Origin of the sequence: Pseudomonas lalkuanensis (genome assembly GCF_008807375.1) — a bacterium.
In the GTDB taxonomy this organism is placed as follows: domain Bacteria; phylum Pseudomonadota; class Gammaproteobacteria; order Pseudomonadales; family Pseudomonadaceae; genus Metapseudomonas; species Metapseudomonas lalkuanensis.
The window spans coordinates 3034091-3144879 of the sequence record NZ_CP043311.1 but is presented as its reverse complement, the minus strand read 5'-3'; the positions used below and the strand labels follow the sequence as shown (position 1 = coordinate 3144879).

Genomic DNA, 110789 nt, shown 5'->3' with positions numbered 1-110789 from the left:
TTCATTGTTGGGCTTCTGAGGGACAAAAAGTGGGGAGTAACTGCTGGTTTGACATCAGGGTTCGACGAGGGGACGACACGGATGGCAAACCCGGGTGGTCAGAGCCGTACAGGTCGCCAATCCAATCAGTCGGTCGGGTTGTCGGCAGTGTCCATAACGGTTCGCTATTGACGGTGTAATCAATTGATTGAATCCACGGCCATTAGTTTCTGCGCAAAGAAGTTTTTTACTGCTGCCTGGCTCCAACCACCCCGGCACCAGACGCAGTCTTTCAGTACGGGGCAGGGGACCGGCCAATCGAAGCCCTTATCGCTGGGACACTGGAATCCTTGAAGGGCCCGTAGGCTGGCCACCCTCCGCAGGGCAGGCTTGCAACGGCAAACGCGACCTCCAGGCAGAATCGTCACCGCATCGACTTGAAGGCTGCACGTACTTCGGCGCTGAACAGCTCGGGCTCTTCCCAGGCTGCGAAGTGCCCACCCTTGTCCACGCGGTTGAAGTACACGAGGTTCGTGTACAGGCGGGCGGCCCAATGCCTGGGCGGCTTGTAGACCTCGCCGGGAAATATCGTCACGGCTACCGGTATCGAGATAGGGCCTGGCTTTGCGCTACTGCTACTGTTTTCCCAGTAGATCCGTGCGCTGGATGTACCTGTGTTGGTCAGCCAATAGAGCGAGATGTTGTCCAGCATCTCGTCGCGCGTGAAGGCGCGCTCCGGTTCGCCGCGGGTGAATACCCACTCGCCATACTTGTCGTAGAACCAGGCGGCCAGACCGGACGGCGAGTCCGCCAGGCTGTAGCCGAGGGTTTGCGGACGCGTCGACATGATCGCCGCGAAGCCGAAACCCTTGCCGAGGAAGGCACGCGCCTCGTCGAACACCTCGCGTTCTTCCGCACCAAGCCCCTCCGGAGGGGGATCGCCGCTCATCAGTGCCTTCGCGACTTCGGGGGGAATGGTCGTTGAGCGTTCGATCCGGTTGACATGGATGCCCAGCAACCCGTCAGGTGCCTGGCGTCCCATGGCATCACAGATGATCGCGCCCCAATCGCCCCCTTGTGACACGTAGCGCGTGTAGCCGAGGCGCTTCATCAGCGAATCCCAGGCGCGGGCAACGCGGTCCGGATTCCAGCCGGTGCTTGTGGGCTTGGCCGAAAAGCCGAACCCGGGAATGGAGGGCAACACCAGGTGGAACGCGTCGTCAGGGCTCCCGCCGTGCGCCGTGGGATCGGTCAATGGGCCGATGGTCTTGAGCAATTCGAAGACCGACCCCGGCCAGCCGTGGGTCATGATCAGCGGCATGGCGTTCGGATTGCGGGAGCGGACGTGGATGAAGTGAATGTCCAGCCCGTCGATGTGGGTCAGGAACTGCGGGAAGGCATTGAGTTTTGCCTCCGCCTTGCGCCAGTCGTAGCCAGTCTCCCAGTGGCGCACCAGCGCTTGAAGCTTGTCGAGCTGCACGCCCTGGGAACGATCAGGGACGGTTTCCCGTTCCGGCCAGCGTGTAGCGGCCAGGCGGCGGCGAAGATCGTCGAGCGCAGATTGCGGTACATCGGCGCGGAAGGGGCGAACCGCATCAGCAGCGGAAGAGGGTGCGGCATCGGTCTGGATCGCCGCCATTGCCGGACTGATCATCGCGAAGGCTGAGACGGCTGCCCCTTTCAAGAGCAATGACCGGCGGGACAGGACGGTGAGTGTGGTCGGGGGCTGGGTGACCATGATCGCGCTTCCTTCCCCTGGGCGGGGAGTGGCTCTGGCCTGATTTAGCGGAGTTGATTTTAGTGCGCCGTACGGGAATCGCTTTGCTGCCTTGCCCACAGCTGACCCAGGCAGGCGGACGCTTTCCTGCCTTGTCCCCAGGGCAACAGTTGAAGCCGTCCTCTCTGCCTGGCTGAGGAGAGCAAGACACGGTGCGGGCGATTTTCTAGCAGCTGCTACGCTTGCAAGGGACAAATTCGAGAGGCCTGTCGTGATGGACGATAAAGGCAGATCCAGCCTGGACAAGCGGCACGAGACCCGCCTGTTCCTCTTTCTGATTTTCCTGCTGTTTCCCCTGTTGTCGATCGCCATAGTGGGCGGCTATGGCTTCGTCGTGTGGATGCTGCAGCTGATCATGGGACCGCCCGGTCCGCCGGCCTGAAGGGAGTCGATGCCTCTATGCCCGGCATCCTGCACATCGCCAGCCTGCTGATTCACTGCCGCCCCGAGCTGATGCCCGCGCTGCTGCCCAATCTCGCGCGGTTGCCGGGTGTGGAAATTCACCGGCACTCCCCTGAGGGAAAACTGGTGGTGGTGCTCGAGGTCGAGCATGAACGGCAGATCCTGGATTGCATCGATCAGATCCAGCAATTGCCTGGCGTGCTCAGCGCCGCACTGGTCTATCACGAACTCCTCAGCGCAGAAGGAGACACCCCATGAGCATGACTCGCCGTGAATTCGCCAAGGTGCAGGCCGCGGCCATTGCCGTCGCTGCCGCCGGCCTGCCGATTGCCACCACCGCCAGCAACCTGATCACCGACGCCGAGAATACGAAGCTGGATTGGAACAAGGCGCCGTGCCGGTTCTGCGGCACCGGTTGCAGCGTCATGGTGGCGACCCGGGATGGCCGGGTGGTGGCTACCCACGGCGACGTCAAGGCCGAAGTCAATCGGGGCCTAAACTGCGTGAAGGGCTATTTCCTGTCGAAGGTGATGTATGGCATCGACCGCCTGACCCAGCCGCTCCTGCGCATGAAGGATGGTGCCTACCACAAGCAAGGCGAGTTCCAGCCGGTGTCCTGGGACCAGGCCTTCGACATCATGGCCGAGAAGTACAAGGCGGCGATCCGGGAGCATGGCCCGGAGTCGGTCGGCATGTTCGGTTCCGGGCAATGGACGATCTGGGAAGGCTACGCCGCCAACAAGCTGATGAAGGCCGGACTGCGCTCCAACAACATCGACCCCAACGCCCGCCACTGCATGGCCTCGGCGGTCATGGGCTTCATGCGCACTTTCGGCATGGATGAGCCCATGGGCTGCTATGACGACATCGAGGCCACCGACGCTTTCGTGCTGTGGGGGGCGAACATGGCCGAGATGCACCCGATCCTCTGGACCCGGGTCACCGACCGCCGCTTGAGCTATCCCCATGTCAAGGTCGTGGTGTTGTCGACCTTCGAGCACCGCAGTTTCGAGCTGGCCGATATTCCCATGGTGTTCAGCCCGCAGACCGACCTGATCATCCTCAACTACATCGCCAACCACATCATCCAGAGCGGCGCGGTCAATCAGGAGTTCGTGAGCAAGCACACCCGCTTCGCCAAGGGGGCCGACGACATCGGTTACGGCCTGCGCGCTACCGACCCGCTGGAGCAGAAGGCGCAGAACGCGGCCAAGGCCAACAGCTGGAACGACATTTCCTTCGAGCAGTTTGCCGAGTTCGTCAAACCCTACACCCTGGAACGTGCCGCCAAGGAGTCGGGGGTGCCGGCCGAACACCTGAAGGCGTTGGCCGAGTTGTATGCCGATCCCAAGCGCAAGGTGGTGTCGTTCTGGACCATGGGCTTCAACCAGCACACCCGTGGGGTCTGGGCCAACAACCTGATCTACAACATCCACCTGCTCACCGGAAAGATCAGCGAACCCGGCAATAGTCCGTTCTCGCTTACCGGCCAGCCCTCGGCCTGTGGAACCGCACGGGAAGTGGGAACCTTCTCCCACCGCCTGCCGGCGGACATGCTGGTGGCCAATCCCAAGCACCGCGCTGCTGCCGAGAACATCTGGAAGTTGCCGGAAGGCACCATCCAGGAGAAGCCCGGCTTTCACGCCGTGGAGCAGAGTCGCAAGCTCAAGGACGGCGTGCTCAAGGTGTACTGGACGCAGGTCAGCAACAACATGCAGGCCGGGCCCAACGTGATGCAGGAGATTCTTCCCGGCTGGCGCAATCCGGAAGCCTTCGTGGTCGTTTCCGATGTCTACCCCACCGTTTCGGCGCAGGCCGCCGACCTGATCCTGCCCAGTGCCATGTGGGTGGAGAAGGAGGGGGCTTACGGCAACGCCGAGCGGCGTACGCAGTTCTGGCACCAACTGGTCAAGGCGCCGGGGGATGCCAGGTCCGACCTGTGGCAACTGATGGAGTTTTCCAAACGGCTCAACACCGACGAGGTGTGGCCTGCCGAATTGCTGGCCAAGGCGCCGGAGCTGAAGGGCAAGAGCCTGTTCGAGGTGCTGTTCAGGAATGGCCAGGTCGACCGCTTCCCCCTCAGTGACATGGCCGAGGGCTACGCCAACGATGAGGCCAAGGCTTTCGGTTTCTACGTGCAGAAAGGGTTGTTCGAAGAGTACGCCGCATTCGGCCGCGGGCATGGCCACGATCTGGCGCCGTTCGATGCCTATCACGCGGAGCGTGGCCTGCGCTGGCCGGTGGTCGAGGGGCGGGAAACGCGCTGGCGCTACCGCGAGGGGCACGACCCTTACGTGGAGAAGGGGAGTGGCGTTCAGTTCTACGGCTACCCCGACAAGAAGGCGATCATCTTCGCGTTGCCCTATGAGCCGCCGGCCGAAGTGCCCGACAAGGATTATCCGTTCTGGCTGAGCACTGGCCGCGTTCTCGAACACTGGCACACCGGGAGCATGACCCAGCGTGTCGACGAGCTGTACCGGGCCGTGCCGGACGCCCTGGTGTACATGCACCCGGACGATGCCCGCGACCTGAAGGCGCGCCGGGGCAGCGAGATCAGGCTGGTCAGCCGACGCGGTGAAATCCGCGCCCGGGTGGAGACCCGTGGGCGCAACAAGCCGCCACGGGGCATGGTGTTCGTGCCGTTCTTCGACGCCAACAAATTGATCAACAAGGTCACCCTGGATGCGACCGACCCGATCTCCAAGCAGACCGATTTCAAGAAGTGCGCCGTGCGCATCGAACTGGTCAGCCTGGCGTAAGGAGTACGACCATGAAGACCCTGACTCTGCTGCTTGCCTTGTTGGTTGCCGGCGTACAGGCCGCCGACTATCCGCTGGATGCCCCCGCCCCGGACGGTCGTCGTCCCGGCGGCACCCTGACCGAGACGCAATCGGCGCCGCCCCTGGCGACTGAAGAGAACAAGGACATCAAGCGCGAACGCATTTACCCGGATCAGCCGCCAACCATTCCCCATTCCATCAGCAGCTACCAGGTGGACAAGAACAGCAACAAGTGCCTGTCCTGCCACAGCCGCGCTAACGCCCCGCGCACCCAGGCACCCATGATCAGCATCACCCACTACATGGACCGTGACGGCCAGGCACTGGCTGCGGTTTCCCCGCGCCGCTACTTTTGCAACCAGTGCCACGTGTCCCAGACGGATGTGAAACCGCTGGTGGAAAACCGGTTCCGCACCATCGACCAAGTGCTGCAGGACGAAGTGCAGCGCGCCGGGCAAACGCCGTGAGGTGTGCATGAAAGCCTTGTTGAATCTGCTTCGCCAATACTGGGCCGTCCTGCGCCGGCCGAGCGTGCATTACAGCCTGGGTTTTCTGACCCTGGGTGGTTTCCTGGCGGGTATCGTCTTCTGGGGTGGCTTCAACACCGCCCTGGAGGCGACCAACACCGAAGCCTTCTGCATCTCGTGCCATGAAATGCGGGATAACGTCTTCGTCGAACTGAAGGACACCATCCACTACAGTAATCGCTCGGGTGTACGCGCCACCTGCCCGGATTGCCATGTGCCGCATCAGTGGACCGACAAGATCGCCCGCAAGATGCAGGCGTCCAAGGAGGTCTGGGGAAAGATCTTCGGCACCATCAACAGTCGTGACAGATTCCTCGAAAAGCGGCGCGAACTGGCGGAGCACGAATGGGCACGGCTGAAGGCCAACGACTCGCTGGAGTGCCGCAACTGCCACAACTTCGAGTTCATGGACTTCACCCGGCAGAGCGTCAGGGCGCGGCAGATGCACTCGACGGCATTGGCCGGCGGCAAGGCCACGTGCATCGACTGCCACAAGGGGATCGCCCATCGACTGCCGGACATGAGCGGGGTCAAGGGCTGGTAGGAATCTACCCCCGGCCTGATCTTTCCAGCGCGCCGCAACTCCCTCCCAGGGCCTCGGTCAACCAGTCGCAGAAGCTGCGGGTGAGCGGGTCGCCCTCGTTCTCGCGGCGTACCAGCCAGCTCCAGTTCGGGCCGCGCACTGTCTGTTCCGACATGGGCACGAGCAGGCCCTGGTCCCGCGCACGCCCGGCGAGGAGGTGGCTGACCAGGGCGATGCCGAGCCCCTGGCTGGCGGCATCCAGCAGCAGGCCGGGATCGGAGAAGTTCAGTCCCTGGCTTTGCTGACCGACATTGGCGCCGCCCTGTACCTGCCAGTGACTCCAGTCCATTTCACGCTCGCCGTGCAACGTGGTGCGGGCGTCTGCCGCCAGCTCCAGCACGCTGGGGTGGCAGGCCGGGTACAGACGGTCCTCCAGCAGCACGCGAAAACTGCATTCGGCCTGCGCGCTGAGATCGTCGCGCACGGCGATGTTGATGGTCTGGGTGGCCATGTCCGGGGTCTCGTCGGTGGTCAGCAACCAGAGGTCGACCTGCGGGTGGCGCTGGTGGAAGTCCGCCAGGCGCGGCACCAGCCAGTGATGGGCGAAGGCGGGCGTGGTGTTGACCACCAACTGGTTGGGTTTGCGGTACTGGTCCAGGCGACGGATGCCCACGGCCAGGTGCTGCAGCAGCGACTGGGTGGTGCTGAGCAGGTCGAAGCCGGCATCGGTCAGCGCCACGCTGCGCCCGTTGCGGAAAAACAGCGGCTGTTCGAGGAAGCTTTCCAGGCTGCGGATCTGCTGGCTGATGGCCGATTGGGTGAGGTGCAGTTCTTCGGCGGCCTTGTGGAAGCTGCCGAGGCGGGCGGCGGCTTCGAAGCCGCGCAGGGCATTCAGCGGTGGCCAGTGTTTCAGCATGATCGATAAGGCCTACTAATCAGTAATCCGCAAAATCTATCGTTTGTTGCGACACTTTTAAAGGCCTAGCATGCAAGCCATTACCACGGCCGTGGTTTATTCGTGATAACAAAAACTTAATCAAGGCATTTGTATGCAAATCAACGATTCTCAGAACGGCTGGGTAATGCCCGCTGAATGGGTTCCGCACGCTGCCACCTGGATGGCCTTCCCCCACAACCAGGCGCTCTGGGAAAACGGGTGGGGCGTGACCCTGGCCGACGTGCAGGTCGATTTCGCCCGCGTGGCCAACGCCATCGCCCGCTTCGAGCCGGTGAAGATGGTGGTCGACCCCTCCGCCGCGGACCGTGCTCGCGAGCTCTGCGGCGCGAACATCGAACTGGTGGAACTGGCGATCAACGACAGCTGGTGCCGAGACTCCGGTCCGAGCTTCGTCTGCCATCCGCGCCTGGGCACTGCCGGCGTCAACTGGCGCTTCAACGCCTGGGGTAGCAAATCGTCCTTCGACCTGGATGAAAGCCTGGCCCAGCGCATCCTCGGCCACCTGGGCCTGGAGTGTCTCGATACCTTCCTGGTCAACGAAGGCGGTGCCATCCATGTGGACGGGCAGGGCACGCTGATCACCACCGAATCCGTGCTGCTCAACCCCAACCGCAACCCGGGCATGAGCAAGGTGGAAATGGAAGAGATTTTTGCTCGCCTGCTGGGGGTGAAGAAGACCATCTGGCTGCCGGGCGATCCCGATTACGTCACCGGTGACATGACCGACGGCCACGTCGATGGCGTATGCGCCTTCGCCCGTCCGGGTGCGCTGCTGATCGATGCGACCCGCGACCAGTCTTCGACCTACGCCCAGGTGGCGCGCGAGAACCGTCGCGCCCTGGAGCTTTCCACCGACGCCCAGGGGCGCCGTTTCGAGATGCTCGAACTCTACGAAGCCAGCGAAGCGGTGGATCAGGACGCCGAAGTATTCTGCGCCTCCTACACCAATTTCTACATCGCCAACGGCGCGGTCATCATGCCGGCCTACGGCATCGCCGCCGACGAAGAAGCCGCGGCAACCCTGCGCATGGCGTTCCCGGGCCGCGAAGTGGTGCCGGTACAGATCAATACCCTGGCCCATGGCGGCGGCGGTGTGCACTGCATCACCCAGCAGCAGCCGGCCTGGCCGCTGAAGGGGTGACGTATGAGCATGCTGACCGTCGCCACCACCCAGTTCGCGTGTAGCTGGGACCTTGAAAGCAACCTCGACCAGGCCGAGCGCCTGGTCCGGGAGGCCGCCGCCAAGGGTGCGCAACTGATCCTCCTGCAGGAGCTGTTCGCTACCCCGTACTTCTGCATCGAGCAGGACCACAAGCACCTCGCCCTGGCCCAGGAATATGGCAGCAGCTCCATACTCAAGCGCTTTGCCGACCTTGCCCGGGAATTGGGCGTGGTACTGCCGCTGAGCTGGTTCGAGCGCGCCGGAAACGCCTTCTTCAACTCCCTGGCAGTGGCCGATGCTGATGGCCGCCTGCTTGGTGTGTATCGCAAGACGCACATCCCCAACGCCGTCGGCTACCAGGAGAAGGAGTACTTCAGCCCCGGCGATACCGGTTTCCGCGTCTGGGATAGCGCCTACGGGCGGATCGGTGTCGGCATCTGCTGGGATCAGTGGTTCCCCGAAACGGCCCGCTGCCTGGCGCTGATGGGCGCCGAAGTGCTGCTCTATCCGACCGCCATCGGCTCCGAGCCGGGCGCGGCGGCGCTGGATTCCCGCGATCACTGGCGACTGGCCCAGCGCGGCCATGCCGCCGCCAACATCCTTCCGGTGATCGCGGCCAATCGCGTGGGCGAAGAGGTGGCGACGACTGACCCGCAGCTGCGGATGCGCTTCTACGGCTCGTCCTTCATCACCGACCACAAGGGCAAGCTGCTGGCCGAAGCCGACCGCGACGGCACCGGCGTGCTGGTCCAGCGGCTCGACCTTACGGCCATGCGCGAGGAGCGCCTGAACTGGGGCGTCTACCGTGACCGTCGCCCGGAAATGTACGGCCCGCTGCTGGGGCTGGATGGACGTCAAACCCATGAACGCTGGCAGCGCCGGGGAGCCTGAAGATGGAAGCCATCAAGAAGCTGTTGATCGTCTCGCTGAGCCTTGGCCTGGTCTGCGCGCAGTTCGCGGCCCAGGCCGAGGAGAAGATCCTGCGCCTGTACAACTGGGCGGATTACTTCGCTCCGGACACCTTGAGCGCCTTCACCAAGGAAACCGGTATCCAGGTCATCTATGACGTGATGGACAGCAGCGAGACCCTGGAAGCGAAGATGATGTCCGGCCACAGCGGCTATGACCTGATCTTCCCCGGCGACACCGTGGCCGAGCGCCTGATGCGCGCCGGCGCCCTGCAGAAGCTGGACCCGGGCAGGCTCGAGCACCTGGATGACATCGAGCCCGGCCTGCGCACACTGCAAACCCGCTACCCGTACTCGCGCCATGCCACGGCGCCCTATACCTGGGGCACCATCGGTCTGACCTACAACCAGCAGATGATCGACGAGCGCCTGGCCGGCGCGCCGGTGAACAGCCTGGACCTGATCTTCAAGCCTGAGCTGGCGGCGAAGTTCGCCGACTGCGGAATCTCGATGATCGACTCGCCCGACGAGGTGCTGGCCGTGGTGCTGAATTACTCGGCCACAACCCGCGCAGCAGCAAGCCGGCCGATCTGGCCGAGGCGGTCGCACTGCTGGGTTCCATCAAGCCGTATATCCGCAAGTTCCAGTCACAGCCGGTGACCCAGCTGGTCAATGGCGATATCTGCCTGTCCCTCGGTTACAGCGGCGACATGACCCAGGCCCAGCGCGCCGCAGACGAGGCTGGCAAGGCGACGAACTTCCAGTACCGCATACCGGTCGAAGGCACCACGGTCTGGATGGACACCATGGCCATTCCCGCCGACGCCAGACACCCCGAGTACGCTTACGCCTTGATCAACTTCATCATGCGCCCCGAAAACATGGCGGCGATCAGCAATGCCACCGGCTATCCCACCTCCAGCGCCAAGGCACGACCGATGGTGGCCGCCGACATGCGCAACAACCCGGATATCTACGTGGACGAAGCCACCTACGAGCGGCTGATACCCGGCAAGGACATCCCGCAGCGAGACATGCGTGCGCGAATGCGCGCCTGGACCACCTTCAAGACCTCCATCCACCACTGAAACCGCGTACTGCCAAGAGCACGGGGCGCGACCCGGGCAGGGTGATGCTGCGCCCCGAAATCCCAATCAACAGAGGACTTTGCATGTCTACTCGCCGTGACTTCATCAAGCAGATGATGGCCGCCAGCGGAATTGGCGCCGTCGCTTCCCTGGGCCTTGGCCTGGATGCGTCGCGCATTTCCGCGGCCCTGGCCAGCAGCTGGTACATGCCCGACGAGCAGGCCACGCAGGAGCGGGTGATCCTGGCCTTCGCGGCCTCTTCCCGCGTCTGGCAGGGCTGGGAGACGGCGGTGAACAACACCATCGCCCAACTGGCCAAGACCATCGCCAAGTACCAGCCGGTCACCGTGCTCTGCCGTGCCAGCCAGCTGGCCCAGGCCAAGAACAAATGCGGCACCACCAACATCGAATTCATCACCATGGCGCTGGATGACGTCTGGGTCCGGGACTACGGCGGTTGCTTCGTGGTGGACGGGGCGGGTGGCCTGGGTCTGGTGGACTTCAACTTCAACGGCTGGGGCAGCAAGCAGACGGCGGCCAACGACACCCGCGTGGCCGGCACCCTCAGCTACGAAATGGAGGCCAACTACATTCGCAGTGCGCTGGTGGGCGAGGGCGGTGGCATCGAGGTGGACGGCCACGGCACCGCGATCATGACCGAGAGCTGCTGGGTGAACAGCAACCGCAATCCGGGCATGAGCAAGGCGCAGATCGAGGCCGAACTGAAGGCCAACCTCGGCCTGCGCAAGATCATCTGGCTGCCTGGCATCAAGGACAAGGACATTACCGATGCCCACGTCGACTTCTACGCGCGCTTCGTCAAGCCGGGCGTGGTGATCGCCAACCTGGACAACGACCCCAAGTCCTACGACTACGCGGTTACCCGCAAGCACCTGGAAATCCTCAATGCCGCCACCGATGCCGATGGCGGCAAACTGGTGGTGCACACCCTGCCGCCGCCCCTGAAGGTGCGCAGCAACCAGTACACCAGCAACAACCCGGATTTCGCGCCGGGCTACATCAACTACCTGCCGATCAATGGCGCCGTCATCGCCCCGCAGTTCGGCGACGCGGCAGCGGACAAGTACTGCAAGGACCTGCTGACGACGCTCTATCCTGGGCGAGTGGTGGAGCAGCTCAACATCGACCCGATCGCCGCCGGCGGTGGTGGGATCCACTGCGTGACCAAGAACCTGCCGCTGGTTTGATGTGGCTGCGGGGCAGGGGGCTGATGGGCCTCCTGCCGCCGGGCATGGTGATCACCGGCATCCTTCCGGTCCGTTAGAATGACCGCCCCGCCCAGATGCCTGTTCAACGAGATGCCCATGCCTTCGATCCGCGACTCCGTTTCCCGTCACCCCATCGTCGAGGCCCTGCCATGAGTGGCGCCACGGTGGAGCTGGTGGAAACCGGCTCGGAGCACGCCGAGCTGATCCGCAACCTGTACCAGTTCTATGCCTACGAGTCTTCGGACTGGGAGCAGGAAGACGTGGAGGTGGACGGTCGTTTCTACATCCACGACGAGCATCTGGAGCGTTACTGGCAGGAGCCGCAGTGGAGCGCCAACCTGATCCTGGTGGACGGCTTCATTGCCGGCTTCCTGCTGATCGAACGCAGCGAGTTGCCGGGGATCGATGCCCTGGAACTGGCCGACCTGTTCGTCCTGAAGAAGTACCGCCGGTTGGGTATCGGCCGCGCCCTGGCCACCCAGGTGCTGACGAGCGGGGAGGGCAATTGGCTGGTTCGTTTCTATCGCCAGGATCAGGCGGCGACCGCCTTCTGGCGCACTGTGCTGGACCAGCTGCCGCGTCCGGTGCATGCCATCGAAGTGGCTGATGACCCGCAACTTTCGAACTTCCTGGTGACCCGCGCGCACCACTGAACGGGCGGCAAAAGTTGTACGGCAGGATCAGTCGACTGTCATTTTCGATCATTGAGCCGGGGTAACCCGGCTCGTATCGTCCTCCGTCACCAGGCTCTCCGCCGCGCTGGCGCGTGGCGGGTGTGCTGCCACAAGAAGAACGATTGGGAGGAATACAGCATGTCCGAACTGAACCTGCATCCCCTGGCCGCCGTTTCGCTGGCGCGCTGGCACGAAATGGTCGCGCGGCAAGACCTCAGCGAACTGCCCGAACTGTTGGCGGCGGACGTGGTGTTCCGCTCGCCCATGGCCCACACGCCCTATCCGGGGGTGAAGGTGGTCTCCACCATCCTCAACACCGTGCTCAAGGTCTTCGTCGACTTCACCTATCACCGCCAGTTGGCCACCTCCGATGGCAGCAGCGTGGTGCTGGAGTTCAGCGCCAGCGTCAATGGACGCGAACTGAAGGGCATCGACATGATCCGCTTCGACGAGCAGGGCAAGATCGTCGACTTCGAGGTGATGGTCCGTCCCATGAGTGGCCTGCAGGCCCTGGGCGAGGAAATGGGCCGGCGCGTGGGCGCCTTCCTGGCGACCGCCAAGGCCTGAGCCGGCACAGCTGCGGGAGCGACGCTGATCGCTATGTCAGCATCAAGTGTCGCAAGTAGCTGCATTGCCGGTAGGAGCTGGCTTGCCAGCGAATGGTCCCGTTTCGCTGGCAAGCCAGCTCCTACAAGGCTTCTGGACCGACGGTTGAACTCTGGCAACAGCTAACGCAGACAGAGCCAAGCGGATCGCTCTCGTCTCTGCACGACACCGGATGGTGGACCCGCAGCAATGACGGGTTTGCACACCGTCAGTAGGTGTAGACGAAGTCCCGTACGCCCCGGCCATCGAACTCGACCGCCAGCCATTCCCTCAGCAGGATGGTGGTGAGTTCGGGCTCTTCCAGCGGCGGCAGGTGGCCGCAATGTTCGAGAATCTCCAGTCGCGAGCCGGTGATGCGTTCATGCATCAGCCAGGCTTCGGATACCGGTGTGAGCTGGTCGTCGGCACCGACCACGATCAGGGTGGGCACCTGGATGTCGCCCAGCATGGGCAGGGAATCGGCACGCTTGATGATCGCCTGCTGCTGGCGCACGAAACCGTCCTTGCCCACGGCCGAGGCCATCTGCTGCACAGTGGCGGATACCTGGGAGTCCAGCCAGCGGGGGTGGATCAGGCGCGGCATCAGCTGTGGGCTGACACCGATGAAGCGACCGCGTTCGGCAAGCTCCAGCAACCCCTGGCGGGTTGCGGCGCGCTCGGGTGAGTCGAGGCTGGCCATGGTGTCGAACAGCGCAAGGCGCAGGACCCTTTCCGGGGCCTGGCGCATGATTTCGAAGGCGACGTAACCCCCCATGGAAAGTGCCGCCAGGGCGAACTGCTCAGGGGCTTCGTCCAGCACGCGCCGGGCCATGGCGGCGATGCTGTCATCACGGGTGAGGTCGGGGATATGGATGTCTACCTCGTCGGCGAGGGCGGCGGCCTGGTGCGCCCAGAGGCGCTCGTCGTTCAGCAGGCCCGGCAACAGGACCAGGGTCGTTGGGGTTTCTTCCATAAGGCAAGGCACTCTTACAAATAGCGAGTCGCAGCTCGGAGCGGCGCGGAGGCCGTTCGATCTGGCGACAGGGATCAGGGGCTACGCGGATGGAATCCATCAGGGAACCCTAGATGCGAAGCGTTTCACATAAATGAACGGCGAAGTTTAGCCGCATTCCACCGCCGGGTTGGCACAAAGGATTCCTCGGAGGCTTTAATCCGGCATCGTGCAAGGGCTCGGGCGGCCCTGTATCCCTTTGTATCCGGCCCCTCTCCCCGTTGACTCGCTTACAAATGCTTCCGGCTGCGGATACGCCCCGGATACATGGCTGAGGCGAAATGGCCAAACCCGAACGAGGCCCCCCAAACCGCCTCGCTCCAGGGTTACCAAGCCTGCTACCCATACCCGGAGAAGACCCATGTCCCGTACCCAGATTCCGAACAAAACCCGCATTGGCCTGATCGCTGTCGCCCTGGCTGGCGGCCTGAACCTTGCCACTTCCACAGCCTTCGCCGTCGAGGCGCTGCCCCAGGGCTACCAGCTGGCCGCCGCCGACAAGGCTGCCGAAGGCAAGTGCGGTGAAGGTAAATGTGGCGCCGCCGAAGCCAGCGACAAGGCCGCCAGCGCCGAAGGCAAGTGTGGCGAGGGCAAATGCGGTGCGGCCGAAGCCGGCAACACCAATGCCAAGGCCGCAGAAGGCAAATGTGGTGAAGGCAAGTGCGGCGACGCCTCCTTCGCCCGCACCGACACCGACGACGACGGCCTGGTTTCCCGCAAGGAACTGCTGACCGTAGCGCCCGATGGCGAAGCGGAATTCATCGCCATGGACACCAACAAGGACGGCTTCCTGTCCGAAGGCGAGGTCTACAAGTTCCGCACCAACCAGTACATCTCCAACGGCAAGAAAGTCCCCACCGAGCTGTTCGTGAACATGAGCAAGGCCAAGAGCTGATCCGTCTGGTCCCACCCTCCCTGAGCCGCTGGCCGGGGAGGGATTCCACAGCCTGGAGAATGACCCATGAGCACTGCCTCCTTCCCCTCTGGCGCCGGTCTCGGCCTGCGTCGCGCGCTGTTGCCCGAACTGTTGGCGGCGGATGCCGGCGCCGTGGATTTCCTGGAGTGCACGCCGGACAACTGGATCAATGTCGGCGGTCGCCAGGGTGACGGCCTGGCCCGTCTCGCCGAGCGCTTCCCGCTGGCCTGCCACGGCCTGTCGCTGTCCCTGGGCGGACCGTTCCCCCTGGATCGCGAGCTGCTGCGGCGCATCCGCGGGTTCCTCGACAACCACGATGTGGCCTTCTTCAGTGAGCACCTGAGCTACTGCTCGGACGACGGCCAGCTCTACGACCTGTTGCCATTGCCCTTCACCGACGAGTCGGTGCGCCACGTCGCCTCGCGCATCCGCCAGGCCCAGGACGCCCTGGGGCGGCGCATCGCCGTGGAGAACATTTCCTACTACGCCGCGCCCTATCAGGCGCTGCAGGAAATCGACTTCCTCCGCGCGGTACTGGAGGAGGCCGACTGCGACCTGCTGCTGGATGTCAACAATCTCTACGTCAACTCGATCAACCACGGTTACGACGCCGCCGCCTACCTGGCCGCGCTGCCGGTGGAGCGAGTGGTGTACATGCATGTGGCCGGCCACTACGACGAAGCGCCGGACCTGAAGATCGATACCCACGGCGCCACCGTGAAAGGCGATGTCTGGACCCTTCTGGAACAGGCCTACCAACGCTTCGGCGCGCTGCCGACCCTGCTGGAGCGCGACTTCAATTTCCCGCCCCTGGCCGAGCTACTGGGCGAGGTGGAACAGATCCGCGCGCGCCAGCAGGCCGCCCTCGCCTGGCCGGAGGTGCGCCATGCATGAGGTCCTGCATGACCAGTTGATGAGTCTGGCCCGCTACGTGCGCGACCCGCAGAACAATGCGCCGCCGCCTGGCATGGAGGCGCGCCGCCTGGCGGTTTACCGGCAGTTGTTCTTCGGTAATGTGGAGTCGCTGCTGTCGGGCGGCTTCCCGGTGCTTCGCGCCGGTCTCGGCCCTGAGAAGTGGCGGGCTCTGATCGACACCTTCTATGCGCAGTACCGTTGCCAGACACCTCTGTTCACCGAAATTTCCGGAGAGTTCGTCGATTTTCTGGCTGAGGGAGGAGGGGATGCCCTCGATCTGCCGCCCTGGGTGGTGGAACTGGCCCACTACGAGTGGGTGGAAGCTGCACTGTTGCTGAGCGACAGGCGCGAGCCAGCGCATGATCCCAAGGGCGATCTGCTCAAAGGGGAGCCTCTGCTCTCGAACCTGGCCTGGCCCCTGGCTTACCAGTGGCCGGTGACCGAGATAGGTTCCGATTACCTGCCGCAGCAAGCGCCCGAGCAGCCGACCCTGGTACTGGCACGCCGTGGCGCCGACCAGAAGGTGCATTTCTCTCGCCTGGCACCCCTGGCCCATGCGCTGCTGGCGTCGCTGCAGGAGCGGAGCGGCACGGGCCGGGATCATCTGGAAGCCCTGGCCGAAGCCATTGGTGCGGAGCCTGAAACCATCCTGCCGCAGGGCCTGGCCCTGCTGGAAAACCTGCGTGCCCAAGGCGTGGTGCTTGGCACCCGCGCCTGAGGCGCAAGCTGTTGCCGGTATTTGCCGGAGTATCTACCGAGTGGAGTTGAATGATGACCGCGATTCTTGAAAAGACCCTCTATACCGGCCAGACCCGGACCACCGGCGGCCGTGACGGCCAGGGTAAGTCCTCCGACGGCGAACTCGCCGTGCGCCTGAGCCCACCCGGTTCTGGCCGGCCCGGCACCAACCCGGAGCAGTTGCTGGGCGTGGGCTGGTCCGCCTGTTTCATCGGTGCCCTGCGCCGCGCCGGCCAGGCCCAATCGATCCGCCTGCCGGATGACGTGGCGGTAGCCGCCGACATCGCACTGGGTAACACCGCTGACGGCGGCTTCGCCCTGGCGGCGAAGCTGACCGTCGAACTGCCTGGCCTGGCCACCGACGACAAGGCACGCCTGGTGGAAGCAGCCCACCAGCTCTGCCCGTATTCCAAGGCCACACGCGGCAATATCGAAGTGACCTTCGAAATTCCCTGAGTCGCTTCTGCTGAAAAGAAGCCCGCGCACCTTTCGAGGTGCGCGGTTTTTTTTGTGGGCGGGCCGCCAGACCTGTAGCTAGACTTCGGCCAATTCGGTAATGCGCGACTGCAAGACAGGCATCGAGTTCAACTGGAACAAGAGGAGATTCTGTCGTGGAAGGACCGACGGCAAGCGAGCCCATCAAGAGCTATCAATTCTGTTCGGTGCAATTGAATGTCTTTTCGCTAATGCTCGTGACGGCCCTCAGCGCCTTTTGCGGTGGCATCGGCTGGGCGTTGATCCTCTTCATCGCCAATTGGCTGGGGATGGTCACCCTGCAACGATTCGACAACGTCCTGGCGAATTTCATCATGTTTCCGCTGTTCGGTGCATTCTTCGCTGCGCTGTTTTCGCTCCTGGGCTACCCGGTCTACAAATGGGTCTGCAAGAACCTCCGTGGGCAGCGCCTGACAGGCATTTTTCACAATCCTCACAACTGATTGGCAGCGTTCATCCGTGCAAGGGCGGGTATAGCCCCGCTCGCGTTCACCCTACGCATTGGTAGGGGGCGCTGCGCGCACCGATTGTGGGGCGACACCGCGTCGCGCTCGTATGCCGGCCAAAGCGAATGAATTCGCCCCTACAGGACTGTGCTGGAGGTGGGCTGGGAGTCACCCCTCGCCCTCTGGGAGAGGGGCCGGGGGAGAGGGTGGTCACCCGTTGGCACGGTGCCTTGTCATTCTCGCGAATGAATTCGCTCCCACAGGGCAGGATTGTGCTGAAGGTGAGCCGGGAGTCACCCCTCTCCACTTCAGGGAGAGGGGGAGAGGGTTGTCACCAGCTGGCACGGTGACCTGCCATACCCACGAAAAGCCCGCGCACCTCTTCAGATGCGCGGGCTTTCTCTTTGCCGAACCGGTCAGGCTTTCCGGCGGAACAGCAAATGATCGAGGCTGAAACGTCCGGCACCGCTGAGCAGCAGGGGCATGGCGGCAATCAGGTAGATCAGCGGCAGCTTGTAGTTGCCGTAGCCCTTGTTGGTGATGGCATAGCCCTGGGCGAGCTCCGTGAGGGACGACCAGTGTTCCGGCCAGTGCACGGCAGCGATGGCGACCACGGTCAGCACCATCAGCACGAAGGTGGCGAAACGGGTGCCCAGGCCCAGCAGCAGGAGCAGGGGAGCGATCAGTTCGGCCCACATCGACATCTGCCAGCTGAGGTCAGCCGGAATCACATTGAAGGGGAAGGGAAAGGCGGACTGGATGTCGACGAACCAGTTCTGGCCGTTCCACTTCTCCAGGCCGGATTCGAAGAATTCCCAGGCGAGGAACAGGCGCAGCGGCAGGTCGGCGCTCCAGGCGCCGATGCGGTCGAGCTGGTTGAAGGCGAACTTGAACGGAGAGAGGGCAAGGCTGGACATGGGCAGGCTCCTTTGGTCGGGATGCAGCGGCGGGATGCCGCTGCTGCTCTTGCCTCCATGTTGGCGAAGGGGCTTGTCCCGGATGTGTCCTGCCGTATCCCGTTGTGTATCGCTGTGTAGGTCGATCAGGCATTGGCGCCCAGTTCCAGCTGGGCGCAGAGGCCTCCGCCGTCCCGGTTGGCAAGGGTCAGGCGGCCGCCCAGGGCCTGGCTCAGTTGCTGGGCGATGGCCAGCCCGAGGCCGGTGCCGCCGGTGCTGCGATTACGTGAGCTCTCGACCCTGTAGAAGGGCTTGAACACCTCCTGCAGTTCCTCCTCGGCGATGCCCGGCCCCTCATCCAGCACCTGCACCAGGACCTTGCCCTGTACATCCCGTTGAACTTCCAGCCGGGCGCTGCCGCCGAACTTCAGGGCGTTGTCGATCAGGTTGCTGAGTACCCGGCGCAATGCATGGGGGCGGGTTTCCAGCAGCAGGCCGCTGGAGCCGGTGAGGCTCACTGCCTGGCCACTGTCCTGGTAGTCGCAGACCAGGCTGTCGAGGAAGGCATCGAGGTCGACCCGGCACAGGGCTTCGCTGGTGCCGTCCATGCTGCGGGCGTAGGCGACGCCTTCGCGGACCAGGTGCTGCATCTCGTTCAGGTCGCTCCACAGGCGCTCGCGTTCGACCGAGGCATCCATCTGCTCCACACGCAGTTTCATGCGGGTGATGGGGGTTTGCAGGTCGTGGGAGATCGCCGCCAGCAGTTGCATGCGCTCCTTCAGGTAGGCGCCGATGCGCCCTTGCAATGAGTTGAAGGCGCGGGCGGCGTAGGCGACTTCCTGTGGGCCGCGCTCATCCAGCACCGGGCCGGAGGCATCCGGATCGAGATGGTCGACGGCCTGGGCCAGGCGGGTCAGTGGGCTGATCGCCATGCGTACTGCCAGCCAGGTGCAGCCCAGCAGCACCGCCAGTTGCAGGAGCAGCACCACCGGCAGCCACTGCGCCACGGGAATCGGGCCGGGGGTGACGTCGATGGTCAGCGGCTGGCCGTCGCTCAGCGTCAGGTGACCCTGGAAATGTGGCGTCGGGCCGGGAATGTTCTCGAAACGCACCGGAAAGCGGTCGCCAATGGCCCGTTCTATGGAGACAGCGGCCATATGGGGATTGGCCATGTCCATGGGGACACCCGGCAGGCCTTCATCGAGCCGGTAGCGGTAGTTGCGGCGGTCCAGCAGCGACAGCCAGGTAGCGCGTTCATCCGCGGGGAGGCGGTCGATCAGCGCCACGGCGGTGCTGACGTCGCTCTCCAGGTTACCGAGCATCACGTCGCGCCCGGTCTGGTAGCGCTCGTAGAACTGCGAGGCGAAGGACAGTCCGTAGGCCAGTACCAGCCCGGTCAGGAAGATCAGCGCCAGGCGTGCGGCCAGGGTGCTCGGCCAGCGGGGCAGGGGCATCACGTCGAAGGCTCGATCAGTTGCACGGGCAGCGAGAAGACATAACCCTCGCTGCGCACTGTCTTGATATAGGCCGACTCGCGAGGGTCGTCCTGCAGGCGTTGGCGCAGACGGCTGACCAGCAGGTCGATGGAGCGGTCGAACACGTCCGCCTCGCGGCCCTGGGTGAGGTTGAGCAGCTGGTCGCGGCTGAGCACCCGCTGCGGATGGTCGAGGAACACCCGCAGCAGGCGGTACTCGGCACCGCTCAGGGCCACCAGGGTGCCTTCGGCGTCCAGCAGGTGGCGCGCGGTGGTGTCCAGGCGCCATTTGCCGAAGCCGATCAGCCGGCTGCTTTCGCTGATCTGCAGGTTTGGCGGAAGCATCCGCGTGCGCCGCAGCACCGCATTGATGCGCGCCAGCAGTTCGCGGGCGGAGAAGGGTTTGGTGAGGTAGTCATCGGCGCCCATTTCCAGGCCGATGATGCGATCGGTCTCGTCATTGCGCGCGGTGAGCATCAGCACCGGTGTCGCCTTGTGCTTGCCCACGCGCAGTTCCCGGCAAAGGCGCAGGCCATCGTCGCCGGGCATCATGATGTCGAGGACGATCAGGTCGACCACGTTGCCTTCGAGGAACGTGCGCATCTGCCGGCCGTCCGCCGCCAGGCTCACGCGCAGGCCGTTCTTCTTCAGGTAGTTGCCGACGAGTTCGCGGATTTCCCGGTCGTCGTCGACGATCAGGATGTGATCGACATGGTCCATGGACAAACCTCGTTCTGCTCGATTCGTGACCTAGTGTATCGGGGCGCGCGGCACTTGCCCGCAGCCCTTTGTATTGCAGTGTATCCAGCGCCCGGCTGATACCTGCGATTGCACTTTGGCCGAACGTATCTCTCTGTATCCGGAGCGCGTGCAGATACCAGACCGGGCAATCGCAGCCGACCGCGGACACATCGGCGATACCTCCTGCCGCTGGAATTGGACCCAACGGATGCAGTGGTGCATTCGCCCCATTTCCCATTGGTGAGGAGACCCTCATGAAAATCCTGTCCTTGAGTGCCTGCCTGCTGGCAGCCACCTTCAGCTTCGCGAGCCTGGCGGCCCAGGCCGCGGAAAACGTCACGCCCGAGCCCTACCGCTACGGCATGCATCTGGATATCAGCAAAGTCGTGTCCGTTCACGAAGACCCGTCCGCCGTGTGCCAGGTGGTGAATGCGCGCATGGACTACCTGGACTCCAGCGGACAGCCGCACAGCCTGGCGTACCGCAAGCTGGCCGACGTGTGCGGCAACGAAAACTGAACCACGACCGCCTTTCCAGCGCCACTGGTGGCGCGGATCGCCAGCCCGGGGCCCGCCGGGCCCAATTTTCATAGAGGTGTCCATGTATCTTGTCGCCTTTCTCGGCGGGGTGCTGACCCTGTTCAGTCCCTGCGTTCTTCCTGTCCTGCCTCTGCTGTTCTCCCGCTCTGGCGGCCCGGCCTGGTCACCCTTGCTGACCCTGGCCGGCCTCGCCTCGGGCTTTGCCGTACTGGCGAGCCTGGCGGTGGTTTCCAGCGAGTGGGTGATCCATGCCAGCCAGTGGGGCCGCTACCTGGCCCTGGTGCTGCTGGCCGCTTCCGCGCTGGCCTTGTTGTCCAGCCGCTTCGGCACTTTTGTGTCGCGCCCCTGGCTGTGGCTGGGTGACCGCCTGCACGGCGACGCCCGGCGCCTGCCGCCGACGCTTTCGGCCTGGCTGATGGGGTTTGCCGCCGGCCTGCTGTGGGCGCCCTGTGCCGGTCCCATCCTGGGCCTGATCCTGTCCGGCGCCATGCTCAACGGCCCCAGTGCTTCCACCAGCCTGCTGCTGCTCAGCTATGGCCTCGGCAGCGCCGTGGCGATGGGCGCGCTGGTCTTCCTTGGTCGGAGCGCCTTCCAACGCGCGAAACTGTCGCTGGGAACCGTGGAGTGGCTGCGTCGCGGCGCCGGCGCCCTGGCCCTGCTCGCGGTTGTCGGCATCGCCAGCGGCACCACGGACCGGCTGGCCAGCGTGGGTGACTCGCGCCTGGTTTCCGCCCTGGAACGCAAGGTGATCGACAGTGTTCCGGCGCTGCTGGAGAAACTGGTGAGCAGTGCCCGCGCCGAGGATGTCGGGCAACTGCCGGACCTGGGCGCGATGCCGTCGCTGGCGGGGGCCACCCAGTGGCTCAATGGCCCGCCGCTCAGCAACGAACAATTGCTCGGCAAGGTGGTGCTGGTGGACTTCTGGACCTTCGACTGCATCAACTGCCGGAACAGCCTTCCGTACGTGAATCAGTGGGCGGAGCGTTACGCCGACAAGGGCCTGGTAGTGATCGGCGTACACACGCCCGAGTACCCCTTCGAGCGGATCATCGACAGCGTGCGCGAGGCGACTGTCCGCCTGGGCGTGAAGCACCCGGTGGCCATCGACAACCAGTACCGCATCTGGAATGCCTTCACCAATCAGTACTGGCCGGCGCACTACTTCATCGATGCCAATGGTCGTGTGCGATACCTGCACGTCGGAGAGGGCGAGTATGAAGCGCAGGAAGCGATCATCCAGAAGCTCCTGCAGGAGCGGGACGCGGCGGCAAAGGGCACCAGCGCGAGCTGATGGCGCAATATCCGGTCATGAACGGGTTTTGGAAGCACCTGCCCGAGGTGGTAGGTTCTCCCACCCAATCATGACCGACGGACCCTCCCGATGCGCCCGACAGGAACGTACTGCGCACCTTCACTCCTGCTTGCGCTGGCAGTCAGCCTCGCAAGCCAGGCCATGGCCAGCGACCTGCCGACGGACCTCGATGCCAGCGTCCAGCAGGCTGCTCGCCAGGTCATGCAGCAATACGGCATTCCCGGCCTGGCCATTGCGGTCACTGCCCAGGGCGAGCAGCGTTTCTACAACTACGGCGTAGCGTCCAGGGCGACGCAGCAGGCCGTCACCAGCGAGACGCTTTTCGAAGTCGGATCGGTCAGCAAGACCCTGACCGTCGCGCTGGCCACCTACGCCGAAACCCGTGGCAAGCTCCAGCTCACCGCGAGCCCGAGCCGCTACCTGCCGGAACTCAAGGGCAGCAAGCTCGACCAGGTGACGCTGATCAACCTGGCCACCCACACCGCCGGCGGCTTTCCCCTGCAATTGCCGGATACCGTCCGCAACCGGCAGCAGCTGACGGACTACTACCGCACCTGGCAACCGCAATACGCCCCGGGCACCTACCGCACTTACGCCAACCCCAGCATCGGCCTGCTGGGTGTGGTCGCGGCAAGCAGCCTGGAAAAGCCCTATGCCAGTGCCATGGAAAGCGAACTGCTGCCCAAGCTCGGCATGGGCAATACCTTCATCGAGGTTCCGCCCGGCGCGATGCCGCGCTACGCCCAGGGCTACAACAAGGAAGATGTTCCGGTACGGGTGAACCCCGCGATGCTGGCCAATGAGGCCTACGGGGTGAAGACCAGCAGCAAGGACCTGCTGCATTTCGTCGAGGCCCATCTCGGCCAGGTTCCACTGGAGGCAGGACTGCAACGTGGCATCGACGCCACCCGGACGGGCTACTACAAGGTTGGCGCCATGACCCAGGACCTGATCTGGGAGCAGTACAGCTACCCGGTGGCGCTGGAGACGCTGGTGAAAGGCAATGGCAGCCAGATGGCGCTGGAGAGCCACGCGGTCACCGCCATCGAACCGCCCCTGCCGCCGCAGAAGTCGGTCTGGGTCAACAAGACGGGGGCCACCGATGGCTTCGGCGCCTACGTGGCCTTCGTGCCGGAGAAACAACTCGGCATCGTGCTGCTGGCCAACAAGAATTACCCGAATGAGGAGCGGGTGAAGCTGGCCTATCGGATTCTTGGCGAATTGGAGGCGGGGCAAGCTACCCGCTAGGCGAGGGGGGATTGCTCCCGCAGGAAAGCCAATCGTGACCCTACGAACCTGCAACGATTCCGCTTGGCCTCCTGAAGGGGCAGTGGCGCTGCCCCACCCAATCTGCCCAGTTTCAAGTCTGTGTGAGCGTCAGGATGAATTGTGCCTAGCCGGCGCGAGTCACCCCTCTCCTCTTCAGGGAGAGGGGCCGGGGGTGAGGGATCGCGTCAGTGGCACGATGCGAAAAGCGGACTCATACAGCCTTGCCAATCCAGTGCGAGTCCATTCCCCGAATCGTCGCCTTGAGCAATGAGCAAGGGAGGCCAAAGCCTCCCTCTTTTCATGCCTTTAAGGCGTTCACCACTTGCCGGTGCTCATACCGCCGTCCACGGCCAGGACGACGCCGGTGGTGAAGCTGGCGCCGGCCAGGTACAGGACGGCTTCGGCGATCTCTTCAACGGTACCTACGCGGCCGGACGGCGCCAGGTTGTTGAGAAACTCGCGGGCGGCCGGGTCGTGCATCGGAGTGTCGATGATGCCGGGGGCGACCGCATTCACCTGGATGTTGTGCGGCGACAGTTCCAGCGCCAGGGCGCGGGTCATCTGGTTGACGCCGCCCTTGATCAGCACCGGCAGGGCGGCCGGAACGCTGATGTTGGGTTGCAGGGCCACCGAAGCGGAGATGTTGACGATGTGACCACCGCCTTGCCGCTGCATGTGCGCGGCCGCCACCTGGGAGGTGTAGACCACGCCCTTGAGGTTGGTGTCGAGCAGGGCTTCCAGGTCTTCCGGGGTGTACTCGATGAAGGGCTTGGGCAGGAAGAAACCGGCGTTGTTGACCAGCACTTCGACGCTGCCGAAGGCTTCAATCGCTACGGCGAAAGCCTTACGGGCGGAGGCCGGATCGGCCACGTCGCCGGCGACGCCGACGAAGCTGGCCGGGTTACCCAGGCTGGCGGCGGCTTCTTGCAGGCGTTCGGCGGAGCGGGCGGTGCCGACGACGTTGTAGCCGGCGTCGAGGAAGGCCTTGGCCAGGCCCAGGCCGATACCGCTGGAAGCGCCGGTGATGACAACAGTTTTCTTGCTCATGGTGGTTTCCTCACAAATAGACTCGGGGGACTTGCCGTAGCAGCTGATCGAGGGGATTCGCTGCTGGTGAGGCGGACTATATTTGTGAGTTATGTGCTGATAAATCGGGTTTCCCTTACTTCAGTTGATACCTTGTGTAATCAATCCGCCTCGCCCGGCAACAGGCCCTCAGCCCATGAGCACGCGGACTGCGGGGCACCACAGGAGTGGCCCCCGCATTGTTCTGCAGCTTCGCCAGGAGAGCGGATGGCTCAGCGGCTGTAGCGTGCGGCAGGGGCGCTCAACGACAGGTTCGGCATCAGCTTCTGCCGTGCGGCTTCATAGGCGTCCAGGTCGGCGATGTCAGGAAGAGCGGGAATGGTGACGAATTCGCCCTGGTCGAAACCGGCAAGCGCCGCGTCCACCATGTCTTCGGCCTTCATGACGATGGCACTGGGAAGGTATTGCACCGGCGTTCCGGCTATCTCCCAGAAATCGGTTGCGGTTGCGCCGGGGAGCACGACCTGCACCCGGACGTTCTTCTCCTGCAGTTCCTTGTGCAGGGACTGGCTGAACGCAAGCACGAAGGCCTTGGAGCCCCCGTACACACCGTTGAGGATCTCAGGCGCGATGGCGACGATCGAGGCGATGTTGATGATGGTGCCACCGCCACGGGCGACGAAACCGGGGGCGGCCGCATAGGTCAGGCGCGTCAGCACATTCACGTTGAGGGTGAGCAGGTCGTCCAGCTTGTCGACGTTCGACTCGAGAAGAGGGCGGGTCGCGCCGATGCCGGCGTTGTTCACCAGCGTCGTGATGCTGGCATCGGTGCGAAGGATGTTCTCGACCCGTGCGAGGTCCTCCTTGTCGGCAAGGTCGGCGACCACGACTTCCACGCTTCGTCCGGTTTCATCGCTCAAGCGCCGGGCCAGTGCATTCAGGCGTTCGCGGTTGCGAGCCACGAGGATCAGGTCATGGCCGCGGCGGGCCAGGCGGTCGGCGTAGATCGCACCGATACCGGACGAAGCGCCGGTAATGAGGGCGGCGCCGGGATGTGAGTGAGTCATGCTGTTTCTCCAGGGTGGGTGGGACTGGAGAACAGAATGCTGCGGATTTACCATGTCTCAAATGACATTTATAGTCATATTTCAGGACATGGCGGGAGATACACATGCACCGAATCGGCTATCTGCTGACGGATGGTTTCCAAGTGCTTTCACTGGCTACCCAGACCGTATTCGAATTCGCCAACCTTGTAGCCCGGGCACCCTTCTACAGCATCCAGAATTACTCGCCGGACGGCGGGCTGGTGCGCTCTTCGCTGGGGCTTGCGGTGGAAACGCGTGCACTCGATGCACCTCGCCTGGCGGATACCTGGATGGTCGTCGGGGTCAATGATCCGCTGGCGGAGCCACCTCCCAAGGCTGTCCTCGACTTCGTGCGCCTGGCTGGTAGCCAGGCGCGACGTACGGCCGGTGTCTGCACCGGCGGCTTCGTGCTGGCCGAAGCGGGCTTGCTGGCCGGGCGCCGCGCGACGACGCACTGGGCATTCGCCCTCGAAATGCGCAAGCGCTTTCCGGACATCGATGTCGAGGATGACCGCATCTACATCGTCGACGAGCCGATCTGGACCTCGGCCGGCATGACCGCGGGGCTCGACCTCGCCCTCGGCATGGTGGAGAAGGACCTGGGTGCCGAGGCGGCGCGCTCGGTGGCGCACAAGCTGGTGATGCACCAGCGCCGCTCCGGTGGGCAGTCCCAGCATTCGGAGATGCTCGACCTGGCGCCCAAGTCGGACCGCATCCAGAACGCGCTGAACTATGCACGCAGCCACCTGAATCGTCCGCTCGGTGTGGAGGAACTGGCAGAAGTCGTGCATCTGAGCCCGCGTCAGTTCACCCGGGTATTCACCGCCGAAACCGGGCAGTCGCCAGCGAAGGCTATCGAGGGGCTGCGGCTGGAGGCAGCACGGCTGATGATCGAACAGAGCCGCCATTCCCTGGATGTGGTCGCCAGGGAAACCGGGTTCCGCGACCGCCGCCACATGCGCGAGGCTTTCATACGGGGGTTCGGTGTGCCTCCCCAGGCCGTGCGACGGGATGCGCGCGGTGTGACGGCTTGAGGGCGGGGCGCCGCGCCCTGGTCCACGCTCGGGTTGTATCCCTCTGTATCCAGGCGCCGCCCTATACACGAGCACGCAAAACGACCGCCAGGCGACACACGCAGGGCACCTGGCCCTTCGAAACTGAGCCTGAGCGCCAGCGGCAGCCTCGAGGGGCTGGAGCTGGCTGGACCCGATGCCTATGACCTGAGCGGAATCCACTTCGATGAGAACCCTGAAGAGCCTGCTGACCTCCATCGCCTTTTCCCTGGCCGGAGTTGCCGTGCACAGCAACGCCGCTACCGAGAATCACCGCAACTCCAGTGGCGTCTGCTTCCAGACGACTCCGCTGGGCAGCAAGAAGGTATCACCGCAGTCGGCCGAGGCCGGTGCCAGCGGCGATCCGCTCGATCGCTGACGACGATTTTCCGTGCCGGTCGTCCACGGCTCCGCTGGCGGTGGGCTCGGGCTATAACTGACCAACACAACCTGCCGCCGAGGACTGCCGCCATGAGTGATGGGAACTGCGAATTGCTCGTTCAGGTACTGCACGCCCACGGCGGACTGGATCGCTGGCACCGCTTCAATACGGTGCGTGCCAGCATCGTAACCGGAGGCTCCCTGTGGGGCCTGAAGGGCCTGACCCAGGACAGCGACCCACGGGAAATGACCGTCTGGCTGCATGAGCAGCGGGCGTCGGTCATGCCCTTCGGCGCGCCCGACAAGCGCACCGCCTATACGCCTGACCGCATCGCCATCGAGACCACCAGCGGGCAGGTGGTGGCCGAGCGCGCGAGCCCCAGGGCCTCATTCAATGGCCACGGGGAAACGACCCCCTGGGACTCGCTGCAGCGCGCCTATTTCAACGGCTACGCGCTCTGGTCCTACCTGACCATGCCATTCCTGTTCACCTGGCCAGGTGTCAGGGTCCAAGAGTTGGCACCGTGGGAGGAGGGAGCGGAAACCTGGCGCCGGCTGCGGGTGCATTTTCCGGAAAGCGTGGCGACCCACAGCGTGGTACAGGACTTCTACTTCGCTGAGGATTTCCTTCTGCGTCGGCACGACTATGAACTCGACGTCAGCGCAGGCTTGCCGGCCGCCCAGTACGTTTCCGACTACATCGAAGCAGAGGGCTTGCGCATGCCCGGCAAGCGGCGGGCCTATCGGCGTGACGAGCAAGGCCGGGCCATCGAGGCGCAACTGCTGGTGTCCATCGACATCAGCCAACTCCGCTATGCATGACCTGCCGGGATGGCTGCCGATTGGCCGTTGAGAGCAGGAAAAGGGGAGGCGTTGCCTCCCTTTTCCATTCAGGCCATTACCACTTGCCAGTGCTTTGGCCTCCGTCCACTGCCAGGATGCAGGGCCGACCGATCAGCTGTAGGCGCTGCGGTAGGCGAAGACTCCCGGCAATCCACCCGTCATCACGAACAGCAGGTTGCTGCCGGGCGGGAACCCACCATCGCGGGCGGCGGCCAGCATTCCCGCGAATGCCTTGCCTCCGTAGACGGGGTCCACCAGCAGCCCCTCGTGGGAGGCGAGCAGGCGCGTTGCTTCCAGCATCGCCTGGGTGGGGGCGCCATAGGCTTCGCCGCGCTGTGTGCCATCCACCTTGACCGCGCTTTCGTCCAGGGCCTCGGATGGAGCGAGTAGTTGCAGTGTCTGTCGGGTCTTTTCCCGGGTCGTTGCGAGGGTCTGCTCGGCGGTTCCCAGTACGGAGTAGCCGGTGATTCCAGTTGAGGAACCGGACAGGGCAACCCCGGCCAGCAGGCCAGCCTGGGTCCCGCTGCTGCCGTTGGGCACGATGATTTCCTGGAACGGCACGCCGAGTGCGTCCGCCTGTTGCAGGATCTCGGCCGTACAGGCGGCGTAGCCCAGCGCCCCGGTCGGGCTGGAGCCGCCGAGGGGCATGACGAAGGGCTTCCTGCCCCGGCGCGTGAGTTGGTCGACCCTTTCGGCGGCATAGGCGTCCGGGGCTGCTCCAAGGGGCAGGCGATGGACGGTGGCACCGAACAGGGTGTCCAGCAGGACATTGCCGTTGAGTTGATAGTCATCGTCCGTGCGCACGCCGGACTGGGTGAGGATCAACTCGCAGGCCAGGCCATGGCGCGCGGCCACCGCAGCGGTCAGGCGGGCGTGATTGGACTGCAGGCCGCCCCAGGTCACCAGGGTATCGGCGCCGGCCGCGAGTGCTTCGCCGAGCAGGAATTCCAGCTTTCGCAGCTTGTTCCCGCCGCCACCCAGGCTCGTGAGGTCGTCGCGCTTTACGTAGAAGTTGCAGCCGTTGAATTCGGCCAACTGGCCCAGGCGGGACAGCTTCTGGATCGGCGTGGGCGTTTCCACCAGCTCCACCCGGGGATGGTTGGCGAGGGCCGCCTCGAGACGGCTCAGGTCATGTGACATGGAGGTTCCCTTCGGGAATGGGAAAGGTCGTGATGGTATTTTTCAGCGCCCCGCAACGACCTGCCGAAGCGCCTTTTCGCAGTAGTCCGCCGCGTGTGCACCGCCGGCACTCCTGCTTCCGGATCGAGGACAGGGGATTCCCGCCCGGCCGGGCGCCGGGCGGGAGGCACTGGAATGGGGGTCATCCAGGCTGGTTCTTACGGTATTCCGTGGTTGTCATGCCGGCATAGCCCCAGTTATCGGTGTCCACCTCTTCGATGACGATGTGGGTGAGATCCGGGCGTTTGCCCAGCACGCGCTGCAGGGTTTCGGTGATTTCGGCGATGACCTGGGCCTTTTGCTCCCGGGTAACCCCGTCACGGGTGATACGAACGCTTACGAACGGCATCTTGAACCTCCTCGGAGGGTTGGTCAGTGACTCCAGGGCAGCAGCACGACGCCGCCCTTGGTCCGGTTTTCCGCCATCAGCGCATGGGCCTGGGCGGCTTCACTGAGAGGGAGCACGGTATCCACCACGGGTTTTATGCGGCCCGAGCGGACGCGCGGCATCCAGGCTTTCAGATCCTCGATATCAGCCATCAGGGTGCCCCTGATCTGCTTCTGTTCATTGATGATTCGCTTCAGGTCGAGCGTAACCGTGGCACCGGCCATGAGGCCGTCGAGGACGACGATTCCCAGTGGCCGGACCGCCTCGACCATGCGGGCGAAGTCCGGCCCGCCGAGGCAATCGATCGCCACGTCTACGCCGCGTCCGCGGGTCCATCGGCGAATGGCGTCGATCACGTCTTCGTCGCTGGTGTCGATTACCCGGTCCGCACCGACTTGCGCCGCGACTCTGGCTGCGGCGGCGCAGCGAACCGTGGCGGCGACGCGCGCACCGAGCACCTTGGCGACCTGGATGGCCATGCAGCCGGTGCCGGAGGCGCCCGCATGGACCAGCACACGGTCGCCGGCCTTCACTTCGCCCACTGTCTCCACGGCGCGGATTGCCGTCAGCAGCGGGGTCGGCAGTGCTACCGCCTGTTCCGGCGGCAGACCCGAGGTATCGGCGATCACCCATTTCTCGGGGGCCACCATGTACTGGGCGTAGGTGCCGGGGCGGTGCAGGCCGAGCAGGGTGTAGCTGGATGCGCGGGTGACGGGGCGCACATCCTGCTCGTCAGGGCTGCTGGGGTATCCGGGCATGGCGATCACGCGGTCGCCAAGCGCAAGACGGGGCACGCCGGCGCCGAGTTCGGCAATTTCTCCGACGGCATCCATTCCGAGGATGTGCGGAAGCGGGATGCCGGAAGCGACGTCACCCTGGCGGATGTGGTGGTCAAGGCGGTTCACCCGCGCGGCCAGGACCTTGATCAGCACCTGTCCGGGCCCCGGCTGGGGAGTGGGCAGCTCCACGAGCTCGATCACCTCGGGGCCGCCAAAGCGGGTGACGACTGCAGCTTTCATGATCGCGGCTCCAGGGGATGCGCTGCTCAGGCCATTGCCACGGCGTCATGGCCGGCGCGTTCGAGCACGATGCGAAGGTTCCTTTCCAGCTCCCGCGCACTCAGGTAGCCGGGCGAGACGGAGTGCAGGCGACCATTCACCTCCAGCAGCAGGGCCGGGAAGCTGGTGATGCCCCAGCGCCGGGCCGTCGTGAAATCCTCGCGGGTTTCGGCGATGGTCGAATCGTGGTTCCAGGTTGCCAGGAAGGATTCGGCGCGGGTCGGATAACCCAGGTCGGTCATGGCTCGGGCGGCGATTTCCGCGAGGACTTCGCCGCGGGTGGTGTCCTGGCCGTGGACGTAGAAGGCTTCCTGCAGGCGGCGGAAAACCGGCAGGAGGTCCATCCCCGGCGCAATCTTGCGCGCGGTCACCACGGCTCGACAGATCGGTTCGGTGTCGTAGACGAAATTTTCGAGGGCGATGAATGCCTGGCGATTGAACGGCAGACCGCTGAGTGCTTCCACGCGGGCCCAGTGACCGAGGCGGAACTGCTTCATTTCCTCGGTCATGATGGAAGTGTCCCCGGCACGCACGCCGCCCACCACTATCTGTACGGGCAGCTCGGGAAACGAATTGGTGGCCGTTGTCAGTTCCTTGGCGAAGCCGTAGCACCAGGAGCACATGGGGTCAGCGACGAAGATCAGGTTCATGGGGCGATTCCTGTTCGAGGGTCAGGCGGATCAACGCAGCTTTGCCGAGTGCCGGTAGCGGCCGGGAAGCGGCGGATTTGCCTGCGTGGGATGCACTATATTTGTGTCCTGGGAGCCGATAAATGTAGGCTCGGATACTTCAGTTGATACCTGGTGTAAAGAATCGTGAAGCGCCACTTTGATGACATCCAGTTGGGCAGCATCGAGCTTTTCTGTCTTGCCGCGGAGGAGGGGAGCTTCACTGCGGCGGCGCTGTCGGCGGGGGTCACGCCGGCGGCGGTGAGCCGCTCGATTTCGCGGCTGGAAGAACGTCTCGGTACCCGATTGTTCGTAAGGACGACCCGCAGCATCCGCCTCACGGAAAGCGGTCGCTCCTACTTCGAACAATGCCGGCAGGCGCTGACGCAACTGGTCGAGGCCGAGCGCGAAGTGATGGGCAAACAGCTGGAACCCAGCGGCGAGTTGCGTATCAGCATTCCCACCACCTACGGCCACTACCGCATCCTCCCGCTGCTGTCGCGTTTTCGCGAACGCCACCCCGGCGTGAAGATCGACATCCACCTGAGCAACCGCAACATCGACTTCGTGGGGGAGGGCTACGACCTGGCGATCCGCGTGCGCGCCCAGCCCGATTCCACGCTTATTGCCCGGCATCTCGAAGACGCACCGCTGGTGGTGATCGCCACGCCGCAATACCTGGCCAGGGTGGGCACGCCCACATCCCTGGAGGACCTCGAGCGGCACGACTGCATCCAGTTCGAACTCCCCAGCAGCGGGCGCCGCATTTCCTGGCTATTCACCGAGAACGGCAAGGAACGGGAGATCTTCGCCAGCGGCAACTACTGCTGCTCGGATGACGTTCTCGGTGGGGTGACCCTGGCCAAGTACGGCGCCGGGCTGTTCCAGACTTATCGCTTCATCGTCGAGCGGGAGCTGGAAGAGGGCTCGCTGGTGGAAGTACTTGGGGAGTTCGGCGGCCGCTCCCGCCCTTACACGCTGCTGTATCCGCACGGTCGCCACGTCCCGCTGCGCCTGCGTGCCTTCGTCGACTTCCTGATGGAGTGCAAACGGGAGTGGAACGTCTAAGGGTGTGCCCATGATGGGACACGCGATACCTCCCTCCTGAGGCTTTCGGCCCGGCGTTCACTGTTGGCGGCTGGTTTCTGTATCGGCCTGTGTCCGCGGCCTGCCTCGTTACATGTGCTTGTGAATCCACCCCCCGCGCAATACATCCCGGATACAAGACCGGGTTGAACTGTTTCCGCCGACCGGGGCCGCCAGCAGGGCACCGGACCACGGTTCTTGCCAATCATTGCCCGGGAGTGGCTCCGTTTCGCTCACCGGGCTTTTTTCCGCAGGCAATGCGGGCCCAGGGGGACAACATGTCGAAAAACCTGCCTGATACGAATTACGCCGTGGACCAGCTCCGGGTCCAGACCTACACCAACGGCATCATCGGTCCCAGCCTGCCCATGCTGGGCCCACTGGCCAATGGCGGCACCCTGATCACGGGCACGCCGCCGGGGTGCTGGGGGCCGATGATCACGCCGTCTTTCCAGGGCGGCCACGAGGTGACGCAGCCGGTGGCGATCCAAGGCGCTGAAGTGGGTGACGCCGTGGCGCTGAAGATCCAGCGAATGCGCGTCACCTCCCTGGCGACTTCCTCCGGGGTGATGAAGTTCGTCGAGGGTCGTTACAACGGTGATCCTTTCGTTGCCAAATTCTGCTCGTCCTGCGGCACCGAACACCCGGCCAGCCATGTCGAAGGCATTGGTGAAGAGGCCATCCGCTGCGACCACTGCGGCGCTGAAGTCAGCGCCTTCCGCTTCAGTCATGGTTACGTGATCGTGTTCGACCAGGAAAACCAGGTCAGCCTGACGGTGAACCAGGATGTGGCCAACGGCCTGGCCGGCGACGCCCCGGAAATGTCCGCCTTGCCGGAGCTGGCCGCGCAGCATTCGATCCTTTCCCTTGCGCGCGCCGACATGCCCGGCGTGGCGGCCCACATGCGGCCGTTCCTCGGTAACATCGGCACGACGCCCGCCATCGACATGCCCGACTCGCACAACTGCGCCGATTTCGGACAGCACCTGATCGGCGCGCCCCATCGCTACGGCCTGACCCGCGAAGCGCTGCATGCGGCCAAGACCGATGGCCACATGGACACCAACTCGGTGCGTGAGGGTTGCATCCTGATCTGCCCGGTCAAGGTGCCGGGCGCTGGCGTGTACATGGGCGACATGCACGCCCAGCAGGGCAATGGCGAGATCGCCGGCCACGCGACGGATGTGTCAGGGGAAACGGAGCTGACGGTGGAGGTGATCAAGCACCTGACGCTGGACGGCCCGATCCTGTTGCAGAACCTCGATGACCTGCCGCCCATGGCACGCCCGATGAGCGCCGAACAACGCCGCAAGGTCGGCGAGCTGGGTGCGCGCTGGGGCCAGCACGAAGTCGAGCGCAATGGCCCAATCACGTTCATCGGCAGTGGCGAGGACCTAAACGCCGCCACCAGGAATGGCCTGCAGCGCGCTGCCGACGTCACCGGGCTGCCCTACGATGAGGTGCTGAACCGCGCCACCATCGCCGGTTCCATCGAAATCAGCCGTCTGCCGGGAACCGTTCGCGTTACCTTGCTGTGCCCGATGGACATTCTCGACCGCTTGGGGATCGGGCATCTGGTGCGGGAGAAATATCAGCTCGATTGACCGGCAGGGAAAAGCAATTGCCAGCCTGCGAAGGGTGGAGATCGTCCGGCGGTCTCCACCCTTCGCGCAGGCCTGACGATTAAGTTCGTCTATGGACAAAACTGCGCTTCATCATCCCGCTGAATCTCCTCAGCACTTGGCGCGATAAGCCTCAGAAGCCATTGATCTACCGCGAGATCTCGACGCGAGAGCTGCGTAGATCAAGGCTTGCAGGCTGTCGCTGCCAACGTGGGATTCACAATCCTTGTCTACTATCAATGCCATTTCCAAAACCTATTGGCTGGGACGCTACCTCGATTCCAAGCTGAATAGACTGGTTGGCTGAAGACAAAAAGAGGAGATAAGCATGTCAAGCGAAGCAAAATGCCCTTTCTCAGGGAAGAATGTGATCGCCGGTGTAGTGCCATCGAATGCGGAGTGGTGGCCCAACCAACTTAACCTCAAGATCCTTCATCAGCACTCGGCCGAATCCAACCCGCTGGGTGGGGAATTCAATTACGCCGAAGCCTTCAAGACCCTCGACCTCAATGCGGTGATCAAGGACCTCACTGCCCTGATGACCGACTCCCAGGACTGGTGGCCGGCGGACTATGGCCATTACGGGCCGCTGTTCATCCGCATGGCCTGGCACGCCGCGGGTACCTACCGCGTCGCTGACGGGCGTGGCGGTGCCGGTACCGGCAACCAGCGCTTCGCACCGCTCAACAGCTGGCCGGACAACGGCAACCTCGACAAGGCGCGTCGCCTGCTGTGGCCGATCAAGCAGAAGTACGGCAACAAGCTGTCCTGGGGCGACTTGCTGATCCTCGCCGGTAACGTCGCACTGGAGTCCATGGGCTTCAAGACATTTGGCTTCGGTGGCGGCCGCGTGGACATCTACGAACCGGAAGACGACGTCTACTGGGGCTCCGAGCATGAGTGGCTGGCCACCAGCGACAAGCCCAATAGCCGCTACTCCGGTGACCGCCAGTTGGAAAATCCGCTGGCCGCGGTGCAGATGGGCCTGATCTACGTGAACCCCCAGGGGCCGGACGGCAACCCCGACCCTGTGGCGTCTGGCCGCGATGTGCGTGAAACCTTCGCTCGCATGGCGATGAACGATGAAGAAACCGTGGCCCTCACCGTGGGCGGCCACACCTTCGGCAAATGCCATGGTGCAGGCGATGCGGCCAACGTCGGGCCGGAACCCGAGGCGGCCGATATCACTGAAATGGGCCTGGGCTGGAAGAACGCCTTCGGCAGCGGCAAGGCCGGCGACGCCATTACCAGTGGCCTGGAAGGTGCCTGGACGCCAACTCCCACCAAATGGGACAACAGCTACCTGGAAACCCTGTACGGCTATGAGTGGGAACTGACCAAGAGCCCGGCAGGCGCCCATCAGTGGAAGCCCAAGGGGACGACGGGTGACGGCGTGGTGCCGGACGCCCATGACCCGAGCAAGCGCCACGCGCCAATGATGACCACCGCCGACATGGCGATGCGCATGGACCCGGCCTACGAGAAGATCTCCCGGCGCTTCAAGGACAATCCGAAGGAACTGGAAGACGCCTTCGCCCGCGCCTGGTTCAAGCTGACCCACCGCGATATGGGCCCGCGCAGCCGCTACCTCGGCCCGCTGGTGCCGAAAGAAGAGCTGATCTGGCAGGACCCGGTCCCGGCTGTCGACCATCCGCTGGTGAACGACCAGGACGTGGCTGCCCTGAAGACCAGGATCGCCGCGACCGGCCTGTCCGTTTCGCAGCTGGTGAGCACCGCCTGGGCTGCCGCCGCTTCCTTCCGTGGCAGCGACAAGCGCGGTGGTGCCAATGGTGCCCGTCTGCGTCTCGCCCCGCAGAAGGACTGGGAGGTCAACCAGCCGGCCGAAGTGGCCAAGGTCATCGCGGCACTGGAAAGTGTGCAGAAGGACTTCAATGCCTCGGGCAAGAAAGTCTCTCTCGCCGACCTGATCGTGCTGGCTGGTGGCGTCGGTATCGAAACCGCTGCGAAGAACGCTGGCGTCAACGTGACCGTTCCCTTCGCTCCGGGCCGTACCGATGCTTCGCAGGCTCAGACCGACGTGGAGTCCTTCGCGGTGCTGGAACCGCTCGCCGACGGCTTCCGCAACTTCGCGAAGAAGGGTTACGAGGGCTCGACCGCGGAAATGCTCGTGGACAAGGCACAACTGCTCAAGCTGAGCGCCCCCGAGATGACTGTCCTGGTGGGGGGGCTGCGTGTCCTGGGCGCCAACTTCGGCAAGTCGCAGCATGGCGTCTTTACCAAGCGTCCGGAAACGCTGACCAACGACTTCTTCGTGAACCTGCTGGACATGAGCACGAAGTGGCAGCGCTCCGCGTCCAACGAGCACGTGCTGGAAGGCCGTGACCGCGCCAGCGGCGACCTCAAGTGGACCGCCACCGTGGTCGACCTGGTCTTCGGTTCCAACTCCCAGCTCCGGGCAATAGCGGAGATTTACGCCAGCAGCGACTCGCCGCAGGCCTTCGTACGCGACTTCGTCGCTGCCTGGACCAAGGTGATGAACCTGGACCGCTACGACCTCAAGTGACCGCACCCGGCAGGCCCTGACGGGCCTGCCATTCCCAGCCTCAACCCAACGCCGCCGGCAGGAGTTTCCTGTTGGCGGCGTTGCCTTGTGGACGTGCTTCAACCGGATAGCCGGTCGTTGACACCCATTCCCTTGGGTCTAACCTGAGGATGTGGGAAATTTTCCCACAACAAGATCCGACTTGGCTTACACGGACCGCCTGATGTTGACGGTTGATCCCATTGCCGTCGGCAAATGGCAAGCCGGTTGTCCGACCGCTTCAACCGGGCGGTCACGAAATTTCAAACCCGTGCGTTCGATAGGGAGATGACTACGCATCACCGTGTGGAGGTTCATCATGCTACTCAAGAAGTGCTTGCTGGCTCTGGCCATTGGTGGCGTTCTTTCGGCGTCGACAGCCCTTTTACCCGACTCCATCGGCGGCTTCTCCCACGTATACGCCAAGGATGGTGGCAGCGGCGGCGGAGGAGGTGGTAGCGGTGGTGGTGGCGGCGGCCATGGCGGTGGCGGCAGTGGCAGTGGGGGCGGCGGTGGCCACGGTGGCGGCAGCGGCGGCGGAAGTGGTGGTGGCGGCAGTGGTAGCGGCGGTGGTGGCGGCGGTCACGGAGGTGGCGGCAGCGGTGGTGGCCACGGTGGCGATGGCGGCGGTCATTCTGGTGATGGCGGCGGCCATGGTGGATCGGGCCACGGCGGTGATGGCGCCGATAACGGCGGCAACAGTGGGCCGGGCAGCGCCAACAGCGGTCGCAACGGCGCGGACGACGGCGCCGACCATGACGTTGGTGAAGCCCATGGCGTCGGCCACGGCGCGGACGACGGCGCCGACCATGACGTTGGTGAAGCCCATGGCGTCGGCCACGGCGCGGACGACGGCGCTGACCATGACGTCGGTGAAGCCCATGGCGTCGGCCACGGCGCGGACGACGGCGCCGACCATGACCTCGGTGAAGCCCATGGCCTAGGCCATGGTGCGGACGATGGTCCTGACCACGACGTCGGCGATGATCGCGGCGGAGCCTGATCGGTCCTTCCGCTTGTCCACAAGACCCGGCGTAGCCCCGGGTTTTGTGGCATCTGTGATGACGGTGCTGGTGGTCGCCCCGGGGATCCGAAGCGGGATCAGCGGTCGACCGACACCGTCCAAGAGAGTAGGGGGGCGCTATGGACAGCTTGCCCGGCGGCGTCCTCCCCACTTGGCTTTTGTATTCATTTCAACAGGAGTGCCGTGAATGCAGATACCCACTTTCCCACCCTCGCTATTGCCGGCGCTGCAGCACGTCATGCGCCCGATTGTGAGGTTGATGCTGCGGAAAGGGGTGACCTACAACTGCTTTGCCGACCTGCTCAAACAGATCTTCGTCGACGTTGCCGAGAGTGAATTCCGCCTCGACGACAAGAGCCCCACCGACAGCAGGATCAGCCTGCTCACCGGCGTCCATCGCAAGGATGTCAGACGGCTCCGTTCCAGGGCCGGCGGCGAGGCGAACGAGCTGCCGGAAAACGTGTCCTTCGGCGCCCACCTGGTCAGTGTCTGGATGAACAACGCACCGTTCTGCGCCAAGCCTGGGAAGCCACTGCCGCTGGCGCGCCTGGCAAGCGCCGGCGGGGAAGGATCGTTCGACGGGCTGGTGGCGAAAGTCAGCAAGGACATCCGCGCCCGCGTGGTGCTGGATGAATGGCTGCGCCTCGGCATCGTGCGGATAGATGACCAGGATCGTGTGCACCTGGAAACCATGGCCTTCATCCCGCAGCGCGGATTCGACGAGATGGCGGCCTACTTTCGCCACAACCTTCATGACCATGCCTGCGCCGCCGTGCACAACCTCACCGAAACGGCCGAGCCGTTCTTCGAGCGGAGCGTTCACTACGACAGCCTCTCCACCGCGAGCGTCGAGCAGCTTCGCGAAGCGGTCAGGGCCGAAGGCATGCAGGTGCTGATCGCCTTCAACCAACTGGCCGCCGATCTGGAAAACAAGGACATTCCTCCTCCCGAGGCTCGCCAGCGCATCACCATCGGCCTGTATTTCTACACTGAACCCAATCCTCCGGCGGTTTCCAAGCCGAAGACACCTGGATCGTCATGAACATCGCCACGCGCGTTCTGTGCACCTTGGCCGTGGTTTGTGGGCCATTGCTTGTCGCCATCCCCCCCGTGAGCGCAGCACCCGCCTGCCTCGAACCAGGCGGCATGGGCGGCACGGGGGCCGTGGCGACCGGCGGGATAGGGGGCACTGGTGCGCCAATGGAGAACGGCGGCATCGGCGGTACCGGTTCTCCGGCCGAGCATGGCGGCATCGGTGGCACCGGAGCGCCTGCGGGCGACGGCGGCATCGGTGGCACGGGTATCGTCGGCACCATCACAGGTTTCGGCTCCATTTGCGTCAACGGCGTTGAAGTGCACTTCGACAACGAGGTCGCGCTCAGCGAGAACGGCGTGCCCGCCAGTGCCAATCGCCTGGCCATCGGGCAGGTGGTTGCGGTAGAAGCCGGCACTTCGGCACGGGGCCTGGAAGCACGGCGCATCGCGATTCTCCATGCCTATGAAGGCCCGGTGACCGAGGCCGCGAAGGGAACTGCCGCCCTGCGGGTGATGGGCCAACCGGTTCGTCTCGCTTCAGGGGCACGGGTGGCCGAAGGCCTGCGTATCGGCGAACCGGTACGGGTGAGCGGCCTGCGCAATGCCCTGGGCGAAGTGATAGCCAGCCGCATCGACCGGGCGCCGAAGCTGACCCAGGTCAGCGCCGTCGGCGCCATCCAACGACCCGGTGTGTTGCAAGGGCTGGCGTTGAGCAGGCCGCTGCCGCGCAGCGCCGAGGTGCTGGTCCGCGGTACCTGGGACGGCAAGGAACTGAAAGTGGCCGAGACCCGTGTCGATCCGGGCTTGCCATTTGGCGGACGTTCCGGCAAGGCACTGATTGAAGGCCTGGTGTACTCGCAACAAGGCAACCGCATCGAATTCGGCGGATTCACGGCCTATGTGGGCGACGACAGGGCCTTCGCCGGTGGCAAGCACGCCGAGCTCGCGGTGGGTCAGCGCATTCGCGTGCGGGGAGTGTTCGAGAAGGGACGCACCATCCGCGCCGACCACATCGAGGTGCTCCGCGAACATCAGGATGGCGGGTCCCATCAGGGCTCGGGCCACCCCGACGAGGAGTCGGACGATTCAGGCAAATCGGGCGATTCGGGCGGTTCGGATGACTCGCGTGACTCAGGCGATCACGGCAGTGACAACTCCGGGCGAGGCAGCGGCAATGAGACCCGTGTGCGTGTCGAGAACGGCGAGACTCGGCAACGGGTCGAGCGGGAGGTGGTATCGCCCACCGGCGACCTGCAGCGCCGGGAGCGTATAGAGACCCGCCAGTCCGGAGATCGCGTGGAAACCCGCGAACGGATCGAGATCTTCCAGGACGGCGTTCGCGTGGAGCGCATCGAGCGGATCGAGCGGATCGACCGTCCCGACAAGGCCGACAAACCGGAACGGGTCGAAAAGGTCGAGCGGGTGGAACGGGTCGAAAGGCCTGAAACCGTGGAACGGCCCGAATCGGTGGAGCGGGCCGAGCGGGTGGATCATTCCGGTCCTCATTGAGCGCGGATTCCGCGAGGCCAGCTAAGCTGGGGAAAGCATCTCGCCCGGCCGCCTGGTGGCAGGGCAGGGTGCAGGTAGCTGCCGCGCCCCGAGCGGCCCTGTCTGGCTCGGGCAATGTGCCGGCGTGAAGGTCGAAGTCCGCTCCGCAACGAGGTAGACATGAGCCCCACCCGCGCGCTTGTCCCCGGTCTGTTGCTGTTCCTGGCGCTGCCAGCCCAATCGGATGTCTTCACCCTGTCCACCGGGCTCGACTACTCGCAGGGGTCCTACGGAACGCCGGCGACCAGCGAGACCTGGTACGTCCCGGTGATCGCCAAGTACGAAACCGGGCCGATGATCTACAAACTGACCGTTCCCTACCTGCGCATCACCAACCCGGCGGTAGGGCCGGACGGCGTGCCGGTGTCCGGTGATTGCGGCAGCGTGGAGGAGGGCATGGGCGACACCGTGGCCAGCGCCGACTACGCGCTGCTGGATGGCAGCGACGGTGGAAGCCTGCTGGTGGACCTGATTGGCAAGGTGAAGGTACCGACGGCCGATGAGGACAAATGCCTGGGAACCGGCAAGACCGACTTTTCCGCGCAGGTCGATCTCACCAGGGGCTTCGGCTCGTTCAGCGGCTTCGCCACCCTCGGCTGGCGCAAGTTCGGCGACCCTTCGGGTAGCGACTTCCGTGATCCGATCTACACCTCGATCGGCCTTGTCACACGGCTTGCGCCGAACACCTCCGTGGGGGCGGCCTACGACTGGCGGCAGAAGGTGACTTCCGACGGTGACGAGATCCAGGAATTCAGCCTGTTCCTGACGCAAAGGCTCGGGCCGGAGTGGAAGGTCCAGTTGTACGCGCTGGCGGGTTTCTCCGATGCCAGCCCGGAATCCGGCGGCGGCGTGCTGCTCAGCCATTCCTTCTGATGCAGGCTCATCGCTGATGCGAAAATAGCCAGATCACCCTGCGTATTTTCGTTTTTCCTTTGAAAGTCCTTCTTCGCCTTGCTGCTGTTTGCTGCGGCCAATCCTCGTCAGACTCCCCACCCATACGCCGGCTGGGCGAGTGCGCCCGGCTGGCCATCTCGGACAATGGAGCCCAGCCATGAACCTCGCTTCCCTCGCCAGCCAGCGCTACACCACCAAGGCCTACGATCCAGCCCGTCGCATCCCCCAGGCGACCATCGACGAACTGCTGGCGATGCTTCACCAGGCCCCGTCTTCGGTGAATTCCCAGCCCTGGCACTTTGTGGTCGCCAACACCGAGGAAGGCAAGGCCCGCCTGGCCAAGGGCACCCACGGCAACTACGCGTACAACCAGCCCAAGGTGCTGGACGCCTCTCATGTCATCCTCATTTGCGCCCGCACCGATCTGACCGAGGCGCACCTGGCGCAGGTGCTCCAGCAGGAGCAGGACGACGGGCGCTTCCGTGACGCCGAAGCCCGTGCCGCGCAGTTCCGTACCCGCCAGGGCTACGTGGACCTGCACCGCTTCGAGCGCAAGGACCTGCAGCACTGGATGGAGAAGCAGGCTTACCTGGCACTGGGCACCCTGTTGCTCGGCGCCGCCGCGCTGGGGGTGGATGCCACGCCCATGGAAGGTTTCGACGCCCTGGCCCTGGACGCCGAACTGGGGCTGCGCGAGCGCGGCTTCACCAGCGTGGTCATGGTTTCCCTCGGCCACCGCAGCGAGAAGGACTTCAACGCCGCACTGCCCAAGTCGCGCCTGCCGGCGGAGCAGGTCATCACCGCGCTCTGATGCCACTGGAACGACAACGCCCCGCCTTTGCGGGGCGTTTTTCGTCGTGCGCCGCCCATCCTGTCCCGTCGGGTGTGAATGAACTCATTCCGCAAACGCGCTGTCTGTCCGCTGTCGGCCCCACGGGAAATCGGCATGGCCAATCGCTAGCGGGCGACTGCACCATGCCGGGTTTCACCCCGTGGTTTTCCTCTCGAGAACTATTTGCCCGGCCGGCTTTCACGCCCGTACTTCGGGTTTCATTCCATCGCCATGTGAAGATTGCCCATGTCCCGACACTGTTCTTTCCCTGCCCGTGTTTCCTCGTCCCCACGCCGCGTGCTCGGCGCCTTCCTGCTGGGTGGCCTGGCGATAGCCGGAGCATCGGCGCAGGCCGAGGAACCTGCGAGCAACACGCGCTGGGTAAGCGACAGCCTGACGACCTACGTACGCAGTGGCCCAACCGACGGATACCGCATCGTTGGCACCCTGACGTCGGGACAGAAGGTCGAGCTGCTGAGCACCCAGGGTGATTACAGCCAGGTGCGCAGCGAGAGCGGCAGCAGCGTGTGGATCCCCAGCCGCGACCTGCAGACGGTGCCCGGCCAGACCGAGCGCCTGCCGCAACTGGAGCAGAAGGTGGCCGAACTGACCGCGCAGCTCGACGGTATCGACGACACCTGGAAGAACCGCGTGCAAGGCATGCAGGAGACCCTGGACGCACGCAAGAAACTGATCGATGAACTCCAGGCGGCGCGTTCGGCGCTGGATTCCGAACTGACCCAGGTACGCTCGGAACTGCGGGATGCCCAGGCGCAGCTGGGCGATGAGAACAAGCAGGTGCTGATGCGCTACATGGTCTACGGCGGCAGCATTGCCGGCGCCGGGCTGCTGGCCGGCCTGATCCTGCCGACCCTGCTGCGGGTCAAGCGCAAGCGCAACGACCAGTGGGTCTGATGTGCGGGCCTGACTGCTCCGAGCCTTGCTGGCGAACAGACCGGGTTGCGAGTGGATGCCGGGCTTCGTTGATCATGAGATACCTGCCGCGGACTCCCTCCTCACGAAGCGCCCGTCGGTCGAGAGGAAGTGCTCACATCTGTGGCGGCCAGTTGTGGGTTTCCGCCTGGCAGTGCCTGCACCAGGCATAGAGCGCGTCGTAGATGACCAGGCCGTGGGCCAGCATCTTGTGGTCGTCGGCAAAGTTGTGCGACAGCCCCAGTGAGATGGCGTAGAGGCCCGCCGATTGGGGCGTGAGTTCGAGCCGCGAGGTGTCGGCCCCGCGCACGATGCTCGCCAACTGCCGCAGCGCCGGATCGTCCAGGTGGTACTTCTTCAGGAAGGCATCGAAGCTGCACAGTTCGCCCTCGTGGCTGAGCTCTACGCCGGGAATGTCATAGGGCACGGCGCCCTGTTCGGCGGCGACGTCCAACACCTCGGAGGCCGGTACATAGAGAAACTCCGGCTGTGGATCGATGAAACGCTCGATCAGCCAGGGGCAGGCGATTCGGTCGATCTTCGGGCGTTCACGGGTAACCCATTTCATGAAACACCTCCTGCCTGGTTCTACAGGCTCTGGGTGGGTTGTCCGGCTTCACGCCAGCCGGTGAAGCCGTCGATCAGGTAGCGCGCATCCAAGCCCATGGCAGCCAGCGTGGCGGCGATGCCCTGGCTGATTTCGTGGCCGTGGGCGCAGCAGAGCACCACCGGCCTGTCGCGAGGTACCGAGTCCTTCCAGGTGAACACTGCTTCCGGGTCGAACCAGCGCGCGCCGGGAATTCCGGCCGCATCCGCGCGGCGGACGCTGGCGCGGCGCACATCCAGCAGGGTGAAGCTGCGCGCCGCGGCCTGCCATTCCGCGAGTTCGCAAATGCTGATGCGGTCCATGGACACCTCCCGGCCCGGTCGGGCCTTGGTCAGATTCGCAGCAGGTGCACCGCCAGGCCGGTCACGGCGCAGGCCAGCAGCACCTGGATGACGCCGCGCTTGAAGCGGAACAGCGCCACGGCGGCGGCCAGGGCGATGATTGCCGAGGGCCAGTCGAAGCGGCCTTCGAACCCTTCCGGCCAGAGCACGTGGTAGCCGAAGAACAGCGCCAGGTTGAGGATCACGCCGACCACGGCGGCGGTGACGGCGGTGAGTGGCGCGGTGAACTTCAGCTCGTTGTGGGTGGACTCCACCAGCGGCCCGCCAGCCAGGATGAACAGGAAGGAGGGCAGGAAGGTGAACCAGGTGACCAGACTGGCGGCGACGGCGCCGGCGAGGAATGCCTGGTCAGCCCCGAACATAGGGTGCACGTAGCCGCCCACGAAACCGACGAAGGCGACCACCATGATCAGCGGCCCCGGCGTGGTTTCGCCCAGGGCAAGGCCGTCGATCATCTGGCTCGGGCTCAGCCAGCCGTAGTGCCCCACCGCGCCCTGGTAGACATAGGGCAGCACGGCGTAGGCGCCGCCGAAGGTGAGCAGCGCCGCCTTGGTGAAGAACCAGCCCATCTGGGTGAGGGTGCCTTGCCAGCCGAAGACGGCGGTGAGCAGGCCCATGGGCACCACCCAGAGCAGGGCGCCGGCGCCCACCAGCAGCAAAAGGCGGGACCAGCGGAAACGCGCATGATCGGGCGTTGGCGTGTGATCATCGATCAGCGCGGGACCATAGCTGGCCTTGGCCGCGCTGTGTCCACCGCCGAGGGCGAACTTGTCCGGCGCCACGCGGCCACCGGCATAGCCGATCAGGGCCGCGCCCAGCACGATCAGCGGGAAGGGCAGGTCGAGGGCGAAGATGGCCACGAAGGCGGCTGCGGCAATCCCCCACAGCCAGCCGTTCTTGAGCGCCCGTGAGCCGATGCGATGGGCCGCGTGGACCACGATGGCGGTCACCGCCGGCTTGATGCCATAGAAGACGCCGGCCACCACCGGCACTTCGCCAAAGGCGATGTAGACCCAGGACAGCAGGATCAGGATGAACAGCGACGGCAGCACGAAAAGCGCCCCGGCGATGAGGCCGCCCCAGGTCCGGTGCATCAGCCAGCCGATATAGGTCGCCAGTTGCTGGGCCTCCGGGCCGGGCAGCAACATGCAGTAGTTCAGGGCATGGAGAAAGCGCCGCTCGCTGATCCAGCGACGCCGCTCCACCAGTTCCTGGTGCATGATCGCGATCTGCCCGGCCGGACCGCCGAAGCTGATGAAGCCCAGCTTGAGCCAGAACAGGAACGCCTCGAACAGGCCCACGGGAGCGGCAAGGGGGTGCGACTCCCCGGATGGGCGCAGGGTGGTTTCATTCATCGTTTTTCTCTTCGCTCGCGAAGGCCGTCAGCAGGCCATCGAAGATGGCTCCCGCTGCGACCAGGAGTTGATCGTCATCGGCAATGCTCTCGCGCAGGCCGGCCAGGACCCGCTCGATGCCCGCCGCTTCCGCCGGCTGGACACCGCCAACGTCAAGGTAATGCACCAGGGCTGCAACCCGATGAAGGGCGGGCGCGTTTAGTTGGAAACTGTCTTTCAGGGTCTCGAAGGTGACGCGATTGCCCACATGGCTGAAGGCCGCGCCGTCGAAATCGAAGCCCAGTGCGTCGGCCGGACAATCGCCTGGCGACTCCAGCCAGAGGAAGCGGGCATCCGCGTCGATGAAGCGACGGATCAGCCAGGCGCTGGCCAGGCGATCGACCCAGGGCCGCTTGCGGGTGGCCCAGAGACGGCCCTGATAATCGCGCCGCCCGAGCGCCCTGATTGGTTGCTCATGGCTGCTCGGTTCATCCGCCGACAGGGCGCGGCTGACGGCCGTTTCAAGCTCCTGCAAGGCGGTATCCAGCTGTTGGCGGCGCCTTCCGGGGAAGAAGTCGATACCCGCCAGTTGCGCGAATGCCTTGCGCAGCTTGCGAATCTGCCGGGTGCTGGCCAGGGCGTTCCCTGCATTCAGCTGGCTGCGGCAGGCTTCGACTTCGTCCCGCAGGGCCTGGTAGTCCTCGCTGCGGTCGAACAAGGGGATGAAGCGTTCGCCTTGCGGGTCCTGGACGGGGAGCAGGTAGGCGGTGCCGTTGATGGCGAGGATGTCCCGTTCGACCTCGGAGAGAGCGTCGCGGCATTCCGGCCTATCCGGCAGCAGGTATACGCCGTCACGCAGCACTGCCGCACCGCTGGCTTTCAATGCGCGCCAGGCCCGCATGCGCGCAGTGGCGTTGGCGGTGGGGAGGCCGATGACCAGGGAAAGCCAGCCATCCATGTAACGTCTCCAACAAAGTATGTATCAAGCTCTACATTACGCTTCGTTTCACGCACGGAAAAGTACCGTTCGCCTGAGCAACGCGCACGCTTTGTGCGGGTCGAATATCGGGAGTGCTGCGTCGTTTGCCGGAGGATTCGCCATGCCGGTACTTCATTCGTGGACAAGCATCGCTGCAGTTGGACTCAAGACCCTTGGGCTGCTGTTCGGGCTCCTCGCTGGCAGCGCCCTGGCGGCGAGCGCGGACGCGCCACTGGTCAAGGCGATCAACAGCTACCGTACCCACCCGCAGACCTGCGCCGGGCAGCAGGCCGAAGTCCTGACGCCACTGGTGGCGGAACCACGCCTGGCGCTTCCAGTGGAAGACAGTGGTTACTGGCAGGACCATCTGGTGCGTTCCGGTTATCAGGCCGCCAGCGCGAAAACCATCCGCCTGACCGGCCCAGTCGATGCCCAGGCCGCCTTCGCGATGCTGCAGGCGCGGCATTGCCGTTCGCTGCTGGATCCGCAGTTCGTCGACATCGGCGTCAGCCAGGCCGGCAGCAGCTGGCGCATCGTGCTGGCGCGGCCGTTGCTGGATGGCGATCTCGGTGAGTGGCAGGAGGAAGGACAGGTGCTACTGGTGTTGGTCAACGCGCTGCGCACCCGTTCGCGCAACTGTGGTGACGCTGCCTTTGCCCCGGCGCCTCCGGTGACCTGGAACGCCGCCCTGGGCACAGCCGCCGAGCGTTACAGCCGGGCCATGGCGAACGGCAACTTCTTCGGCCGCAAAACTGGCGCCGGCCTGCAACCGGCCGATCTGGCCCGGGCCGCAGGCTATCGCGGCCAGCAGCTCGACGAGAACATCGCTGCCGGCTTCGGCAGGTCGGTGAGCGTGGTCGAAGGCTGGCTGGCCACCCCGGAACATTGCGCCAGGATGATGGACCCGCGCTTCAACGAATTGGGCGCGGGCTACGCGGTGGACCCGCAGAGCGATGCCGGGATCTACTGGACCCTGTTGCTGGGAACGCATTGACGGCTGGCCCCTTACGCCGCACGACGCGGCGTAAGGGGCTATGTGCTCAGTGCGGTGCGCGGTGGCGGATGGTTTTCAGGAGGTCATCCGGGGTGATGTGCCCGACCACATTGCTCGCATCGCTGCCCGGTTGCGGCAGGTCGAGGATATGGCCCTTGATCTTGCCGATCACGTGCATCTCGCAGGGCTTGCAGTCGAACTTCAGGGTCAGCACTTCGTCGCCGTGTACCAACTGCATCGGCGCGACCTTGGTGCGCACGCCGGTCACGCCCTTCGCCTGTTTGGGGCAGAGGTTGAAGGAGAAACGCAGGCAGTGCTTGGTGACCATCACCGGCACTTCGCCCGTTTCCTCGTGGGCTTCGAAGGCGGCGTCGATGAGCTGCACGCCGTGGCGCTGATAGAAGTCACGGGCCTTCTGGTTGTACACGTTGAACAGGAAGGACAGATGCGCATCCGGGTACACGGGCGGCGGGTTGGTCTCCGCCTTGCGGCTACCGCGCGGATGCGCCTTCACGCGGGCTTCGGTCAGGGCCTCGATGGCTTCGCGGCGCAGGGCCTTGAGTTGCGAGTTCGGAATGAAGAAAGCCTGTGGTGCGTCCAGTTCGATCTTCTCGGCGTGGTACTGGGTGGTACCCAGCTGGCCGAGCAGGTCGTGCAGTTGTTCCAGGGCCTGCAGAGGCTTGTTGGCGGCGCCGAAGGGGCCGTCCAGCCTGACGCTGGCGCTCACGCCTTCCTCGCTGGTGGCGGTCAGCTCCAGGGCTTCCTCGCGCAGGCTGGCTTTCCAGCCGAGGCCAATCCGGCGCTCGGCGGACGTCTTCAGCAGGGCCTGTTGCCAGTTGTGGTCCAGGTTGCGCGACAGCGGATGGTTCGGGCGCAGGCGGGAGAGGGCGGCCGGCATCTCGTTGGGCTCGACGCGGTAGCGCCAGCGCTTCTCGCCGTCTTCCTCGAACTCGCCCTTCAGCTCGGCGATGTTGGCGCGGAAGCCCACCACCTCGCGCTTGACCAGCACGTTGAGGCCGTCGCCGTTGGACAGCGGGTCATGGGTCACGACCAGCAGGTCGCGCTTGCCGACTTTCTCCACCTGACCCACCGGCAGACCGGTGAAGGTCGGCGTGTCGAAGGCACCGATGTCGATCTTGCGTTCGGTAACGAAGTAATCGGTGCTGCCGCGGTGGAAGGTCTTGTCCGGGTCCGGCACGAAGAAGTGGTCAGTGCGGCCGCTGGAGGCGCGGGCCAGGTCCGGGCGGCCTTCGAGGATGCCGTCCAGGCGCTGACGGTAGTAGGCGGTGATGTTCTTGACGTAGCTCGCATCCTTGTAGCGCCCTTCGATCTTGAAGGAGCGCACGCCGGCATCCACCAGGGCACTGAGGTTGGCGCTCTGGTTGTTGTCCTTCATCGACAGCAAGTGCTTTTCGAACGCCACGACGCGGCCCTGGTCGTCCTTCAGGGTGTAGGGCAGGCGGCAGGCCTGGGAGCAGTCGCCACGGTTGGCGCTGCGGCCGGTCTGTGCGTGGGAGATGTTGCACTGGCCGGAGAAGGCCACGCACAGGGCGCCGTGGATGAAGAACTCGATGGCCGCGTCGGTTTCGTCGGCGATGGCGCGGATCTGCTTGAGGTTCAGCTCGCGGGCCAGCACCAGCTGGGAGAAGCCGGCCTGGTCGAGGAACCTGGCGCGTTCCAGGGTGCGGATGTCTGTCTGGGTGCTGGCGTGCAGCTCGATGGGCGGGATGTCCAGATCCAGCACGCCCATGTCCTGCACGATAAGCGCGTCGACGCCGGCGTCGTAGAGCTCGTGGATCAGCTTGCGCGCCGGCTCCAGCTCGTCGTCGTGGAGGATGGTGTTGATGGTGACGAACACCCGCACGTGGAAGCGGTGGGCGAACTCCACCAGCTTGGCGATTTCCGCCACCTCGTTGCAGGCGTTATGACGGGCACCGAAACTCGGGCCGCCGATATACACGGCGTCGGCGCCATGCAGGATGGCCTCGCGGGCGATGTTGACGTCGCGGGCGGGGCTGAGCAGTTCTAGTTGGTTCTTGGGCAAAGACATGGCAATCACGGTCCGGCACGTATGCAGGGGGCGCATTGTACCGGGCCTGCGGCGCCCGGGCATCCATGGGGTGCCGGATGGTGGCGCGAAGCGTGGACTTTTCCCGCTAGCGCAGGTGCGCCGGCGGAATCGAATAGGTGCCCACCACGTGGGCCACCGGGTCATCCATTCCCTCCGAATAGAGCGAAACCTCACCCACCGCGAGGGTCTTGCCGACTTTCATCAGCTGGCATTCGCCGATGACGCGCTTGCTGGCCTCGGGTTTGCGCAGGAAGTTGATGGTCAGGCTGGTGGTCACCGCCAGCGGCACTATGCCGATTTCCCCGAGCAGCGCGACGTACAGCGCCACGTCCGCGAGGGCCATCAGTGTGGGGCCGGAAACCGTGCCACCGGGCCGCAGGTCGGATTCGTCCACTGCCTGGGACACCCGGGCGCTGCGTTCGCCCACGGCGTCCACCTCGACGCGGGTCTGGGGAAATTCCTGCTTGATGAATCGCGCGATCGCTTCTGTCTTGTCAGCCACACCGGACTCCCTGGTTCGCCAATTTCGACCGGACGCTGACACAAGCGTCCGCCCCTGTCCACGCTGGCCGTAGTACTCGCTCGTGACGAAATTGACCTGATGCAACATCACGCTCACTTTCCTTGGCTAATCTCCTCGCACACTGTTTCGAAGGGTAGCCAGGATGTCATTCGTCGATTCGCTCATCGCTCAGGTCCTGGAACTGGAAGTCAAGCTTCACCACGCCTATGCGCGGCTCGCTTGCCGCACGGATGTCGAGGCCCTGCACGATCTGCGAATCGGCTTGCGCAAGTTGCGCAGCCTGTTGCGCCCGATGCGCCGGCTGGAGCCCGCCAGGGAGCTCGATGCGGCAGCGGCTGACGTCGGCAGGTTGACCACGCCGGTGCGAGACCTCGAGGTACTGATCGTCGAACTGGAGCGCCAGGGTTTCCACGACCAGGCGGAACGCCGCAAGCACTTGCTGGAGTCCCGCTACGCCATCATCGAAACCAGCGCCACGGTGCAGCGCTTCATGAAGGTGCTGGACGGCTGGCCCGCGCGGATGCGTGCAGCCGAACGCGATGGCGACCTGGAAAGGCTTGGCGAGCGCGTGGAGATTCGCCTGCGGCGCCAGTTGCAGCGCTTGCGCGAAGCGCTGGCCGATCCGGAGTACGACCGTCACGCGCTGCGCCTGCTGGTCAAGCGCATGCGCTACGTCCACGAGGCGTACCCGAAGCTTTCACCCATTTCCCGGGACGCCTTCCACGCACTCAAGGCCGTGCAGTCCGCGCTGGGCGACTGGCACGACCATTTCCAGTGGTGCCTGAAGGCCGATCAGGAAACCGACCTGCTGGTGCTCAAGGATCGCTGGGAGATTGCCGGGGCCGCAGAACTGAAGGCAGCCGAAGTCGAGCTGTCGATCCTCGCCGAGCACCTCCTGGATACGGCGCCCATGCAAGCGCCGGGCGCCTGAGCACTCAGACGACTTCCGTCGATTTGTGTGCCGATGCCTTCGCGAACATGGCTTGGCCAATGGAGCGCGCGTCATCCAGGCGAGGTGCGGGATCGCGGGATTCCGATTCGAACATCAGGTGCGAGCCCTGCACGCTGGCGCCGCAGTAGTCGAAAATCCCGTGATCGATCTGGGTCTTCATGGCCAGGTCATAGCCGTGCCGCTGGAACAGGCCGGCGTCCCCGGCGGCCACGCCTATCAGGTGCACCTGGAGATGGCGCAGCTTCTTCTGCAATCCGCCTTCCAGGCTGTAGCCGAATGCCCAGCCATTGGAGAAGACCCGCTCGACCCAGCTCTTGAGCAGTCCGGGCAGCGACCACCAATAGACCGGGAACACCAGCACCAGGCTGTCGGCGCGCTCGATGCGTGCCTGCTCGGCGAGCACATCGGCGGGCGGTGTCGCCATGTGGCGGTGCACGTTGAGATCCGCGAGGCTGTAGCGCTGATCGAAACCTTCAGCGTGTAGATCGGCCAGTTCCGAACTGTGGCCGGCAGACTTCAGGCCTTCGGCGACCTGCTTGGCCAGGTTGTGGGTGAGTGAGTTGGAATCAGGATGGGCAACAACGATCAGGGCGTGCATGGCTGAACTCCGGTGCGGATTGCGAGTAGGGACCTGGCCCTATAAGCTGGGCTCAAGTTACTTTCAGTAAGTTACGATTAGTAAGTTACCTTTGGTAGGTTTTGCATGTCAACAGAGGAAGAACCGGCACGTCCGCGCCGCCGCCTATCCCGCGAAGAACGGCTGCGGCAACTGCTGGATGTGGCCTGTCAACTGATTCGCGAAGAAGGCACCGATGCCCTGACCCTGGGCCGCCTGGCCGAGCAGGCAGGGGTAACCAAGCCTGTGGTCTACGACCACTTCGGCACCCGCGCGGGACTGCTTTCGGCCCTCTACGTGGAATTCGATACGCGCCAGACGGCGCTGATGGTCGCTGCGTTGCAGGCCAGCGAAGCGACCCTGGAGAGCCGGGCGGAGGTGATAGCCGCGGCTTACGTGGAATGTGTGCTGCAGCAGGGGCGGGAGATTCCCGGCGTGAACGCCGCACTTACGGGATCGCCTGAGCTGGAGTCGCTCAAGTGCGAGCATGAATCGGCATTCCTCGACAAATGCCGCGAGGCCCTTGAACCATTCGCCGACGAACGCGGCATCACCCCTGCGGGACTGCGCGCCATGCTGGGGGCGGCGGATGGGCTCTCCCATGCCGCCGCCACCGGAGAGATCACGCCGGAGGAAGCGCGGGACGAGCTGCGTGCCACCATAGTCGCCATGGTCGAGCGCAGCGCCCGGCGAGCCTGAGCGTTCCCCTCAGCGCGCCCCCAGCCAGGCGCGCTGACGCTCCTGCACCGCGCTGGCCGCCTCGCCCACCAGCTCGGCATACAGCGACGGTGCGGTGGCGCCCTCGGTGCTTATCAGCAGCACGCGGGATCGTCCATCGAAGCCCAGTTCGGCAGCCTTGCCGGGGGATTCCAGCAGTCGCAATAGACCCGCCAGTCCCGCCACGGCGGACTCGCCGGCCACCAACGGCAGGTCGTTTGCACTGCCTCTGGCCAGCCGGCGCATGGCGTCGACGGCCTCCTGGTCCTCGATGGTCATGAAGGCATCGATGCCGCCTTCGAGGAACTTCCACGCGAGCGGCGAGGCTTGTCCGCAGGCCAGCCCGGCCATCACCGAATCCACCGGGCCACTGGCCTTCGTCGCGTGTCCCACCAGGGCGCTCTGGTAGAGGCAGTCGGCCTGGCGAGGCTCGACCACGATCATGGTCGGCCGGGCTGCGCCGTAGCGCTCCCACAGATAGCTGGCAATCCCGGCAGCCAGTCCACCGACGCCGCCCTGAAGGAAAACGTGGCTGAAGGGGCAGTCGCCATCGCTCGCATCCAGTGCTTCGAGCGTCTCGGCGGCGATGATCCCGTAGCCCTGCATCACATCGCGGGGGATCGCTTCGTAGCCCTCATAGGACGTGTCCGAAACCACCGTCCAGCCATTTTCCTGCGCCAGACTGGCGGCCTCGTGGACCGAGTCGTCGTAGTTGCCGCGGATGCGGACGATTCGTGCGCCATAGGCGGCAATCGCCTGCTCGCGTTCTTCACTGACGTGGGCATGGAGGACGATCACGCAGCGGCAGCCGACGCTCTGCGCCGCAGCCGCCAGGGCCCGGCCATGGTTGCCGTCGGTGGCGCTGATCACGGTGAAGCCGGCCAGATCCCGGGCATGCTTGCCAGCGAGCAGGGCACCGGGCTCGAAACCTCGATCCGGGAAGCGCGCGAGGATCAGACGCAGCAGTGCAACGGGGGCGCCCAGCACCTTGAAGCTGGCAAGCGGCGAACGCACGGATTCGTCCTTGATCAGCACCTTGCCCAGACCCAGTTCGGCAGCCAGGTCGGGCATCCCCAACAACGGCGTGACCGGTCGCTCGAAACGGTTCCAGGTGGACAGCCAGGCCCGGCTTTCGGCGGCTTGCTGCATGTTCATGACAGTGCGCAGGGCTTCGGGATAGGGGCGGCGCGCGGCCTTGGGATTGACGATCAGCATCTGGGGCTCCGAAGGATTGCAGGCGGGCAGGGTGGTCAGGACCGGGCGAGGCGCTGGCAAACGACGTCGAGAAGCACCTCGGCGCCGGTCAACAGGAGTTCGTCGCTGGTGTGCTCGCGCGGGTTGTGGCTGACGCCGCCCTGGCTGGGCACGAAGATCATGGCGGCCGGCGCGATGCGCGCGATCATCTGGGCATCGTGGCCGGCGCCCGAAGTCATGCGTCGGTGGCTGAACCCGAGACGGTTGGCCGAGGCCGCGATTGCGCTGGCCAGGTCGCTATCGAAGATCACCGGCTCGAAGCGCACCAGTCGTTCGCTGTGGATCTCGACGCCTTCGGTTTCGGCCAGGTGCGCAAGGGCGTCGGCGAGGCGTTTCTCGGCGGCCTGCAGGCGGGCTTCGTCGGGATCGCGCAGGTCGACGGTGAAGACTGCCTTGCGCGGAATCACGTTGATCAGGTTTGGCTCAAGGCGAAGGCACCCGACGGTGGCCAGGGTGCCGTCGACTGCGATCTCGCGCAGGTGGGTAATCGCAGCGGCGGCGACTGAACCCGCGTCGTGGCGCAAGTGCATCGGCGTAGTGCCGGCATGGTTTGCGCTGCCCTTGACCGTCACCTGTTGCCAGGAGATGCCCTGGAGATTCTCCACCACGCCGATCTGCACGCCTTCGACTTCGAGCACCGGCCCCTGTTCGATATGCAGCTCCAGGTACTCGTGGGGAACCAGTGCGCCGGGCTCCAGGTCGCCGGCGTAACCGATGCGGACCAGCTCATCGCCCAGGCGGGTGCCGTCGGTGCCCAGGGTCTCCAGCGCCGCGTCGACGTTCAGGCCGCCGGCATGCACCAGCGAACCCATCATGTCCGGCTGGTAGCGCACGCCTTCTTCATTGGTGAACGCTGCCACCGTGATCGGGCGGGTTGGACGGACGCCCGCCTCGCGAAACGCCCGCACCACGGCAAGCCCGGCCAGCACGCCGTAGCAGCCGTCCAGCGCACCGGCGTTGGCCACGCTGTCGATGTGCGAGCCGATCATCAAGGGCGCCTGCTGGTCGCCGTCGGCGCGCAAGGTGCCGAAGATGTTGCCGATCCGGTCGATTCGTATTTCCAGGTCCAGCGCCTCCATCCAACGAAGCAGCTGGTCGCGGCCCGCCTTGTCGGCATCGGTCAGCGCGATGCGGGTGCGGCCGTCCTGTTCCGGCTCCGCGCCTATTTCGCCCAGCAGTCGGATCTGCAGCAGCAGGGCCTGGCCATCGAGAGGCAGGGCGGTGGAAGGGGAGAGCTGACTCATCAGGAGGACTCCAGCGGGGCAGAATGATCGACTGCGTAATAATATTTCCCGGATGCTGTAAGAAGTTCTCTCCATCGTGGGAAATTGCGTGCTTTTGTTCCGCAATCACCCCCTCACGAACAATTTCTTTGCGAGCCACCGCCCATGAGCCTGGATGCCTTCGACCTCAAGCTGATCCACTACGTCCAACAGGACGCCAGCCTGTCCCAGGCGGAGTTGGGTAACCGGGTGAATCTGTCCTCGGCTGCGGTCAATCGTCGGCTGAAGCGGCTGGGTGACGAGGGGGTCATTCGCAAGACGGTGGCGCTGGTCGATCCGCAGCAACTGGGCCATGCGCTGACCATCATCACCGAGGTGGAAGTGGAGAGCGAACGGCTCGACCTGCTGGACGCGATGAAACGCAGTTTCCTCGCCTGTCCGCAGGTGCAGCAGTGTTACTACGTCGCGGGCGAGTTCGATTTCGTGCTGGTCCTGGCCTGCAGGAGCATGGAGCAGTACACCGAACTGACCCGGCAGCTGTTCTTCGAGAGCAACAACGTCAAGCGCTTCCGCACCCTGGTGTCGATGAGCAACGTGAAAGTGGGGCTGGAGGTGCCGGTCGAACTCGCCACCGACGCCTGACACCCCACGGCGGAATCGATCAGCCGGCCACGAAGGCCGCGATGTGCCGGGCGCTGGCCTGTGGGTACTGCATGTGCGGCCCGTGGCCCGTACTCGGCAGGGTCACCAGGTGCAGAGTGGGCAGGGCGCGGTTGAGCGCATACCAGTTCTCCACCGGGAAGACGATGTCGTGGTCCCCTCCGAGGTGCAGGACCGGCGTGCGGGTGGTGCGCAAGGCATCCAGCGCCGGTTGCAGGGGGAACATCGGGTTGCGCGGACCCTCTCCCAGCTGTTGGCCGGCCCATTCATGGGGCACCTCCGGACAGCGGCCTTCCTGGCGCGTGGCAATGCGCTCGGCACAGAGGGCGGCGGCTTCGCGGCTGGCGGTCGACGACGGCTCGAAGAAGAGTTTCACGAAGTCCTCGAAGTCGTTCTCCCGGCCGGCCAGCTCATAGAACAGCGGCTCGCCGGTCTGCACCAGCTGGCCGGGCGGGGTGGTGCCGATCAGCACCAGGTGGCTGACCAGTTGCGGCGCCTGCAACATGGCCACCTGAGCGGCGATGCCACCCAGGGACCAGCCACCCAGCACGACTTTGCTGAGCCCAAGCGCGGCGATCAGTTCGAGCGTGTCGCGGGCCAGCGAAGCGGGGTCGTAGGTGCGCGTCCCGCCGGAGAGGCCCAGCCCGCTGTAGTCGAACACGTGCACCTTGAACCCGAGCTCGGCGAGCTCGTCGAGAAAGGCCGGGTCCCATGAATCCATCACGCCGCGAAAGCGCAGGCACAGGACCATCGGCGTCCCATCCCCGATCACGCGGTAGGCCAGGCGGCGGCCATTGCATTCGACGAACTGGTTGGGGACCTGGCTGGCGGACAGGGCGCTCGGCATGGGGATGCTCCTTCCTGGCATTGGGGGCGCGGGAACAAGGTTCGCGGTAATGCCGTCATCGCGGTCCGCGACCGCAACACAGGAGGGCAAAGGGCACCTGCCCCCAGTGCACGCATGCAATGCCGGCAACCATGCAGGGTAGTCCAGGCACCCGGACAAGGCCGGAGAGAACGCAGCCGCCAATCGGGTTGGCGGCCTGTTCAGCGCATGGAGGGACTTAGCGGTGTTTAGTTCGGGCGACCAGCACGCGGCCGTAGAGCAGCCCGATCACGCCAGCCACTACCGAAGCCACCAGCACGCCCAGCTTGGCGGCGCTCAGCAGGTCCTGCTGGCTGAAGGCGAGGTTGGCGATGAAGATCGACATGGTGAACCCGATGCCCGCCAGGCAGCCGATCAGTCCCATCCAGGCCCAGGTCATGCCCGGCGGCAGGCTGCACCAGCCCATGCGCACCATCAGCCAGCTGCTGGAGAGAACGCCCAGCGGCTTGCCCAGCACCAGGGCCAGGGCGGCGCCGGAGAACACCATCATGGATGCGCCGTCACCGAGGTTGACGCCATCGAGGCTCACACCGGCGTTGGCCAGGGCGAACAGCGGCATCACCAGGTAGGCGACCCAGGGGTGCAGCGCCATCTGCACGCGCATCACCGGGGGCAGCAGTTCGCGCTGGGCGTGACGAAGCTGCTTGATGGGCTCCATGAGCTCACTGGCGCCGCTGTCGGCAGCCTGCTTGCGCTCGGCAAATTCACTGATGGCCTGCGAGGCGGTCTGCAAGGGAGGCGTCATCACCTTGACCGCGCGGACGGGCGTCATCAGACCCAGTACCACGCCCGCCAGGGTCGGGTGGGCGCCGGTCTTCAGCAGGCCGAGCCAGAGCAACGCACCGGGCAGCACGTAGGCATAGGCGGAACCGATGCCGATGTGCTGCAGGCCAAGCACCAGCAGGACGCCGGCGCCGGCGATGGCAAAACCCAGCGGGTCGAGGCCGCCGGAATAGAACAGTGCAATGATCAGCACCGCGACAATGTCGTCGATGATGGCCAGGGCCAGCAGGAAGACGCGCACCGACGCGGGCACGGAGCGGCCCAGCAAGGCCAGAACGCCAACGGCGAAGGCGATATCCGTGGCGGTCGGTACCGCCCAGCCCTGGCGCAATCCTTCGGCGTTGTTGAGGGTGAGATAGAGCAGCGCCGGTACCAGCACGCCGCCGAATGCGGCGACCATCGGCAGGGCGGCAAGCTTGAGATTGGCCAGCGCGCCTTCGTGTATCTCCCGGCGGATTTCCATGCCGACCACCAGGAAAAACACCGTCATCAGGGCGTCGTTGATCCAGAAATGCAGGGAGTTCGAGACGACGAAATCACCGATGCCGAACGAAAGCGGCATGTGCCAGAGGTGCTCGTAGCTGCTGGCGTAGGGCGAGTTGGCCCAGATCAGCGCAGCGGCAGCCGCGATCAGCAGGACGATGCCGCTGACGGCTTCGATGTGGAGGAATTTCTCGAACGCGGAGAATGCCTTGTCGGCAATACGCTGCGCAGCCGGCAGCGCCTTTGGGGAAGGGGCTTGGTTCATGGTCGCTAATACTCAGCAGCTTGTGCGGCGGCCCGACCAACACATGAAACCTGTCGGGCCGCATGAGCAACCCGACACCCGGCGCGTAAAGTACAGCGCCTTTTCCGATTTGACCAGCCGCTTTTTCCCTGCCGCTGAACCTCGGGCGTTCCAGAAACGTGGTGGCGTCCTGGTTCAAATCTCCAGGCCGTGGATCAGCTGCGCGGCTTCCCGCGGGTCTCACCGGCCGCTGAATCTCAGCTCTCGGGCCTGGCGCTGCATCCGCAGGTTCGCCACTGCATCGATGGAGCACATGCGCTTGCAACCGTTGTCGTGTGCCGAGTCGATGAGGTGGCGCAGCAGGACCTCGCCCAAGCCCGGTTCATCCCAACCGTCGGCAAGGGTCACCGCAAATTCGCACACGCCCGCATCTTCCGCAGCGGCGTAGCGGCTGATGCCGATCTCGACCAACTCGCCGTCCCGATATACCAGGGCGACATAAGCCATCTTGGTCTTGTAATCGACCTTCATCCGGTGGTCGAGCAAGGTCGGACTGACTTCCTTGATCGTGCAGAAGAAGTGACGGGTTTCGGGGGAGAGACTGCGGATGAATTCCACCTCGCGTTCCCGGTCTTCCGGACGCAGGGGGCGGACCAGGACATGGCTGCCGTCCTTCAGGGATTCGACCCAATGCTCACAGGCGAGTGCATCATGAGACAGTGGGAGCCGACGAAATGAAGGTTTCTCAGCGCTGGCACGTCGCTGCGATTGCGGCAGATCAACGCGAGGATGCTGGATCGCGCGCAGGTTGATGGTATCAGCGTGAAGTCTGAAGAGGGCACAGCCATGGCCAGGATCACTCCCATTCGCCCCGATTCGGCGGTGCCGCCGAAACCCACCGGCCTGCGAGGCTGGATTGCACGATTGCGCAACTGGCTCGATCGGTTGGTCTACCAGCTGATCCGGGTGCCGTCGCGGCGAGCGCGTGGCCCCGTGGAAGGGAAGGCTGGCAAGGCGAGCGGCAGGCGCTAGGCGAGCCCGCCCGGCGAATGAGAGATCGCACCGGCGAGCCGGCGCGACCTTGCGCATCAGAGGATGCTGAGGGGGTACTCGATGAAGGCGCGCACTTCGTTGAGGTCCGGCCCCACCTGGTTGTCGGCGCGGTAGATGGAGTTGCGCAGCTTGAAGGACAGGTCCTTGGCCGCGCCGTCCTGCACCACGTACTTGAACTGGTTGAACAGCTCCCGCTCGGTGCCATCGTTCTCGCCGCCGGCGACGATGTCCGTGCCGCGCACGTAGGCGACCTTGTAGGTCAGGCCCGGTACGCCGTAGGCGCCGAAGTCCAGCTCGTAACTGGCCTGCCAGGACTGCTCGTCTTCCAGGTTGAAGTCGGAGTAGTAGGAGTTGGCCACGTAGATGGTGCTGCCGCCGTCGCCGAAGTCGTAGGCGTAGCCGGCGTCGCCGGTGTTGCGCTGGTGGGCGACGATGAAGGCGTGGGCGCCGATGCTGTACTTGGCCGCCAGGCTCCACAGGGTGTTCCGGTCGTCCTGGCCATCGCCACCGAAGGCCAGGGCGGCCACGGAGCCGTCGTCGTATCTGGTGCGGTAGATGTTGAAGTCGAAGTTCAGCGCCTGCAGTTCATTGAACGGGATGTTGTAGTTCAGGTTGGCGTAGTACTTCCGGAACATGTCTTCCACGTCGGAGTGGTACAGCGTCACGCTGAAATCGTCGGTGACGGCGTAGCTGCCGCCGACCACGTCGATGCTCTTCAGGTGGTTGGGGTCGCGCGCCGGGTCGCCCATGGGGCTGTCGCCGGTGAAGCGGCCGACGTTAAGTTCCAGCCCCTCGATTTCCTTGCTGGTGAGCAGGGTGCCGGTGAAGGCCTGGGGCAGCAGGCGGCTGTCGTCATGGGCCAGCACGGGCAGGCTGGGGAACTGGTTGCCGTATTTCAGTACGGTGTTGGAGACGCGCAGTTTCACCGCCGCACCGGCTTCGGAGAGGTCATCCACCGGGTGGCCGTTGCTGTCGGTGTCGAAGAAGGCGCTGTAGTTGCGGCCGCGACCGCTGTCCAGTTTCACGCTGAGCAAACCGTAGGCGTCGACGCCGAACCCAATGGTGCCCTGGGTGAAGCCGGACTCGAAGGTGCCGATGAAGCCCTGGCCCCAGGTCTTGGCGTCGGCGGCGCCGTCCTTGAAATCACGGTTGAAGTAGGCGTTGCGCAGCAGCAGGGTAGCGCTGGCATCTTCGACGAAACCCTTGGATTCGGACTGCTCGCTGGCGAGGGCGGGCAGGCTGATGGCGGCGCAAACCGCCAGCGCCAGGGCGCTCAGGGGATTGAGTTGCATCACGGGTGCTCCTGATGGTCGTTTTGTTGGTATTGGGAAGGCAGGAAGGAGGGAACTATCGATGGCCGCGAGCCTTGATGCTCAACGGTGCGATAGACAAATCCATTCATATCATTAGTTGTTGTGGATGCCGGCTGTACCGGCGCGATGCGCGCAAACAGTTACCACGACGAATTCAAACTAGAAAACTGTAAGTGTCAATTTCAAATATCAATGAGATCAATATTCAAGAAATCTGCCTGTCGTTACTCTGTGCTGGATGAGGCATGAAATCGCCAACCAACTCCGCCGGATGGCAGATGTTTCATCGAGTTACTCTCTGACTTGGGCCACCTCTTGGGAGGTGGCCTTTTTTTGTTTCCTGAAGTTGCATGGCAGTAATAATTGCGGAATATTCTGGCGGCCATGAATAGCCTTTAAGTCATTGTGAAGTGAGTTGGCATGGCGGGCTGATCGGCGTACTAGAGGGGTTTCTTTGTTTTGCCAAGGGGTTTCTTCAGGAATTGTCAAGAGTTCTTTTGGTCGATCTTTCGGGCGGGCTAGCAGTTCAAGGAAAAGAAACACATGTATTGATGTTGATAGTCGCTATCGAGGCGTTTGATTTTGGTAGTGGGGTGAAATGGGTAAACTTGCTCCCGATGAAGATTTTTGCTGAGTGCACTTCCTCGCCTCCCCCAGGAATTGCATTCGGCGCCTCCGCTTCATCAATCCTTTGGTTTTTATTCATGGCCGCCTTGCCCCAAGGCGGCCATTTTTTTATTCGGCGTCTGAATCAAGGGTTGGAGCTTCTGCCGCACCTGGGGCACGGGTGTCCCATCGGCCAATGCGTCTTGTGCCCGGCACAGTAGAATTCGCGGCAGCCCTGATCACCGGTCCAGGACGGACCGGTTCACGGGAAGGGGGATGTAGATCCGTCGCGCCTTCAACGCGGCGGGACCTGCAGTCCGGAAACTGGACTTTCCGCGTGGTGCCTGGATGAAGCGTGATATCCGCCTGGCCGTACTCTTGCTGTCCGTTGTTTGCCTGTCGCTGTCACTGGCCACCGCCTGGCAGGTCTGGTCGGCACGTGAGCGCACGCTGGCCGAAATCGACACCAACAACCTCAACCTGGCGCAAACGCTGGATACCTACGCTGATGGCATCATCACCCAGAGTGCAATGCTGCTCCTCGGCGTGATCGAACGCCTGGAGGCCGAAGGCAGCGGCCCGGCCCATCTGCAACGCCTGCAGCATTTGACCGAACGCCAGGAAAGCTGGCTGGACCAGCTCAACGGCCTGGTCATCTACGACGCGCATGGCAATTGGCTGATGTCTTCCTCCGGCCACATACCGGAAGGGGCCAACAGCGCCGACCGCGCCTTCTTCATCCATCACCGGGATGATCCTTCCCCGGACATCTTCATCGGTCCGCCAATCAAGAGCCGCTCCACCGGGGACTGGGTGCTCACCGTGAGCCGGCGCTTTGACGATCACGAGGGCCGCTTCGCCGGAGTCGTCGCCGTGGCCCTGGGCATCGAGAGTTTCCTGCGCCTGTTCGGAAAGATCGATGTCGGCGAGCAGGGCACCATCAGCCTGAGCACCACCGGCGGACAATTGCTGGTCCGTTATCCCTACCGCGAGGAGGACGTTGGCCACGATTTCTCCCGCTCGCCGAATTTCCGTCGTTATTTCTCCGGCGTTGCGTCGGGCACCGCCTCCTTCAGGTCGGGACTCGACGGCACGGAGCGAATCTATGCCTTCCGCAAGAGCGATCGCTATCCGCTGGTGACCACCGTGGCGCTGGGCAAGGACGAAGCACTGCGGACCTGGAAGAACCAGGCCTGGCTGACCATAGGCGTGGTCCTGGCCCTGCTGGCGATCATCGTCACCATCGGCCGTTTGCTGATCCTCGACATCAAGCGCCGCATCGACGCGGAAGCCTCGCTGGTGTCCACCCGCGAGGATCTGCTGGTGGCCAACCACCAACTGGAAATACTGGCCGCCCAGGACCAGCTCACCGGTTTGGCCAACCGGCGCTGTTTCGACGAGAGACTCGCGGCCGAATCCAGGCGCGCCGGGCGCGATGGCATGCCGCTGTCGCTGCTGCTCATCGATATCGACCATTTCAAGGGGTACAACGATACCTACGGCCATATCGCCGGCGATGAATGCCTTCGCGCCTTTGGCGAGCAGTTGCAGCAGTGCGTGAAGCGTTCCGGGAATCTGGTGGCGCGCTACGGGGGCGAGGAACTGGCCGTGATTCTGCCAAACACCGACGCATCGGGCGCCCTGAGCGTCGCCGAGCATATGCTCGAACGCATCAATGCGCTGGGCATCGGGCACAGCACCAGCCCTTTTGGCCGCGTCACCGCCAGCATCGGCACCGCCACCGTGCACGGCGCCCAGGCAGCGGGACGGGAACTGGAACTGATCGAAAGCGCCGACCGGGCCCTCTATCGGGCCAAGGCGGCAGGACGCAATCGCGTGGAGACCTGAGCATGTCCGTAGCTGAACTTCTGAAGAAACGTATCTCCGTCCGCGCGTTCAGCGACGCGCCCGTCACCGCGCAACAGGTCAGGGATCTGTTGGAAACCGCGCGCTGGTCACCCTCGGGAGGCAACCTGCAGCCGTGGAAGGTGATTGCAGTGAGCGGTGCGGAGAAGCTCGCCGTGGAACGGCTGGCGGTGGAAGCCCTGCTGAAGAATCCCGAGGGCGAAGCGGGGGAGCACCTGATCTACCCGCAAGCGCTGGCCGAGCCCTATCGCTCCCGACGTTACAAGATCGGCGAAGAGCTGTACGGGTTGATGGGCATTCCCCGTGAAGACAAGGCCGCGCGGATGCGCGCACTGGCGCGCAACTACCAGTTCTTCGGTGCGCCGGTGGGTCTGTTCTTCGTCATCGACCGTGCCATGGGCCACGGCCAGTGGGCCCACATGGGGATGTTCATGCAGTCGCTGGCACTGGCCGCGGAAGAGCAGGGGCTGTCGACCTGCATGCAGGAAGCCTGGGCGATGGTCCGGGAAAGCCTGCACCGGCATTTCGAACTGCCGGAGCACGAGCTGCTCTACTGCGGCATGGCCCTGGGATACGCAGACCGCTCGGCGGCGGTGAACAGCCTGCGCTCCGAACGCGCTCCGGTGGAGGAGTTCGCCGTGCTCAGGGGGTTCGAGTAGGTAGTTGCTTCCTGGCTGACGATCACTTCTGCCAAATAAGGATGACGCCATATCCGGCACTCTCCTTGGGGTTCGAGCCCGATTATGATGCTGCCGACAACCGACACTTCGGGGAGGGCCGAATCATGGATGCAGATACCGCCGACAACCATCTCGCCGCTCTGGCCGGCGCCATCGCTGACCCCGCGCGCTCACGGATGCTCTGCAGCCTCCTCGACGGTCACGCGCGTACTGCCACGGAACTCGCCGCCGTTGCCGACATCGGCGCCTCCACCGCCAGCGGCCATTTCACCCGCCTGCTGGAACAGGGGCTGGTGGAACTCCACGTGCAGGGCCGCCACCGTTACTACCGCCTGGCCAACCCGCAAGTGGCCCAGGCTCTGGAAAGCCTGCTGCAACTGGCCGGAGTGCCCGCAGCGGCGTTCCAGCCTTCGACGCCTTCGGTGCTGCGCCTTGCGCGCACCTGCTACGACCATTGCGCCGGCGAAGTCGCCGTGCAGGTGCACGACGCCTTGCTGCACGCCAACTGGATCGAAGCCGAAGGCCGCGACTACCGCGTCACCGAAACCGGCAGCGATGCCCTGGAACGCCTGGGCATCGACATCGACGCGGTGAACCGCCAGCGCCGCCGCCTGGCCTATCCCTGCATGGACTGGAGCGAGCGCAGGCCCCATATCGGCGGCGCACTGGGTGCCGCCTTGCTGGAGCTGATGCTCAAACGCGGCTGGGTGACTCGCCACCTGGATTCTAGAGCCTTGAGCGTGACGGACAAGGGCTTGTCGAGCCTGTCGAAAAGCTTCGGGTTGGCCGGTAAGTCCGGGGCCTAAGGGCGGGAAAGGGGAAAGGCATGGCTTCTGATACTTCGGCCCCGGTGTTCATCGGCTGGGATGTCGGCGGATGGAACTGCGACAAGAACCCGAGCAGCCGCGATGCCCTGGTTGCGCTCGATAGCCAGCGGAATCTCCTGGGTCGCCCATGGCGAGGCAATCTGCGTCGTCCCATCAACCAGTCTGCCGATACAGGTGGCTTCATTTCCCGGCTGCTGGGCCTTTGCGGGCTGGACGCCAATCGCTTCGAATCGGCACCCGTAGTGCTGGCCATCGACACGCCGCTGGGCTTTTCTCAGGGTTTCATCGACCTGGTGGTGAATGCTCAGGCGGCTGACACGATCGAGGGATCATCGGAAAACCCGTACCTGTTCCGCCGCACCGAGCGTTTCCTTTTCGAGCGTGGGCTAAGCCCGTTATCTGCACTGAAAGACATGATCGGCAGCCAGGCCACCAAGGGGATGCATGTGCTGGCGCGTTTCGCACCACAGATCGAAACCTGCGGGGTCTGGACGGATCAAAACCGCCTGCGCGCCATCGAGGCCTATCCCAGCGCCTGCAAGCGCTCTGGCACGATGGCGGATTTGCATGTGCGATACGGCATGGGGAAATCATCTGACGCGGAACGGCCAGAAGGCTTCCACCACGCAGATGAGTTCGATGCACTGACCTGCGCGTTGATTGCATGGCTCTTTCACTTTCAACCCGAGAAGCTCGTCCAGCCCACCCCGGAAACTCCCACGAGGGAAGGCTGGATCTTTGTTCCGGCAGATGGCTGAAGATTCGCCGTCGGCCATCAGCACGCCCTCACAAACGACCATTCAGCGAAAGGCAGCGCGGACTTCGTTCACCGTCTGCTGCGGGGTCTGCAGGTGCGGGTAGTGCCCTGTGCCGGGAAGCAGTTGGAGCGGGGCGTTGATCTTTTGAGCCAACTCGATGCCCATCTCCTTCTTGATGTAGAAGTCCCACTCTCCCCAGATCACCTTGACCGGCGTCTTCAGCTTGCGCAGATCGGCCTCGAATGCGTTCTGATCGCGAGTGAAGTGAGAGTAATAGTGGTAGAACGCATCGGCTGACGTCAGGGTCCCGTTTTGCCAGCCGCGGGCCATGTCTGCCTGGAACTCGGGAGACAGGGTGTAGCTGGATGACGGCGGCAAGCCTCGCGTGAAGGCGTTTGCGAGGATTTCATCCCGCGACTTGTTGAACGCCTCCCGAACCTTTTGCGCTGACTTCGGATCTTTCAGGCCTTGCAGGCGTTCCTGCATGTACTGCGGGCGATTGAAGGGAGCGAAATCCCCAACGATGATCGATTTCGCGATAGCGGGATCATCGATGGCCGCGAGCAACGCGGGCAAGGCCCCGATATCGGTGGCGTAGATCACCAGGTTTCGCTTGTCGATGCCGGCGCGTTCGATATAACCCTTCAGCACCTTTGCGTAATCGGCAGGCGCGTAGGCGAACTTGTCAGGGGAAGGGCGTGTCGATTCCCCGTATCCCGGCCAGTCGAACGCGTGGACTTCATAATCGGCCGCAAGCGTCAGGGCGATACTGTTCCAGGCGTACAGCGTCTCGGGAAAACCATGCAGGAGCAGTACCGTGCCCGTGGGATGGTCGCTGCGCACAACCATCCTCCTGAGCTGTATGTCGGGATTGAGGTTCACATGGCTGATTTCGGGGACGGGTTTCGTCTCCGCTGCGGCGCAAACGCCTCCTGCAACGAGTGCCATGCCCAGGGCGGCAACAACACTGACGGCGCGAACGAAGGAACGTGAATGGTGAGCGTTATGTTGCCTGGTCATGTCTTTCACCTCTGAGGCACCTGGCAGGTGCACCGTGCTGGGGCGTGCCGGTCACCCCGGGCCCATGCAGGATTGAAAGAAAGAGATGTATCTCCCATATGGCAACGGACGGCGGGAAATGTATCAGCCTGTACCGATCCGACCCGGATGGCCGATAGAACGCGGAGCCAGGGTCCAATCCGCTTCAAACCAGATCGTCCTGGACGAATACACCTGTCAGACGCCTGACCCAGGGCGTGGCCAGAAGGACGATGGGTAGCATGGTGAGCCAGGACAGCAGCCAACTGTTCATCCAGTAAGACAGCAGCGCGGCGAAGGGCAGGTTCATAGGACTGGCGATGGCTGCGGCTACGGCGCAGGTGATCGCTGATTGGATGACGCCCGCGGCGTGTTGGCGATAGCGGTAGGAAATCTTGCGCATCTGAACAGGCTCTCGATGAAGGACCGCGCCACAGACGGCGCGGCCCTGCTGCATTGGCATTCAATGGCCTTTCAGGTGTTCCAGGGTTTCCGCCGTGGTCCACAGCGCATTGGCGATGTAGCGGTAGTTGATCAGCGCGGCGAGGTAACCGTCGCCTTCCGGCGTCGTGGGGCCGGCAGTCGCGTCGCGCACCACGGCCACTTCGAAACCCTGCTCCAGCAGCTCTCGCAGATGCGATTCCACGCACAGGTTCGCCGCCATCCCGGCCAGGATGATCTGGGATACGCCGTGCTTGCGCAGTTGCAGCGCCAGATCGTTGGTCTCCGGTCCATACACCTTGTGCGGGGAGGCGATGATGGTCTTGCCGTCGAGGATGTACGGCTTGTACTCGGGCATGAAATCGGCACCGGAGTTCTCGAAGCCTTCGAGGGTCAGCGGTCCCTTGCGGTCGAACATGCAGATGCTGTGCATGACCTTCTCCAGCGGACCGCCAAACTGCCACTCGTGGTCGCACGGATAGTAGTAATGCGGGGAAACGGCGACGGTGATACCGGCTTCCTTCGCGGCAGCGAAGAGTTGGCCGATGTGCTTGACGGTATCGTGCTCGGTGATGCTCTTGCCGAACACACTCCAGCTCACGCCCTCGGGGCTGAGGAAGTCGATCTGCGGGTCGATGACCACCAGTGCAGCCTTGGCAAGGTCGAGCTGCATGCCCGGATCGGGCAAGGCAGGCTCAGTGGGGTCGGTGTAGAGGGAATTGGTCTCAGGGCTCATGACGGGACTCCGGTCGGCGGTAGGGCACTTCGTTTTCGCCGTGGCGGGCTGGGGGGCTCGTGGTTACCATCGGCGACGGTTGAATCCTAATTCCGCGTCGAAACGGGCTTTTGCCAGGACGTACCAAATCTTTTGCGGGTTGTCCCTTTATGGATGTTCTCTCCGAATTCTTCGAACGCACCAAGCTTCAGGGCCGGCTGTTCTTCGCAGGACCAGTGGAAGGGACGCTGGTGCTGGACAAGCCGGAAGACATGGCGTTCATCCATGTCATCCAGCGCGGTCGCATCGATATGGTCCAGCCCGGGGTGCCGAAGATCTCGATCAGCGAGCCCGCGGTGCTGTTCTGTCCAAGCAGTTGCCGTTACCAGTTGCGTTCCAGCTCCGAGCAACCTGCGGAGCTGATTTGCGCCTCCTTCCTGTTCGGCCGGAACTCCCCTGGGCCGCTGCACCTCGGGCTACAGGAAACCCTGGTGTTTGCGCTCGACACGCTGGAGCCGCTGGCTCCGGTGATGGGCTCGCTGGTAACCGAATTCCAGGGACGGGCCCCGGGCCGCTCGAAGGCCTTGAACCTGTTGTTCGAGTACCTGTTCGTGCTGCTGGTCAGGCGTGCGGTGGAAGAGGGGCGAATTTCCAGCGGCTTGCTGTTCGCCCTGCAGGACGGACGCTTGGCAGCCGTGCTCAGCCGAATCCACGACGAGCCTGAGGCGCCCTGGTGCGTCGAGGAACTGGCGCGCCTGGCGAATATGTCCAGGTCCAGGTTTTCGGCCCACTTCACCGGGATCATGGGCACTTCCCCAATGGGCTACGTCACCCAGTGGCGCATGAAGGTCGCCCAGGACCTGCTGCGTGAGGGCGTGCCGATCAAGGTGATCGCTTCTGCGGTCGGTTACAGCTCCCAGGCGTCGTTCTCCCGGGTCTTCACCAGTGTGGTGGGGTGTCCGCCTGCGGAGTGGGTCAAGCGTGCGTCCAGCAGCGAGCCGGCCCTTATCACGGCGAGGGTGCGCGGCTAAGGGCGTGCGGTGCGATTCAATGCATCGCCCAAGAGATGCTGACTCACGCGCGTCCTCGCGCAGCCCGGCGTTTCGCGTGTTTCGAGAGCCCTATCTTGATGCCGACCAGCACGGGTGCGGCGAAAACGAATAGCAGGGCGACTGCGTTGAATGCAGTGTCGAAGGCAATCACGGTGGACTGGCCTGTCACCAACTGGCCCAGGAGGCTCGTCGCTGCGCGGCCGGCGGCCACGGCATCCATCCCTTTCGCCGCGAGCATGGCTGTGGTGGTCGTGAGCCGTTCGATGACGGGCGTCCCCCCGACGGTGACGTTGGCGCCGAGGACCACGCCATTGGCGGCGACGTGATGCTCGATCAATGTCTGGAGTGCCGCGACGCCCATCAGACCGCCCAGCTGGCGGCCCGTATTGAACAAGCCGATACCGGCGGCAAGGTTTCGGCTGTTGAGCTTGCTGAATGCGATCAGCGTGATCGACAGGAACAGGAAGCCAAGGCCCATGCCGCGCAACAGGATGGCCGACATCATTTCGGCCGTATCGCTTTCGTCGGTGGAGCCGGACAGCATCCACATCGCCGTCATGATCATCAGGATGCCAAAGGGCACGGTGGCCACCGGGGGCACGCGGCGGGCCTGCATGAGAAAGGCGGCGAACAGGAGCGCGCCGATGAAAAGCGCGCCGCTGGGCAACAGCAACAGGCCGGCATCGGTAGGGGTGAATGCGAGAACGGACAGGGCGAACGCGGGAATCAGGAACGCGCTGCCGAACAATGCGCCACCCGCCACGAAACTGACGACGAAGGCGAAGGTGAAGTCTTCCGATTCGAACAGGGTGAAGTCGAGCAGGCCTCGGCCCTTGGCGAGCACTTGTTGGCCGAGGAAGGCCAGCAGGGCGACCAGGCCGGACAAGGTCAGCCAGAGAATGTGGGGCTCTTCGTACCAGTCCCAGCGGCTGCCCTGGCTGAGGACGTAGGTGAAACAGAGAATCACGGTGGCGAGCAGCGCTGATCCGAGCCAATCAAAGGGCCTCCGCCGCGCCTTGGCGGGCTCCGGGCTGTCTGCAATGAGCAAAAGGCCGACGGATGCCAGGGCAAGCGGAACGGTGCTGAGGAAGATCCAGGTCCAGGACTGGCTGTCGATCAACCACCCCTGCAGGGCCGGAGCGAAGGTGGCGGACGCAACGACGGCGCCCATGGCGAACAAGGCCTGCAGGAGTGGCTGCTGATGCCGGGGATAGGCGAAGAAGATGAGCGTCTGCCCTGCGACCAGCAGGGTGCCGCCGGCGAAGCCCTGAATGATGCGAAGCCCGATCAGCAGGTCCAACCGGGTGGTGATGGCGGCCAATGCGCATGCCAGCCCCATGACCAGGGTTGCGCCGATGACCGCATTGCGCGGCGAAAAACGACTCAGCAGCCAGGGGGCGGTCATGAACCCCATGAGCTTCAGCCCGGTGTATCCGATATCCAGCCAGGCGAACTCATCCGGCGTTGCGTAGGTGTCGCCGATGATGTCGCTTCGTCCCAGGGCGAGCACGGTGCTGGCCAGGGCCTCCGTCAAGGTGGCAAGCACTACGCCTGCAAGCACGAGGATGCTGGTCCGGGCTTCTACGCGGCACGAAAGGGGGGCGACCATGGTCATGAGCCTGTCCCCCCTTCGATATGGACCCGTGCGGACAGGCCCGGCACGATACGGCCCGGCAGCGGATTGTGGACGAAGCGGATCTTCACCGGAACCCGCTGCACGACGCGGACGAAGTTGCCGGTGGCGTTGTCGGTGGGGAGCAGGGTGAATGCCGAGCCGCTGCCGGGCGCGAAGCTGTCGACTACCCCTTCGAGCGCCCCGTCCGGGTACCCGTCGATGCTGATGCGCACGCTCTGGCCGGGCTGAATGTGTTCGAGTTGGGTTTCCTTGAAGTTCGCGACCACCCACAGGTCGTCAACCGGGACGATATCGAGCAGGGAAACGCCGGGCGTGACGAAGCGGCCAACGCGGACCTGGCGGTTGCCGACGACGCCATCGACAGGTGCGCGAACAACGGTGCTGTCGAGGTCGATCCGGGCGATTTCGAGGGCTGCCTCGGCCTGCGCCACAGCAGCAACGGCGGCTTCCCGCTGCGCCACGAGGACGGCGATGCGTTGATGCTGGGCTTCTAGCGTCGCGGAAGCGGCCGATACCGCCGCCTCGGACCTGAAGCGTGCCGAATCGCTTTCATCGACCAGCGCCTGGCTGACCGCGTTGCTGCGGATGAGCTTGTGGTTGCGGTCGTGGGTCTTGATCGCCAGGTTCATCTCGGCCACGGCCGAGCGTTTCTGGGCTTCGGCTTGCCGAATCAGGGCCCGCTGAAGCTGCGTCTCCGCCTCGACATTGGTCAGGCGCGCCTCGGCCGCCTTGACGTTGGCCACGGCTTGCGCGAGCCGCGCCCGGTAGTCCCGATCGTCGATGCGGAAGAGGACATCACCTGCCTTGACGGCCTGGTTGTCCTGGATTTCGACCCGGGTGACATAGCCACTGACCTTGGCGGCGAGGGAGGTGACGTCGCCACGGACGTAGGCGTTGTCGGTTGAACTCGCGCCACTGGAAAACGCCGTGATCGATCCGGCGGCCACGACCAGGATGGCGCTTGCAAGCAGCAGCAAGCCGACCACCTTTTTCCTGTTTGGCCGCGCCGCTGCGACACCGGTCCTGGAGCTTTCGCCGGTTGTGCTGGCGACCTTGCCCTCGAGCGCTTTCATTTTCTCGTTACCTGTTGAATGCCGACGCTCCCAGCAGCCCCGGGAGCAAACACCCCCGGGCTGCCGAGAATCGATCTGCGCGTTGATCGGTTATTTCCTGGCCGGTGTGACGAGCTCCTTCTCGTTGCTGTCGAGGACGAACACGGCCAGCAGGCGTGCCGGTTCCGTGTCACTGGCGTTCGCACTTACGCCGTGAAAGGAGCCGGGTTCTTCGACGAAGTTTTCTCCGGCCTTGTAGACCTTTTCCGGGGAGCCGTTGACGCTGCTGCGAATGGCGCCCTCAAGGACCGTTGCATAGATGAAGGCCGACTTCGGATGGGTGTGGGCCGGTGACCCCGCGCCGGGCCCGTACTCCACGAGTACGCCGCGCATGCTCTTGCCGGGAACGTTCGGGATGGGGCGATCGAATACCACTGTCACCTTGCCCGGAGGCCGGTCACCGGCAGACGCTGAGGTGATCGAGAGCGCTGCAAAGGCAGCGGCCAGAAAAGCTTTTGCGAACATGACAATTCTCCTGCGCGTGCATGTGTCGTGAAGGCGCGACCTGCACGGGTCTACGCCTTCCTGATTTGTTTCCGGGTGCGACTTGTCCTTGCGAGCTTCAGGCCACTGACTTGGCGAGCCAGTCCTCGAAATGGATCGCGCCGAGGCGCGGGTTCCTGCCAGGGGTCAGCGATTGATCGTCGAGCAGAGCGCCGAAATAGCGGGCATGCACGTCCGGCACGACCCTGCGCGTGTCTTGGGTTCCGCGCAGGAAACGCCGGATAAGTTCGTCAGTGGGCATGGCCTCGGGGCCGGCGACTTCGAGCGTGCCATTGACCGGCGCTTCGAGGGTGACCTCGGTGAGGGCCGCCGCTACGTCATCGGACGCTATCGGCTGGATCAGTGCCGGCGACACATGCAGCTCGGAGCCGACGACGAAGGACTGGGCAATACCGCTGACGAATTCGAAGAATTGAGTGGCGCGCAGGATGGTGTAAGGGATGCTGGACGCCTTGATGAGATTTTCCTGGGCAACCTTGGCCCGGAAGTAGCCGCTTTCGGGAAGCCGTTCGCTGCCGACGATAGACAGTGCGACGTGATGGCGGACGCCGGCGGCGGCTTCGGCTGCCAGCAGGTTGCGGGTGGAGGTTTCAAAGAAGTCGAGAACTGCCTGGTCTTCCCATACCGGGGCATTGGCCACGTCGACGACGATCTCTGCGCCATCCATCGCCTGGGCCAGGCCCTCGCGGGTGATGCTGTTCACGCCCGTGTTGGGGGAGGCCGCGAGCACGTCATGGCCGCGCTCGCGGAGGTTCTTCACAAGTTTCGAGCCGATGAGGCCGGTGCCTCCGATGACGACGATCTTCATGGTTTCTCTCCGCTTCTACCGACGGCAACCGTTGCCGTCTGTGTAGAGGGAGAGTGCGCGCGTGCTTCAGGGAAGTCCTTGTGCAGGCCTTGAGTTGTCCTTCTGGGAAGCTTGGTTTTTCGTCCAGGGACGTCCTTGTCGTGGACGGTACAGCCAGTTACTCGCTGCCGTGTTATCTATATCAGCTTCCAATCGCCAGCCGCCTCGGACACGGAACCGAAGGCACTCATCCAGGGGAACCTGATTTTGCAATTCTTATTTGGAGACTACGTTCTCGATCAGGGGCGCCGGGAGTTGACCTTGCGCGGGCAAGTCGTGGCCGTCGGGCCACAGGTCTTCGATCTGTTATTGCATCTGGTCAGGAATCGCGATCGCGTCGTCAGCAAGGACGACCTGCTCCAGGCGGTGTGGAGCGGCCGGATCGTCTCGGAGTCGACGATCACCAGCCACATCAATGCGGTTCGCAAGGCTATCGGCGATACCGGTGAGGAGCAGCGCCTTGTTCGGACGGTTGCCCGCAAGGGTTACCGCTTCGTCGGCGAGATCAAGGCTGGTGATTCGGGGCAAGCTCGACAGCCCGAAGGGCCAGGCATCGACGGTCCCGTACCCGCCGAACCGAAGGAAACGCCACCGTCCGTGCTCGTCCTGCCGGACAAGCCATCCATTACCGTCCTGCCGTTCCAGAACCTGGCCGGGGACTCGGAGCAGGACTATTTCGCCGACGGCGTGGTGGAGGACATCATCGCCGCTCTGTCGCGCATCCGCTGGCTGTTCGTCATCGCGCGCAATTCGAGCTTCACCTACAAGGGGAGGGCGGTTGAGATCAAGGATGTCGGCCAGGAGCTCGGTGTGCGCTATGTGCTGGAAGGCAGCGTGCGCAAGTCCGGGAACAAGGTGCGCATCACCGGGCAACTCATCGACGCGACGATCGGGATGCATATCTGGGCGGAGCGATTCGAAGGAACGCTCGACAACCTCTTCGACCTGCAGGATCAGATCGCCGAAAGCGTCGTCGGTGCTATCGCGCCGCAGCTCGAGCGGGCGGAAATCGAGCGCGCCAAGCGCAAACCCACGGAAAGCCTGGACGCCTACGACTACTACCTGCGCGGAATGGCGAAACTGCACAACGGCACCCGGGAAGCCATCGAGGAAGCGCTACCGTTGTTCTACAAGGCTATCGAGCTCGATCCGGAGTTTGCCTCGGCCTACGGCATGGCCGCCTGGTGCCACTTCTGGCGCAAATTGAATGGCTGGATGAGCGACCGAACGCGAGAAATTGCCGAAGGTGCCCGGCTTGCGCGATTGGCGGTCGAGCTGGGCCGTGACGATGCGGTGGCGCTGACCCGTGGCGGGCACGCGCTGGCCCATCTCACCGGCGATCTCGATGGCGGTATCGCACTGATCGACAGGGCACGCCTGCTCAATCCCAACCTCGCTCCCGCCTGGTACCTGGGCGGTATCCTGCGGGCGCTTCGCGGAGAAACTGACGCCGCGATCGATAACCTGACCCATGCCACGCGCTTGAGTCCGCTGGATCCGGAGATGTTCAGGATGCAGGTGGGGATGGCCCTCGCGCACTTCTTCGCCGGGCGCTTCGATACCGCTACGGACTGGGCGGAGAGGGCGCTGGGAAACCTGCCCAGCTTGCTGGCTGCGGCCGCGCTGGTGGCCGCCAGTCATGCGCACAGTGGGCGAATGGACAAGGCGAAGCTGGCGATGCAGCGGTTGCAGGCGCTGGATCCGTCTTTGCGTATTTCGAAGCTGAGGGACTGGTTGCCGATTCAACGGGCAGAGGATCTTGCGCTGCTCGCCGATGGATTGCGCCTGGCCGGGTTACCCGAGTGACCGCGGCCGGCGATCAACCCAGGTGCCTGGTCGGGCTTCCGTTACGCGGTGGTGGAAGCCATTCAACTTGATTATCAATACGCTGGAAGGCATGGGCGGCGCTAGCAGCGGCCAGCGGCAGCTCCCCGTGAGGAAGCCTCGCCTGACATGCGAGGAAGGCTGGAGGCCCAGACTCCGCGAGACCATATTCATCCCGACTCGATCCGTGCACCGGCCGTGGCCAGACGCGTGATCGGTTTGAGCCAACCATGAGGTCCATCCCATGACCAAGACACCTTATGTCCCTCCCAGGGTGTGGCAGCACCTTGCCCCGTCCGGCGGCGAGTTCGCCAGCATCAACCGTCCCGTGGCCGGTCCAACCCATGAGAGGGAACTGCCGGTGGGCAAGCATCCATTGCAGCTCTATTCACTGGCTACGCCCAACGGGGTGAAGGTCACCATCCTGCTGGAAGAGTTGCTGGCACTGGGGCACGACGGCGCGGAATACGACGCGTGGCTGATCCGCATCACTGAAGGCGAACAGTTTTCCAGCGGCTTCGTCGAGATCAATCCCAATTCGAAGATTCCCGCGCTGGTGGACCACAGTTCGGGTTCGCCCATCCGTGTTTTCGAGTCAGGATCTATCCTGCTCTACCTGGCGGAAAAGTTTGGCCGGTTCCTGCCCACCGACCCGGCAGGTCGTACGGAAACCTTGAATTGGCTGTTCTGGCAAATGGGGGCGGCACCCTACCTGGGAGGGGGCTTTGGGCACTTCTACGCCTACGCCCCCGAGAAACTCGAGTATCCGATCAATCGCTTTGCCATGGAGGTGAAGCGGCAGCTGGATGTCCTGGACCGCCGGCTAGGCGGCCAGCGATACCTGGCAGGCGACACCTACACCATCGCCGATATGGCCGTGTGGCCCTGGTACGGTCAGCTGGTGCGGGGACACCTGTACTCGGCCGCCGAATTCCTCTCCGCTCATGAATACACGCACGTGGTTCGCTGGGCCGAGGAGATAGCCGAAAGGCCAGCGGTAATACGTGGCAGGCGCGTCAATCGCACCTGGGGGGACGAGACGGATCAGGTTCCCGAGCGTCATCGGTCCTCTGATCTGGATCCGGCCCGCGCGCCTGTTCCGGACTCGTCGAGCACGCGATCGTGACGTGACCCTGGCAACGTCATCGGTCATTTCCCCCAGGCAGAAGGAGAACGGAAGTCTCAATCCAGTCCAGGGAGGGGTAACGTCTTCGCTACAGCCCGCCCTTGAGCGGATATTCAAGGATCAGGTAGAGGCGGTCGATGTCATCGCCTGCCTGAGCCGAGTTACCCCGGTGGCTGACATGGGAGAGGTTGATCGAGAGATCCTTGGCGGCACCTGACATCACTCGATAGCGCAGGTCGATGTCCCGCTCCCAATGCTTGCCGTCTCGGCCCTGCAGCGGTACGAAACTGCCGGTGGCCGGATCGAAGGGGTTGTATGCCCCGCCGGGCGGGGCCTTGGTGCCGTCGATGTCGCGACCGCGGACGTAGCGAGCCATGAAGGTCAGGCCAGGAATCCCCAGCAGGGCCAGGTCGAGATCGTAGCGGGCCTGCCAGGAGCGCTCCTCGGGGCCGTTGAAGTCGGCGTACTTGATGGAGTTGGCCAGGTAGATGGAGTCGCCGCCAACGAAATCGAAGGGCGTGTCCCCCACGATGCGTTGATAGGCGAGGGTGAAGGCCTGTGCGCCGGCCAGGTACTTGGCCGACAAGCTGTAGGCCTGGGTGTCGATGGCGCCGGCGTTCGCGGCACCCTGGTCGAGGGTCCGGTAGAGGTTGGCGTCGAGCAGCACGGGATCCTGCTGCAGGCGCAGGTTGAGGTAACCCTGGCGCCAGGTGTCGTCCAGTTGCGCCCCATAGAGGGCGCCGCTGAAAGGGCCCGGCGGTGTGTAGTCCACGCCCGCCAGGCCAATGGCACGGCCTCTTGTGGTCGCGCCATAGCCGCTGAAGTCGTCATGGCCCGAACTGGAGTCCTGGTTCTTGAAGGCGGTGAAGCGGCCGGCCTGGATGCGCAGGTCCTCCACTTCGAGGCTGTCGAGCAGGAAACCTGTGGCGTACTCAGGCTGCAGGCGCTTGTCTCCGGTATCGAATACCGGCGTTTCGACGGTCATTTCGCCGTACTTCAACTGGCTTCGCCCCACCCGCAGCTTCAGGCTGGCACCAGCGCTCGAGTAATCATCGGCGCTGCGACCGTCGTCGTCGCGGGGCAACAGTCCGGTGCCTGCATGACCGCGACCGCCGTCGAGCTTCACCCCGAGAAACCCGTGGCCATCGACACCCAACCCGACGGCGCCCGGCGTGAAGCCGGAGCGTACTTCGCCAATCAAGCCCTGTGCCCATTCCTGGCGGTAGTTTTGGCCGCTGGGCGAATCGCTGCGGAAGTTGTTATGCAGGAAGTAATTGCGGGTGAGCAGCGACCAGCCTGGCGTTTCCAGCGCATCGGGTACTGGTTCCGCGTGGGCATCGAGTATCCCGATCAGGGGGGCAAACAAGACAAGGCATTTCCGCGGCGTGGGCATGAAGCGGCTCCAGAACAGGCTGGGCAGTCAGGATATCCACGCAGCCGATGGCCTGCGCTCCAACAACCTGCCGCAGACGGACAAGCGGCCCGGTCCGGCGATGAGCACGGTGACGAAGATGATCAGCAGCAACCAGGCGAACTGTCCTTCGGCCAGGCTCCATTCCGGATGCACGATGAACAACGAAACCAGCAGCACTGCCAGGATCGGGAGGCAAGCCAGCCGCGTCAGCAGACCGAGGATGATCAATAGCGGGCACCATACTTCCGCAAGGATCGCCAGGCTCAGCGTGGGCCAGGCACCGAGGTGGAGCGGGTCCTCGATGACGGTCAGCTCGTGGCTGAAATTCAGCAACTTGGGCAAGCCATGGACGCCGAGCAGGAGCAGGCAGCCGGATACACGCAGGAACAGCAGGGCCCAGTCGATTGAAGAGCGATGCATGGCGTCATCTTCCAGGATGGATTGAAACCCTGACGATGAGCGAAGCACCCCTTCGCGTCTTGTATCGATGTGCTGGATTGGAATCGCCGTTCGAGCGATGGCCCCGTCAGTCCGGATTGCCCGGCCGATGAAAACGTCGCCATCTGGACGGGGAGGTGCCTGTGAGCCTGAGGAAGATCCTGGAGAAGTGGGACTGGTCCGCAAAACCGCAGTCCAGGCCGATCTGTGACAGGTTGAGCCGGGAGTGCAGCATCAGTTGCTTGGCTTTATCCACGCGCATCTTCAGCAACCATTCATGGGGAGCCATGCCGGTGCTTCGCTTGAAAGCGCGCGTGAAATAGCTACGGGAGAGCGAGCACTCCTGTGCCAGTTCAGTCACTGAAATGCCGTCTGCCAGGTGATGGGCAATCAGCTCCTCGGCTCGTCTCATCTGCCACGCCGACAGCCCCTTCACCGGTTCCTGCCAGTGGGTGACGTTCCCGTAATGCGAGCTGATGTGGGTGCACAGCGCGAGCATCACCTGGTCGACGTACAGCTGGTTCACTTTGCTGGGCATCTTCAGGGCGGGCAGCAATGACTGGGTAAGGTGATAGATGACCGGATCAAGGGTCCCGGGCGGGCAATTCAAGGCAATGCGTCTGCTGACACCTTCCTCGTACAGCATGTCTTCGAGCGGCGTGCGCGGAAGGTTGATGCGCAGGTTGTCATAGGCGGCCAAGTGCTGACATCTCACCTCGTCCCCAAGGTAGGCGATGGAGGTGCTCTCCCTGACATGGCCGCCCTTGTAGGCCAGTTGCCCGCCACGCCACAAACGGTGGGAGGCGAAATCTTCGAGCTGGACGATGACCGAGAAGCTATCGCTGCAGGGGATGTCCAGGACTTTGTTCGGGTCCGGGTTGCTGTCGCGGTTACGCAGGATCGAGTACTGACCGGCGACGAGTGGGGAGCTGGCCGGGCCAACTCCTTTGGCGTGGGCCGGTGGGACGTCGCTGGACTTGTGCATCGATGCGATTTCTTCAAGCACTTTTGCACCTCTGGGGCAGGTATTTCGCTGGGGTCGGCTGGTTTGCCGAGGGCACTCCAGCGACCGGTCTGACGGGTGTTTCAGGGGGAAGAGTGGTCCCAGTAAGGAGGATCGCCGAAGCGCTCCACAAAGAAGTCGATGAACGCGCGGACCTTCTTCGAGTTGCGCCGATTCGGCAGATACAGGGCGTGCACGCCGCCGTCCTCGTTGTCGAGCCCGGCCTTCCATTGCGGAAGAACCACCTGCAGCCTGCCGGCCTCGATGTCCTCTCCCAGGAGCCAACTGGCCATCAGGATCAGGCCCATGCCGTTGAGTGCAGCTTCGCGCAGTACCTGCGAATTATTGGCGCGTATGGGGCCGCTCACGTGCACGCATTCTTCGCTGGGCCCGCTGAAGTGCCACAGCCGGCTGCCACGCGCGTAGGCGAAGGTCAGGCAGGCATGGTGCGCGAGGTCGGCGGGGGAGCCGGGGACGCCGTGGCGGCGCAGGTAGTCCGGGCTGGCGCAGAGCAAGCGTCGATGTGGCGCCATGCGCCGGGCCACGACATGGGGTGAATCCACGCCACCCAGGCGAATGGCGAGATCGAGCCGCTGTTCCACCAGGTCAGCTACATCGTCCGACAGCACCAGATCCAGGGTGATGCCGGGGTAGCGCTCATGGAAAGCCTGCAGGCCAGGGGCGATGTGCAACTGCCCGAAGGCAACCGGCAGGCTGACGCGGAGCTGCCCGCGAGGCGGTCCTTCCGCTTCGCTGACTTCCAGGTTGGCGCTTTCCAGGTCGGCCAGCAGGCGCACTGCGTGCTCGTAGTAGCTTTCCCCTGCGCCTGTAAGCGTTACCCGCCGGGTCGAGCGATTGAGCAGCCGCGTGCCCAGATGGTGTTCCAGGGCATCCACCTGCCGGGTGACCGAGGAGGTCGCCACTCCCATCTGCCGACCGGCCGACGCGAAGCCACCGGCCTCTACGGTAGCGACGAACGCCTTGAGTGCAGCAAAACTGTCCATGTATCCACCTTTGCGTCATCCGCAACGAAGTTGCCCGATTCTGCTGGATTATCAAACAACGGAGTCAAGCATAAATTGCCTCCCCACTGGAGGACGAAACCATGCCGGACCTGAACATCCCACTGCAATCCGCGCGTCGCGCGCTGATCATAGGCGGTTCCCTGGGCGGCCTGTTCGCCGGCAACCTGCTGCGCCGCATCGGTTGGAACGTCGGCATCTTCGAACGTTCGGTCCACGACCTGGACCGCCGGGGTGGTGGCATCGTGCTGCAACCTGAAGTGGTTACCGTGATCCGCCGCCATTCCGTGCGGTGGTGCAGGTCACGCGGGCGCCTTTCGTCCAGGCCATTCGCGATCTCGCCATGGCGCGGATGGTGGATCGACGCGTTCTTCTACCCGGCGATGCCGCCGCCATTCCCCGTCCACACACGGCCGCCAGCACATCAAAGGCGGCGAGCAACGCGCTGACGCTGGTGAGGGCGCTCGGGCGATTTCCGAACGCCCCGGACAAGTCCCTGGTGCGCCGGGAGCTGCCACAGGTCGCGCTCGCCCGAAGCCTCTACGACCACGGCCGCGAGATTGGCGACCACCTCCTGTTCCACCGCCTGCCAGCTCAATTTGCGAGCTGATTTCCTACCTGAAGCCGAGCATCCCAAATGACCCAGAAGCTATTCCAGCCGACGCCAGTGGCCGGGCAGACCTGATCGCCTTCGGGCGGCCCTTCATCTCCAACCCGGATCTGCCGCGTCTCCTGCGCGAAGGCCTGCCACTCAACGCGCCCGATCCGGCGAGTTTCTTCGGTGGCGACCATCGTGGTTACACTGATTACCCGCTGCACGGCTGAGCCAACGTCAAATCCATCTCACTGCAGGTGGTCGTTGTTGCCTTGTGCTGCGGCCGAGCACACCGGTACTGGAAATGCGCCCGCATGTGTGTTCGATTGACGCGTCAGTCTTGGGAACGATGGACCATGAACCGAAACGACCTGCGCCGCCTGGACATGAATCTGCTGGTGATCTTCGAGTCTCTGATGATCGAACGGAACCTGACCCGCGTCGGCGAAAAACTCTTCATAACCCAGTCCACCGTCAGCGCCGCCCTGGGCCGCCTGCGCGACCTGTTCGACGACCCGCTGCTGGTGCGCAGTGGCCGTGGCATGGAGCCCACATCACGGGCGCTGCACATATTCGAAGAGCTATGCCCGGCGATGGATGTGATTTCCGCCGCAGTGAGCCGGGCCAGAACCTTCGACCCGGCCAACAGCAGCAACACCTTTCGCCTTGGCCTGTCCGACGACGCCGAGTTCGGTCTGTTTCCGGCGCTGCTCGCCAGGTTGCAGGAAGAGGCGCCGAACATCGTCGTCGTGGTGCGCCGCGCCAACTACCTGCTGATGCCGTCCCTGCTGTCCTCGGGTGAAATCACGGTCGGCGTGAGTTACACCACCGACCTGCCGGCCAACGCCAAGCGCCGCAAACTGCGCGATATCGGTGTAAAGGTATTGCGCGCCGACAGCCGTCCCGGTCCGCTCACACTGGAGGAGTACTGCGCGCGGCCCCATGTGATGGTGTCGTTCTCCGGGGACCTGAACGGGGCAATAGACCTTGACCTGGAGCGCATCGGCCGCAGTCGCCGCGTGGTGCTCGCGGTGCCCCAGTTCGGCAGCCTGCGCGCATTGCTGCGCAATACCGAGATGATCGCCACCGTGCCTGATTACGCTGCCTGCACCTTGGTGGAAGACAGCTGCCTGCGTGCCGAGGATGCCCCGCTGGAAATCAGGCCGGCGGAGCTGTCGATGGCCTGGAGTTCAGCCCATGACAACGACCCGGCCGAGCGCTGGTTGCGCGAGCGCATGATCCAGTTCATGCAGGTGCCGGCATAGCACGGGCGTCCAAGTCTCAGGCGCCGGGCTGTTTCCGCCTGGGCAAGGGCGTCGGTCACCGCCCGCACCCGGGCTGGGTGGCGCGCATCCTCATGGGGTACCAGCCGGATGTCGTAGGGCAGGGGAGCGCGCTGGGGCCAGAGGCGCGCTAGCCCGTCGCGCCGGCTCATTCGCGGTCGCTGGCGCTGCCATCGGGTTGGCCCTGCTGACGAATCTGGCGCTGTTGTGGAAGGCCTCGTCGGAACGGGGGGGATGAAGAGAAAGCGCGGGCGTGCAGGAAAGCATTCTGATGAAGGGAGCGGCAGAGCCGCTCCCCGCTCGGGCTCAGTGGCCTTCGCTGGCATTGAACATCGTCTTGGCGTAGATCAGGCCCAGGCCGTAGGCGCCGCCATGCTCAATGGAGGTCTTCACGGTCTGGTCGTAGGTCTCGCCACGGGCCCAGTCGCGTTGCAGTTCAAGCAGGTATTGCAGCGAGGTCATGGGGCGCGCGCCAAGCTGGATCATGCGCTGCAGCGCCATCTCGTGGGCTTCGGTGGAAACGTCGCCACAAGCGTCGGCGATCACGTAGACCTCGAAGCCCTGGTCCAGCGCGGACAGCGCCGGGCCGACGATGCACACCGAGGTCCACAGGCCGGCCAGGACAATCTTCTGCTTGCCGAACCTGTTCACTTCAACGGCGATGCGCGGGTCTTCCCAGGTATTCATGCTGGTACGGTCGATGACTTTGTGATCCGGGAATACCGACTTGATTTCATCGAAGATCGGGCCCGAAAAACTCTTCTCGGCTACCGTCGTGAGGATGGTGGAAACACCGAATTCCTTGGCCGACTTGGAAACCAGCGCGGCGTTGTTGCGCAGGGTCACCGCGTCGATCGACTTGGTAGCGAATGACATCTGCGACTGGTGGTCGATCATGATCAGGGTGTGGTCGGTGGGAGTCAGCAGGGTCTTGCCGGGAACGGCGGAAGCGGTGGCCATGGGCGTATCTCCTTGGGTGGTGTGCGCAGTTCCAGAGCGAGGAATCGCCGGCCTGGGGCCGACGGGACGCTGAAACTATGGATTCCGGCGGCAAGGCATTTCTTGGACCGATGTGCTCGGCACGCTGTGCAGACAAGGGTGCAAACGTTCTATTCGCTGTCGGATGGGTTAGGTAGATTGGCTTCCCAAGACGCGGGCGGCGCAATTCTGCCAAAGGCCCGGAGTGTGTGACTGCAGGAAAGGTGGTTCGATGAAGACGGTGGTAATGGTGCTCTATGGCGATGTACTGGCGCTTGATGTTTCGGGGCCGTTGGAGGTGTTCTCAATGGCCAACCGCTTTTTGCCGCCAGAGTGCCATTACCGGCTGCTGACCGCCGCGGTGGATGGCGGCAGCGTGCGGGCCTCCAGCGGGCTGAATCTCCTGGCGGATCTGCGCCTGGAAGAACTTCCGGCCAGCGTCGATCTGCTGTTGGTGCCGGGCGGGCCGGGTGCGTACAACGCCCCATGCGCGGTGCTCACCGCCTGGTTGCCCGACGCAGCGCGCAGTGCACGGCGTTACGGAGGGATTTGCACGGGTACCTTCCTGCTCGGTGAGGCGGGGCTGCTCGACGGGCATCGCTGCACTACCCACTGGAATTATCTGGCGCGGTTGGCTGCGCGATTTCCGGACACTCGGGTCGAGGCTGAGCAGATCTATGTCGTCGACCGCAACCTGATCACTTCGGGTGGCGTCACGGCCGGCATCGACATGGCACTGGCCGTGGTGGCCGAGGACCACGGCAAGGAGGTGGCACTGGAAGTGGCCAAGGTGCTGCTGGTCGTGATGAAGCGCCAGGGTGGCCAGAACCCCTATGGACCGCTGTTGGCGGCTGTTGTGCGTGACGGCTCGGCTATCGCCCAGGCCCAGGCCTACGTGGTGGACCATATCGACGAGCCGCTGTCGGTCAATCGGCTGGCCGAACTGGTGGCGATGAGTCCGCGCAACTTCGCACGGGCGTTCCAGCGCGAAGTGAAGCTCACACCCATGCAGTACGTTCAGAACGCGCGCATCGACCATGCCCGCAAGTTGCTTGAGAGTAGTGATTTGCCTCTGAAGGTGGTGGCCTTTCGCAGCGGCTTCGGCAGTGCCCGGCAAATGCGCACGGTATTCGGCGAGCGTATCGGCATGACCCCGAGCCAGTACCGCCAGCACTTCAATTGAGCTTGACCGTTTCGCGCATCCAGATTGGCCGAATCCTTCCCCCTGGCTGAATTGCGCTGTCATCCGGGGGGCGCCAATATCTCTTCAACTTCGATGAAAAGCATCCGCCCGTAGGTTGCGGCGTCGCCTGAAGGCCACGGTTTAGAGCGATCCGCCGACAAGAGAGACGCATGGCAGATGAGTGTAAACATAGACTTCGGCACTGAGACCATCCTGCAGTTCGGGAGCTTCCGCTTCTACCCGTACAAGCGCCGGTTGTTGCAGGGCGACCGGCCTGTGCGCGTCGGAAGCCGCGCCCTGGACATCCTCCAGGTGTTGATCACGCGGCCCGGCGAGATCATCAGTAAAGACACCATCATCGCGCAGGTCTGGGGAGCAACCGTGGTTGAGGAGATCAATCTGCGGGTGCACATTGCTGCCTTGCGCCGGGCGCTGGGCGAGGGACGAACCGGCGAACGCTACATCACCAATGTGCCCTTGCGTGGATACGGATTCATCGGTGTGGTGGAGACCCTGGCAGCGTCGCCGGCGACGCAGCTGCGAGAGTCGCAGCTGAGCAATCTCCCAGTGTCGTTGATGGGGTTGGTTGGGCGCGACGACTTCATCCGGCACCTGATTGCGGAGCTGCCTCGCACCCGCCTGCTGACGCTGGTAGGGCCGGGCGGCATGGGCAAGACTTCACTGGCGATCCACGTCGCCGACAAGGTTCGGGCGCATTTCACCCTGACCTGTTTTCTCGACCTGTCGAAGGACCCTGACGGAGTGTCGCTGCACCATACCCTCGCGCGCATGCTCGGTGAGCCGACGGGGCAACCTGCGTTGCTGCTGCTCGACAATTGCGAACACCTGGCGAGAGTCTGCGCAGAAGCGGTGGAGCATCTGCTACGTCTGCATCCGGCACTGCACGTGCTGGCCACCAGCCGCGAACCGCTGCGCGCCGAAGGCGAGCACGTTCTGCGCCTGCCACCTCTGGACGTTCCAAAGACCACTGAGCTGTCGCTGGAACAGGCCATGGCTTGTTCAGCGGTGCAGTTGTTCATGCAGCGTGCCCGCGAAGTTTCGCAGCGCCTTCAACTGCGCCGAGCTCAAGTCCGGGCCATCATCGAAATCTGTCGGCGGCTGGACGGGATTCCACTGGCCATCGAGATAGCCGCCCGGCAGGTGGGCGTTCTCGGGCTCGTCGAACTGGCGGCGCTGCTCGACACCCAGTACCACCTGCAGATGCCGGGACGGCGTACCGCCCCGGCACGTCAGCAAAGCTTGCGTGCCACCTACGACTGGAGCTTTTGCCAATTGAGCACTAGCGAGCAGCTGTGCCTGCGCCTGCTGGCCCGTATGAGAGGCGCGTTCACGCTGGACGCAGCGGTGGACCTGCTGGATGACGCCCGTCTATGCCCCGAATGCATATTCGCCGCGGTGCACCAACTGGCGGACAAATCGCTCCTGATGGTGGAGCAGGGCGAGCGCGGTTTAGCTTACCGGGTACCCAACATCGCTCGCGCTTACATTCTCAGCCCGCCAGGCGCCGCCAGCCCAGCGGTGTGATGCCTTCCAGGCGGGTGAAGATCCGGCAGAAGTGAGCCTGGTCGCAGAACCCGCATTCCAGTCCGATTTCTGCCAGTGAAAGCCGCGCGTCGGTAAGCAGGTGCTTGGCCTTTTCGATTCGCTGCAGGCGCAGCCAGGCCTGCGGCGAATATCCGGTGCTGACCTTGAACTTGCGACTGAAGTCGCTGCGCGACAGGCCGCACCGGGCGGCCACGGTGGTCACATCGATACCGATATCCAGGTGCTCCATCAATAGTGTCTGGGCATGTTCACGTTGCCAGGATGCAAGGCTGCGCTGGACTGGCGTGGCAGTCGCTCTTGCGGTTGCGATAGTGGTCTGCAGCATTCTCGTCCTCTCCCTGCTCCGAATACCTGGAACCGATCTTTGGGGGAGGCGATGCGGACCGCCAGTTAATGGAGGTTAAACCTGGTTAACGCGAGTTCGCGAAGGCGGAGCCGTTGCAGCACATGCGTCCAATCCCGGAGCTACAGGGGAAGCCATAGTGGGCGACATCGACGGACGAACCTACGGGACGCATATGGGCACCGATGCCATTGACCTGAACAGCGTGGTGACTCTGGTTATCCAGCACAAGGTGCGCAGCGGCACGCTGGGACAATACGAAGGGTGGCTACGTAGGGCCGTCAAGGCAGCCCGGCACCAGCCGGGCCACCTCGGCGTGAACGTCATTCGTCCTGACGGCGGGGGAGATACCTTTACTACCGTGGTGCGTTTTGCCCAGGCCTCCCAGTTGCAAGCGTGGATCGACTCAGCCGAACGTGCGGCGCTGATCGCGGAAGTGCAGCCATTACTGGAGGAGGGTGACCACCCACTGGTCTACAACGACGCAGAGTTCTGGTTCACTCCGTTCAACAGTTACCAGCCACCACGCTGGAAACAGGCCTGCGTCACGTTCCTGGTCATCCTGCCGTTGGCGCTGCTGGTGCCGCTGCTCTGGCAGCCACTGTTCAAGCTGCAGCCCTGGCTCGGGGGTTATGTGGCGAGCAACGTGGTGATCACCGCCAGCATCGTGCTGCTGGTCGTCTATCTGTTCATGCCAGCGGCAACGCGCTTGTTCTCCGGCTGGCTGCGCGCTGGAGGAACACAATGAACGAAGACCCAACCAGCAACGGCCGCCGCCAGTTCCTCGCCGCCAGCACCGTGCTGGGCGCCGCTGGCGCACTCTGGTCCGCACTGCCTTTCGCCGGCGCCGCCGGCTCCGCCCATGCCACCTCAGGGGGTTCCATGTCCGCTGACCTGATCCTGTTCAACGGCCGCTTCCACACGGTCGACCGCGAGAAACCCACCGCCAGCGCCGTGGCCATCAAGGACGGCCGCTTCCTCGCCGTCGGCACCGACGCCGAAGCGATGGCCCTGCGCGGCGACGCCACCCAGGTCATCGACCTCAAGCAGCGCACCGTCATTCCCGGCCTCAACGACTCGCACCTGCACCTGATCCGCGGCGGCCTCAACTACAACCTCGAACTGCGCTGGGAAGGCGTGCCCTCCCTGGCCGACGCCCTGCGCATGCTCAAGGACCAGGCCGAGCGCACCCCCAGCCCGCAGTGGGTGCGGGTGGTCGGTGGCTGGAACGAATTCCAGTTCGCCGAGAAGCGCATGCCGACCCTGGAAGAGATCAACCGCGCGGCGCCGGATACGCCGGTGTTCATCCTCCACCTGTACGACCGCGCGCTGCTCAACCGTGCCGCGCTGAAGGCGGTGGGCTACACCAGGGACACCCCCAACCCGCCCGGCGGCGAAATCCAGCGCGACGGCAACGGCAACCCCACCGGCATGCTCATCGCCCGGCCCAACGCCACCATCCTCTACGCCACCCTGGCCAAGGGGCCGAAGCTGCCGCTGGAGTACCAGGTCAACTCCACCCGCCAGTTCATGCGCGAACTCAACCGCCTGGGCCTGACCAGCGCGATCGATGCCGGCGGCGGCTACCAGAACTACCCGGACGACTACCAGGTGATCCAGGAACTGGCCAACCAGGGTCAGCTGAGCGTGCGCATCGCCTACAACCTGTTCACCCAGAAGCCCAAGGCAGAACTCACCGACTTCAAGAACTGGAGCAAGGTGGTGAAACCGGGCGACGGCAGCGACTTCTTCCGCCACAACGGCGCCGGCGAGATGCTGGTGTTCTCCGCCGCCGACTTCGAGGACTTCCTCGAACCGCGTCCGGATCTCGCGCCGAGCATGGAGCAGGAGCTGGAACCGGTGGTCCGCCACCTGGTGGAACAGCGCTGGCCGTTCCGCCTGCACGCCACCTACGACGAATCCATCTCGCGCATGCTCGACGTGTTCGAGAAGGTCAACCGCGACATCCCGTTCAACGGCCTGCCCTGGTTCTTCGACCACGCCGAAACCATCTCGCCGAAGAACATCGAGCGGGTCCGCGCCCTCGGCGGCGGCATCGCCATCCAGGACCGCATGGCTTTCCAGGGCGAGTACTTCGTCGACCGCTACGGCGCCAAGGCCGCCGAGCAGACCCCGCCGATCCAGCGCATGCTCGCCGAAGGCGTGCCGGTGGGCGCCGGCACCGACGCTACCCGGGTGTCCAGCTACAACCCCTGGACCTCGCTCTACTGGCTGGTCAGCGGCAAGACCGTGGGCGGCCTGGAGCTGTATCCCCAGGGCCTGTCCCGCGCCACCGCCCTGGAGTTGTTCACCCATGGCAGCGCCTGGTTCTCCAGCGAGCAGGGCAAGAAGGGGCAGATCAAGGTGGGCCAACTGGCCGATGTGGCGGCCCTGTCGGCGGATTTCTTCAGCGTCGAGGAAGAAGCCATCAAGTGGATCGAGTCGGTGCTGACCATAGTCGACGGCAAGGTGGTCCATGCCGCCGCCGAGTTCGACAAGCTCGGCCCGCCGCAGGTGCCGGTGCTGCCCGAATGGTCGCCGGTGGCCAAGGTGCCCGGCCACTGGAAGCCCGCCGCGCCACTCGCCGCCCAGGTGCACCAGTGCGTCGGTGCCTGCGCCGTGCATGCCCACAGCCACGAGCGGGCGCGCCAGTCGAGTGTGCCGGTGAGTGATTACCAGGGCTTCTGGGGCGCGCTGGGCTGTTCCTGCTTCGCTTTCTGATGGGAACCATGCGTGGGGGCGAATTCATTCGCCAAGGGCAACACCGTTGCACCCTGCAGCCTCGAAGGGCAGCCCTTCGGCCTGCTCAGCGAATGAATTCGCTCCCACGGGAAAAGCGAACCGTGCCCGGCACATACCCCACAGCGTGCAGTCATTCCTTGCGGGTGCGATAGGGAATCGCAGCGTTGCGGACGGGGCGGCGTTGCGCAAATCGCATAGGTGTGTTGTGCCGTGGCCGGATTCTCCCCGGCCGGGGCAGGCCCTAGTCTGGCGCCAACTCTCAACCCACCCGACGAGGTACCGCCATGACCGTTGCCAACTCCGCAACTGCCGACACCGGAACGGCGTCAGCCGTCGCACCGTCCGCGTTGTCCAACTCCCTGGTGCTATTTCTGGCGTTCTGCTGCGGCGCAGTAGTCGCCAATCTCTATTACGCGCAGCCGATCGTGGAGCTGATTGCTCCTTCGATTGGCCTTTCTAAGGCTCACGCCAGCTTGATCGTCTCCCTGACCCAGTTCGGCTACGCCCTGGGGTTACTGTTCCTGGTACCCCTGGCAGACCTGTTGGAGAACCGGCGGCTGCTGGTGGGCTTTACCCTTGCCGCCGCCCTGTGTCTGGCTGCCGCTGGGCTTAGCCATACCCCTTCACTGTTCCTCATCTGCTCGCTGCTGATCGGCCTGACGTCGGTCGCGGTGCAAATACTCGTGCCACTGGCCGCGCACATGGCCCCGGAAGAGTCTCGCGGCCGCGTGGTGGGAAACATCATGAGCGGTCTGCTGCTCGGTATCCTGCTATCGCGTCCGCTGGCCAGCACACTGACCGAGGCCTTCGGGTGGCGTGGCGTGTTCTTCAGCGCGGCGGCCTTGATGGCGCTGATGGCGCTGGTGATGGGGCTGTTGCTGCCACACCGGCACCCCGCACATCGGGCTGGTTACGTGTCGCTGATCGCCTCGGTATTCGCCTTGGCCCGGCGCTACGCTGTGTTGCGCGAACGCGCACTCTACCAAGGCTTGCTGTTCGCCAGTTTCAGCAGCTTCTGGACCATCGCTCCCATCGAACTCGTGCGCCAGTTCGGCTTCAACCAGACCGAGGTTGCGATTTTCGCTCTGGTCGGTGCGGTTGGCGCCATCGCCGCGCCCATCGCTGGACGCCTGGCCGATGCTGGGCACGGCACCCGCAGCACGGCTGTCGCCTTGCTACTGGCACCACTGGCGTTACTGGCCGGCTCGCTGCCGGGTGCCGGCTGGCTCTGGATGATTGTCAGCGCCGTGTTGCTGGACTTCGCAGTGCAATTGAATATGGTGCTTGGCCAACGTGAGGTATACGCCCTCGACCCGCAAAGCCGGGCACGTCTGAACGCGGTCTACATGACCAGCATCTTCGTGGGCGGTGCGCTGGGCTCGCTGATTGCCAGCCCGATCTACGAGCACGTTGGCTGGGCTTCTTTCGCTTGCCTATCGGCATTGCCCCCGGTATTGGCCATGTTGCTGTTCGTCTTTCGATCCAGGTCTTCCACGGAGGGCTGAGGGCCGCTCAGCCAGCGGCACCGATGTGCAGGTTGGACTCGGTGCCTTGCCCCAGGCTCCTCGGCCTGGTGGCGATTCGTAAGCCTGTTCCTCGCAATGGACGAACTGCCAGCTGCGCCAGAACAACCAGGCCCGCAGCCAGTAGGGACCGCCCGAGAGCGGGATAGCCGCCGGGAAGTTCAGTACCCGGATCCTCAACAGATTGCGCACGGTTTCCAATGCAGGCCTGAGCCATTGGCCGCCATGGTGCCGGCCAGCGCAGCGCGATCCGGGGTGCCATCAGGCCAGACCTGACAGGGGCGGGCGGCGGCGGGTACAATCCGCGCCTTACTCCCTCCCCCTGTTGCTTCCTTTGCCGGATTCACCGGCCAGGATTACCGCCATGATTCGCATCACCGAACTGTCTCTGCCCCTCGATCATTCCGCAGATGAACTGCGCGGGGCCATCGTCAAACGCCTGAACATCAGCGACGCCGACCTGCTGAACTTCACCGTGTTCAAGCGCAGCTACGATGCCCGCAAGAAAAGCAGCGTCATCCTGTTCATCTACATCATCGATCTGGAGGTCCGCGACGAGGCGGCGGTTCTGGCGCGCTTTGCCGATGACCACAATATCCGTCCAGCCCCGGATACCCACTACTATCCGGTAGGCCAGGCACCGGCCAACCTGAGCGAGCGGCCTCTGGTGGTCGGTTTTGGTCCCTGCGGGTTGTTTGCGGCACTGCTGCTTGCGCAGATGGGGTTCAAACCCATCGTGCTGGAGCGCGGCAAGGATGTACGCCGCCGCACCAAGGACACCTGGGCGCTGTGGCGCAAGAAGGTCCTGACTCCGGAATCCAACGTGCAATTCGGCGAGGGCGGTGCCGGCCTGTTCTCGGACGGCAAGCTCTACAGCCAGATCAAGGACCCGAAGTTCTACGCCCGCAAGGTCATGCACGAGTTCGTCCGGGCTGGCGCGCCGGAAGAGATCATGTACGTGAGCAAGCCGCACATCGGCACATTCCGTCTCACCGGCGTGGTATCCGCCATGCGCGAGGAGATCATCGCCCTCGGCGGCGAAGTGCGATTTGAAACCAAGGTCACCGATCTGGTGATCAACGCTGGCCAGCTCGAGGGTGTGGTGCTGGCCAGCGGCGAAACGATCCGCAGTCGCCACGTTGTCCTGGCGCTGGGCCACAGTTCCCGCGACACCTTCCGCATGCTGCATCGCCAGGGCGTGTTCATCGAGGCCAAGCCCTTTGCCGTGGGTTTCCGCATCGAACACCCGCAAGGCATGATCGACCAGGCCCGCCTGGGCAAATACGCGGGCCATCCGGAGCTCGGCGCCGCCGACTACAAACTGGTGCACCACGCCAAGAATGGCCGCGCCGTCTACAGCTTCTGCATGTGCCCCGGCGGCACCGTGGTGGCGGCCACCTCCGAGCCGGAGCGCGTCGTTACCAACGGCATGAGCCAGTATTCGCGCAACGAACGCAATGCGAACGCCGGCATTGTCGTGGGTATCAGCCCGGAGCAGGATTTCCCAGGCGGCCCGCTGGCCGGTGTAGAGCTCCAGGAGCGTCTGGAATCCCGCGCCTATGAACTGGGCGGCAGCGACTACTGTGCGCCCGCGCAGTTGGTGGGTGACTTCATTCGTGGAGTGCCGTCGAGCGAATTTGGCGAGGTGGAACCCTCATACAAACCCGGCGTGCGCCTGGGTGATCTGGCGCCCTCGCTGCCGGAGTATGCGATCGAGGCCATCCGCGAGGCGCTGCCGGCATTCGGCAAGCAGATCCGCGGTTTTGATCGCGATGATGCGGTGCTCACCGGCATCGAAACCCGAACGTCCTCACCGGTCCGCATTACCCGCGACCACGAGACCTTGCAAAGTCTCAACCTGCGGGGCCTGTATCCGGCCGGTGAAGGCGCCGGTTATGCGGGCGGCATCCTGTCGGCGGGCGTGGACGGCATCAAGGTCGCTGAAGCGGTGGTCAAATCGATACTCTCCGAGCAGAGCCACTGAGCGACGCATCGATGAAATTCGACGACATCAAGAAGCTCCACCAGAAGAAATACCGGGCCGAGCTCGGTTATTTCCTGGTGGAAGGCGAACATCTGCTGCTGGAGTTACAGAAAGCGGCCTTGCAGAATCCGCTGCTGCAACGCAGCCAGCTGTATGTAAGCGGCGCCTACGAGCAGTGGCAAAGCCCGTTTGAAACCCATGTGATCAGCGACCGCCAGATGGCGCATATCGCTGATACCAAGACACCGCAGGGAATCATCGCCCTGGTGCCCATGTCGGCTATGGCCGCGCCGGTTTCTGCACCCACCGGGAACGAGCGCGCCATTTACCTGCATGAAATTCAGGACCCGGGCAATCTCGGCACCATCCTGCGTACCTTGGCGTGGTTCGGTAATTTTCGCTGCCTGCTCAGTCCCGGCAGCGTCGATCCGTACAACCCCAAAGTCGTGCGGTCCAGCATGGGTGCAATTTTTCATGCGCCCATGGAACTGGATGTGGAACTGGATTCCTTGCGCACGCGTTTCGAACGCATCGCCTGCCTGGATATGAATGGCGACCGCCTGCAATCCGCCAGCTTCAAGACGTTCGATTGTTACCTGTTCGGCAATGAAGCACGTGGCGTACCCCGCGAGCAGCTGGTCGCACTCAACGCCCAGCCGTTCACGATTCCCGGTTGTGGCGCCATCGAATCGCTGAACCTGGCCTCGACGGTCAACATGTGCGCGTACGAACTGAACAGGTAGTAGCGCTTCGACGGGACCATCGTTAAACGCGCTTTCCACCTGAGGTCGATGTCCACGCGCCAATCACCACGACTGGCGAGCTTGCTCACACGGGCCCGGCCTCTCCCTCACAGGAGAGGCCGGGCCCGTTCTCAGTGCGAGGTTTTCACCGTGTACCACGGCTGCCGCATGCGCAGTGCCATCCGGTCGATCTGTGGCACCAGCAGGTTGGCGGCCAGCACGGCGAAGCAGCGACCATCGGCATAAAGCCCGAAGTCGCGAATCAGCTCAGTCAGCGCGCCAATGGCCACGCCGAAGAGGATGCGACCGGCGCGCGTATCGGGACTGGTGACCGGATCGGTGGCGATGAAAAAACAGTGAAGAGCTAGCCGTCGAGACCGAAGCTGTACGGGCTTTCCAGCGGGGTATGGCTGGCCGCCATGCACAGCAATACCGTGCGGGCGAGCATTGCCAGCGGAATCTCGATGCGGAAACCCACGGCATAGGGCCTGGCCTCGATGAGCACGCGCTGGCGGTAGTCACGGTGGCCGATCCTTCGGTGCTGCGTGCCGATGCCTTGTCTGCCGTGTCGATGGTGCTCGGCCCAGATGAGGGCTATGCCTTCGCCGAGCGGCATGACGTCGCTGCCTGTTTCATCATGCGCCAGGGGACGGATTTCGTTGCCCGGGCGACGCCGCGATTCAAGTCGTTGTTTCCCGGGCAGGACAAGAGAAGCAGTAAGCGCGTCAGCGTCAAGAGGCGGTGGGGCAGGGTGGCAGGGTCCCGATAGCGGCTATGCACCCGGACATCGGCTTCTGTTGGTCAAGCGACATGCGTAAGGGATGCGGACCGCAGCAGATCCATCAGGGCCAGGACGACCAGGGTGGCGACGACAAACCTGGAAATGGCGATGAAGGTGGCTGGCAGCAGGGGCAAGTCGAGGAACCGTCGCAACAGGGCGATCTGCGAGAACAAGTACCAGATGCAGGCGAGGGCGGTGAGAAACATCGCCAGGGCTACCTGGATGTCCGCCAGCAGGCTGGCCGCGATCAGCAGGATGGAAAGCGGGGAGGCCAGGTAGCACTGGATGTAGAACGGCTCGCGCAGGGTGGTGCGGCTCACGCGGACGCGTCGCACCCGCAGCATGGCCATGGCCGGTATCAGCGCGTACAAGCCGTAGCTGAAGCTGCGTACCAGCAGCGTCAGCAGCTCGCCGGGGACCCATGGAGAAGGTCGATCCGGTATGGCGAAGCCGAGGAGATGGGCAAGGACGATGGAAAGGATCAGCATCAGCGGTGGGCTGAGCATGCCGCTGAAGCGCCGGTCAGGCTGTTGCAGGAGCTGTCGTCGGGTATAGAGCGAAACGGCGATGGGGTTGCGTAGCACTCGCCAGAGCGTTCGCGGAAAGTGAATGGGCCAGGTCACGACCTTCCAGAGAAATGCTTCGAGCGATTGCAGGCTGCGCAAGGCGACCACCATCCGACAGGCATCTGGAATGGCTGGGAGGTTGCCACGCGGCCCGTTCCAGGGACATCACGGGCAGCCCACGACTGATCTGCGCGATGCGAGCGAAGCAGATTCAGTTCTCCTGAGCATAGCCGAGCCGCCTCTGGTCTTTGTCTTACCTGCCGCCAGGTGGCTACATCAGATTTGCCAGCGTGCGCCGTTTCGCTGAGTGTTGCGCCCTTTGGGCGCCTCCGCGCGGCGTCGCTACTGGTCCGGCCTCCTGGCGGCTTAGCTGCCTCCAGTCCTTCGCAGGGCAGGGATGTCATGGACGACAGCGATGGACCAGAATCTTCTGGCGTGTACTTGCCTTTTTCAGCTCGAGCGCGTGTTCGGCGACGCTCCGCTGCGCTTAAGGTCGAATGCCAGGACGTATCGGCAAACTTCCGCGGATGCGGTCGTGTAGTGCACCGACCACCCCAAATGGTCAGCCACGCGCTTGACGATTGACAAGCTCAAGCCGGTGGCGTCGTGGTCACGGGCAAGTCCATCGGCCGGATGTATCTCGACGGCATCAGCGGCCACAATTGCGCGCCCCTCAATTACGATGCCGCTGGAGTTCAGCCGGACCGTTATTGCGCCTTTTTCAGCATGCACGCCGGCATCGTGTAAGAGGTGGCTTACCGCGATAGCAACCAGCTCCGGAATGGCGGGAACCATCACGTCTTCAGTCGAGATGAACTCGATTGCCAAGGGCTTTTCCTGCAGCAGTTGGTAGCGTTGCAGTTCCTGCTCAATCAGCGGGCGCAAGGCTACACGGAACGGGTGAGCACTCTCGGGCACCCGCGCCAGCTCCAACAAGGCGCTCATTTGTTGCGCGATGTCCGCAGCGTTATGCCGAATACGCTCGGTTATCGTCAGCAATTTGGGATAATCCTTCAAACACCGCCCCAGAACTTCCGCGGCGCCGAGCAGGATCGTCAGCGGATTACGCAATTCATGACTGACGTCAGCGGTGAACCAACGCTCGCGCTGGAGGGCCCGGCTAAGTTGGTTGGTGCGATCCTCGATTGCTCGGGCCAGTACGCCGATCTCGTCGGCTGCATCGAGCCCGGGAAGCTTTTCCTCTCGCTGCTCATCCTGAACTGCAGAGGCGAGTTCAGTCAGGGGTAGGATTACCTTGCTTGCGCTGGCCCGCCCAATTAGTAACGCTAATGCGAGGCCGCCCAGAAATGCCAGGCTCAAGGCAACATAGGTACGGTCTTCGATCGCTTCGAAGTCGCTTTGGTCATCCACTACGGCATAGCGCTGGCCGTCCGCCTCGCTGATCAACACGTGCAATGTCCGACCATTCAGACGTAACTCATGCGTCCCAGGGCCCAAGTCCTGCAATGTCTGAGGTATCTGCTGGCCGACGAAGAAACTCAGGTCGCTCGCTTGCAGCTGCGTTGTGCTGTTTAAACCTGAAGTCCAGAGTTCGGATACACGAACCAGACGCTTATCGATCAGTTGCTTCTCGATCTCCTCGATCACGAAGAAGGCTGAGCCAGCGAATACGCCACCGATGATCGCTGCCAGCAGCACAAAGGCTGCGACCATTCGGACGCGTATCGAATTATGGTTCTTCATCGGCAGTCACCCAATAACGACCTGTTCTGCGTGTGTTGAACATCCGTTCGCTCAAACAGGCGGAATCCGTGCAATTGCGCGAGCTGTAGCCGGCGGACTGTAGCGGGCAGGAGGATCGGCCCCGGTGTTCCTGGTCGGCTCGTCCCGAATGCGACCGCTTGCTCCAATTCTTCCGGGAACCCCGCGTCTGAAGGTCCATCGACAGGCGCAGGGACCGCTGGGGTCTGCGGCATCGTCCGGATACCGCCCCGTTCAAACCACCTGGAATATCCGCATCATCTCGTGGTCCTCATGCGAGAGGATGTGGCAGTGCCATACATATTGCCCCGACTTGTTGAAATGGGCTTTTATCCGAACCATCTGACCTGTGGGATTGCCGGACTCGGGCTCGGGGTTGCCCGGCAATGCCATGACCATGTCCCTGGGGGCCGCCTCGAAGTACTCGGGTCCGACAGGAGCGGGAGAGAACTTCTTGACAAAGGATATCTCCGGTGCCTCGCCGGTCATGCCGTCATGCTGATGGGTCATCTGCGAGCCGGTAACCTGGTACTCGAACACTTGCCGGTCGAGGATCTCGAAATTGACCAGATGCAAGTGGATCGGGTGTGCGTCAGCGGTGAAATTGTAGATCTCCCATATCTCCGTGCTGTCTGCTGCGGGCGTCTCAGTCGTCGATTGGAACCACGCGTATGCGGTGGCAACGTTCGTGGTGTTGAGGTTGCCATCCTTGACGGTGCCCAGCAGCGGCTGGAGCCGCCCGAATTGATCCATACCTTCGAAAAGCGCGACCCTGCGGGTCGAGGCACCGCCGGACACGCCCGCATAGCTGGGGAGGCTTCCGGGATTGAAGTTGTCCGGCACGCCCGATTTCGGCTTGACCACATCGAAGGCCATGACCCGGTCGGTTTGGCGATCGTCGAAGAGGTCTTCCGGGGCAAGGTCATCACCGAAGGTACCGCCAAACGGTGTATCTCCCCCAAGGTTCTTCATGATGACGCGGCTACCGGCGGGGACCTGCGAAAAGTCGATGACGACGTCGTAGCGTCCGCCCGGTTCGAACACAAGGGTGTCGGTCTGGCGCGGAGTGCCAAGTCCCTGGTCGCTACCAATGACCCAGAAGGGCAGCGGTGCGCCGGCGCTGGAGTGCTTGGGATCCGTGACTTGCGGAGCGACTGCCACGAACTGGAGCACCATGAACCGCGAGTCGCAGCCATTCACCAGGCGCATGCGATAGTGACGCGGCTCGACATTGGCCTTGGGCCAGATCTTGCCGTTGACGACGATGTGATCGCCGAAGAACTCGGCGAGCGCGGTCGGGCCACCATTGGGGAAGAGTTCAGGAGGCAGGATCGCGCCTTCGCCGGTGATGAAGTCGGCGTAGGCGGGATCACCGGGAAAGGCCGGATAGAACAACGCGCCCGTCTCGGTGAACATCCGGTCCTGGATGAGATAAGCCAGTTCGTAAGGATAGGCGGGTAAGTTCAGCGGGTTGTTCGCCTGCCCGGTATCGAACTCGTCGCGGACGAAGTACTGGCCTGCGAGGCCGGCATAGACGTTGAGCCGGGTAATGCCCAGGGCGTGGTCGTGATACCAGAGGTGGTTGGCTGGCACGTCATTGTTGTAGCGGAAGCGGTCGGTGAAACCGCCGTCAACGAAGTCCCACTGAGGCCCCGTGACCTTGGCATAGGGGCTGTAGAAGAACTCGGGATTTCCGTCGAACTGAAAATCGCTGTTCCCGCCATGGAGGTGAGTGCTGATCGGTACGCCATTCTCCTTGATGCTGAAATTCCGGTAGTCCACGCCGTTGGCCGAGTGCTCACCGTGCAGCGAATAGCACCAGTGCAAGTTGGTGTCGAGGGGAAGGAGGTGCTGCCTGCTCAGCAGTTCGTTCCTCCAGCGCACGATGGTTTCGTCGGCGCCGCCGGCTGAGCTGCTGACAACCTGGATGGTCTGGCCCGGCCAGCTCACGGTCTTGTTGCCGTAGCCCCAGACTCGCGTCCACAGCTTCTTTCGGTTCTTCAGGTTGATAAGCCCTGTCTGCTGCTCGGTTTCACTCAGGCGAATGTTGAAATTCGGCAGTTTGCTAGGACGGCCGTCACTGTTGAGGTCCTTGAACAGGAAAGTCGGATCCAGTGCGTTGGGTGCAAGCTCGACGAACTTCGGTTGCAGTGCCGGATCACTCAATAAACCGACATTGGAAAGGAGCGCGACCGCCTGGGCCTGACGTAGAAAGAGGTGGCTGGGAAGCAGATAGGCGCCTGCAGCGAACGCGCTGTACTGCAGAAGTTGACGTCTCGTGAACATGTCGAATTCCCCCATGCAAGGGACGAGAGACTGGTAGGGCCCTTATCCGCAATCAGCTGGAGGAAGGGTTGATCTCTTGTGCGCTGTGCGCGGATGGTTCGAATTGATCTAAATCAATCGTTGAAGTTGCAGGATGCAGTTGCGCGCATGAACGGTGCGGCCAGGGGAACAACCGGTATCCAGAGACGAATATGTGCAGCGGCAGGGGCCGCGAAACCGAGTCTGTGCTCGGCTCAACGTGGTCGCTCGCGATGAAACCGTTGGACACCCGGCACTTATCCAACTCTTGCAGCGACCGCAGTCGGGATCGCAATAGACGTCGATGGTGTTGGCGGTCCGGGCGATGGATGCCGTCAACAGGCCTGCAAGGCCACTCAAATGAAATGCGCGCTCCCCCTCAGTGGCAGCAGCAGGAGCCACCACCGCAGCCACGCGCCTTGCTGGCCTCCGGGGCCGAGGCCTCGCGCCTGGCCGGATAGCCGGCGTCCTGCAGGGCGGCCACCAGCGCCTGGGCATCAGCGTCTCCACTGACGCGCACCCGGCCCGTTGCCAGGTCGATCGACACCTCGTCTACCCCGGCGACCGACGCCAAAGCGCTATTCACGTGGCGAACGCAGGACGCGCAGGTCATGCCCTCAACTCGCAGATCAATGCTTTTCATCGTGGTGACTCCTCAACCAGAAAACTTTCTGCCCGGGACAGGAGTTGAGCCTGCCCAGTACCTGGAACCATCTTCGACCTTGCCCTGGTGGCAAGGTCAAGTGTGTCGAACCTGACCATCGAGCGAAGCCTTGCGCAGGCGCAAGGCGTTGAAGACGACGGATGCCGAACTCACGCTCATGGCCAGCGCCGCCACCATCGGCGACAGCAGGTGCCCGGTCAGCGGGTAGAACAGCCCGGCTGCCAGCGGAATGCCCATAGCGTTGTAGACGAAGGCGAAGGTGAGGTTCTGGTGCATGTTGCGCACGGTCGCCATAGACAGGCTACGGGCGCGGAGAATGCCGAGCAGGTCGCCCTTGACCAAGGTGACCTGCGCGCTGTTCATCGCGACATCGGTGCCGGTGCCCATGGCAATGCCGACATCGGCTCGCGCCAGCGCGGGTGCGTCGTTGATGCCGTCGCCGGCCATTGCCACACGACGCCCCGCTTGCTGCAGGCTTGCTACCAGGCGCTCCTTGTCTTGTGGCCTGACCTCGCCATGCACTTCATCGATGCCTAGCTGACGGCCCACCGCACGCGCCGTCGTCGGCCCGTCGCCGGTGGCCATGATGACCCGCACGCCGACAGCCTGCAGGCGCTGCACGGCTTGCCGGGACGTTGGCTTGATCGGATCGGCCACGGCCAGCAGGCCGGCCGCAGTGTCATCCACTGCCAGGTACATGATGCTCGCCCCTTCGCTTCGCAGCTGTTCAGCCCGCATCCGCAGGGCTTCAGAGGACACGCCAGCCTCATCCAGCAGCGCGGTGTTGCCCAGCAGCAGGCGCCGTCCTTCGACACGGCCGCGCACGCCGATCCCCGAGGCACTCTCGAACTCCTCCGTTTCGCTCAACGCCAGGCCCCGGGATCGGGCCTGTTCAACGATGGCATGCGCCAGCGGATGCTCGCTGCCCTGGTCCAGGCTGGCGGCCAGCCTCAGCACTTCGTCGGCACTGAAGCCGGGCGCCGCTTCGATGCCCTGAAAGGCCGGACGGCCCACGGTGAGGGTACCGGTCTTGTCGACGATCAGGGTGTCGATCCGGCGCAAGTTCTCGATCGCCGCAGCATCGCGGAACAGCACCCCGCTGCCGGCTGCCTTGCCACTGGCCACCATCACCGACATGGGCGTCGCCAGGCCAAGTGCGCACGGGCAGGCGATGATAAGCACCGCCACCGCGTTGATCAGGCCGAATACCCACCCCGGCGACGGCCCCCAGAAGCCCCAGCCGAACAGGGTCAGGAGCGCGATGGCGATGACCACCAGCACGAAGTAGCCGGCGATCACATCGGCCAGGCGCTGCATCGGTGCCTTCGAGCGCTGCGCCTGCACGACCATCTGTACGATCTGCGCCAGTACGGTTGCGGAACCGACCTTCTGTGCCTGCATTACCAGGCTCCCGTGGGTGTTCAGGGTGGCGCCGATCAGGGGTTCCCCGGCCCGTTTCAGCACCGGGATGGGCTCGCCGGTCAGCATCGATTCGTCGACGGCGCTTTCACCCTGCAGTACCAGTCCATCGACCGGAACCTTCTCGCCGGGACGGACACGGAGCCGGTCTCCCGGATGCACATGGCTCAACGGGATGTCCTCCTCACTGTCGTCGGTGTTGATCCGGCGCGCTGTCCTCGGTGCCAGGCCGAGCAGGGACTTGATGGCGGCGGATGTCTGCGATCGCGCCTTGAGTTCGAGCATCTGGCCAAGGAGGGTGAGAGAAATGATCACCGCCGCAGCCTCGAAGTAGACGCCGATTCGGCCTTCCATCATGAAGTTCGCCGGGAAGGCCGCGGGCACAAGGGTGGCCATGACGCTGTAGAGATAGGCAGCGGAAGTGCCGAGCCCGATCAACGTCCACATATTGGGGCTGCGCAGGATCACCGAGCGCACCCCGCGTACGTAGAACGGCCATCCTGCCCAAAGCACGACCGGGCTGGCGATCACCAGCTCGACCCAGTTCTGCGTAGCGCCGTGGAACAGGTTCAAGGCATGTCCGCCCATGGCCAGCAGCGTGACGATGACGGTGAGCGGAAGGGTCCACCAGAAGCGCCGGGAAAAGTCCCTGAGCTCGGGGTTCTCCGCCTGTTCCAACTCCGGCAGCACGGGCTCCAGGGTCATGCCGCACTTCGGACAGTTCCCAGGCCCGGGTTGCCGCACTTCCGGGTGCATCGGGCAGGTGTACCAGGTGTCGCTCACAACCAGCGTTGGGCTGGCAGGGGTCGTTCGCGCGGATTCAACATAGCGTTCCGGTGCCGTCTTGAACTTCGACTGGCACTTTTCGCTGCAGAACCGGTAGGTCTTCCCGGCGTAGTGCAGTTGGTGGGGGCTATCGGCCTTGACCGTCATCCCGCATATCGGATCCTGCGCGTCGATGGCCGAGGTTTCATTTCCAGGTACGGGGTGGGCATGTTCGTGACCGTGCATGATTCAACCTCTTTTACCTTCCTTGGGAGTGTCGCCTGTTTCACCGTGATGGCTGTGGCCACCGTGGTGATGGCCAAACAGGTGCAGCAGGGGGCACAGCAACAGGATTGCGTAGGGCAACAGCTGCGAGATATGGCCGTAGTGCTCGCGAGCCAGATAGAACAGGGCAATGACCAGCAACATGCCCAGGGCGATACCGGGTTTGCTACGCCAGAAGGACGGTGGCGATTGATTGGGCGGAAACGAAGCGTTCATGACCGTTCTCCGGGGACGACGCGGTGTCGGCCAAGGGGCTCTCTTCCGCCCACCAGGCCGCCACGGCATCGCGCCACTCGATTATTGGGCAGGCTTCTGGGCCGGCTGCTCCATGGGCTTCTGCATGGGCATGCCCCCAATGCCCGGCTGTGGGCCCATCATGCCGGACTGCTGGTCCATCATCTGCATCATCATTTCCATCATCTTCGGGTCCATCATCTTCATGTGCTGGCCCGTATCCTTGCCGGTGCAGCCGTTCTGCATCATGGCGAGACCTTCTTTCATCGCTTGCATGCCTTCCCGCATGGCTGCCTGGCGCTCCTCCGGGGTCTTGGCGGCTGCGATCCGGTCGTGAACGGACTGCATCTTCTTCATCTGCTCGGCCATGGCCTTTTCCTGGTCCTGGGCGGCTGCCGACGGGGTCTCGGCTTTCGCCGGGGCCTGGTCGGGGTGATGTTCCTCGACGGCCTCGACGAGTAGCGGACTGCTGACCAGCAGTGCGGCGACGAGCGATCTGATTGTCATGTGCATGTTTTTCTCCTGCTGTTTCAATGGGTGAGGGGCAACGCGCCACGCCTGCTCGTGCAGGCGCGGCAAAACGGTGCGTCCGGAGGTCCGGGCGCACGAAAGGAGGGTCAATCGTTGAAGCGGACGAAGCGCAGGCGTGCCGGTGGCCGTGGTGGCGCAGGCAGGTGGAAGGTCAGTGCGGCGAATCGCGGAGATAGGACGGCAGGCAGGAGAGCTGCCGGAAGTATCAGCAGCAGGGACCAGAGGACCTGGTCGAGGAGGACAGGGCCAAGCTTCAGCTTCAGCGCTGTCGCGCCGTTCTCGCAGAACTGCAGGCACCCGCTGGCATGCAGTTGGTGAGATCGTTCATGCAGCCTGGACGATACTTCGTCGTGCCCACTCGCCGGATCGTGAGGTAGGTAGGACAGACAGCCCTGGCTCGTCGCGACCCCGAACGCCAGCACCCACAGCACCAGGGCCATGCGTAGCATCGAGCATTGATGAAATCGGAACCAGGACATCTGATCAGTCCGCCGGAATATCAGATTCGACGCTAGCGCCTTCGGCAATGCGGCACTTGACGCACATCAAGTCTCGGGAGACTAGCTGCCACTTTGAAGTGGCTGAAATGGTGCGATCTTGTTGAAAAGTTCCTCGACGATTTCTGTCTGCGATAGAAAACGCAAGGCATCAGCGATGCTGGAATCGGTTCTGCGGTTCAAGCAATCAGATCTCTATCGTGCGCTGAGCAAGGAAGTGCCCGATGAGGTGGTGCTGATGCCGCGGAGTGCACTGGAGCAGATACGAGCCTAAGGCTATGTGGACGGATCATCGCGTGTGGTTACTTGGGCGGACGATATTGGCCATGGCGGATGATCTCGACGCGGAAGTCTGGTTCATAAGGAGGAACATGGCATTCGACGATGTCGTCTGGCGCAGTTTGCAGTCGGATTCCCACGATATCCGCATGAATCGGCTGGGTGTTGACGCAGCGGTCAACCAGAACTGCCGTGTGTATCCTCTGTGCGCCAAGCCTCGCGAGGTAGGCACAGGTACGTAGGAGCGAGTGCCCCTCGTAAAGCACATCGTCAACGACAAGCAGCGGTGTTTCGGCAAGATTCAGTGCCGCAAGTTCGGGGTTTTCATTGAGTAGTGTCTCGGGATGCACCAGACTCAGATCGTCAGAGTAGCGTTTGACTTTCAGTGTATGGAGCGAAGGAGCCGGCGCTCCAATATGGTGGCAGTATCGCCACAAGGCGGCCGCCAACGGCGCACCGCGGCGCAGGATGCCAATGATCACCAAGGGTTGCTCATATGACAACGAAGCCAATTTCTGCGCCATGGACCCCATGACTATTTCCAGTTCCCGCGAGTCATATAGGCAGAAGCGAGCAATTGCGGGTGGAGTGGTCATATCGCAGCGTCACGTTGACCGCCGAGGCCGTACTGGGTGGCGAGGGCCAAGGCGATACTCTCAGATATATCCAGTACCTCGAAATGACCTGTTTTCAAGCTGGACTCCAGCGTGGGTGGGGGGACGCTGTCGCTGATCACGACCTTCTTCAATAGCGGGCTTTCCAGCAGGATGTTACTGGCTGTGAATAGCCCATGGGTCGCCATTGCATAGATCTCGCGGGCCCCTCCTGCATGGCAGGCTTCCGCCGCCCGAAGCAGTGTGGTCCCCGTACTGATGAGGTCATCGAACAGAATTACCGTGCACCCTTCGACCTTCCCGATCAACATGCCGCCGCTCAAAGCTTCGTCGCGGCGGTACTTTTCCACGCACGCATGACCTATCCAATGCCCAATGCGACCTTCCAGGATCTGTCGGAAACGTTCGGCTCGCTTGATTCCACCTAAATCCGGCGAAGTGACCACGATAGACTCACCCTGGCGCCAGCGGATGACTTGCTCTGCAAAGATCGGTGCGCTTTCCAGGTGCTGGGTTGGAATGCGAAATGCGTTATCGAAGGCCGCCTGGTCGTGTACATCCATGGTCATCAGACTATCGATGCGACTCGCTTCCATCATGGTCGCGATGTAACGGGTGATGACCGGATCCTGTGCCTGAGTGCGCCGCTCCTTGCGCGTATAACAAAGATAAGGGCAAACAACTTGAAGATGGCGGGCGCCAGCGTCCTTGATTGCAGCGCAGAGAAACAGCATGCGGCACAGTTTGTCGTGCACGCTCAGGCCAGGCTCTGGATAAAGTCCCGAGAATACGACGACATTCCTGCCTGAAACTGGATCCAAGGGCCGGCACTTGTATTCGCCATCCTCATACCGGTGCTCCGCAAGGGCACCAAGAGGCAGAGCGAGGTGTCGTGCGACGCGGGTGGCGAAGGCGTGGCTTTCATGGAGAGCCAGGAGCAAAGGAGCTTCGTCGGCCATACTTCACCTTCTTGTGACAGAACAAGAAAATGCGGGCCCCGTGTGGGGCCCGCTCGGCACAAGTCAGCTCACCGATTTGACCGGAATGAGTTTCTCGGGCTTTACCGCTTCAGGATGCTTGGGCAAGGAGATCACCAGAACCCCCTTGCGGAAGTTCGCCTCGATCCCGTCCGGATCGACATTCTCCGGCAGACTGAAGATGCGTTGGAACGCGCCGTAGTGGCGTTCCGAAAGGTAGTAGTCCTTGCGAGACTCTTCCTTCTCTTCCTTTTTCTCGCCACTGATGATCAGGTTGCCGTTAGCCAGCCTGATCTGGACGTCCTTTTCCTCCATGCCCGGAAGCTCCACTGTGACCTCGAACGACTTGTCCTTCTCTGCGATGTCCACCGCCGGCACGCTGTGCCCGGGCATGCTGCGCTTCCAGAATGGTTCGATGTCGAACGTACTGCGGCCGAACGGGAAATGCAGCGGGGGCCGCCCGAAGTCCTCGAATAGCCGGTCCACTTGCCGGCGCAGGGTGTCCAGCGGTCGCCAAGGGTCACCCAGCACAGGAATCTTGCTGGTCTGGGGTTTGGTTTCCTCAGGCAGTTTTTTTGCGGGTTCGGCCATTTTTCAATCCCTCCTTGCGGGATGCTGGGAGTTTGTCGCCACGGCTTGCCGGCCGGGCGGCGCCTAGAGCTGCAGGCTGTGGACCAGCTGTGTGGCGTCCTGCGGGTCACGGCTGCTGTAGAAGCCCAGGTCATGCGCCAAAGCCTGGACGTGGACGTTGGCTGCGGCATCTATTGAATACATGTGCTTGAAACCGTTCTGCCGCGCGGCTTCGATGAGATGGCGCATCAGCGCGGTACCCAGGCCGCGATGCTGCCAGGCATCGGCCACGGTCACGGCACATTCGCACTGACCGCTCTCTTTCGTGGCTGCGTAGCGACTTACACCGACCTCGATCAGCTTGCCGTCCTGATGGGCAAGCGCGACGAATGCCATCTTCTCGTGGAAGTCGACCTCCATAAGCTGGTTGAGGAGCGCAGGGCCGATTTCCTTGATCGCACCAAGAAAGCGGAAGTGCCGACTCTCGGGGGACAGGTTGCGAATGAACTCGACTTCGCGATCACGATCCTCCTGGCGAAGCGGCCGTATGAGCACATGGCTGCCATCGTTCAAGGGTTCAATCCAGTGCGCCTCGGCATCTGTGCCGGATCCGGGGACCGTCAGTCGTGGATTACGGGGCAAGGCCATGGTGATAACTCCATGGAGGAAGAAGTGATTTCAGGTTTACGCCCATGGCCCGGGGGAGGTTTGACGAGGATCAATTTTGATGTGGACTGCGCCCACCTCCCAAGGTCAGCCTCGAATGTCCTTTGTTGATCCCCATCAATCCCATCGCGAAAAGTGGTGCTTAGGTTGAGAGGTCACTCGCTAACGGCCGCATGAGGACCCGACCATGGGATGTCTCAGCTTTCAGCGTCATCCTTGCAAGAAAGGCCGCCGTTTGTTCGAGGCTCTTGTCGATGGGCGCGGCGCGCTGCACTGGCAACGAGTCGATGCCTGCCAAGGCAGCCGCCTCTGCCTATGGAAGCGTTCAAGTGGGCTGCTCAAGCAGTTCTTCTTCGCCGAACGCGAGTTGTTGTTCCGGTTCGAGGGAGGGACCTTCTACTCGGCCGAGCCTGAGAGGCTGGCCCAGGCGGTGTTGGATGTACGTTGCTCAAACCGAGTGGCGATCGCCTGCCAGGGCCTATCAGGTAACGGGGATCGTCGGGTCGCCATCTGGTCCAATGTTCCATGGTCCCATAGCGAACAGGGTGGCGTGGCCGAAGGAATATCCCGCTTCGGTGCGAGCGTGTCATGCCAGGACAACTGGGAGGTCATGGCGCTGGACTTTCTCGGCTGCGAGCGCGACGTGGGCCCGGGATTCCTCCAGGGTCTTAAGCTGGTTCGGTCTGCTATCACGGGTTGGCCAAGCGAACGGGGAGGTGGCCCATGAGTTGTGCGTCCCCACGGAATCTTTGGCTGGACGGATTTCGGCCAGACGACAACGACTCCCGCGTGTTCGAGTTCAGCATCGAAAATCCGCTGAAATGGGATCTTGAAGTCATTCCCGGGCAGTACTTCATGCTCGGTGTTCCCGGAATAGGCGAGGCGCCCTTCACCTACTTGGAACCGCCGGATAGCCTGGGCGGCTTCCGCGCGTTGATACGCCGCCGGGGACTGCTGACCTCGACGCTGTTCGCCCAGTCGCCCGGGACGCTGCTGGCATACCGAGGGCCTTGCGGCGGCGGCTGGCCCCTGCTGTTTGGCCAGCACAGAGTTCTGTTGATCGCAGCAGACCATGGCCTGATACCCCTGGCTCCTTTCATGGACGAAGCTCAGCACTACCGCCTGCCTCGAAGCCTCAGCTTGCTGCATTTCACCGACGCCCCGCGATCCCGAGCCCTGGAAGCAGCCAAGCACCGCTGGCGGGCCTTCAGCGAAGTCTTCGAGGTGCCTGGCGGAAAGCGCGGTGACGGAGATTCACTGCTGCTATTGGATCGGATACTGGAACGAGCGCGGCCGCAAGCGGTGCTCTGCTGCGCGTCCGAGGTGTTTACGCGAAGGATTGCCGAGTCGTGCCTGGCCAAGGGAGTGAGGCCGGAGATGATCTGGCTGCATGTCGAGCGGGCGATACCATCACCGGTTCATTCAGATGAAATCCCCTATCCCGGGGCCGACTGCTCATGCCGGAACGGACCGGTGCATCGTTACGACCGTTATCGGTTGTATACGCAGGCAGAAGCGCAGCTAACTCTGGTGCGCCCCGGTTGGCGCGAGGAAACCTGAATCGTCGTCTTGACGCACATCAAACCGCCATGGGTGGCGCGCGCGCAGTCTGGTTTGAAACGGGGTGGGAACAGTCCGGGGCTTCAACCTGCTGGAGGTCATCATGAGTGCTCTTGAACGGTTGTTAGTGATCAGCGAACCGGACCAGCTCAGGTCTCCGGCCATCGAGAGGGCGGCGGCGCTCGCAAAGGCTACCGGCGCCTCGTTGGATATTGTGGTCTGCGGAGGGCCGTCGGGCTCGCTCTGGATCCTGGATGAAGTCATCCTGGAACAGGTCAGAGCGGGGTTCCTCGAGCGCCAGCGTGCCTACTTGGCGAAGCTCGGAGATGAGTTGTGTGCCAGGGGCATTCAGATCACCACGGAGGTCTTCTGGGCGGACAAGCCGGAACTGGAAGTGCTGCTGTACCTGGAGTCAAGGCCGGCGGACCTCGTCATCAAACCTGCTCGGCACGAACTAGCCCTGAAACGCATGTTCATCACACCGCTGGACTGGCAGCTTCTGCGCAACAGTCCTCTGCCATTGCACCTGGTCAGCAGCGCGGAGCATGCGCTACCCCGCAAGGTGGCCGCCGCCGTGGACCTGTCCCGCAGCGACGCGGAAGGTATGGCCCTGAACGAGGAAATTCTCTCCGTGTCGAAGGATTTCGCACAGCAATGCGGGGCTGAGCTTCATGTGGTGATGGCCTATGAGCAGTCACGCTCCTTCTTCGCCTATGCGGCGGGTCCCGTAGGGTGGACCGAACAGCTTCAGGAACAACTTACTGGGAACCTTCACGGCGCCTTCACTCAGTTCGCTCAGGATCACGGCGTGCCCAGACAACACAGGCACTTCTTGCAGGGACCTCCGGCGAAGACGATCTCTGGATGCGTCCTGGAGCAACAATTGGATGTGGTCGTCATGGGGACCCTGACGCACAAAGGGCTGGACAAGGTCCTTGGCAGTACCGCGGAACAGGTTCTGTACAAGGTGCCATCCATCATCGCGGTACGCCCGCCTGAGACATGAGCATTCTGCCCTCTGCGCAGCGGCGGTCTGTTTCAGGCTGATGACGCTATTCACACAGCGCCTTCATATCCGCAATGTCCGGCTTGCGCATGGTCGCGGTCTCGAAGGGGAGGGGAGAAAGGCGGCTGGACGTTTCCATCGTGCTCCGGGAGAGGGAGGCCCGTCCGTCGTTGGCCATTCGATGACGTGCCGGGAAATGTGGACGCCCAGGAAAAGTGATGTACATCAATTCCGTGGCCCGCATTTCGCCGCAGCCTGTGATTTATTCCGGCCTTGCTAGGCGATGCACAGGGGCCGGGTTTCACAAACTTTCCTATGCCCGAGGGCGGGAGGTGGTCAATGAGCCAAAGCCAGAGGATCCTGTTGATCGGTCATGTGGAACAGCACCATTCAGCGGCACTGCAGAGAGCTGCGGCCTTGGCAATGGCCAGTGGCTCGCCACTCCATATTGCGGTACTCGTTGAGCCCTTCGTGACCTATGGGCTTCTATCCGCCGAGCTGCGGGAGCAGATACGCACCAGCATGCTCAACGAGCAACAGCGAGGCTGGTCGCGGGAAGCAGATCGGTTGAAGGAGAAAGGGATCACGGTGACCTTTTCCGTCGTCTGGACCGACGACATTCGTGAGGAGATCCACCGCCACGTCGAGGAAATGCGCCCAAGCATGCTGGTGAAGGATATTCAGCCGGAACCGCTGCTCCGGCGCGCCTTCGTCACCCCGCTGGACTGGTACCTGCTGCGTGAATGCCCCGTGCCACTCCATCTGGTGAGCGATGCCCGTCACCCGAAGCCACAGATGATAGTGGCGGCGGTCGACCCGACTGACCCCGAGGCACAAATCAAGGGGCTGAACGATCAGATCATCATTGCCGCCACGGGCCTGGCTACCCAGTGTGGCGCCGAATTCGCGCTCCTGTTCGTCTACAACAATATGCCGGCATACATGGTCTCCGGCGAAGCTCTGGCGGCCTGGGCGGACATAGCTGAGGAGCTGCGCAGTGCCCAGCACCAGACCTTCGTGGACTTGGCCGAGCGCCATAGGATTCCGCAGGAAAGGCGCCACTTCGTAGTGGGCAATCCAGTCACGGGCATCATCGGATTCGCCGAAGAGCGACAGGCCGATGTAGTGGTCATGGGGCGCGTCCATCGGCGGGGCCTGGGCAAGTTGATCGGCAGCACCACCGAGTCGGTGCTCTACCGGCTGCCCGGCAGCATGCTGGCCATTCATCCCCATCAGAGCGGCGCGGAAACCTGACTCGCCGTCCGTCCGCGCATCGCCACCTGTCTCGAAAGGTGGCGCGGACGCCTTCGAAAACAGGGTTCCCTGCGTCCGGACATCGGACGCAGAGGGCCAGCCTCTGAACCCGCTAAACCTCTTCAAATGCTGCCGCGGTGGCCACAGGCGATCATGCCGGATTGGGCGTGAATGCTGACTCTCGTAGGCAACATGGTGCGTCCTGAACGAAAGCCGTTGATCTTCGACCCTTGCAGTGCTTTTGAGAAGACCGTCGCCACCTTCCCCGTAGTCGCCGGACGGCAGTCGGGGCTCAGGATCCTCAAGAAAACTTGATCGGCATCAAGGAGACCTGAATGAGCAGGTCGATGATGAAAATGGACTTTCGTAAGGAGTTGGCACTGTGCGTGAACCAGGCAACGACATATCCGCCAGGGTCGAAAGCTGCCCAGTCAAGCATGGACCCAGTGGTCGCTGCTCCAGGTTACTGGTCGAACGTCGTAATCGCTTTCTGTTCCAGGTCATACGCATCTCCAACCGACAGTTCGGGGACGCGCCGTGCCGGAGATCTGGCCGGGAGGCGGGAACGACCGCGCGGGAGCGGACGAAGGACAGTTAGTGCGACATCAACGCCAGGGCAGCGTCAACCATCATTACCATCGATGTGGTCTTGAGTGCCCGGCGATCCATCAGTCATGGTAGGAGGCGTTATGAAGAAAATTGCACTGACAGCGGTCACGCTTCTGCTCACCAGCATGTCCCTGGCAACGGTTACAGGTGCTGAGGTCGCTAGCGACAGCCAGAAGCCGGCCGATCAAACCGAAAAGCTGGCTCCTGCGGATGCCGCTTTCGACAAGCAGTTGGAGAAGGTTCGGCAGCAGTTGGACACGATGCAGAAGCAGATGCAGAAGATCCAGCAAACCCAGGATCCCAAGGAAAGGCAGAAGCTGCTGAGCGAGCATTGGAACAGCATGCAGGGCACCATGGCCGACATGAGGAATTTGTGGGGCTGTGGCATGGGACCCAATGGAATGGGCATGGCGGGAAACCACATGGGCATGATGGGGGCTGGAGACGGCAGATGTAAGAACACGCGCGGCCACTACTCGAGCTTGACGGCGGAGCAGATGCGCCATCACCAGTACATGATGGACCAGTACCTGGGGATGCAACAGATGATGATGGACCAGATGATGTGGCAGCAGCACTACCACAATGGCGCGCCGGCCCGGAAACGTTAGTGGATCAGTGCTTCAGGCGACAGGGCTTTCGGCCAGATGCCGCCCAGGACGCAGGTCGAGGCTGATCAGGGCCAACCCGAGGGCAGAGAAATGGCACATACCAATCTGCTGTTTGGCAGCAAGGCGCGGGAGAAGGTCTTGCAGGGGGCGACGCAACTGGCCGATGCGGTACGGGTCACGCTGGGGCCCAAGTCGAAGTCAGTCCTGATGCAACGAAGTTGGGGGGCGCCGATCGTATGCAATGACGGTGTGACCATTGCCAAGCAGATCGATCTTGCGGACCCGGAAGAGAACCTTGGCGCCCAGATGCTCCGTCAGGCGGCCGAACGCACTGGCGAGGCGGTGGGTGATGGCACCAGCACAGCGACGGTACTCGCTCATGCGATCCTCGCCGATGGCATCCGTAATGTGGTAGCCGGAGCCAGCGCCGTTGACATCAAGCGTGGCCTGGATAGAGGTCTCCAGTTGGCTGTTGACTCTCTGAAGCAGCAATCCAGGCTCGTGCACAGCCACAAGGAAAAGGTCCAGGTCGCCAGTATTTCCGCTCACAACGACAGTGCCATAGGCGAACTGGTTGCCGATGCCATGGAAAAGGTCGGCGATGAGGGCGTGATCACAGTGGAGGAGTCCAAGACTACCCAGACGGTGGTTGAAGTCGTCGAGGGCATGCGCTTCGACCATGGGTACCTTTCCCCATATTTCGTTACTGACACGGACAAGATGCAGGCTGTCCTCGAGGATGCCTATCTATTGCTGAGCGACCAGAAGATCAGCGTACTCAAGGATCTGCTCCCTCTGCTGGAGAGCGTTGCCAAGAGCGTTAGGCCACTGGTCTTCATCGCCGAGGATGTGGACGGCGAGGCGCTGGCAACCCTGATCCTCAACCAGATTCACGGCATCCTGCACGCGGTCGCGGTGAAGGCCCCCGGTTTCGGAGAAAGGCGCAAGGAGCTACTCCAGGACGTTGCCGCGCTGACCGGCGGCCAGGTGATCTCCAGCGATCTCGGCCTGCGCCTGGCGCAGGTCGAGTTGAGTCAGTTGGGACGTGCCCAGCGTGTGGTCGTGGACCGCGAAAGCACCACGCTGATCGGAGGGGCCGGCCAACCCCAGGCTATCGAGTCGCGCATCCAGCAGATTCGCGCTCAGATCGAACGGACCACCAGTACCTACGACCTGGAAAAACTGCAGGAACGCCTCGCCAAACTCTCCGGAGGCGTCGCGGTAATTCGCGTCGGAGCGCCCACCGAGGCGGAGATGAAGACCCGCAAGGATGCCCTGGACGATGCTATCTCCGCGACCAAGGCGGCAATCGCCGAAGGCATTGTTCCCGGTGGCGGGCTGGCACTGCTTCGAGCGGTCAAAGCCATCGCAGCGGAGGAAGAGGTCCGATTCGGCGATGAGCGAACCGGCTTGCAGGTTCTGCGCCGGGCTCTGGAGGCACCGGCACGG

The 110789-nt window shown here is 63.6% G+C and carries 110 protein-coding genes and 2 pseudogenes (2 of these 112 running past the window's edge); 58 read left to right on the top strand and 54 right to left on the bottom strand.

The window, feature by feature from the left end; all coding sequences use genetic code 11:
- Positions 1-5, bottom strand: the start of a protein-coding gene (locus FXN65_RS14600) for an SgcJ/EcaC family oxidoreductase (RefSeq protein ID WP_151133871.1). 475 nt of this gene lie to the left of the window's left edge; 5 of the gene's 480 nt are visible here — the first part of the coding sequence; it begins with the start codon at positions 3-5; the stop codon falls past the left edge of the window.
- Between the two features lie 398 nt (positions 6-403).
- Positions 404-1717, bottom strand: a complete 1314-nt coding sequence (locus tag FXN65_RS14595) for an epoxide hydrolase family protein (RefSeq protein ID WP_151133870.1) — start codon at positions 1715-1717, stop codon at positions 404-406.
- A gap of 253 nt (positions 1718-1970) precedes the next feature.
- Here FXN65_RS14595 and napE point away from each other — a divergent pair, with 253 nt between their 5' ends.
- Genes napE through FXN65_RS14570 form a run of 5 tightly spaced genes read left to right on the top strand, consistent with a single transcriptional unit; the run spans position 1971 to position 6009 of the window.
- On the top strand, positions 1971-2138 hold the full coding sequence (gene napE / locus FXN65_RS14590) for a periplasmic nitrate reductase, NapE protein (RefSeq protein WP_151138830.1): 168 nt from the start codon (positions 1971-1973) through the stop codon (positions 2136-2138).
- 17 nt (positions 2139-2155) lie between these two features.
- Entirely contained in the window at positions 2156-2416 is a 261-nt protein-coding gene (locus FXN65_RS14585; protein WP_151133869.1) for a chaperone NapD, read from the top strand.
- Positions 2413-4917, top strand: coding sequence for a nitrate reductase catalytic subunit NapA (gene napA / locus FXN65_RS14580; protein ID WP_151133868.1), 2505 nt, complete (start codon positions 2413-2415; stop codon positions 4915-4917). The genes FXN65_RS14585 and napA overlap by 4 nt, the downstream gene beginning before the upstream one ends.
- An 11-nt stretch (positions 4918-4928) precedes the next feature.
- A complete protein-coding gene (locus FXN65_RS14575; protein WP_151133867.1) occupies positions 4929-5405 on the top strand; it encodes a nitrate reductase cytochrome c-type subunit in 477 nt (158 codons plus the stop codon).
- 7 nt (positions 5406-5412) lie between these two features.
- On the top strand, positions 5413-6009 hold the full coding sequence (locus FXN65_RS14570) for a cytochrome c3 family protein (protein ID WP_151133866.1): 597 nt from the start codon (positions 5413-5415) through the stop codon (positions 6007-6009).
- A 4-nt stretch (positions 6010-6013) separates the two neighbouring features.
- Here FXN65_RS14570 and FXN65_RS14565 read toward each other — a convergent pair whose 3' ends face one another.
- The gene (locus FXN65_RS14565; RefSeq protein ID WP_151133865.1) at positions 6014-6904 is read right to left on the bottom strand and encodes a LysR substrate-binding domain-containing protein; all 891 of its coding nucleotides are present in this window, start codon (positions 6902-6904) and stop codon (positions 6014-6016) included.
- Between the two features lie 133 nt (positions 6905-7037).
- Between FXN65_RS14565 and FXN65_RS14560 the strand changes: the two genes are divergently transcribed.
- The 6 genes and pseudogenes from FXN65_RS14560 (at position 7038) to FXN65_RS14535 (ending at position 12574) form a co-directional block, all read left to right on the top strand.
- Positions 7038-8087: an agmatine deiminase family protein gene (locus FXN65_RS14560; RefSeq protein ID WP_151133864.1), complete on the top strand. Its 1050-nt coding sequence runs from the start codon at positions 7038-7040 to the stop codon at positions 8085-8087.
- Positions 8088-8090: 3 nt separating this feature from the next.
- A complete protein-coding gene (aguB, locus tag FXN65_RS14555; protein ID WP_151133863.1) occupies positions 8091-8999 on the top strand; it encodes an N-carbamoylputrescine amidase in 909 nt (302 codons plus the stop codon).
- 2 nt (positions 9000-9001) lie between these two features.
- Positions 9002-10104 (top strand): annotated as a pseudogene (locus tag FXN65_RS14550) (extracellular solute-binding protein).
- An 83-nt stretch (positions 10105-10187) separates the two neighbouring features.
- Entirely contained in the window at positions 10188-11312 is a 1125-nt protein-coding gene (locus tag FXN65_RS14545; protein WP_151133862.1) for an agmatine deiminase family protein, read from the top strand.
- 170 nt (positions 11313-11482) lie between these two features.
- Positions 11483-11986 (top strand): GNAT family N-acetyltransferase, encoded by a 504-nt coding sequence (locus tag FXN65_RS14540; RefSeq protein WP_151133861.1) that lies wholly within the window; start codon positions 11483-11485, stop codon positions 11984-11986.
- 159 nt (positions 11987-12145) lie between these two features.
- Positions 12146-12574, top strand: a complete 429-nt coding sequence (locus tag FXN65_RS14535; protein WP_151133860.1) for a nuclear transport factor 2 family protein — start codon at positions 12146-12148, stop codon at positions 12572-12574.
- Between the two features lie 247 nt (positions 12575-12821).
- On the opposite strand, the gene FXN65_RS14530 is transcribed toward FXN65_RS14535, so the two are convergent.
- Positions 12822-13565, bottom strand: a complete 744-nt coding sequence (locus FXN65_RS14530) for an alpha/beta fold hydrolase (protein WP_151133859.1) — start codon at positions 13563-13565, stop codon at positions 12822-12824.
- A 400-nt stretch (positions 13566-13965) separates the two neighbouring features.
- On the opposite strand from FXN65_RS14530, the gene FXN65_RS14525 reads away from it, so the two are divergent.
- From FXN65_RS14525 to FXN65_RS14505, 5 genes are all read left to right on the top strand, one after another.
- Positions 13966-14499, top strand: coding sequence for an HvfA family oxazolone/thioamide-modified RiPP metallophore (locus tag FXN65_RS14525; protein ID WP_151133858.1), 534 nt, complete (start codon positions 13966-13968; stop codon positions 14497-14499).
- A gap of 66 nt (positions 14500-14565) precedes the next feature.
- Positions 14566-15414 carry an HvfB family MNIO-type RiPP peptide maturase gene (locus FXN65_RS14520; protein WP_151133857.1) on the top strand — a complete coding sequence of 283 codons (849 nt, stop codon included), beginning with the start codon at positions 14566-14568 and terminating at the stop codon, positions 15412-15414.
- Positions 15407-16153 carry an HvfC family RiPP maturation protein gene (locus FXN65_RS14515; protein ID WP_151133856.1) on the top strand — a complete coding sequence of 249 codons (747 nt, stop codon included), beginning with the start codon at positions 15407-15409 and terminating at the stop codon, positions 16151-16153. The genes FXN65_RS14520 and FXN65_RS14515 overlap by 8 nt, the downstream gene beginning before the upstream one ends.
- Positions 16154-16206: 53 nt before the next feature.
- Entirely contained in the window at positions 16207-16629 is a 423-nt protein-coding gene (locus tag FXN65_RS14510; RefSeq protein WP_151133855.1) for an organic hydroperoxide resistance protein, read from the top strand.
- Positions 16630-16784: 155 nt separating this feature from the next.
- The gene (locus FXN65_RS14505; RefSeq protein WP_151133854.1) at positions 16785-17111 is read left to right on the top strand and encodes a hypothetical protein; all 327 of its coding nucleotides are present in this window, start codon (positions 16785-16787) and stop codon (positions 17109-17111) included.
- A 419-nt stretch (positions 17112-17530) separates the two neighbouring features.
- Here FXN65_RS14505 and FXN65_RS14500 read toward each other — a convergent pair whose 3' ends face one another.
- The 3 genes from FXN65_RS14500 to FXN65_RS14490 form a co-directional block, all read right to left on the bottom strand.
- Positions 17531-18031 carry an HvfX family Cu-binding RiPP maturation protein gene (locus FXN65_RS14500; protein ID WP_151133853.1) on the bottom strand — a complete coding sequence of 167 codons (501 nt, stop codon included), beginning with the start codon at positions 18029-18031 and terminating at the stop codon, positions 17531-17533.
- Positions 18032-18156: 125 nt separating this feature from the next.
- Entirely contained in the window at positions 18157-19464 is a 1308-nt protein-coding gene (locus FXN65_RS14495) for a sensor histidine kinase (protein WP_151138828.1), read from the bottom strand.
- The gene (locus tag FXN65_RS14490; RefSeq protein WP_151133852.1) at positions 19464-20204 is read right to left on the bottom strand and encodes a response regulator; all 741 of its coding nucleotides are present in this window, start codon (positions 20202-20204) and stop codon (positions 19464-19466) included. The genes FXN65_RS14495 and FXN65_RS14490 overlap by 1 nt, the downstream gene beginning before the upstream one ends.
- Positions 20205-20479: 275 nt before the next feature.
- On the opposite strand from FXN65_RS14490, the gene FXN65_RS14485 reads away from it, so the two are divergent.
- From FXN65_RS14485 to ampC, 3 genes are all read left to right on the top strand, one after another.
- Positions 20480-20743: a DUF2790 domain-containing protein gene (locus FXN65_RS14485; RefSeq protein WP_151133851.1), complete on the top strand. Its 264-nt coding sequence runs from the start codon at positions 20480-20482 to the stop codon at positions 20741-20743.
- A gap of 82 nt (positions 20744-20825) precedes the next feature.
- Positions 20826-22055 (top strand): cytochrome c biogenesis protein DipZ, encoded by a 1230-nt coding sequence (locus tag FXN65_RS14480; RefSeq protein WP_151133850.1) that lies wholly within the window; start codon positions 20826-20828, stop codon positions 22053-22055.
- Between the two features lie 90 nt (positions 22056-22145).
- Positions 22146-23324, top strand: coding sequence for a class C beta-lactamase (ampC, locus tag FXN65_RS14475; protein WP_151133849.1), 1179 nt, complete (start codon positions 22146-22148; stop codon positions 23322-23324).
- Between the two features lie 336 nt (positions 23325-23660).
- Here ampC and FXN65_RS14470 read toward each other — a convergent pair whose 3' ends face one another.
- Both FXN65_RS14470 and FXN65_RS14465 read right to left on the bottom strand, forming a co-directional pair.
- Complete coding sequence (locus FXN65_RS14470) at positions 23661-24392, bottom strand: SDR family NAD(P)-dependent oxidoreductase (protein ID WP_151133848.1); 732 nt, start codon at positions 24390-24392, stop codon at positions 23661-23663.
- 251 nt (positions 24393-24643) lie between these two features.
- Positions 24644-25438: an SDR family NAD(P)-dependent oxidoreductase gene (locus FXN65_RS14465; RefSeq protein WP_151133847.1), complete on the bottom strand. Its 795-nt coding sequence runs from the start codon at positions 25436-25438 to the stop codon at positions 24644-24646.
- Between the two features lie 104 nt (positions 25439-25542).
- Here FXN65_RS14465 and FXN65_RS14460 point away from each other — a divergent pair, with 104 nt between their 5' ends.
- The 3 genes from FXN65_RS14460 to FXN65_RS14450 all read left to right on the top strand — a co-directional run bounded on the left by FXN65_RS14460 (position 25543) and on the right by FXN65_RS14450 (position 27714).
- Positions 25543-26493: a GlxA family transcriptional regulator gene (locus tag FXN65_RS14460; RefSeq protein WP_151133846.1), complete on the top strand. Its 951-nt coding sequence runs from the start codon at positions 25543-25545 to the stop codon at positions 26491-26493.
- A gap of 205 nt (positions 26494-26698) precedes the next feature.
- A complete protein-coding gene (locus tag FXN65_RS14455; RefSeq protein WP_151133845.1) occupies positions 26699-26890 on the top strand; it encodes a hypothetical protein in 192 nt (63 codons plus the stop codon).
- A 92-nt stretch (positions 26891-26982) separates the two neighbouring features.
- A complete protein-coding gene (locus FXN65_RS14450; protein WP_151133844.1) occupies positions 26983-27714 on the top strand; it encodes a hypothetical protein in 732 nt (243 codons plus the stop codon).
- A 132-nt stretch (positions 27715-27846) separates the two neighbouring features.
- On the opposite strand, the gene FXN65_RS14445 is transcribed toward FXN65_RS14450, so the two are convergent.
- The 4 genes from FXN65_RS14445 to FXN65_RS14430 all read right to left on the bottom strand — a co-directional run bounded on the left by FXN65_RS14445 (position 27847) and on the right by FXN65_RS14430 (position 31010).
- On the bottom strand, positions 27847-28875 hold the full coding sequence (locus FXN65_RS14445) for a D-cysteine desulfhydrase family protein (RefSeq protein WP_151133843.1): 1029 nt from the start codon (positions 28873-28875) through the stop codon (positions 27847-27849).
- A 181-nt stretch (positions 28876-29056) separates the two neighbouring features.
- The gene (locus FXN65_RS14440; protein ID WP_044874485.1) at positions 29057-29263 is read right to left on the bottom strand and encodes a tautomerase family protein; all 207 of its coding nucleotides are present in this window, start codon (positions 29261-29263) and stop codon (positions 29057-29059) included.
- Positions 29264-29286: 23 nt separating this feature from the next.
- Positions 29287-30321 carry a quinone oxidoreductase family protein gene (locus FXN65_RS14435; RefSeq protein WP_151133842.1) on the bottom strand — a complete coding sequence of 345 codons (1035 nt, stop codon included), beginning with the start codon at positions 30319-30321 and terminating at the stop codon, positions 29287-29289.
- Positions 30322-30347: 26 nt separating this feature from the next.
- A complete protein-coding gene (locus FXN65_RS14430) occupies positions 30348-31010 on the bottom strand; it encodes a DsbA family protein (protein WP_151133841.1) in 663 nt (220 codons plus the stop codon).
- A gap of 165 nt (positions 31011-31175) precedes the next feature.
- On the opposite strand from FXN65_RS14430, the gene FXN65_RS14425 reads away from it, so the two are divergent.
- From FXN65_RS14425 to katG, 3 genes are all read left to right on the top strand, one after another.
- Positions 31176-32096, top strand: coding sequence for a LysR family transcriptional regulator (locus FXN65_RS14425; RefSeq protein ID WP_151133840.1), 921 nt, complete (start codon positions 31176-31178; stop codon positions 32094-32096).
- 296 nt (positions 32097-32392) lie between these two features.
- Positions 32393-33718, top strand: coding sequence for an acetamidase/formamidase family protein (locus FXN65_RS14420; RefSeq protein WP_151133839.1), 1326 nt, complete (start codon positions 32393-32395; stop codon positions 33716-33718).
- A 346-nt stretch (positions 33719-34064) separates the two neighbouring features.
- Positions 34065-36260, top strand: coding sequence for a catalase/peroxidase HPI (katG, locus tag FXN65_RS14415; protein ID WP_151133838.1), 2196 nt, complete (start codon positions 34065-34067; stop codon positions 36258-36260).
- 403 nt (positions 36261-36663) lie between these two features.
- Here the strand turns inward: katG and FXN65_RS28555 are convergent, their stop codons facing one another.
- Positions 36664-37215: a hypothetical protein gene (locus tag FXN65_RS28555; RefSeq protein WP_178119338.1), complete on the bottom strand. Its 552-nt coding sequence runs from the start codon at positions 37213-37215 to the stop codon at positions 36664-36666.
- A gap of 274 nt (positions 37216-37489) precedes the next feature.
- Between FXN65_RS28555 and FXN65_RS14400 the strand changes: the two genes are divergently transcribed.
- The 5 genes from FXN65_RS14400 to FXN65_RS14380 all read left to right on the top strand — a co-directional run bounded on the left by FXN65_RS14400 (position 37490) and on the right by FXN65_RS14380 (position 42526).
- A complete protein-coding gene (locus FXN65_RS14400) occupies positions 37490-38344 on the top strand; it encodes a DUF6502 family protein (RefSeq protein WP_151133837.1) in 855 nt (284 codons plus the stop codon).
- A gap of 158 nt (positions 38345-38502) precedes the next feature.
- On the top strand, positions 38503-39846 hold the full coding sequence (locus FXN65_RS14395; RefSeq protein ID WP_244620674.1) for a DUF5666 domain-containing protein: 1344 nt from the start codon (positions 38503-38505) through the stop codon (positions 39844-39846).
- Positions 39847-40005: 159 nt separating this feature from the next.
- The gene (locus tag FXN65_RS14390) at positions 40006-40758 is read left to right on the top strand and encodes a hypothetical protein (RefSeq protein WP_151133836.1); all 753 of its coding nucleotides are present in this window, start codon (positions 40006-40008) and stop codon (positions 40756-40758) included.
- 178 nt (positions 40759-40936) lie between these two features.
- Positions 40937-41590, top strand: coding sequence for an oxygen-insensitive NAD(P)H nitroreductase (nfsB, locus tag FXN65_RS14385; protein ID WP_151133835.1), 654 nt, complete (start codon positions 40937-40939; stop codon positions 41588-41590).
- A 267-nt stretch (positions 41591-41857) separates the two neighbouring features.
- Entirely contained in the window at positions 41858-42526 is a 669-nt protein-coding gene (locus FXN65_RS14380; RefSeq protein ID WP_151133834.1) for a TIGR04211 family SH3 domain-containing protein, read from the top strand.
- Positions 42527-42659: 133 nt separating this feature from the next.
- On the opposite strand, the gene FXN65_RS14375 is transcribed toward FXN65_RS14380, so the two are convergent.
- Genes FXN65_RS14375 through FXN65_RS14360 form a run of 4 tightly spaced genes read right to left on the bottom strand, consistent with a single transcriptional unit; the run spans position 42660 to position 45784 of the window.
- Positions 42660-43112, bottom strand: a complete 453-nt coding sequence (locus FXN65_RS14375) for a chromate resistance protein ChrB domain-containing protein (protein ID WP_151133833.1) — start codon at positions 43110-43112, stop codon at positions 42660-42662.
- Between the two features lie 20 nt (positions 43113-43132).
- Positions 43133-43453, bottom strand: a complete 321-nt coding sequence (locus FXN65_RS14370; protein WP_151133832.1) for a rhodanese-like domain-containing protein — start codon at positions 43451-43453, stop codon at positions 43133-43135.
- A gap of 29 nt (positions 43454-43482) precedes the next feature.
- Entirely contained in the window at positions 43483-44847 is a 1365-nt protein-coding gene (gene chrA / locus FXN65_RS14365; RefSeq protein WP_151133831.1) for a chromate efflux transporter, read from the bottom strand.
- Complete coding sequence (locus tag FXN65_RS14360) at positions 44840-45784, bottom strand: chromate resistance protein ChrB domain-containing protein (RefSeq protein WP_151133830.1); 945 nt, start codon at positions 45782-45784, stop codon at positions 44840-44842. The genes chrA and FXN65_RS14360 overlap by 8 nt, the downstream gene beginning before the upstream one ends.
- Positions 45785-45926: 142 nt before the next feature.
- Between FXN65_RS14360 and FXN65_RS14355 the strand changes: the two genes are divergently transcribed.
- Entirely contained in the window at positions 45927-46799 is an 873-nt protein-coding gene (locus tag FXN65_RS14355) for a CAP domain-containing protein (RefSeq protein ID WP_151133829.1), read from the top strand.
- A gap of 46 nt (positions 46800-46845) precedes the next feature.
- Here FXN65_RS14355 and FXN65_RS14350 read toward each other — a convergent pair whose 3' ends face one another.
- Both FXN65_RS14350 and FXN65_RS14345 read right to left on the bottom strand, forming a co-directional pair.
- Entirely contained in the window at positions 46846-48849 is a 2004-nt protein-coding gene (locus FXN65_RS14350) for a peptidase U32 family protein (RefSeq protein ID WP_151133828.1), read from the bottom strand.
- Between the two features lie 106 nt (positions 48850-48955).
- Entirely contained in the window at positions 48956-49372 is a 417-nt protein-coding gene (locus tag FXN65_RS14345) for a PaaI family thioesterase (protein ID WP_151133827.1), read from the bottom strand.
- Between the two features lie 163 nt (positions 49373-49535).
- Between FXN65_RS14345 and FXN65_RS14340 the strand changes: the two genes are divergently transcribed.
- Positions 49536-50324, top strand: a complete 789-nt coding sequence (locus FXN65_RS14340) for a CHAD domain-containing protein (RefSeq protein WP_151133826.1) — start codon at positions 49536-49538, stop codon at positions 50322-50324.
- Between the two features lie 4 nt (positions 50325-50328).
- Here the strand turns inward: FXN65_RS14340 and FXN65_RS14335 are convergent, their stop codons facing one another.
- Positions 50329-50943 carry an NAD(P)H-dependent oxidoreductase gene (locus FXN65_RS14335; RefSeq protein WP_151133825.1) on the bottom strand — a complete coding sequence of 205 codons (615 nt, stop codon included), beginning with the start codon at positions 50941-50943 and terminating at the stop codon, positions 50329-50331.
- Positions 50944-51048: 105 nt separating this feature from the next.
- On the opposite strand from FXN65_RS14335, the gene FXN65_RS14330 reads away from it, so the two are divergent.
- Positions 51049-51660, top strand: coding sequence for a TetR/AcrR family transcriptional regulator (locus FXN65_RS14330; RefSeq protein WP_151133824.1), 612 nt, complete (start codon positions 51049-51051; stop codon positions 51658-51660).
- 9 nt (positions 51661-51669) lie between these two features.
- Here the strand turns inward: FXN65_RS14330 and FXN65_RS14325 are convergent, their stop codons facing one another.
- Together FXN65_RS14325 and FXN65_RS14320 are read right to left on the bottom strand one after the other, a co-directional pair.
- Positions 51670-52893 (bottom strand): diaminopropionate ammonia-lyase, encoded by a 1224-nt coding sequence (locus FXN65_RS14325; protein WP_151133823.1) that lies wholly within the window; start codon positions 52891-52893, stop codon positions 51670-51672.
- Positions 52894-52928: 35 nt separating this feature from the next.
- A complete protein-coding gene (locus FXN65_RS14320) occupies positions 52929-54176 on the bottom strand; it encodes a Zn-dependent hydrolase (protein ID WP_151133822.1) in 1248 nt (415 codons plus the stop codon).
- 144 nt (positions 54177-54320) lie between these two features.
- Here FXN65_RS14320 and FXN65_RS14315 point away from each other — a divergent pair, with 144 nt between their 5' ends.
- Entirely contained in the window at positions 54321-54797 is a 477-nt protein-coding gene (locus FXN65_RS14315) for an Lrp/AsnC family transcriptional regulator (protein WP_151133821.1), read from the top strand.
- Between the two features lie 19 nt (positions 54798-54816).
- Here FXN65_RS14315 and FXN65_RS14310 read toward each other — a convergent pair whose 3' ends face one another.
- From FXN65_RS14310 to FXN65_RS14295, 4 genes are all read right to left on the bottom strand, one after another.
- Positions 54817-55662: an alpha/beta fold hydrolase gene (locus tag FXN65_RS14310; RefSeq protein ID WP_151133820.1), complete on the bottom strand. Its 846-nt coding sequence runs from the start codon at positions 55660-55662 to the stop codon at positions 54817-54819.
- Between the two features lie 217 nt (positions 55663-55879).
- A complete protein-coding gene (gene nhaA, locus FXN65_RS14305) occupies positions 55880-57232 on the bottom strand; it encodes a Na+/H+ antiporter NhaA (RefSeq protein WP_178119336.1) in 1353 nt (450 codons plus the stop codon).
- A gap of 219 nt (positions 57233-57451) precedes the next feature.
- On the bottom strand, positions 57452-57931 hold the full coding sequence (locus FXN65_RS14300; RefSeq protein WP_151138822.1) for a GNAT family N-acetyltransferase: 480 nt from the start codon (positions 57929-57931) through the stop codon (positions 57452-57454).
- A gap of 368 nt (positions 57932-58299) precedes the next feature.
- Positions 58300-59556 (bottom strand): OprD family porin, encoded by a 1257-nt coding sequence (locus tag FXN65_RS14295; protein ID WP_151133819.1) that lies wholly within the window; start codon positions 59554-59556, stop codon positions 58300-58302.
- Between the two features lie 975 nt (positions 59557-60531).
- Here FXN65_RS14295 and FXN65_RS14290 point away from each other — a divergent pair.
- The 4 genes from FXN65_RS14290 to FXN65_RS14275 all read left to right on the top strand — a co-directional run bounded on the left by FXN65_RS14290 (position 60532) and on the right by FXN65_RS14275 (position 64314).
- Positions 60532-62031 (top strand): sensor domain-containing diguanylate cyclase, encoded by a 1500-nt coding sequence (locus FXN65_RS14290; RefSeq protein WP_151133818.1) that lies wholly within the window; start codon positions 60532-60534, stop codon positions 62029-62031.
- A 2-nt stretch (positions 62032-62033) separates the two neighbouring features.
- The gene (locus tag FXN65_RS14285) at positions 62034-62708 is read left to right on the top strand and encodes a nitroreductase (protein ID WP_151133817.1); all 675 of its coding nucleotides are present in this window, start codon (positions 62034-62036) and stop codon (positions 62706-62708) included.
- Between the two features lie 125 nt (positions 62709-62833).
- Positions 62834-63535: an ArsR/SmtB family transcription factor gene (locus FXN65_RS14280; protein ID WP_151133816.1), complete on the top strand. Its 702-nt coding sequence runs from the start codon at positions 62834-62836 to the stop codon at positions 63533-63535.
- 20 nt (positions 63536-63555) lie between these two features.
- Entirely contained in the window at positions 63556-64314 is a 759-nt protein-coding gene (locus FXN65_RS14275) for a DUF429 domain-containing protein (protein WP_151133815.1), read from the top strand.
- 42 nt (positions 64315-64356) lie between these two features.
- On the opposite strand, the gene FXN65_RS14270 is transcribed toward FXN65_RS14275, so the two are convergent.
- The 3 genes from FXN65_RS14270 to FXN65_RS14260 form a co-directional block, all read right to left on the bottom strand.
- Entirely contained in the window at positions 64357-65334 is a 978-nt protein-coding gene (locus tag FXN65_RS14270; RefSeq protein ID WP_212632314.1) for an alpha/beta fold hydrolase, read from the bottom strand.
- Positions 65335-65518: 184 nt separating this feature from the next.
- Positions 65519-65755: a DUF2798 domain-containing protein gene (locus FXN65_RS14265; protein ID WP_151133814.1), complete on the bottom strand. Its 237-nt coding sequence runs from the start codon at positions 65753-65755 to the stop codon at positions 65519-65521.
- Between the two features lie 60 nt (positions 65756-65815).
- Complete coding sequence (locus FXN65_RS14260; protein ID WP_151133813.1) at positions 65816-66529, bottom strand: cysteine hydrolase; 714 nt, start codon at positions 66527-66529, stop codon at positions 65816-65818.
- 149 nt (positions 66530-66678) lie between these two features.
- Here FXN65_RS14260 and FXN65_RS14255 point away from each other — a divergent pair, with 149 nt between their 5' ends.
- Positions 66679-67539, top strand: coding sequence for an AraC family transcriptional regulator (locus FXN65_RS14255; RefSeq protein WP_151133812.1), 861 nt, complete (start codon positions 66679-66681; stop codon positions 67537-67539).
- A 43-nt stretch (positions 67540-67582) separates the two neighbouring features.
- Here FXN65_RS14255 and FXN65_RS14250 read toward each other — a convergent pair whose 3' ends face one another.
- The 4 genes from FXN65_RS14250 to FXN65_RS14235 form a co-directional block, all read right to left on the bottom strand.
- Complete coding sequence (locus FXN65_RS14250) at positions 67583-69169, bottom strand: DHA2 family efflux MFS transporter permease subunit (RefSeq protein ID WP_394351302.1); 1587 nt, start codon at positions 69167-69169, stop codon at positions 67583-67585.
- Between the two features lie 2 nt (positions 69170-69171).
- Positions 69172-70269, bottom strand: coding sequence for an HlyD family secretion protein (locus FXN65_RS14245; RefSeq protein ID WP_151133810.1), 1098 nt, complete (start codon positions 70267-70269; stop codon positions 69172-69174).
- Positions 70270-70359: 90 nt separating this feature from the next.
- Entirely contained in the window at positions 70360-70773 is a 414-nt protein-coding gene (locus FXN65_RS14240) for a cupin domain-containing protein (RefSeq protein ID WP_151133809.1), read from the bottom strand.
- 97 nt (positions 70774-70870) lie between these two features.
- Positions 70871-71620, bottom strand: coding sequence for an SDR family oxidoreductase (locus FXN65_RS14235; RefSeq protein WP_151133808.1), 750 nt, complete (start codon positions 71618-71620; stop codon positions 70871-70873).
- 246 nt (positions 71621-71866) lie between these two features.
- Between FXN65_RS14235 and FXN65_RS14230 the strand changes: the two genes are divergently transcribed.
- Both FXN65_RS14230 and yghU read left to right on the top strand, forming a co-directional pair.
- Positions 71867-73465, top strand: coding sequence for a winged helix-turn-helix domain-containing tetratricopeptide repeat protein (locus FXN65_RS14230; RefSeq protein ID WP_151138818.1), 1599 nt, complete (start codon positions 71867-71869; stop codon positions 73463-73465).
- Positions 73466-73727: 262 nt separating this feature from the next.
- Positions 73728-74609, top strand: coding sequence for a glutathione-dependent disulfide-bond oxidoreductase (yghU, locus tag FXN65_RS14225; RefSeq protein WP_151133807.1), 882 nt, complete (start codon positions 73728-73730; stop codon positions 74607-74609).
- Between the two features lie 88 nt (positions 74610-74697).
- Here the strand turns inward: yghU and FXN65_RS14220 are convergent, their stop codons facing one another.
- From FXN65_RS14220 to FXN65_RS14205, 4 genes are all read right to left on the bottom strand, one after another.
- The gene (locus FXN65_RS14220; protein WP_151133806.1) at positions 74698-76002 is read right to left on the bottom strand and encodes an OprD family porin; all 1305 of its coding nucleotides are present in this window, start codon (positions 76000-76002) and stop codon (positions 74698-74700) included.
- A 27-nt stretch (positions 76003-76029) separates the two neighbouring features.
- The gene (locus FXN65_RS14215) at positions 76030-76443 is read right to left on the bottom strand and encodes a DoxX family protein (protein ID WP_151133805.1); all 414 of its coding nucleotides are present in this window, start codon (positions 76441-76443) and stop codon (positions 76030-76032) included.
- A 106-nt stretch (positions 76444-76549) separates the two neighbouring features.
- The gene (locus tag FXN65_RS14210) at positions 76550-77467 is read right to left on the bottom strand and encodes a helix-turn-helix domain-containing protein (protein ID WP_244620672.1); all 918 of its coding nucleotides are present in this window, start codon (positions 77465-77467) and stop codon (positions 76550-76552) included.
- Positions 77468-77547: 80 nt separating this feature from the next.
- Positions 77548-78468: a LysR family transcriptional regulator gene (locus FXN65_RS14205; protein ID WP_151133804.1), complete on the bottom strand. Its 921-nt coding sequence runs from the start codon at positions 78466-78468 to the stop codon at positions 77548-77550.
- Between the two features lie 101 nt (positions 78469-78569).
- Here FXN65_RS14205 and FXN65_RS14200 point away from each other — a divergent pair, with 101 nt between their 5' ends.
- The 3 genes and pseudogenes from FXN65_RS14200 (at position 78570) to FXN65_RS14190 (ending at position 80346) form a co-directional block, all read left to right on the top strand.
- Positions 78570-78935, top strand: a complete 366-nt coding sequence (locus FXN65_RS14200; RefSeq protein WP_212632313.1) for a hypothetical protein — start codon at positions 78570-78572, stop codon at positions 78933-78935.
- A gap of 214 nt (positions 78936-79149) precedes the next feature.
- Positions 79150-79311, top strand: a pseudogene (locus tag FXN65_RS14195) (alkene reductase); the annotation flags it as partial.
- Positions 79312-79437: 126 nt separating this feature from the next.
- The gene (locus FXN65_RS14190; protein ID WP_151133803.1) at positions 79438-80346 is read left to right on the top strand and encodes a LysR family transcriptional regulator; all 909 of its coding nucleotides are present in this window, start codon (positions 79438-79440) and stop codon (positions 80344-80346) included.
- Between the two features lie 324 nt (positions 80347-80670).
- Here the strand turns inward: FXN65_RS14190 and FXN65_RS14180 are convergent, their stop codons facing one another.
- Positions 80671-81324, bottom strand: a complete 654-nt coding sequence (locus tag FXN65_RS14180; RefSeq protein ID WP_151133802.1) for a hydrolase — start codon at positions 81322-81324, stop codon at positions 80671-80673.
- A gap of 250 nt (positions 81325-81574) precedes the next feature.
- Here FXN65_RS14180 and FXN65_RS14175 point away from each other — a divergent pair, with 250 nt between their 5' ends.
- Both FXN65_RS14175 and FXN65_RS14170 read left to right on the top strand, forming a co-directional pair.
- Entirely contained in the window at positions 81575-82525 is a 951-nt protein-coding gene (locus FXN65_RS14175) for a GlxA family transcriptional regulator (protein WP_178119335.1), read from the top strand.
- Positions 82526-82702: 177 nt separating this feature from the next.
- Entirely contained in the window at positions 82703-84070 is a 1368-nt protein-coding gene (locus tag FXN65_RS14170; protein WP_151133801.1) for an ATP-binding protein, read from the top strand.
- Here the strand turns inward: FXN65_RS14170 and FXN65_RS14165 are convergent.
- Entirely contained in the window at positions 84036-84416 is a 381-nt protein-coding gene (locus tag FXN65_RS14165) for a helix-turn-helix domain-containing protein (RefSeq protein WP_151133800.1), read from the bottom strand. The genes FXN65_RS14170 and FXN65_RS14165 overlap by 35 nt on opposite strands.
- A 193-nt stretch (positions 84417-84609) precedes the next feature.
- Between FXN65_RS14165 and FXN65_RS14160 the strand changes: the two genes are divergently transcribed.
- The 5 genes from FXN65_RS14160 (at position 84610) to FXN65_RS14140 (ending at position 91426) form a co-directional block, all read left to right on the top strand.
- Positions 84610-85182 carry an antibiotic biosynthesis monooxygenase gene (locus tag FXN65_RS14160; protein ID WP_178119439.1) on the top strand — a complete coding sequence of 191 codons (573 nt, stop codon included), beginning with the start codon at positions 84610-84612 and terminating at the stop codon, positions 85180-85182.
- Positions 85179-87155, top strand: coding sequence for an amidohydrolase (locus FXN65_RS14155; RefSeq protein ID WP_151133799.1), 1977 nt, complete (start codon positions 85179-85181; stop codon positions 87153-87155). Before FXN65_RS14160 ends, FXN65_RS14155 begins: the two co-directional genes overlap by 4 nt.
- A gap of 305 nt (positions 87156-87460) precedes the next feature.
- On the top strand, positions 87461-88681 hold the full coding sequence (locus FXN65_RS14150; protein ID WP_151133798.1) for an MFS transporter: 1221 nt from the start codon (positions 87461-87463) through the stop codon (positions 88679-88681).
- Between the two features lie 382 nt (positions 88682-89063).
- A complete protein-coding gene (locus FXN65_RS14145) occupies positions 89064-90683 on the top strand; it encodes an NAD(P)/FAD-dependent oxidoreductase (protein ID WP_151133797.1) in 1620 nt (539 codons plus the stop codon).
- A gap of 11 nt (positions 90684-90694) precedes the next feature.
- Positions 90695-91426 carry a TrmH family RNA methyltransferase gene (locus FXN65_RS14140; protein WP_151133796.1) on the top strand — a complete coding sequence of 244 codons (732 nt, stop codon included), beginning with the start codon at positions 90695-90697 and terminating at the stop codon, positions 91424-91426.
- Positions 91427-91557: 131 nt separating this feature from the next.
- On the opposite strand, the gene FXN65_RS14135 is transcribed toward FXN65_RS14140, so the two are convergent.
- Complete coding sequence (locus FXN65_RS14135; RefSeq protein ID WP_244620671.1) at positions 91558-91851, bottom strand: RnfABCDGE type electron transport complex subunit D; 294 nt, start codon at positions 91849-91851, stop codon at positions 91558-91560.
- Positions 91791-92042 carry a hypothetical protein gene (locus FXN65_RS28255; RefSeq protein ID WP_226284460.1) on the bottom strand — a complete coding sequence of 84 codons (252 nt, stop codon included), beginning with the start codon at positions 92040-92042 and terminating at the stop codon, positions 91791-91793. The genes FXN65_RS14135 and FXN65_RS28255 overlap by 61 nt, the downstream gene beginning before the upstream one ends.
- Here FXN65_RS28255 and FXN65_RS14130 point away from each other — a divergent pair.
- Positions 91950-92195: a hypothetical protein gene (locus FXN65_RS14130; protein WP_244620762.1), complete on the top strand. Its 246-nt coding sequence runs from the start codon at positions 91950-91952 to the stop codon at positions 92193-92195. The genes FXN65_RS28255 and FXN65_RS14130 overlap by 93 nt on opposite strands.
- Before the next feature lie 32 nt (positions 92196-92227).
- Here the strand turns inward: FXN65_RS14130 and FXN65_RS14125 are convergent, their stop codons facing one another.
- From FXN65_RS14125 to FXN65_RS14070, 12 genes are all read right to left on the bottom strand, one after another.
- Positions 92228-92872 (bottom strand): hypothetical protein, encoded by a 645-nt coding sequence (locus FXN65_RS14125; RefSeq protein WP_151133794.1) that lies wholly within the window; start codon positions 92870-92872, stop codon positions 92228-92230.
- Positions 92873-93223: 351 nt separating this feature from the next.
- A complete protein-coding gene (locus FXN65_RS14120; RefSeq protein ID WP_151133793.1) occupies positions 93224-94477 on the bottom strand; it encodes a sensor histidine kinase in 1254 nt (417 codons plus the stop codon).
- A gap of 252 nt (positions 94478-94729) precedes the next feature.
- Positions 94730-96781: a multicopper oxidase family protein gene (locus FXN65_RS14115; RefSeq protein WP_178119334.1), complete on the bottom strand. Its 2052-nt coding sequence runs from the start codon at positions 96779-96781 to the stop codon at positions 94730-94732.
- A gap of 397 nt (positions 96782-97178) precedes the next feature.
- On the bottom strand, positions 97179-97442 hold the full coding sequence (locus FXN65_RS14110; protein WP_151133791.1) for a heavy-metal-associated domain-containing protein: 264 nt from the start codon (positions 97440-97442) through the stop codon (positions 97179-97181).
- A 96-nt stretch (positions 97443-97538) separates the two neighbouring features.
- The gene (locus FXN65_RS14105) at positions 97539-99815 is read right to left on the bottom strand and encodes a heavy metal translocating P-type ATPase (protein WP_244620761.1); all 2277 of its coding nucleotides are present in this window, start codon (positions 99813-99815) and stop codon (positions 97539-97541) included.
- Between the two features lie 81 nt (positions 99816-99896).
- Positions 99897-100148 (bottom strand): DUF2933 domain-containing protein, encoded by a 252-nt coding sequence (locus tag FXN65_RS14100; RefSeq protein WP_151133789.1) that lies wholly within the window; start codon positions 100146-100148, stop codon positions 99897-99899.
- A gap of 81 nt (positions 100149-100229) precedes the next feature.
- A complete protein-coding gene (locus FXN65_RS14095; protein ID WP_151133788.1) occupies positions 100230-100679 on the bottom strand; it encodes a hypothetical protein in 450 nt (149 codons plus the stop codon).
- 104 nt (positions 100680-100783) lie between these two features.
- A complete protein-coding gene (locus FXN65_RS14090) occupies positions 100784-101137 on the bottom strand; it encodes a hypothetical protein (RefSeq protein WP_226284292.1) in 354 nt (117 codons plus the stop codon).
- Positions 101138-101496: 359 nt separating this feature from the next.
- Positions 101497-102069 (bottom strand): phosphoribosyltransferase family protein, encoded by a 573-nt coding sequence (locus FXN65_RS14085; protein WP_151133786.1) that lies wholly within the window; start codon positions 102067-102069, stop codon positions 101497-101499.
- On the bottom strand, positions 102066-103046 hold the full coding sequence (locus FXN65_RS14080) for a ribose-phosphate diphosphokinase (RefSeq protein WP_151133785.1): 981 nt from the start codon (positions 103044-103046) through the stop codon (positions 102066-102068). The genes FXN65_RS14085 and FXN65_RS14080 overlap by 4 nt, the downstream gene beginning before the upstream one ends.
- Positions 103047-103109: 63 nt before the next feature.
- Positions 103110-103655: an Hsp20/alpha crystallin family protein gene (locus FXN65_RS14075; RefSeq protein ID WP_151133784.1), complete on the bottom strand. Its 546-nt coding sequence runs from the start codon at positions 103653-103655 to the stop codon at positions 103110-103112.
- A gap of 63 nt (positions 103656-103718) precedes the next feature.
- Complete coding sequence (locus tag FXN65_RS14070) at positions 103719-104282, bottom strand: GNAT family N-acetyltransferase (RefSeq protein WP_151133783.1); 564 nt, start codon at positions 104280-104282, stop codon at positions 103719-103721.
- Between the two features lie 205 nt (positions 104283-104487).
- Here FXN65_RS14070 and FXN65_RS14065 point away from each other — a divergent pair, with 205 nt between their 5' ends.
- The 6 genes from FXN65_RS14065 to groL form a co-directional block, all read left to right on the top strand.
- Positions 104488-105027 (top strand): hypothetical protein, encoded by a 540-nt coding sequence (locus FXN65_RS14065; protein WP_151133782.1) that lies wholly within the window; start codon positions 104488-104490, stop codon positions 105025-105027.
- A 62-nt stretch (positions 105028-105089) separates the two neighbouring features.
- A complete protein-coding gene (locus FXN65_RS14060; RefSeq protein ID WP_151133781.1) occupies positions 105090-105860 on the top strand; it encodes a ferredoxin reductase domain-containing protein in 771 nt (256 codons plus the stop codon).
- Positions 105861-105963: 103 nt separating this feature from the next.
- Positions 105964-106866, top strand: a complete 903-nt coding sequence (locus FXN65_RS14055; protein ID WP_151133780.1) for a universal stress protein — start codon at positions 105964-105966, stop codon at positions 106864-106866.
- A gap of 339 nt (positions 106867-107205) precedes the next feature.
- The gene (locus tag FXN65_RS14050; protein WP_151133779.1) at positions 107206-108120 is read left to right on the top strand and encodes a universal stress protein; all 915 of its coding nucleotides are present in this window, start codon (positions 107206-107208) and stop codon (positions 108118-108120) included.
- 689 nt (positions 108121-108809) lie between these two features.
- Positions 108810-109340 carry a hypothetical protein gene (locus FXN65_RS14045; RefSeq protein WP_151133778.1) on the top strand — a complete coding sequence of 177 codons (531 nt, stop codon included), beginning with the start codon at positions 108810-108812 and terminating at the stop codon, positions 109338-109340.
- 90 nt (positions 109341-109430) lie between these two features.
- Positions 109431-110789, top strand: partial view of a chaperonin GroEL gene (gene groL / locus FXN65_RS14040; RefSeq protein WP_151133777.1) — the 5' portion only. The gene runs 261 nt beyond the window's last position; only the first 1359 of its 1620 coding nucleotides appear in the window; it begins with the start codon at positions 109431-109433; the stop codon falls past the right edge of the window.

What these genes read in the sequence shown, in the direction of transcription:
- FXN65_RS14455 (WP_151133845.1), top strand. Translation starts at nt 26,699, where the DNA reads ATGAGAACCCTGAAGAGCCTGCTGACCTCCATCGCCTTTTCCCTGGCC.
- FXN65_RS14320 (WP_151133822.1), bottom strand. Translation starts at nt 54,176, where the DNA reads ATGAGTCAGCTCTCCCCTTCCACCGCCCTGCCTCTCGATGGCCAGGCC.
- FXN65_RS14075 (WP_151133784.1), bottom strand. Translation starts at nt 103,655, where the DNA reads ATGGCCGAACCCGCAAAAAAACTGCCTGAGGAAACCAAACCCCAGACC.
- FXN65_RS14395 (WP_244620674.1), top strand. Translation starts at nt 38,503, where the DNA reads ATGGAGAACGGCGGCATCGGCGGTACCGGTTCTCCGGCCGAGCATGGC.
- FXN65_RS14560 (WP_151133864.1), top strand. Translation starts at nt 7,038, where the DNA reads ATGCAAATCAACGATTCTCAGAACGGCTGGGTAATGCCCGCTGAATGG.
- chrA (WP_151133831.1), bottom strand. Translation starts at nt 44,847, where the DNA reads ATGAATGAAACCACCCTGCGCCCATCCGGGGAGTCGCACCCCCTTGCC.
- FXN65_RS14175 (WP_178119335.1), top strand. Translation starts at nt 81,575, where the DNA reads ATGAAGACGGTGGTAATGGTGCTCTATGGCGATGTACTGGCGCTTGAT.
- FXN65_RS14155 (WP_151133799.1), top strand. Translation starts at nt 85,179, where the DNA reads ATGAACGAAGACCCAACCAGCAACGGCCGCCGCCAGTTCCTCGCCGCC.
- FXN65_RS14530 (WP_151133859.1), bottom strand. Translation starts at nt 13,565, where the DNA reads ATGGAAGAAACCCCAACGACCCTGGTCCTGTTGCCGGGCCTGCTGAAC.
- FXN65_RS14355 (WP_151133829.1), top strand. Translation starts at nt 45,927, where the DNA reads ATGCCGGTACTTCATTCGTGGACAAGCATCGCTGCAGTTGGACTCAAG.
- nfsB (WP_151133835.1), top strand. Translation starts at nt 40,937, where the DNA reads ATGAACCTCGCTTCCCTCGCCAGCCAGCGCTACACCACCAAGGCCTAC.
- FXN65_RS14335 (WP_151133825.1), bottom strand. Translation starts at nt 50,943, where the DNA reads ATGCACGCCCTGATCGTTGTTGCCCATCCTGATTCCAACTCACTCACC.
- FXN65_RS14240 (WP_151133809.1), bottom strand. Translation starts at nt 70,773, where the DNA reads ATGTTCGCAAAAGCTTTTCTGGCCGCTGCCTTTGCAGCGCTCTCGATC.
- FXN65_RS14190 (WP_151133803.1), top strand. Translation starts at nt 79,438, where the DNA reads ATGAACCGAAACGACCTGCGCCGCCTGGACATGAATCTGCTGGTGATC.
- FXN65_RS14380 (WP_151133834.1), top strand. Translation starts at nt 41,858, where the DNA reads ATGTCCCGACACTGTTCTTTCCCTGCCCGTGTTTCCTCGTCCCCACGC.
- yghU (WP_151133807.1), top strand. Translation starts at nt 73,728, where the DNA reads ATGACCAAGACACCTTATGTCCCTCCCAGGGTGTGGCAGCACCTTGCC.
- FXN65_RS14330 (WP_151133824.1), top strand. Translation starts at nt 51,049, where the DNA reads ATGTCAACAGAGGAAGAACCGGCACGTCCGCGCCGCCGCCTATCCCGC.
- FXN65_RS14145 (WP_151133797.1), top strand. Translation starts at nt 89,064, where the DNA reads ATGATTCGCATCACCGAACTGTCTCTGCCCCTCGATCATTCCGCAGAT.
- FXN65_RS14120 (WP_151133793.1), bottom strand. Translation starts at nt 94,477, where the DNA reads ATGAAGAACCATAATTCGATACGCGTCCGAATGGTCGCAGCCTTTGTG.
- FXN65_RS14180 (WP_151133802.1), bottom strand. Translation starts at nt 81,324, where the DNA reads ATGGCCACCGCTTCCGCCGTTCCCGGCAAGACCCTGCTGACTCCCACC.
- FXN65_RS14585 (WP_151133869.1), top strand. Translation starts at nt 2,156, where the DNA reads ATGCCCGGCATCCTGCACATCGCCAGCCTGCTGATTCACTGCCGCCCC.
- FXN65_RS14245 (WP_151133810.1), bottom strand. Translation starts at nt 70,269, where the DNA reads ATGAAAGCGCTCGAGGGCAAGGTCGCCAGCACAACCGGCGAAAGCTCC.
- FXN65_RS14315 (WP_151133821.1), top strand. Translation starts at nt 54,321, where the DNA reads ATGAGCCTGGATGCCTTCGACCTCAAGCTGATCCACTACGTCCAACAG.
- FXN65_RS14565 (WP_151133865.1), bottom strand. Translation starts at nt 6,904, where the DNA reads ATGCTGAAACACTGGCCACCGCTGAATGCCCTGCGCGGCTTCGAAGCC.
- FXN65_RS14390 (WP_151133836.1), top strand. Translation starts at nt 40,006, where the DNA reads ATGAGCCCCACCCGCGCGCTTGTCCCCGGTCTGTTGCTGTTCCTGGCG.
- FXN65_RS14465 (WP_151133847.1), bottom strand. Translation starts at nt 25,438, where the DNA reads ATGACTCACTCACATCCCGGCGCCGCCCTCATTACCGGCGCTTCGTCC.
- FXN65_RS14510 (WP_151133855.1), top strand. Translation starts at nt 16,207, where the DNA reads ATGACCGCGATTCTTGAAAAGACCCTCTATACCGGCCAGACCCGGACC.
- FXN65_RS14100 (WP_151133789.1), bottom strand. Translation starts at nt 100,148, where the DNA reads ATGAACGCTTCGTTTCCGCCCAATCAATCGCCACCGTCCTTCTGGCGT.
- FXN65_RS14150 (WP_151133798.1), top strand. Translation starts at nt 87,461, where the DNA reads ATGACCGTTGCCAACTCCGCAACTGCCGACACCGGAACGGCGTCAGCC.
- FXN65_RS14595 (WP_151133870.1), bottom strand. Translation starts at nt 1,717, where the DNA reads ATGGTCACCCAGCCCCCGACCACACTCACCGTCCTGTCCCGCCGGTCA.
- FXN65_RS14050 (WP_151133779.1), top strand. Translation starts at nt 107,206, where the DNA reads ATGAGCCAAAGCCAGAGGATCCTGTTGATCGGTCATGTGGAACAGCAC.
- FXN65_RS14215 (WP_151133805.1), bottom strand. Translation starts at nt 76,443, where the DNA reads ATGCATCGCTCTTCAATCGACTGGGCCCTGCTGTTCCTGCGTGTATCC.
- FXN65_RS14450 (WP_151133844.1), top strand. Translation starts at nt 26,983, where the DNA reads ATGAGTGATGGGAACTGCGAATTGCTCGTTCAGGTACTGCACGCCCAC.
- FXN65_RS14400 (WP_151133837.1), top strand. Translation starts at nt 37,490, where the DNA reads ATGCAGATACCCACTTTCCCACCCTCGCTATTGCCGGCGCTGCAGCAC.
- FXN65_RS14310 (WP_151133820.1), bottom strand. Translation starts at nt 55,662, where the DNA reads ATGCCGAGCGCCCTGTCCGCCAGCCAGGTCCCCAACCAGTTCGTCGAA.
- FXN65_RS14470 (WP_151133848.1), bottom strand. Translation starts at nt 24,392, where the DNA reads ATGAGCAAGAAAACTGTTGTCATCACCGGCGCTTCCAGCGGTATCGGC.
- FXN65_RS14205 (WP_151133804.1), bottom strand. Translation starts at nt 78,468, where the DNA reads ATGGACAGTTTTGCTGCACTCAAGGCGTTCGTCGCTACCGTAGAGGCC.
- FXN65_RS14055 (WP_151133780.1), top strand. Translation starts at nt 105,964, where the DNA reads ATGAGTGCTCTTGAACGGTTGTTAGTGATCAGCGAACCGGACCAGCTC.
- FXN65_RS14520 (WP_151133857.1), top strand. Translation starts at nt 14,566, where the DNA reads ATGAGCACTGCCTCCTTCCCCTCTGGCGCCGGTCTCGGCCTGCGTCGC.
- FXN65_RS14165 (WP_151133800.1), bottom strand. Translation starts at nt 84,416, where the DNA reads ATGCTGCAGACCACTATCGCAACCGCAAGAGCGACTGCCACGCCAGTC.
- katG (WP_151133838.1), top strand. Translation starts at nt 34,065, where the DNA reads ATGTCAAGCGAAGCAAAATGCCCTTTCTCAGGGAAGAATGTGATCGCC.
- FXN65_RS14500 (WP_151133853.1), bottom strand. Translation starts at nt 18,031, where the DNA reads ATGTCCAGCCTTGCCCTCTCTCCGTTCAAGTTCGCCTTCAACCAGCTC.
- FXN65_RS14515 (WP_151133856.1), top strand. Translation starts at nt 15,407, where the DNA reads ATGCATGAGGTCCTGCATGACCAGTTGATGAGTCTGGCCCGCTACGTG.
- ampC (WP_151133849.1), top strand. Translation starts at nt 22,146, where the DNA reads ATGCGCCCGACAGGAACGTACTGCGCACCTTCACTCCTGCTTGCGCTG.
- FXN65_RS14485 (WP_151133851.1), top strand. Translation starts at nt 20,480, where the DNA reads ATGAAAATCCTGTCCTTGAGTGCCTGCCTGCTGGCAGCCACCTTCAGC.
- FXN65_RS14220 (WP_151133806.1), bottom strand. Translation starts at nt 76,002, where the DNA reads ATGCCCACGCCGCGGAAATGCCTTGTCTTGTTTGCCCCCCTGATCGGG.
- FXN65_RS14200 (WP_212632313.1), top strand. Translation starts at nt 78,570, where the DNA reads ATGCCGGACCTGAACATCCCACTGCAATCCGCGCGTCGCGCGCTGATC.
- FXN65_RS14370 (WP_151133832.1), bottom strand. Translation starts at nt 43,453, where the DNA reads ATGGACCGCATCAGCATTTGCGAACTCGCGGAATGGCAGGCCGCGGCG.
- napA (WP_151133868.1), top strand. Translation starts at nt 2,413, where the DNA reads ATGAGCATGACTCGCCGTGAATTCGCCAAGGTGCAGGCCGCGGCCATT.
- FXN65_RS14545 (WP_151133862.1), top strand. Translation starts at nt 10,188, where the DNA reads ATGTCTACTCGCCGTGACTTCATCAAGCAGATGATGGCCGCCAGCGGA.
- FXN65_RS14270 (WP_212632314.1), bottom strand. Translation starts at nt 65,334, where the DNA reads ATGACCAGGCAACATAACGCTCACCATTCACGTTCCTTCGTTCGCGCC.
- FXN65_RS14085 (WP_151133786.1), bottom strand. Translation starts at nt 102,069, where the DNA reads ATGACCACTCCACCCGCAATTGCTCGCTTCTGCCTATATGACTCGCGG.
- FXN65_RS14105 (WP_244620761.1), bottom strand. Translation starts at nt 99,815, where the DNA reads ATGACGGTCAAGGCCGATAGCCCCCACCAACTGCACTACGCCGGGAAG.
- FXN65_RS14065 (WP_151133782.1), top strand. Translation starts at nt 104,488, where the DNA reads ATGGGATGTCTCAGCTTTCAGCGTCATCCTTGCAAGAAAGGCCGCCGT.
- FXN65_RS14540 (WP_151133861.1), top strand. Translation starts at nt 11,483, where the DNA reads ATGAGTGGCGCCACGGTGGAGCTGGTGGAAACCGGCTCGGAGCACGCC.
- FXN65_RS14480 (WP_151133850.1), top strand. Translation starts at nt 20,826, where the DNA reads ATGTATCTTGTCGCCTTTCTCGGCGGGGTGCTGACCCTGTTCAGTCCC.
- napE (WP_151138830.1), top strand. Translation starts at nt 1,971, where the DNA reads ATGGACGATAAAGGCAGATCCAGCCTGGACAAGCGGCACGAGACCCGC.
- FXN65_RS14490 (WP_151133852.1), bottom strand. Translation starts at nt 20,204, where the DNA reads ATGGACCATGTCGATCACATCCTGATCGTCGACGACGACCGGGAAATC.
- FXN65_RS14250 (WP_394351302.1), bottom strand. Translation starts at nt 69,169, where the DNA reads ATGGTCGCCCCCCTTTCGTGCCGCGTAGAAGCCCGGACCAGCATCCTC.
- FXN65_RS14090 (WP_226284292.1), bottom strand. Translation starts at nt 101,137, where the DNA reads ATGGCCCTGGTGCTGTGGGTGCTGGCGTTCGGGGTCGCGACGAGCCAG.
- FXN65_RS14440 (WP_044874485.1), bottom strand. Translation starts at nt 29,263, where the DNA reads ATGCCGTTCGTAAGCGTTCGTATCACCCGTGACGGGGTTACCCGGGAG.
- FXN65_RS14045 (WP_151133778.1), top strand. Translation starts at nt 108,810, where the DNA reads ATGAAGAAAATTGCACTGACAGCGGTCACGCTTCTGCTCACCAGCATG.
- aguB (WP_151133863.1), top strand. Translation starts at nt 8,091, where the DNA reads ATGAGCATGCTGACCGTCGCCACCACCCAGTTCGCGTGTAGCTGGGAC.
- FXN65_RS14535 (WP_151133860.1), top strand. Translation starts at nt 12,146, where the DNA reads ATGTCCGAACTGAACCTGCATCCCCTGGCCGCCGTTTCGCTGGCGCGC.
- FXN65_RS28255 (WP_226284460.1), bottom strand. Translation starts at nt 92,042, where the DNA reads ATGCCGCTCGGCGAAGGCATAGCCCTCATCTGGGCCGAGCACCATCGA.
- FXN65_RS14375 (WP_151133833.1), bottom strand. Translation starts at nt 43,112, where the DNA reads ATGAAATGGGTTACCCGTGAACGCCCGAAGATCGACCGAATCGCCTGC.
- FXN65_RS14570 (WP_151133866.1), top strand. Translation starts at nt 5,413, where the DNA reads ATGAAAGCCTTGTTGAATCTGCTTCGCCAATACTGGGCCGTCCTGCGC.
- FXN65_RS14140 (WP_151133796.1), top strand. Translation starts at nt 90,695, where the DNA reads ATGAAATTCGACGACATCAAGAAGCTCCACCAGAAGAAATACCGGGCC.
- FXN65_RS14575 (WP_151133867.1), top strand. Translation starts at nt 4,929, where the DNA reads ATGAAGACCCTGACTCTGCTGCTTGCCTTGTTGGTTGCCGGCGTACAG.
- FXN65_RS14295 (WP_151133819.1), bottom strand. Translation starts at nt 59,556, where the DNA reads ATGCAACTCAATCCCCTGAGCGCCCTGGCGCTGGCGGTTTGCGCCGCC.
- FXN65_RS14170 (WP_151133801.1), top strand. Translation starts at nt 82,703, where the DNA reads ATGAGTGTAAACATAGACTTCGGCACTGAGACCATCCTGCAGTTCGGG.
- FXN65_RS14260 (WP_151133813.1), bottom strand. Translation starts at nt 66,529, where the DNA reads ATGAGCCCTGAGACCAATTCCCTCTACACCGACCCCACTGAGCCTGCC.
- FXN65_RS14495 (WP_151138828.1), bottom strand. Translation starts at nt 19,464, where the DNA reads ATGCCCCTGCCCCGCTGGCCGAGCACCCTGGCCGCACGCCTGGCGCTG.
- FXN65_RS14275 (WP_151133815.1), top strand. Translation starts at nt 63,556, where the DNA reads ATGGCTTCTGATACTTCGGCCCCGGTGTTCATCGGCTGGGATGTCGGC.
- FXN65_RS14435 (WP_151133842.1), bottom strand. Translation starts at nt 30,321, where the DNA reads ATGAAAGCTGCAGTCGTCACCCGCTTTGGCGGCCCCGAGGTGATCGAG.
- FXN65_RS14285 (WP_151133817.1), top strand. Translation starts at nt 62,034, where the DNA reads ATGTCCGTAGCTGAACTTCTGAAGAAACGTATCTCCGTCCGCGCGTTC.
- FXN65_RS14160 (WP_178119439.1), top strand. Translation starts at nt 84,610, where the DNA reads ATGGGCACCGATGCCATTGACCTGAACAGCGTGGTGACTCTGGTTATC.
- nhaA (WP_178119336.1), bottom strand. Translation starts at nt 57,232, where the DNA reads ATGAACCAAGCCCCTTCCCCAAAGGCGCTGCCGGCTGCGCAGCGTATT.
- FXN65_RS14080 (WP_151133785.1), bottom strand. Translation starts at nt 103,046, where the DNA reads ATGGCCGACGAAGCTCCTTTGCTCCTGGCTCTCCATGAAAGCCACGCC.
- FXN65_RS14420 (WP_151133839.1), top strand. Translation starts at nt 32,393, where the DNA reads ATGTCGAAAAACCTGCCTGATACGAATTACGCCGTGGACCAGCTCCGG.
- FXN65_RS14350 (WP_151133828.1), bottom strand. Translation starts at nt 48,849, where the DNA reads ATGTCTTTGCCCAAGAACCAACTAGAACTGCTCAGCCCCGCCCGCGAC.
- FXN65_RS14340 (WP_151133826.1), top strand. Translation starts at nt 49,536, where the DNA reads ATGTCATTCGTCGATTCGCTCATCGCTCAGGTCCTGGAACTGGAAGTC.
- FXN65_RS14235 (WP_151133808.1), bottom strand. Translation starts at nt 71,620, where the DNA reads ATGAAGATCGTCGTCATCGGAGGCACCGGCCTCATCGGCTCGAAACTT.
- FXN65_RS14430 (WP_151133841.1), bottom strand. Translation starts at nt 31,010, where the DNA reads ATGAACCTGATCTTCGTCGCTGACCCCATGTGCTCCTGGTGCTACGGC.
- FXN65_RS14445 (WP_151133843.1), bottom strand. Translation starts at nt 28,875, where the DNA reads ATGTCACATGACCTGAGCCGTCTCGAGGCGGCCCTCGCCAACCATCCC.
- FXN65_RS14460 (WP_151133846.1), top strand. Translation starts at nt 25,543, where the DNA reads ATGCACCGAATCGGCTATCTGCTGACGGATGGTTTCCAAGTGCTTTCA.
- FXN65_RS14070 (WP_151133783.1), bottom strand. Translation starts at nt 104,282, where the DNA reads ATGGCCTTGCCCCGTAATCCACGACTGACGGTCCCCGGATCCGGCACA.
- FXN65_RS14095 (WP_151133788.1), bottom strand. Translation starts at nt 100,679, where the DNA reads ATGCACATGACAATCAGATCGCTCGTCGCCGCACTGCTGGTCAGCAGT.
- FXN65_RS14255 (WP_151133812.1), top strand. Translation starts at nt 66,679, where the DNA reads ATGGATGTTCTCTCCGAATTCTTCGAACGCACCAAGCTTCAGGGCCGG.
- FXN65_RS14280 (WP_151133816.1), top strand. Translation starts at nt 62,834, where the DNA reads ATGGATGCAGATACCGCCGACAACCATCTCGCCGCTCTGGCCGGCGCC.
- FXN65_RS14325 (WP_151133823.1), bottom strand. Translation starts at nt 52,893, where the DNA reads ATGCTGATCGTCAATCCCAAGGCCGCGCGCCGCCCCTATCCCGAAGCC.
- FXN65_RS14265 (WP_151133814.1), bottom strand. Translation starts at nt 65,755, where the DNA reads ATGCGCAAGATTTCCTACCGCTATCGCCAACACGCCGCGGGCGTCATC.
- FXN65_RS14115 (WP_178119334.1), bottom strand. Translation starts at nt 96,781, where the DNA reads ATGTTCACGAGACGTCAACTTCTGCAGTACAGCGCGTTCGCTGCAGGC.
- FXN65_RS14360 (WP_151133830.1), bottom strand. Translation starts at nt 45,784, where the DNA reads ATGGATGGCTGGCTTTCCCTGGTCATCGGCCTCCCCACCGCCAACGCC.
- FXN65_RS28555 (WP_178119338.1), bottom strand. Translation starts at nt 37,215, where the DNA reads ATGGGCTTCACCGAGGTCATGGTCGGCGCCGTCGTCCGCGCCGTGGCC.
- FXN65_RS14290 (WP_151133818.1), top strand. Translation starts at nt 60,532, where the DNA reads ATGAAGCGTGATATCCGCCTGGCCGTACTCTTGCTGTCCGTTGTTTGC.
- FXN65_RS14110 (WP_151133791.1), bottom strand. Translation starts at nt 97,442, where the DNA reads ATGAAAAGCATTGATCTGCGAGTTGAGGGCATGACCTGCGCGTCCTGC.
- FXN65_RS14525 (WP_151133858.1), top strand. Translation starts at nt 13,966, where the DNA reads ATGTCCCGTACCCAGATTCCGAACAAAACCCGCATTGGCCTGATCGCT.